The organism is Mangrovimonas futianensis (assembly GCF_021245805.1).
Taxonomy (GTDB): Bacteria; Bacteroidota; Bacteroidia; order Flavobacteriales; family Flavobacteriaceae; genus Mangrovimonas; species Mangrovimonas futianensis.
In genome coordinates, this window is record NZ_JAJJNF010000004.1 from 115,344 (window position 1) to 230,686 (window position 115,343).

The 115,343-nt window shown below is 36.9% G+C and carries 94 protein-coding genes and 1 tRNA gene (2 of these 95 cut by a window edge); 34 read left to right on the forward strand and 61 right to left on the reverse strand.

Annotation, left to right across the window (positions count from 1 at the left end; genetic code table 11):
- On the forward strand, positions 1-417 hold the 3' portion of the coding sequence (locus tag LOK78_RS07810; protein WP_232634519.1) for a hypothetical protein. The gene continues 243 nt to the left of window position 1, outside the view; only the last 417 of its 660 coding nucleotides appear in the window; the start codon falls outside the window, past its left edge; it ends in the stop codon at positions 415-417.
- Between the two features lie 20 nt (positions 418-437).
- On the opposite strand, the gene LOK78_RS07815 is transcribed toward LOK78_RS07810, so the two are convergent.
- Entirely contained in the window at positions 438-926 is a 489-nt protein-coding gene (locus LOK78_RS07815) for a GyrI-like domain-containing protein (RefSeq protein WP_232634520.1), read from the reverse strand.
- Entirely contained in the window at positions 916-2,049 is a 1,134-nt protein-coding gene (gene folK, locus LOK78_RS07820; protein ID WP_232634521.1) for a 2-amino-4-hydroxy-6-hydroxymethyldihydropteridine diphosphokinase, read from the reverse strand. Before folK ends, LOK78_RS07815 begins: the two co-directional genes overlap by 11 nt.
- 69 nt (positions 2,050-2,118) lie before the next feature.
- Here folK and LOK78_RS07825 point away from each other — a divergent pair, with 69 nt between their 5' ends.
- The 9 genes from LOK78_RS07825 (at position 2,119) to LOK78_RS07865 (ending at position 12,004) form a co-directional block, all read left to right on the forward strand.
- Positions 2,119-2,823, forward strand: a complete 705-nt coding sequence (locus LOK78_RS07825; protein WP_053969838.1) for a queuosine precursor transporter — start codon at positions 2,119-2,121, stop codon at positions 2,821-2,823.
- Between the two features lie 87 nt (positions 2,824-2,910).
- Positions 2,911-5,547 (forward strand): AsmA-like C-terminal region-containing protein, encoded by a 2,637-nt coding sequence (locus LOK78_RS07830; RefSeq protein ID WP_232634522.1) that lies wholly within the window; start codon positions 2,911-2,913, stop codon positions 5,545-5,547.
- A 148-nt stretch (positions 5,548-5,695) separates the two neighbouring features.
- A complete protein-coding gene (locus tag LOK78_RS07835) occupies positions 5,696-6,559 on the forward strand; it encodes a sigma-70 family RNA polymerase sigma factor (RefSeq protein ID WP_053969840.1) in 864 nt (287 codons plus the stop codon).
- Positions 6,560-6,591: 32 nt separating this feature from the next.
- On the forward strand, positions 6,592-6,786 hold the full coding sequence (gene rpsU, locus LOK78_RS07840; protein ID WP_053969841.1) for a 30S ribosomal protein S21: 195 nt from the start codon (positions 6,592-6,594) through the stop codon (positions 6,784-6,786).
- 2 nt (positions 6,787-6,788) lie between these two features.
- Positions 6,789-7,232, forward strand: coding sequence for a GNAT family N-acetyltransferase (locus LOK78_RS07845; protein WP_166962115.1), 444 nt, complete (start codon positions 6,789-6,791; stop codon positions 7,230-7,232).
- 6 nt (positions 7,233-7,238) lie between these two features.
- Positions 7,239-8,642, forward strand: a complete 1,404-nt coding sequence (locus LOK78_RS07850; protein ID WP_232395712.1) for a sodium:solute symporter family protein — start codon at positions 7,239-7,241, stop codon at positions 8,640-8,642.
- 4 nt (positions 8,643-8,646) lie between these two features.
- Positions 8,647-9,789 carry an amidohydrolase gene (locus LOK78_RS07855; protein ID WP_232634523.1) on the forward strand — a complete coding sequence of 381 codons (1,143 nt, stop codon included), beginning with the start codon at positions 8,647-8,649 and terminating at the stop codon, positions 9,787-9,789.
- On the forward strand, positions 9,782-10,927 hold the full coding sequence (gene alr, locus LOK78_RS07860; protein ID WP_232634524.1) for an alanine racemase: 1,146 nt from the start codon (positions 9,782-9,784) through the stop codon (positions 10,925-10,927). The genes LOK78_RS07855 and alr overlap by 8 nt, the downstream gene beginning before the upstream one ends.
- 3 nt (positions 10,928-10,930) lie before the next feature.
- Positions 10,931-12,004, forward strand: a complete 1,074-nt coding sequence (locus LOK78_RS07865; protein ID WP_166962103.1) for an alanine racemase — start codon at positions 10,931-10,933, stop codon at positions 12,002-12,004.
- Here the strand turns inward: LOK78_RS07865 and LOK78_RS07870 are convergent.
- Both LOK78_RS07870 and LOK78_RS07875 read right to left on the reverse strand, forming a co-directional pair.
- The gene (locus tag LOK78_RS07870) at positions 12,001-12,222 is read right to left on the reverse strand and encodes a hypothetical protein (protein ID WP_053969846.1); all 222 of its coding nucleotides are present in this window, start codon (positions 12,220-12,222) and stop codon (positions 12,001-12,003) included. The two genes, LOK78_RS07865 and LOK78_RS07870, sit on opposite strands and share 4 nt — an antisense overlap.
- A gap of 51 nt (positions 12,223-12,273) precedes the next feature.
- On the reverse strand, positions 12,274-13,071 hold the full coding sequence (locus LOK78_RS07875) for a DUF2797 domain-containing protein (RefSeq protein WP_232634525.1): 798 nt from the start codon (positions 13,069-13,071) through the stop codon (positions 12,274-12,276).
- A 42-nt stretch (positions 13,072-13,113) separates the two neighbouring features.
- Between LOK78_RS07875 and LOK78_RS07880 the strand changes: the two genes are divergently transcribed.
- The gene (locus LOK78_RS07880) at positions 13,114-14,628 is read left to right on the forward strand and encodes a GH3 auxin-responsive promoter family protein (protein WP_232634526.1); all 1,515 of its coding nucleotides are present in this window, start codon (positions 13,114-13,116) and stop codon (positions 14,626-14,628) included.
- Positions 14,629-14,850: 222 nt separating this feature from the next.
- On the opposite strand, the gene clpX is transcribed toward LOK78_RS07880, so the two are convergent.
- From clpX to LOK78_RS07910, 6 genes are all read right to left on the reverse strand, one after another.
- Positions 14,851-16,083 carry an ATP-dependent Clp protease ATP-binding subunit ClpX gene (clpX, locus tag LOK78_RS07885; protein WP_053969849.1) on the reverse strand — a complete coding sequence of 411 codons (1,233 nt, stop codon included), beginning with the start codon at positions 16,081-16,083 and terminating at the stop codon, positions 14,851-14,853.
- 25 nt (positions 16,084-16,108) lie between these two features.
- On the reverse strand, positions 16,109-16,783 hold the full coding sequence (gene clpP, locus LOK78_RS07890) for an ATP-dependent Clp endopeptidase proteolytic subunit ClpP (protein WP_053969850.1): 675 nt from the start codon (positions 16,781-16,783) through the stop codon (positions 16,109-16,111).
- 96 nt (positions 16,784-16,879) lie between these two features.
- Positions 16,880-18,208: a trigger factor gene (gene tig, locus LOK78_RS07895; protein WP_232634527.1), complete on the reverse strand. Its 1,329-nt coding sequence runs from the start codon at positions 18,206-18,208 to the stop codon at positions 16,880-16,882.
- A 109-nt stretch (positions 18,209-18,317) separates the two neighbouring features.
- On the reverse strand, positions 18,318-18,665 hold the full coding sequence (locus LOK78_RS07900) for a phage holin family protein (RefSeq protein WP_053969852.1): 348 nt from the start codon (positions 18,663-18,665) through the stop codon (positions 18,318-18,320).
- A gap of 32 nt (positions 18,666-18,697) precedes the next feature.
- Positions 18,698-19,462: an alpha/beta fold hydrolase gene (locus LOK78_RS07905; protein ID WP_232634528.1), complete on the reverse strand. Its 765-nt coding sequence runs from the start codon at positions 19,460-19,462 to the stop codon at positions 18,698-18,700.
- Positions 19,463-20,176 carry a pyridoxine 5'-phosphate synthase gene (locus LOK78_RS07910; protein ID WP_053969854.1) on the reverse strand — a complete coding sequence of 238 codons (714 nt, stop codon included), beginning with the start codon at positions 20,174-20,176 and terminating at the stop codon, positions 19,463-19,465.
- An 86-nt stretch (positions 20,177-20,262) separates the two neighbouring features.
- On the opposite strand from LOK78_RS07910, the gene LOK78_RS07915 reads away from it, so the two are divergent.
- The 8 genes from LOK78_RS07915 (at position 20,263) to murI (ending at position 28,507) form a co-directional block, all read left to right on the forward strand.
- On the forward strand, positions 20,263-20,922 hold the full coding sequence (locus LOK78_RS07915; RefSeq protein ID WP_053969855.1) for a CBS domain-containing protein: 660 nt from the start codon (positions 20,263-20,265) through the stop codon (positions 20,920-20,922).
- Positions 20,923-21,807 (forward strand): NAD kinase, encoded by an 885-nt coding sequence (locus LOK78_RS07920; protein WP_232395705.1) that lies wholly within the window; start codon positions 20,923-20,925, stop codon positions 21,805-21,807.
- Between the two features lie 100 nt (positions 21,808-21,907).
- Positions 21,908-22,597, forward strand: a complete 690-nt coding sequence (gene porG / locus LOK78_RS07925; protein WP_053969857.1) for a type IX secretion system protein PorG — start codon at positions 21,908-21,910, stop codon at positions 22,595-22,597.
- 4 nt (positions 22,598-22,601) lie between these two features.
- Positions 22,602-23,342, forward strand: a complete 741-nt coding sequence (uppS, locus tag LOK78_RS07930; protein WP_232395704.1) for an undecaprenyl pyrophosphate synthase — start codon at positions 22,602-22,604, stop codon at positions 23,340-23,342.
- On the forward strand, positions 23,314-25,953 hold the full coding sequence (locus LOK78_RS07935) for a BamA/OMP85 family outer membrane protein (RefSeq protein ID WP_232634652.1): 2,640 nt from the start codon (positions 23,314-23,316) through the stop codon (positions 25,951-25,953). The genes uppS and LOK78_RS07935 overlap by 29 nt, the downstream gene beginning before the upstream one ends.
- Positions 25,954-26,111: 158 nt before the next feature.
- Complete coding sequence (locus LOK78_RS07940; protein ID WP_237692837.1) at positions 26,112-27,113, forward strand: OmpH family outer membrane protein; 1,002 nt, start codon at positions 26,112-26,114, stop codon at positions 27,111-27,113.
- Positions 27,114-27,150: 37 nt separating this feature from the next.
- The gene (locus LOK78_RS07945; protein ID WP_053969858.1) at positions 27,151-27,660 is read left to right on the forward strand and encodes an OmpH/Skp family outer membrane protein; all 510 of its coding nucleotides are present in this window, start codon (positions 27,151-27,153) and stop codon (positions 27,658-27,660) included.
- Between the two features lie 67 nt (positions 27,661-27,727).
- Positions 27,728-28,507: a glutamate racemase gene (gene murI / locus LOK78_RS07950; RefSeq protein WP_232634529.1), complete on the forward strand. Its 780-nt coding sequence runs from the start codon at positions 27,728-27,730 to the stop codon at positions 28,505-28,507.
- On the opposite strand, the gene LOK78_RS07955 is transcribed toward murI, so the two are convergent.
- From LOK78_RS07955 to LOK78_RS07965, 3 genes are read right to left on the reverse strand one after another with little or no spacing between them, the layout of a single operon-like run.
- A complete protein-coding gene (locus tag LOK78_RS07955; protein ID WP_232634530.1) occupies positions 28,504-29,022 on the reverse strand; it encodes a gamma carbonic anhydrase family protein in 519 nt (172 codons plus the stop codon). The genes murI and LOK78_RS07955 overlap by 4 nt on opposite strands.
- 4 nt (positions 29,023-29,026) lie before the next feature.
- The gene (locus LOK78_RS07960; RefSeq protein WP_232634531.1) at positions 29,027-29,761 is read right to left on the reverse strand and encodes a LytR/AlgR family response regulator transcription factor; all 735 of its coding nucleotides are present in this window, start codon (positions 29,759-29,761) and stop codon (positions 29,027-29,029) included.
- Positions 29,762-31,918 (reverse strand): tetratricopeptide repeat-containing sensor histidine kinase, encoded by a 2,157-nt coding sequence (locus LOK78_RS07965; RefSeq protein WP_232634532.1) that lies wholly within the window; start codon positions 31,916-31,918, stop codon positions 29,762-29,764. It abuts the gene before it with no gap.
- A gap of 205 nt (positions 31,919-32,123) precedes the next feature.
- Here LOK78_RS07965 and LOK78_RS07970 point away from each other — a divergent pair, with 205 nt between their 5' ends.
- Positions 32,124-33,278, forward strand: coding sequence for a vWA domain-containing protein (locus tag LOK78_RS07970; RefSeq protein WP_232634533.1), 1,155 nt, complete (start codon positions 32,124-32,126; stop codon positions 33,276-33,278).
- A gap of 37 nt (positions 33,279-33,315) precedes the next feature.
- On the opposite strand, the gene LOK78_RS07975 is transcribed toward LOK78_RS07970, so the two are convergent.
- Both LOK78_RS07975 and LOK78_RS07980 read right to left on the reverse strand, forming a co-directional pair.
- Positions 33,316-34,338 (reverse strand): PorP/SprF family type IX secretion system membrane protein, encoded by a 1,023-nt coding sequence (locus tag LOK78_RS07975; protein WP_232634534.1) that lies wholly within the window; start codon positions 34,336-34,338, stop codon positions 33,316-33,318.
- Positions 34,339-34,342: 4 nt separating this feature from the next.
- Entirely contained in the window at positions 34,343-40,465 is a 6,123-nt protein-coding gene (locus LOK78_RS07980; protein WP_232634535.1) for an FIDD domain-containing protein, read from the reverse strand.
- Positions 40,466-40,711: 246 nt separating this feature from the next.
- Here LOK78_RS07980 and LOK78_RS07985 point away from each other — a divergent pair, with 246 nt between their 5' ends.
- The 4 genes from LOK78_RS07985 to LOK78_RS08000 all read left to right on the forward strand — a co-directional run bounded on the left by LOK78_RS07985 (position 40,712) and on the right by LOK78_RS08000 (position 43,217).
- On the forward strand, positions 40,712-41,614 hold the full coding sequence (locus LOK78_RS07985) for a NifU family protein (RefSeq protein WP_166956004.1): 903 nt from the start codon (positions 40,712-40,714) through the stop codon (positions 41,612-41,614).
- 64 nt (positions 41,615-41,678) lie between these two features.
- Positions 41,679-41,879: a dodecin family protein gene (locus LOK78_RS07990; RefSeq protein WP_053970448.1), complete on the forward strand. Its 201-nt coding sequence runs from the start codon at positions 41,679-41,681 to the stop codon at positions 41,877-41,879.
- Positions 41,880-41,936: 57 nt separating this feature from the next.
- Positions 41,937-42,293, forward strand: a complete 357-nt coding sequence (locus LOK78_RS07995; protein ID WP_232634536.1) for a DUF1304 domain-containing protein — start codon at positions 41,937-41,939, stop codon at positions 42,291-42,293.
- A gap of 105 nt (positions 42,294-42,398) precedes the next feature.
- The gene (locus tag LOK78_RS08000; RefSeq protein WP_232393377.1) at positions 42,399-43,217 is read left to right on the forward strand and encodes a mechanosensitive ion channel family protein; all 819 of its coding nucleotides are present in this window, start codon (positions 42,399-42,401) and stop codon (positions 43,215-43,217) included.
- Here LOK78_RS08000 and tsaB read toward each other — a convergent pair.
- The 37 genes from tsaB to LOK78_RS08185 all read right to left on the reverse strand — a co-directional run bounded on the left by tsaB (position 43,214) and on the right by LOK78_RS08185 (position 89,914).
- Entirely contained in the window at positions 43,214-43,885 is a 672-nt protein-coding gene (gene tsaB, locus LOK78_RS08005; RefSeq protein WP_232634537.1) for a tRNA (adenosine(37)-N6)-threonylcarbamoyltransferase complex dimerization subunit type 1 TsaB, read from the reverse strand. The two genes, LOK78_RS08000 and tsaB, sit on opposite strands and share 4 nt — an antisense overlap.
- A gap of 2 nt (positions 43,886-43,887) precedes the next feature.
- Positions 43,888-45,210 (reverse strand): TolC family protein, encoded by a 1,323-nt coding sequence (locus LOK78_RS08010; protein WP_232634538.1) that lies wholly within the window; start codon positions 45,208-45,210, stop codon positions 43,888-43,890.
- 7 nt (positions 45,211-45,217) lie between these two features.
- Positions 45,218-46,339 carry an efflux RND transporter periplasmic adaptor subunit gene (locus LOK78_RS08015; RefSeq protein WP_232393380.1) on the reverse strand — a complete coding sequence of 374 codons (1,122 nt, stop codon included), beginning with the start codon at positions 46,337-46,339 and terminating at the stop codon, positions 45,218-45,220.
- Between the two features lie 15 nt (positions 46,340-46,354).
- Complete coding sequence (locus tag LOK78_RS08020) at positions 46,355-47,596, reverse strand: ABC transporter permease (protein WP_166957207.1); 1,242 nt, start codon at positions 47,594-47,596, stop codon at positions 46,355-46,357.
- A 4-nt stretch (positions 47,597-47,600) separates the two neighbouring features.
- A complete protein-coding gene (locus tag LOK78_RS08025; RefSeq protein WP_232634539.1) occupies positions 47,601-48,830 on the reverse strand; it encodes an ABC transporter permease in 1,230 nt (409 codons plus the stop codon).
- Positions 48,823-49,524: an ABC transporter ATP-binding protein gene (locus LOK78_RS08030; protein ID WP_053970454.1), complete on the reverse strand. Its 702-nt coding sequence runs from the start codon at positions 49,522-49,524 to the stop codon at positions 48,823-48,825. The genes LOK78_RS08025 and LOK78_RS08030 overlap by 8 nt, the downstream gene beginning before the upstream one ends.
- An 82-nt stretch (positions 49,525-49,606) precedes the next feature.
- Complete coding sequence (locus LOK78_RS08035) at positions 49,607-49,834, reverse strand: hypothetical protein (protein WP_166956024.1); 228 nt, start codon at positions 49,832-49,834, stop codon at positions 49,607-49,609.
- Between the two features lie 2 nt (positions 49,835-49,836).
- Complete coding sequence (locus LOK78_RS08040) at positions 49,837-50,367, reverse strand: DUF420 domain-containing protein (protein ID WP_232634540.1); 531 nt, start codon at positions 50,365-50,367, stop codon at positions 49,837-49,839.
- Positions 50,360-51,091 (reverse strand): SCO family protein, encoded by a 732-nt coding sequence (locus LOK78_RS08045; protein WP_232393382.1) that lies wholly within the window; start codon positions 51,089-51,091, stop codon positions 50,360-50,362. Before LOK78_RS08045 ends, LOK78_RS08040 begins: the two co-directional genes overlap by 8 nt.
- Positions 51,081-51,800 carry a hypothetical protein gene (locus tag LOK78_RS08050; RefSeq protein WP_232634541.1) on the reverse strand — a complete coding sequence of 240 codons (720 nt, stop codon included), beginning with the start codon at positions 51,798-51,800 and terminating at the stop codon, positions 51,081-51,083. The genes LOK78_RS08045 and LOK78_RS08050 overlap by 11 nt, the downstream gene beginning before the upstream one ends.
- A gap of 66 nt (positions 51,801-51,866) precedes the next feature.
- Entirely contained in the window at positions 51,867-52,250 is a 384-nt protein-coding gene (locus LOK78_RS08055; RefSeq protein ID WP_053970459.1) for a cytochrome C oxidase subunit IV family protein, read from the reverse strand.
- A gap of 19 nt (positions 52,251-52,269) precedes the next feature.
- Positions 52,270-53,250 (reverse strand): cytochrome c oxidase subunit 3, encoded by a 981-nt coding sequence (locus LOK78_RS08060; protein WP_166956036.1) that lies wholly within the window; start codon positions 53,248-53,250, stop codon positions 52,270-52,272.
- 128 nt (positions 53,251-53,378) lie between these two features.
- Entirely contained in the window at positions 53,379-53,960 is a 582-nt protein-coding gene (locus LOK78_RS08065) for a cytochrome c oxidase subunit 3 (protein ID WP_232634542.1), read from the reverse strand.
- 2 nt (positions 53,961-53,962) lie between these two features.
- On the reverse strand, positions 53,963-54,856 hold the full coding sequence (gene cyoE, locus LOK78_RS08070; RefSeq protein WP_232634543.1) for a heme o synthase: 894 nt from the start codon (positions 54,854-54,856) through the stop codon (positions 53,963-53,965).
- 60 nt (positions 54,857-54,916) lie between these two features.
- Positions 54,917-57,037: a gliding motility outer membrane protein RemB gene (remB, locus tag LOK78_RS08075; protein ID WP_232634544.1), complete on the reverse strand. Its 2,121-nt coding sequence runs from the start codon at positions 57,035-57,037 to the stop codon at positions 54,917-54,919.
- 98 nt (positions 57,038-57,135) lie between these two features.
- Positions 57,136-57,933, reverse strand: a complete 798-nt coding sequence (locus tag LOK78_RS08080; RefSeq protein ID WP_232634545.1) for an energy transducer TonB — start codon at positions 57,931-57,933, stop codon at positions 57,136-57,138.
- Positions 57,934-58,048: 115 nt separating this feature from the next.
- Positions 58,049-58,768 carry an energy transducer TonB gene (locus LOK78_RS08085; RefSeq protein ID WP_053970465.1) on the reverse strand — a complete coding sequence of 240 codons (720 nt, stop codon included), beginning with the start codon at positions 58,766-58,768 and terminating at the stop codon, positions 58,049-58,051.
- 58 nt (positions 58,769-58,826) lie between these two features.
- Positions 58,827-59,141 carry a VanZ family protein gene (locus LOK78_RS08090; RefSeq protein WP_166956064.1) on the reverse strand — a complete coding sequence of 105 codons (315 nt, stop codon included), beginning with the start codon at positions 59,139-59,141 and terminating at the stop codon, positions 58,827-58,829.
- A gap of 58 nt (positions 59,142-59,199) precedes the next feature.
- A complete protein-coding gene (gene gcvH / locus LOK78_RS08095; RefSeq protein ID WP_166956067.1) occupies positions 59,200-59,580 on the reverse strand; it encodes a glycine cleavage system protein GcvH in 381 nt (126 codons plus the stop codon).
- A gap of 61 nt (positions 59,581-59,641) precedes the next feature.
- Positions 59,642-66,868 carry a T9SS outer membrane translocon Sov/SprA gene (gene sov, locus LOK78_RS08100; RefSeq protein ID WP_502243833.1) on the reverse strand — a complete coding sequence of 2,409 codons (7,227 nt, stop codon included), beginning with the start codon at positions 66,866-66,868 and terminating at the stop codon, positions 59,642-59,644.
- A 7-nt stretch (positions 66,869-66,875) separates the two neighbouring features.
- Entirely contained in the window at positions 66,876-67,457 is a 582-nt protein-coding gene (ruvA, locus tag LOK78_RS08105; protein WP_053970469.1) for a Holliday junction branch migration protein RuvA, read from the reverse strand.
- A gap of 42 nt (positions 67,458-67,499) precedes the next feature.
- A complete protein-coding gene (locus tag LOK78_RS08110) occupies positions 67,500-69,806 on the reverse strand; it encodes an NADP-dependent malic enzyme (RefSeq protein ID WP_232393388.1) in 2,307 nt (768 codons plus the stop codon).
- A 48-nt stretch (positions 69,807-69,854) separates the two neighbouring features.
- Positions 69,855-70,778, reverse strand: coding sequence for a tRNA epoxyqueuosine(34) reductase QueG (gene queG, locus LOK78_RS08115; protein ID WP_232393389.1), 924 nt, complete (start codon positions 70,776-70,778; stop codon positions 69,855-69,857).
- A 161-nt stretch (positions 70,779-70,939) separates the two neighbouring features.
- Complete coding sequence (locus tag LOK78_RS08120; protein ID WP_166956076.1) at positions 70,940-71,470, reverse strand: hypothetical protein; 531 nt, start codon at positions 71,468-71,470, stop codon at positions 70,940-70,942.
- A 663-nt stretch (positions 71,471-72,133) separates the two neighbouring features.
- Positions 72,134-73,159, reverse strand: a complete 1,026-nt coding sequence (locus tag LOK78_RS08125) for a ScyD/ScyE family protein (RefSeq protein WP_232405817.1) — start codon at positions 73,157-73,159, stop codon at positions 72,134-72,136.
- Between the two features lie 171 nt (positions 73,160-73,330).
- Positions 73,331-74,194 (reverse strand): helix-turn-helix domain-containing protein, encoded by an 864-nt coding sequence (locus LOK78_RS08130; protein WP_232634547.1) that lies wholly within the window; start codon positions 74,192-74,194, stop codon positions 73,331-73,333.
- A gap of 140 nt (positions 74,195-74,334) precedes the next feature.
- Positions 74,335-75,705: an FAD-binding oxidoreductase gene (locus LOK78_RS08135; protein WP_232634548.1), complete on the reverse strand. Its 1,371-nt coding sequence runs from the start codon at positions 75,703-75,705 to the stop codon at positions 74,335-74,337.
- 108 nt (positions 75,706-75,813) lie between these two features.
- Positions 75,814-76,902, reverse strand: a complete 1,089-nt coding sequence (locus tag LOK78_RS08140) for a nickel-binding protein (protein ID WP_232634549.1) — start codon at positions 76,900-76,902, stop codon at positions 75,814-75,816.
- Positions 76,903-77,050: 148 nt separating this feature from the next.
- The gene (ruvB, locus tag LOK78_RS08145; protein ID WP_166956090.1) at positions 77,051-78,073 is read right to left on the reverse strand and encodes a Holliday junction branch migration DNA helicase RuvB; all 1,023 of its coding nucleotides are present in this window, start codon (positions 78,071-78,073) and stop codon (positions 77,051-77,053) included.
- 68 nt (positions 78,074-78,141) lie between these two features.
- Positions 78,142-79,932 (reverse strand): cytochrome c oxidase subunit I, encoded by a 1,791-nt coding sequence (locus tag LOK78_RS08150; protein WP_232634550.1) that lies wholly within the window; start codon positions 79,930-79,932, stop codon positions 78,142-78,144.
- 32 nt (positions 79,933-79,964) lie between these two features.
- Entirely contained in the window at positions 79,965-81,032 is a 1,068-nt protein-coding gene (locus LOK78_RS08155; protein ID WP_232393394.1) for a cytochrome c oxidase subunit II, read from the reverse strand.
- Between the two features lie 25 nt (positions 81,033-81,057).
- The gene (locus LOK78_RS08160; protein WP_232634551.1) at positions 81,058-82,434 is read right to left on the reverse strand and encodes a quinol:cytochrome C oxidoreductase; all 1,377 of its coding nucleotides are present in this window, start codon (positions 82,432-82,434) and stop codon (positions 81,058-81,060) included.
- A 25-nt stretch (positions 82,435-82,459) separates the two neighbouring features.
- Positions 82,460-83,017 carry a c-type cytochrome gene (locus tag LOK78_RS08165; protein WP_166956100.1) on the reverse strand — a complete coding sequence of 186 codons (558 nt, stop codon included), beginning with the start codon at positions 83,015-83,017 and terminating at the stop codon, positions 82,460-82,462.
- A 6-nt stretch (positions 83,018-83,023) separates the two neighbouring features.
- Positions 83,024-83,557 (reverse strand): DUF3341 domain-containing protein, encoded by a 534-nt coding sequence (locus LOK78_RS08170; protein WP_053970482.1) that lies wholly within the window; start codon positions 83,555-83,557, stop codon positions 83,024-83,026.
- Positions 83,558-83,566: 9 nt separating this feature from the next.
- Positions 83,567-85,297 (reverse strand): helix-hairpin-helix domain-containing protein, encoded by a 1,731-nt coding sequence (locus LOK78_RS08175; protein WP_082316509.1) that lies wholly within the window; start codon positions 85,295-85,297, stop codon positions 83,567-83,569.
- Between the two features lie 29 nt (positions 85,298-85,326).
- Positions 85,327-88,590 (reverse strand): TAT-variant-translocated molybdopterin oxidoreductase, encoded by a 3,264-nt coding sequence (locus tag LOK78_RS08180; protein WP_232634552.1) that lies wholly within the window; start codon positions 88,588-88,590, stop codon positions 85,327-85,329.
- A gap of 31 nt (positions 88,591-88,621) precedes the next feature.
- Positions 88,622-89,914, reverse strand: coding sequence for a c-type cytochrome (locus LOK78_RS08185; RefSeq protein WP_232634654.1), 1,293 nt, complete (start codon positions 89,912-89,914; stop codon positions 88,622-88,624).
- A 214-nt stretch (positions 89,915-90,128) separates the two neighbouring features.
- On the opposite strand from LOK78_RS08185, the gene LOK78_RS08190 reads away from it, so the two are divergent.
- Entirely contained in the window at positions 90,129-90,524 is a 396-nt protein-coding gene (locus LOK78_RS08190; protein WP_166956118.1) for an SPOR domain-containing protein, read from the forward strand.
- Between the two features lie 54 nt (positions 90,525-90,578).
- On the opposite strand, the gene infB is transcribed toward LOK78_RS08190, so the two are convergent.
- From infB to rimP, 3 genes are read right to left on the reverse strand one after another with little or no spacing between them, the layout of a single operon-like run.
- A complete protein-coding gene (gene infB / locus LOK78_RS08195; protein WP_232634553.1) occupies positions 90,579-93,383 on the reverse strand; it encodes a translation initiation factor IF-2 in 2,805 nt (934 codons plus the stop codon).
- Between the two features lie 29 nt (positions 93,384-93,412).
- Complete coding sequence (gene nusA / locus LOK78_RS08200; protein ID WP_053970485.1) at positions 93,413-94,645, reverse strand: transcription termination factor NusA; 1,233 nt, start codon at positions 94,643-94,645, stop codon at positions 93,413-93,415.
- Between the two features lie 12 nt (positions 94,646-94,657).
- A complete protein-coding gene (gene rimP / locus LOK78_RS08205; RefSeq protein ID WP_053970486.1) occupies positions 94,658-95,122 on the reverse strand; it encodes a ribosome assembly cofactor RimP in 465 nt (154 codons plus the stop codon).
- Positions 95,123-95,285: 163 nt separating this feature from the next.
- Between rimP and LOK78_RS08210 the strand changes: the two genes are divergently transcribed.
- Entirely contained in the window at positions 95,286-96,113 is an 828-nt protein-coding gene (locus LOK78_RS08210; protein ID WP_232634554.1) for a universal stress protein, read from the forward strand.
- Between the two features lie 46 nt (positions 96,114-96,159).
- Here the strand turns inward: LOK78_RS08210 and LOK78_RS08215 are convergent.
- Positions 96,160-96,232, reverse strand: a tRNA-Gln gene (locus tag LOK78_RS08215).
- Positions 96,233-96,437: 205 nt separating this feature from the next.
- Between LOK78_RS08215 and LOK78_RS08220 the strand changes: the two genes are divergently transcribed.
- Together LOK78_RS08220 and LOK78_RS08225 are read left to right on the forward strand one after the other, a co-directional pair.
- On the forward strand, positions 96,438-99,752 hold the full coding sequence (locus LOK78_RS08220; protein WP_232634555.1) for a glycosyltransferase family 117 protein: 3,315 nt from the start codon (positions 96,438-96,440) through the stop codon (positions 99,750-99,752).
- A 2-nt stretch (positions 99,753-99,754) separates the two neighbouring features.
- Complete coding sequence (locus LOK78_RS08225; protein WP_232393401.1) at positions 99,755-100,396, forward strand: polysaccharide deacetylase family protein; 642 nt, start codon at positions 99,755-99,757, stop codon at positions 100,394-100,396.
- On the opposite strand, the gene LOK78_RS08230 is transcribed toward LOK78_RS08225, so the two are convergent.
- The 4 genes from LOK78_RS08230 to LOK78_RS08245 form a co-directional block, all read right to left on the reverse strand.
- Entirely contained in the window at positions 100,393-100,689 is a 297-nt protein-coding gene (locus LOK78_RS08230; protein ID WP_053972038.1) for a thioredoxin family protein, read from the reverse strand. The genes LOK78_RS08225 and LOK78_RS08230 overlap by 4 nt on opposite strands.
- Before the next feature lie 110 nt (positions 100,690-100,799).
- A complete protein-coding gene (locus LOK78_RS08235) occupies positions 100,800-102,029 on the reverse strand; it encodes a metallophosphoesterase (RefSeq protein ID WP_232393402.1) in 1,230 nt (409 codons plus the stop codon).
- A 63-nt stretch (positions 102,030-102,092) separates the two neighbouring features.
- Positions 102,093-102,806, reverse strand: a complete 714-nt coding sequence (locus tag LOK78_RS08240) for a copper homeostasis protein CutC (RefSeq protein WP_232393403.1) — start codon at positions 102,804-102,806, stop codon at positions 102,093-102,095.
- Position 102,807: 1 nt separating this feature from the next.
- Positions 102,808-105,078, reverse strand: a complete 2,271-nt coding sequence (locus tag LOK78_RS08245) for a beta-N-acetylhexosaminidase (protein ID WP_232634556.1) — start codon at positions 105,076-105,078, stop codon at positions 102,808-102,810.
- Between the two features lie 43 nt (positions 105,079-105,121).
- Between LOK78_RS08245 and LOK78_RS08250 the strand changes: the two genes are divergently transcribed.
- The 4 genes from LOK78_RS08250 (at position 105,122) to LOK78_RS08265 (ending at position 110,775) form a co-directional block, all read left to right on the forward strand.
- A complete protein-coding gene (locus LOK78_RS08250) occupies positions 105,122-108,046 on the forward strand; it encodes a GH92 family glycosyl hydrolase (protein WP_232634557.1) in 2,925 nt (974 codons plus the stop codon).
- Between the two features lie 17 nt (positions 108,047-108,063).
- A complete protein-coding gene (locus tag LOK78_RS08255) occupies positions 108,064-109,374 on the forward strand; it encodes a sugar MFS transporter (protein WP_232634558.1) in 1,311 nt (436 codons plus the stop codon).
- The gene (locus LOK78_RS08260) at positions 109,371-110,375 is read left to right on the forward strand and encodes an isoaspartyl peptidase/L-asparaginase family protein (RefSeq protein ID WP_232634559.1); all 1,005 of its coding nucleotides are present in this window, start codon (positions 109,371-109,373) and stop codon (positions 110,373-110,375) included. The genes LOK78_RS08255 and LOK78_RS08260 overlap by 4 nt, the downstream gene beginning before the upstream one ends.
- A 157-nt stretch (positions 110,376-110,532) precedes the next feature.
- Positions 110,533-110,775 carry a hypothetical protein gene (locus tag LOK78_RS08265; RefSeq protein ID WP_232634560.1) on the forward strand — a complete coding sequence of 81 codons (243 nt, stop codon included), beginning with the start codon at positions 110,533-110,535 and terminating at the stop codon, positions 110,773-110,775.
- Between the two features lie 4 nt (positions 110,776-110,779).
- On the opposite strand, the gene LOK78_RS08270 is transcribed toward LOK78_RS08265, so the two are convergent.
- Complete coding sequence (locus tag LOK78_RS08270; RefSeq protein WP_232634561.1) at positions 110,780-112,180, reverse strand: aldehyde dehydrogenase family protein; 1,401 nt, start codon at positions 112,178-112,180, stop codon at positions 110,780-110,782.
- Between the two features lie 100 nt (positions 112,181-112,280).
- Between LOK78_RS08270 and polA the strand changes: the two genes are divergently transcribed.
- A complete protein-coding gene (polA, locus tag LOK78_RS08275) occupies positions 112,281-115,121 on the forward strand; it encodes a DNA polymerase I (RefSeq protein ID WP_232634562.1) in 2,841 nt (946 codons plus the stop codon).
- 11 nt (positions 115,122-115,132) lie between these two features.
- Positions 115,133-115,343 carry the 5' portion of an MliC family protein gene (locus tag LOK78_RS08280; protein WP_232634563.1) on the forward strand. Its footprint extends 995 nt past the window's final position, so the window shows 211 of its 1,206 coding nt (coding positions 1-211); it begins with the start codon at positions 115,133-115,135; the stop codon falls past the right edge of the window.

The window sequence follows — 115,343 nt, forward strand, 5'->3', positions numbered from 1 at the left end:
TTAATTGATAAGAAGGAATTTACAGATACACTTGATATTTCAGACAATTTTTTCATTTACAAACATACATCTAAAATCATCCAAACGTCAGAATCTAAATTTGAAGCTATTCTTCATGATTTTGACGAAGAAAAATCAATATTTGCTAATGACTTTTTTGTGAGGGTAATGACTTTTTATAATGGACAAAGCCTTCCGCTAGAAACCGAAAACTCAAAAACCGATATCCACATACTTATTCAACCTACTGAATTAGGTTATGAAAATAAATCCTTTATCATTTCTGATTTTTACCACGTTGAACTCAAAGCTCTTGAAGAAGAAAACAATAGAGTTAAGCTTCTATTTGAACACGGACAATTCCCAAGAAAAAATGAGACGATAATAATTCAACCTGAATTAGTGAAATTTGAATAAAAAATAAAAACTCAACCTATTCACCCCAATTCCAAAGGCACCCATACCTCCTCTTTATTAATGGGATTTAGCGGATTGTAAGTTTTCGGGAGTTTTTCAAAATGGGGTCTTTTATCCAGCTTATAGTTGGAGGATGGCAACCATTCTTGCAAAATAAATTGCCAAAGTTTAGGAAAATCAGACAGAGAGCCTTCAAAATCTATAACCAAATAGGCCCCTCCTGGCAAAACCAAAGAATTCATCCCCTCGGGTACATTTTCAAAATCTGAAACTTCCACACCTACCCATTTTTCAAATGATGTTTGAGGTGTGACATTCTGAAAAACAGCATCGTAGTCCTGAATAGAAAAGGAATGTGTCCCTATGCGGTTCTCAATCTCTTTACGCCTCGGCATAAATGCTCTTCCCAAACTCCCTGTTACATGAGCTATGGTTTGAAAGGTCGCTGGAGCATGAACACCTACAACTTTGATATCCTCCACTTGAACAACTTGATGTTTATACGACATGACAAATCTCCTTTAACAGCCACAAATAGTCTTCCCTATTGTGAACAAAATCTCTTTCAGAAATATCTATGATTTTTACCTTTAGCTCGTTTTGATTTTTCAAAAACTCCAAATAACCCGCATTGATTTTTTCTAAATACTCATCTTGAATGTTTTGCTCATAATCACGTCCGCGATGTTTGATGTTTTGCTGTAAACGCTGGGTGTTTTGATACAAATACACATAAAGATCTGGTTTAGCAATGTCTTTATACATCAGATAAAACAGCTTTCTGTATAGATTAAATTCATCTTCAGGAAGTGTAATCTTGGAAAAAATCAACGATTTGAAAATATCATAATCACTAACGATAAAATCTTTAAACAAATCAAACTGAGAAAGATCATCAGATATTTGCTGATAGCGATCTGCCAAGAATGACATTTCTAAAGTAAAAGCATACCGTTTGGCATCCTCATAAAATTTGGGCAAAAAGGGATTATCAGCAAAACGCTCTAAAACCAATTTGGCATTAAAATCTTTTGAAATCTGGGTCGCCAAACTGGTTTTTCCTGCTCCAATATTGCCCTCTATAGCAATGTAATTGTATTGGTTGAAATAAAACCTGCTTTTAGGATTCTTAAGCCAAATATTGACAGGTTCCAAAGGAGACTGATCCACACTTTCCTGCTGCAATTCCTTGACTGTTTTTTTAAGTTTAGGATGCACCATTTCTGCAGATAAATCCATAAGTGGCTTTAAAACAAATTGGCGGTTTTGAATCTCGGGATGCGGAACTATCAAGTTATTGTCATTAATTTCCGTCTCGCCATAAAACAACAAATCCAAGTCAATGGTCCGAGATTCATAGCCCGCTCCTTCAGATCGCTCTCGACCCAACCGATTCTCGATGGCCATCAATTCGGTTAAAACCTTTTGTGCTGATAAATTAGTCTCTACCTTCACGCATGCATTATAAAAATCATCACCATCAAAACCAACCGCTTCGGTTTGATAAACTTTGGAAATAGCTTTTACAGCCCCTACCTTCTCAAAGATCAAATCTATGGCTTGCTGTAAATTTTCAAACTTATGGCCTTTGTTACTTCCTAATGCTATGTAGACGTTTATTGCATGGATCATAGTCAGGCAAAATAACTAAAAGAAATTTTAATACTTTATATTTACAAAACCTATTTATCCACAAATTATATGACGTCAAAAGACAAGCTAGCAGCCCAAAACACCTATTTATTTTTAGCAGCTTTATTTATCACTTCACTAGTGGTTTCCAACCTCATATTTCAAAAGTTTTTCTATTGGTACCCATTGGAAGTTGAAATTTTTGGCACCAAATTATTTGAAATTTCGGTTGGTATTTTGCCCTATCCCGTCACCTTCCTTATCACCGATTTAATCAGTGAGATCTACGGAAAGAAAAGAGCAAACCATGTGGTTATTGCTGGAATATTTGCTTCTTTCTTTTCCTTATTGATTGTATATGTTTCAAACGCTGTACCTGCAACCGATTGGTCACCCGTTCAAAACGACTTATTTTCAAAGGTCTTCGGAAGTACTGCCATTGCTGTCTTTGCAAGTATGTTAGCCTATTTATTCGCCCAATTTATTGACATCCAAATTTATCACTTCTGGAAACGTCTGACCAAAGGAAAACACCTGTGGTTGCGCAATAACTTCTCAACCTTCACCTCTCAATTTGTAGACACCAGCACAGTACTCATTTTATTGTGTTCGTTTGGCAAAATTTCATGGGATTTATTCTTCGGCCTTTTAGTAAGCGGTTTTATTTTCAAAATAATTATTGCAGTCCTCGACACCCCGTTTCTATATTTAGGCGTCTATCTTTTTAAAAGGAAATTTAAACTCAAAGAAAACGAAGAAATCAGTCTGTTATAGAATATTAAAGTTTTATTAAACTTTTGCAAACCGCCAACTAGCCCGTTATTTTAATACGTACATACCTACACAACCAAAAACCATTTCATGAAAAAAGCACTAAAAATACTAGGTGGAATAATCATTACCCTTTTTCTTATTTTACTCATTGCCCCATTTGCATTTCAATCGCAAATCAAAGATTTAGTAAAAAACTATATCAATGATAATCTGAATGCCAAGGTAGAATTTACAGATGTTGATTTAAGTCTCATACAAAACTTTCCTAAAGCTCATGTGAGTGTAGACAATTTAGTCATCACTAATAATGCGCCTTTTAAAGATGAAACCTTTGCCACAGTTAAGTCTATTTCCTTTTCTATGCCGCTCCCTGAACTTTTTAAAAACACTAGTGAAGGACCTATGGTTATCAACAGCATTCATGTGAATGAAGCGATGGTCACTTTAAAAACAGATAAGTTAGGGAACAACAATTATGACATTACCAAAGAAAGTCCAGAAACTCCAACTACAGAGGATTCTACTGAAAATGGTTTTGCGTTTGAAATTGAAGATTACAGCATCAGCAACAGTGCTATTACCTATTTGGATGAGACCTCAAAAATGGAGGTTTATATAACGGAATTGAACCATTCGGGTAAAGGTGTTTTCTCTGCAGAAACGTCAGAACTGGATACTGAAACTGAGACCAATGTAAGTTTTAGCATGGATAGCACCAACCATTTAACCAATAACCATTTCAAATTGGATGCTCTCTTGGCGTTGGATTTGGAAAACAGCAAATACACCTTTAAAGAAAATAAAGCTCTTATTAATCAATTGCCACTGGAGTTTGATGGTTACGTGCAATTAATGGATGAAGGACAGGACATTGATTTAACGTTCCAAAATCCTGGATCTTCGTTCAAAGACTTTTTAGCACTCATCCCAGAGACCTATTCCAAAGATCTTGATAAGGTAGAAACTAATGGTGATTTTAAAATCTCGGGTGCCGTCAAAGGTTTGCTTTCAGAAGAAACCATCCCAACCTTTGATATAGCTATCACCTCAAATAATGCGGCATTTAAATATCCAGACCTTCCCAAAGGCATCAATGACATTACTATTAATACAATCATCAAAAATGAAACCGGGGAAAAAGATGACACCTATGTTGATATTAAAACTTTAAATTTTGCAATTGATCAAGATAAATTTAAGTCATCAGCCACTATCAGAAATCTCACTTCAAATATGCAGGTGCAAGCGTTTGTGGATGGTGTTTTAAACCTAAGTAATTTAACAAAGGCCTACCCAATATCTTTAGAAAATGAATTGAGCGGTATACTAAAAGGAAATATCAATACTTCTTTTGATATGGATGCCGTTGAAAACAACCGATATGAAAGAATTAAAACTAGTGGTAATTTAACTTTGACTGACCTTATTTATTCTTCTGAAGGATTTCAAAATCCAATTCAAATAGAAACAGCAAGCCTCGACTTCAATCCAAGTATTGTCAACGTTACCAACTTTAAAGCAAGAACAGGACAATCTGATCTACAAATGAACGGATCATTGAAAAACTTCATGGGCTTTATTTTCGGTAAAAATAAACTTCAAGGAAACTTCAACTTAAATTCAAACAATTTGGTAGTTAATGATTTTATGACTTCGGAAGTTGAAAATAGTGAAGACACCTCAGCAAACAATGCAGAAAGCTCCCCGACCAAAATTCCTGATTTTCTGGATTGTACTATTCAAGCCAAGGCCAATACCGTGGTTTACGACAATCTTGAATTAAAAAATCTGAACGGGACGCTAAGCATTAAAGATCAAGAAGCCAATCTACAAAATATGACAGCTAATATCTTTGATGGCACTCTGGCTTTAATGGGAACGGTTTCCACCAAAAATGACACCCCTACTTTTAATATGAACTTAGGTGCTGAAGATTTTGATATCTCTAAATCATTTAAGGATTTAGAATTACTGCAAGCTCTTGCTCCTATTGCCAAATTTCTAGAAGGGCAATTGAACACAACGATTAGCTTAAACGGGAATCTAGACGAACAAATGACACCGAGTTTAAATTCAATCTCTGGATCTGCCTTTGCCGAATTATTGACAAGGGAAATCAATACCAGTAATAGTCCTTTATTAAATCAATTGGACAACACCTTCAACTTTATAGATTTTGATGCACTATCAGACAAAGACTTAAAGACTGATTTGGTATTTGACAACGGACAGGTAAATGTGAAACCATTTAAACTAGCTTATAAGGATATTGATATTGAAATTTCAGGTTCCCATGGTTTTGATCAAAACATGAATTATAAGGCAGTATTGGATGTTCCTGCTAAATATTTAGGAAGTGAAGTCAACAGACTTATTGGTAAAATCAATGATAATGAGGTAAACAACATTAGTATCCCAGTTACTGCTAACATAACAGGAGCCATTTCCAATCCAGCTATTTCTACAGATCTCAATGCTTCAGTTTCTAAATTGACACAACAGCTTATTGAGATTCAAAAAGAAAAACTATTGAATGAAGGTGCGGGTGCCATTAAAGATTTATTATCAGGAATTGGTCAGGCACAAGAATCAGCACATCAAGAAAGTGCTACCGACAGTACGGAGACAACAACCAATAATTCGAACACCGTTCAACAAGGAATCAAAAATGTCTTAGGTGGTCTCTTAAACAAACAGAAAAAAGAATCTGACTCTATAAAATAGGATAAAATTCATGAAAATGACCAAAACTCACTTAATTTAGCATGAATTTTGGTCATTTTTATTAAAGAATTGCCTTTTTCTTTGGATATTTCAATAAAAAGGTTATCATGTAAAGCTAGAGAAACATTTAAATATCTAAATCTTTTACATGAGGCAATTAAAAATTACCAAGCAAGTTACAAACAGGGAATCAAAATCATTGGATAAATATCTTCAGGATATTAGCAAAATCCCAATGATTACCGCCGAAGAAGAAGTAGAACTGGCCCAAAGAATAAAAGAAGGAGACCAGATTGCTTTGGAAAAATTAACCACAGCCAACTTGCGATTTGTAGTTTCAGTAGCCAAACAGTATCAAAACCAAGGCCTTAAACTCCCCGATTTAATTAATGAAGGAAACGCAGGACTTGTAAAAGCAGCGAAGCGTTTTGATGAAACTCGCGGATTTAAATTCATTTCTTATGCTGTGTGGTGGATTAGGCAATCGATTCTTCAAGCTCTTGCCGAACAAGCGAGAATCGTTAGATTGCCATTAAATAAAATCGGCTCCATCAACAAAATCAACAAAGCCTTCTCTACCTTAGAGCAAGTGCATGAAAGACCTCCAAGCGCTGAGGAGATTGCAAAGGAGCTGGATATGACTGTTACAGACGTTAAGCAATCCATCAAAAACTCGGGACGCCATTTATCTATGGACGCGCCGCTTAAAGAAGGTGAAGATTCCAGCTTATATGATGTTGTAAAATCTGGAGAATCGCCCAACCCAGATAAAGATTTAATGAGAGATTCCTTAAATGTGGAAATCAACCGAGCACTAGACACTTTATCTCAAAGAGAAGCAGACGTCATTAGACTTTATTATGGCATCAGCAATGAACAACCTATGAGTTTGGAAGAAATTGGAGAAACCTTTGGGCTTACAAGGGAACGAGTTAGACAGATCAAAGAAAAAGGTATCAGAAGATTAAGACATACCTCAAAAAACAAAATATTAAAAACTTACTTGGGATAGACCTAAGATTCATAAACAATTAAAATCTATACATGATTAAAATCGAAGTAAAAGAAGGAGAAAAAATTGAAAGAGCATTAAAACGTTACAAGAGGAAACACCGTAACGTAAAAATTATGCAAAACTTAAGAGAAAATCAATACTACACCAAAAAATCGGTAAGACGACGCAGAGAAATCCAAAAGGCTGCTTACATTCAGCAGATTAGGGATGAGGAAGCGGTATAATTATGAATGTATTCAAATTATATAACCCCAATACCAAACCAACAGACGAAGAAAAAGAAACCATCATTGGCTTTTTACATACCCATCTTGAACAATATGGGGATAAAAAGGAAGATATTGCCAAATGTCTAGATTATGCCGTAAAAGACAATATCTCGGCACAGGGTGGTTTTGTTTTGGTAATCAAAGATAAAGAAGGTATCAAGGGCATCACCATCATCAATGAAACTGGGATGCAAGGTTATATTCCTGAGAACATTTTGGTATATATTGCTGTTCATCATGATGCCAGAGGCCAAGGAATTGGCAAACAACTCATGGAAAAAGCCATAGAATTGGCACAAGGCAGTATAGCGTTGCATGTCGAACCAGACAATCCTGCCAAACTTCTTTACGAAAAATTGGGTTTCGAGAACAAATATCTTGAAATGCGACTTCAAAAGTAGCAATCCATGAACGTTATAGACATTCTTGTTTTTGCCGTCTACATGATTATTGTTTTGGGCATTGGTTTCTATTATTACAGAAAAAATAACAGTGCCAAGGATTATTATGTAGGTGGCAACAGCATGAATAGCTGGCACGTAGGGCTTTCAGTTGTAGCCACAGATGTAGGAGGCGGATTCTCCATCGGACTTGGAGGTCTTGGATTTGTGATGGGACTTTCCGGCTCATGGATGTTATTCACTGGATTAGTAGGAGCTTGGTTGAGTGCTGTTCTTTTGATTCCAAAAGTGATTAAAGATGGACACCAATTTCATCTTCTTACCTTCCCTGAACTTCTTAAAAGACATTATGGAAAACAGGTAGCCCTAGTAGCTGGAATTATTTCCTTTATTGGCTACTTAGGTTTTACCTCCTCACAGCTTCTAGCAGGAGCTAAACTAGCAGTAGGAACATTCCCTGAATTAGGCTTAACCAAAGCATTGATTATTATGGGAAGTATCGCTATGATTTATACCGTTTTTGGAGGAATAAAGGCTGTTATATATACAGACACCTTTCAATGGATTATACTAATGGTCGGTCTTATATTCATTGGCATACCCATTTCTTACGTTACCTTAGGAGGTTATGAAACCATCAGTAAAACGTTACCAGCTGAATTTTTTAGTTTATCAAATCTCTCTTGGGTAGAACTAGCTAACTGGGCCATCACAATCATTCCTATTTGGTTTGTAGGCATGACCCTATACCAGAGAATTTACGCATGTAAGAATGAAAAAACCGCCAAAAAGGCTTGGTATATTGCTGGTCTCTTTGAATACCCCATCATGGCGTTTATGGGAGTTGCATTAGGCTTGATGGCACGAGTAGCTGCTGCTCAAGGTTTATTTTCTGCCGATGGTTTTACATCTGAGGTTGGATTGGATCCAGAAATAGGCCTTCCCATGTTGTTAAAAAATATCCTACCAGTTGGACTCATGGGGTTGATGTTATCTGCATATTTTTCAGCCATTATGTCCACAGCAGATAGTTGTCTACTAGCTGCTTCGGGTAACTTTACTACAGACATTCTAGGTCTCAATGATAAAAATCCTAGAACTATCCGTATCTCACAAATCATTACCTTTATAATAGGATTTGTAGCCATTTTAATAGCAACGGCCATGACAAGTGTCTTAGATTTGATGTTAAGCTCTTATGCATTTATGGTTTCTGGGCTTTTAATTCCTGTCCTAGGAATGCTCTATTCTAAAAAGCAAAAACCTTTGGCTGCACTTCTTTCAATGTTATTTGGAGGTTTTTCTACCCTCATTCTTATGTTCTTGGAGGTGCAAATTCCTTATGGTTTTGATCCTATTTTGATAGGAATCACCTTATCATTAACTATTTATATATTAGTGAAAAACTAACCTTATGAGAATACATGGATTGAAAGATTTGATTGCGTTTCGAAAAGAACTACACAAACATCCAGAACTTTCAGGCTATGAAGTAAAAACAGCCAAAAAAATTTCTGAAACCCTAAAATATTTCAATCCGTCACAAATCATAACCCAACTAGGCAGATTTGGCGTAGCTGCTATTTTTGAAGCCGACAAAGAAGGTCCAACTAGCTTATATCGAGCTGAACTTGACGCTCTTCCAATTAGAGAAACAAATACATTTGATCATGCCTCTGAATATGACAACATTTCCCATAAATGCGGACATGATGGACATAGCACTATTTTAATAGGACTAGCAAGAGAAATATACAACCATCCCTTTTCATCTGGAAAAGTGATTCTACTCTTCCAACCGGCTGAAGAAATTGGTACCGGAGCTAAAGCCATACTGAAAGAACCGCTCCTTTTAGAAAAGAAGCCTGATTTTGCATTCGCTCTTCACAATGTTCCTGGGTTTGATATAGGACAGATTATATGTAGAGAAAATACCTTTACTCCTTCGGTCATTAGTCTTGCGATTACTTTGACTGGTAAAACTTCGCATGCCGCTGAACCAGACAAGGGTATCAACCCTGACTTAGCAATTTCAGAATTAATCCAGCGAATCAAAGGGCTATCAAATCCTGAAGAAACGAATCCCAATTTTTCAACGATTGCAACAGTTTACAGTAGAATAGGATCAAAAGACTACGGTATTTCTGCGGGAGATGGAGAAGTTCATTTTACTTTGAGATGTTGGACCGTCACTCAATTGGAATACTTGAAAAATGATGTCATAACGATAGTCAAGAAGACCTGTCATATTTACAAACTCAACTATACGGTTCAATGGTTTGATGAATTCCTTTCAAACAACAACCATCCTGAAGCAGTTTCTCATATTAAAGAAGCTGCTAATACTCTTGGATTTTCATACCTCAACAAACAGTTCCCTTTTAAATGGGGAGAGGATTTTGGTCTATTTACCCAAAAATTCAAAGGCGCCATGTTTGGGCTTGGTGCAGGACAAAATGCTCCAGCTTTACATAACCCCGATTATGATTTCCCAGATGAAATCATAACTAACGGAATAAACATGTTCCATCAAATAATAAAACAAATACATGCCTAATTCGATTCTTGAAATAAATAAAAAAGCATTAGCTAAAAACATCACATACATAAAAACCTTATTGGATGAAGGAACCATTATTTCTTCGGTTTTAAAAGGGAATGCTTATGGACATGGAATCTGCATTATGGTTCCCTTACTACAAGAATTGGGTATCAATCATTTTGCAGTGTTTAGCTCCCTAGAAGCCAAACAAGTTTTTGAAAAAGCAAAAGGCGATTTTTCCATAATGATTATGGGAGATATCAGCGAGGAGCATGCTTCATGGGTATTGGAGAATAACATTGAGTTTTATGTGTTTAATATCCAACGATTGGATTACATGGTTCAATTAGCAAAAACCATGAACCGAAAAGCTCGTGTTCATTTAGAAATTGAAACCGGTATGAATCGAACGGGGTTTAATCAGAATGAATGGAAAAACTTAGCGGATACCCTCCTACTGAATAACGAACATTTAGGCATACAGGGAATTTGCACCCATTACGCGGGGGCAGAGAGCATCAGCAACTATCTAAGAGTAAAAAATCAGAGACAAATCTTTAAAAAAGCCATCAAGTTTTTTAAGAAAAAGGGTATTAAACCTGAAAGAATACATGCCTCTTGTAGCGCTGCAGTTCTATCATTTCCTAAGGATAATTATGACATGGTACGTGTCGGAATTCTTCAATACGGCCTTTGGCCAAGTAGAGAAAATTTCATCTCACATATTACCCAGAAACATGTACATAAAGATCCTCTAAAACCTATTTTAAGTTGGAAATCCTATGTCATGGACATCAAAGAGGTTCCTAAAGGTCAATATATTGGTTACGGAAATTCGTACCTTGCAGAACAGGATATGACTATAGCATCTGTTCCTATAGGATACGGTTATGGCTATAGCAGGAGTCTAAGCAACCAAGGCCGTGTTATCATTAACAATCAAAGATATGGTGTCACTGGTATTGTAAACATGAACATGCTTCTAATCGATATTACAAGTGACCCAACCATTAAAATAAATGATGAGGTCATTTTGATAGGCAAACAAGGAGATCTGGAAATTACGGTATCTTCCTTCGGAAATATGACCGATCAACTCAATTATGAAGTCCTTTCAAGAATCGATAAAGACATACCAAGAATTATAAACTAAACCATGGCCTATTTTACTTTAAACAAAGCTTCGCTTGTTCATAATTACCAATTTTTAAAGAATCTGTTTGATAGCCACCAAGTAGAATGGGCTCCAGTTCTAAAAATGCTTTGCGGCAATGAACTTTTTCTGGAATTTGTTTTGAGTTTAGGTGATGAACAAGTTTGCGATGCGCGGTTGACAAACCTCAAAACCATCAGGAAAATTAAACCTGAAGTAGGCACTATTTATATCAAGCCACCTTCCAAGCATATCATTAAGGACATTGTCACCTTTGCTGATGTAAGTTTTAATACCGAATTCACCACGATTAAATGGCTATCTGAGGAAGCCAAAAGACAAAATAAAGTACACCGCGTTGTCATCATGATTGAATTAGGTGACTTAAGGGAAGGGATCATGGGAGATCATTTGATGGATTTCTATAAGGCTATTTTTGAGCTTCCAAACATACAAGTTGCTGGTATAGGCACCAACTTGAATTGCCTAAGTGGTGTCATGCCTAGTAAGGACAAACTCATTCAGCTTTGTCTTTACGAACAACTTATTGAAGCCAAATTTGATCAAAAAATAGATGGTGTTTCTGGTGGATCATCTGTAATGGTCCCCTTACTATTAAAAGGCATTGTTCCGAAAGGGATCAATCATTTTAGAGTGGGTGAAACCCTATTCTTCGGGAGCGATCTTTTTGAAAACACCACCATAGAGGGCATGAAAGATGATGTTTTCACCCTGCATTGTGAAATCATAGAAATTACAGAAAAACCAAGCGTTCCATATGGCGAATTGGAAAAAAACCCTTCGGGCGACATGTTTGAAGTAGATGAGTCAAAATGGACAGAAATACAGAAACGAGCCATTCTAGACGTCGGTTTACTGGATGTTTCTAAAATTGATTTTTTAAGATGTTTGGATGAGTCCGTCAATTTTGTAGGCGCGAGCTCAGACATGTTGGTCCTTGATATTTCACAAACTGAAATTGATTACAAGATAGGTGACATCATTAGCTTTAGAACAGATTATATGGGAGCTTTGAGAATTATGAATTCAGAATATATTGAAAAAAGACTGATTTAATCATTTGTGATAGGATGGTCTTCATAAAAGTCTTTAAAGGTTTTATTGGTCCTGTAGTTATCCCTTAAAACTTTATACACCATAATCAACATCATTAGCTGCCCAAAAATCATCACATAATAAACCCAATGGAATGGCAACCCCATACCTACCATAACAGTTAAAGCTACTAGACATAAGGTGGTAAACACCACATAGAACATTACTGGGATTTTCATGTTTTCTACTTAAAATACTCAAAAAGAAAACGTATCTCTATTAAAGAGCTGTTAAACTTTAATTTCGATGGCTACAACAAGCCCTTCGTTGGACCGGACATTAAAGACGGTATCATCTTCAAAAATCAGGTATTGTCCCTTTACCCCAACTAATTTACCCTCAAAACTTTTTTGCTTTTCAATATTCAAACTACTGGGTTTTGAAGGATATTTTGAAACAGGAAAATCAAGCTCGGTTTCAGTGTTGTTTTCGATATAATATTCCTTTGCTTCCTCAGGAATAAACTCTTTTAATCGTTCACGCCACTCGACCAGATTTTCATCAACCACATCATTCTTGAGCATGGTTCTCCAATTGGTCTTATCACTCACATGCTCCTTTAGAGCTACTTCGGTAATCCCTGCCAAATATCTATTGGGAACCTCAACAATTTCAATAGCTTCATGTGCGCCTTGATCAATCCACCTAGTTGGCACTTGAGTTTTTCTAGTGACTCCAACTTTCACGCTACTGGAATTCGCCAAATAAACGATATGTGGCTGTAATTGTACTTTCTTTTCATATGCTAAATCACGTTCTTCCTGATCCAAATGTGCCTTACTCAATTCAGGCTTCATCACCCAATCTGCTGCTTGTGGAACTTCAAAAAAGCAACTTTTACAAAATCCCTGGCGGTAGATGGGCTTATCTAAACCACAGTTTAAACACTGGTATTTAACAAATTGCATGGTGATTGTTTTACCCAACAATTGATTCATATTGATAAAGTCATTTTCAAACACCAAAAAGTATTGAATCGGGTTTAAAAACTCAGTCTCCATTTTTGTCAAGACACCTTGGTAGGTCATAAAAAAAAGTATTATTTTTAGTTTTTTAAAGATAATGCAAATATGCCATTTCCAATAGTAAATTCTATTGCTTCTTGGTTTTTAAAGAAACGATTTCACCAGATAGAACTTTTCTTAAAGTACCCCAATGAAGTGCAGATGGAACTGCTTTCCCATTTATTGGAGAAAGCCAAAGACACAGAAATTGGTAGACGCTATGATTTCCAATCCATTGGGGATTATGAAACTTTTGCACAACGCATTCCTATTTCCCACTACGAAGATTTAAGCCCAGACATTGAACGTTCCCGTCAAGGGGAAACCAATATATTCTGGCCAGAACCTATTAAATGGTTTGCTAAATCAAGTGGCACGACAAACAGTAAAAGTAAATTCATTCCTGTAAGTGGAGATTCCTTGGAAGATTGCCATTATGCGGCAAGCAAGGATCTACTGTGTATGTACTTAAACAATAATGAAGATTCCCAACTTTTTACTGGAAAGAGTTTAAGACTGGGAGGAAGCAAAGAACTGTATAGAGAAAATGGAACCATTTTTGGCGATTTATCAGCCATCCTAATTGATAATATGCCCTTTTGGGCAGAGTTCAGCAGCACGCCGAGTAACCGTGTTTCATTGATGAGCAATTGGGAAGAAAAAATGCAGGCCATTGTAGAAGAGACCGTTGAAGAGAATGTGACAAGTTTAGCTGGCGTTCCTTCATGGATGTTGGTGTTATTGAACAATGTTTTAGACTATACTAATAAGGATAGTTTATTGGATATTTGGCCCAACTTGGAAGTTTACTTCCATGGTGGCGTTAGTTTCACTCCATATAAAAACCAATACAAATCAATCCTTCCCAAAAAAGATTTCAGGTATTATGAAATCTATAATGCTTCGGAAGGTTTTTTTGCTATTCAAGACAGGAACAAATCCAGTGAATTATTGCTCATGTTGGACTATGGGATTTTCTACGAATTCATTCCAATGGATAGCTACGGAACAGAATCTGAACATGTGATTCCTCTCAACCAAGTAGAGCTTGATAAAAACTATGCTATTGTCATCACAACAAATGCAGGTCTGTGGCGTTATAAAATTGGTGATACGGTAAAATTCACCTCCGTAAAACCCTACCGGATCAAAGTTTCTGGTAGAACCAAGCATCATATTAATGTGTTTGGTGAAGAATTGATCATTGAAAATGCTGAAGACGCCCTAAGAAAGGTCTGCCAAAAAACTGGAGCACAAATTGTAGATTATACAGCAGCTCCCATTTTTATGGAAGGCAAGGAAAAAGGTGCCCACGAGTGGCTTATTGAATTTAAAATACCACCTCAAGACATTGATTATTTTAACGAATTGTTTGACAATGCCCTGAAGGCCTTAAATTCAGACTATGAAGCCAAAAGGTACAACAATATGACTCTGAATAAGCCCAAGATTCACATGGCCAGACCCAAACTGTTTTATGATTGGTTAAAACAACATGGTAAATTGGGAGGTCAACACAAGGTCCCTAGGCTCTCAAATACAAGAATGTACCTTGACGATTTGTTAGGCATGAACCAATAGGTACTTAATCGGAGAAATTGACTGTAAGAAAATTTTTATCGAGTATTTTTTAAGGTTGGTCTAAAAGGCATTTTATCTCCTTTTTTAAAAAGGATAATTCTATTAGATTTACCTCAATATTAGAAGAAAACGAATTATAATATTGCATTATTAATTACTTCAATCCATAGAAATAAAAAAGCCTCCTAGATTTAGGAGGCTTTTTTTATGTAGTAAAGCTACTTACGAAACCGCTTTCAGTTTCTTTAATGTAGTTTTTGTCAATTTATCTTCAGCATAGGCCTTAGTGACCTTAAGCTCTTTGTCATTTGTACCTGGCATTTCAAACATAGCATCCGTTAAAATTTCCTCGCATAAAGAACGTAGTCCACGTGCTCCAAGTTTGTATTCTACGGCTTTTTCAACAATAAAGTCTAAAGCGCCATCGGTGATACTAAAATCGATATCATCCATTTCAAACAACTTTTTATATTGCTTGATAATAGCATTCTTAGGCTCTGTCAAAATAGCTCTCAACGTTTTATCATCCAACGGATTCATATACGTAAGAACCGGTAAACGCCCAATTATTTCAGGAATCAATCCAAAGTCCTTTAAATCTTTCGGAATGATATATTGCAATAAATTGTCATTGTCAATTTGGTCATCAGACATGGAAGCACTATACCCAACCGCTTTCATATTTAAACGCTTGGAGATGATTTTTTCGATACCATCAAAAGCTCCTCCTGCAATGAACAAAATGTTTTCGGTATTAACTTCTATGAATTTTTGATCGGGGTGCTTTCTACCTCCTTTGGGCGGCACATTAACTACTGTACCTTCCAATAATTTCAACAAGGCCTGTTGTACTCCCTCTCCAGATACGTCTCTTGTAATGGATGGATTATCACTTTTACGCGCAATCTTATCTATCTCATCGATAAAAACGATGCCTTTTTCTGCCTTTTCCAAATTGTAATCAGCCGCTTGCAGCAATCGGGTCAAAATACTTTCCACATCTTCACCCACATAGCCTGCCTCTGTTAAAACAGTGGCGTCAACAATAGCTAACGGCACATTAAGCATACGGGCAATGGTTTTCGCCATTAAGGTTTTACCAGTACCAGTCTGTCCCACCATAACGATATTACTTTTTTGAATTTCAATATCATCATCTGTAGGTGATTGCAATAACCTTTTGTAGTGGTTATATACAGCCACAGACATCACTTTTTTAGTAGCTTCTTGACCAATAATATATTCATCAAGAAATTGTTTGATTTTTTGAGGCTTACGCAACATCAATTCGGCCGACAACTCGGTGTTATGGCTTTGCTTGGATTCTTCCAAAACAATACCATGGGCCTGTTCGATACAACGGTCACAAATGTGAGCATCTAAACCTGCAATCAATAAATTAGTTTCTGGCTTTTTTCTACCACAAAACGAGCATTCTAATTCTTCTTTTGCCATACTTTACTTTTACTTACTTCTATGATTAACTGCGCATCAATACTTCGTCAATCATTCCATATTCTTTAGCTTGTTCAGCTTTCATCCAGTAATCACGATCACTGTCATCATATACCTTGTCGTAAGGTTGACCCGAGTGCTTACTGATAATTTGATATAATTCTTCTTTTAATTTTAAAATCTCCCTAGCCGTAATTTCAATATCACTAGCCTGACCTTGAGCACCACCTAAAGGCTGATGAATCATCACCCTTGAGTGTGGCAATCCGCTACGTTTACCTTCTTTACCAGCACATAGCAATACTGCTCCCATTGATGCTGCCATACCAGTACAAATAGTAGCCACATCTGGCTTAATAAACTGCATGGTGTCATAAATACCCAAGCCAGCATATACACCCCCACCTGGAGAGTTTATATAAATCTGAATGTCTTTAGAAGAGTCTGTACTTTCCAAAAACAACAATTGGGCCTGAATGATATTGGCAACTTGATCATTAATTGCCGTTCCCAAGAAGATAATTCGGTCCATCATTAAACGTGAAAACACATCAAAAATCGCAATGTTCATTTGACGTTCTTCAATAATATTGGGAGTTAAACCAACAGGATACATACTACTCATTATCTTGTTGTAGTAAGTACTGCTAATCCCTTGATCTTTTATAGCGAATTTTTCAAATTCTTTAGCGTAATCCATAAATATATTCTAATAAAAATTAACCAATTAAAAAGGCGTTGAAAGCTTAATTTCCAACGCCTAAATATAAGCATTTATTCTTTAAAAGAATCTTAATTACTTGTCTCCGTAAACTTCTTTCACAAAGTTCTCGTAAGTCACTTCCTTCTCTTTAAGCTTTACATTTTCCTTATAAAAGGATAGTAATTTTTGACTAATGATTTGCTCAGAAATTCTACGAACTTCTTCTTGGTTAGTCAAAACTCTTGAAGCGATTCCATCCAATTCCTCTTCAGAAGGATTCATTTGACCAAATTGAGCCATTTGTGCTTTGATCATTTCTTTAGTATGACCAGTCACATCCTCCATAGTCACTTGGATGTTATTATCACCCACCAACTTTCCTTCAATCAATTGATAACGCAATCCTTTTTCAGACTTTTCATACTCTTCTTTAGCTTGTACTTCATCCAAAGGTTGCTCTCCAGATGTTTGAATCCATTTTTGAAGGAATTCTGCTGGTAATTCAAATTTGGTACTGTCAACTAAATATTCAGTTACGTCATTCAACAATTTTTGATCAGCTTGTTGCTTAAATTGTTTCTCAGCATCTTCTTTGATTTTTTCTTTCAATTCAGTTACTGACTTCACTACGTCTTTACCAAATAATTTATCAAATAAGTCTTGATCTAAATCCGCTAATTCACGGTTGTTAATTTCAGAAATTGTAAAGTTCACTTCAATATCCAAATCATGAACTTCATCATGACTAACCTTCAATGCATGCATTAATTCGTGGTCATCGCTATACAAACCTTTAGTTTTTAAAGTAATGACATCACCCACTTTAGCACCAATAAATTTCTTTTCAGTCGCTTTTCCTTTGAATTTATCTAGGGTTAAAGTAACTCTATTTTCGATACCTTTCTCCTCGTTGCTGTAAACACCAGTAACCTCGCTGTCTTTAGAAACTTCTTCTTGAGAAACTAATTTACCATATTGCTTTTGGATGCTTTCAACTTGTTCGTCGATCATTTTGTCATCAGCTACAATAGTATAATGGGTAATTGCTTTTTTAGGACTTAAATCAACTGAAAATTCAGGAGCTAATCCTAATTCAAATTCAAAAGACAATTGCTCTGCATCCCAATCAAGGTTATCTTGTGGCTTTGGAAGTGGATGACCTAAAACATCCAATTTTTCCTCAGTCAAATATTTGTTAAGTGCATCCTGTAAAAGCTTGTTCACTTCATCAACCAAAACTGCTTTACCATACTGCTTTTTAACCATCCCCATAGGTACGTGACCTTTTCTAAATCCAGGTACAGAAGCAGTTTTACGGTAATCCGATAAGATCTTTTCAACTTTGTCGCTGTAATCCGATTTCTCGATATCTACCTTTACTACAGCATTTAACTCATCAATGTTTTCTCTTGTAATATTCATATGGAATGTAATAAACCCTAAGGGTAATAAAACTTATTGTAATTAAAAAGGGTTGCAAAAGTATAACTTTTTCGCAACCCCACAAAGTTTTTAACGGTCTGAAATTCACTTACTTTTTATCCTTATCCAAAAGCGAATGTAGAATAGATTCTAGAATGGATAAAAGAATGCTAAAAAGTATGGCTGTCCAAATGCTACTAACATCAAAACCGCCAATCATTTCCCTGGCAATCAAAATAATAATGGCATTAACCACCAATAAAAATAACCCTAGGGTTAAAATGGTAATGGGCAATGTCAAGATAACCAACAAAGGCTTGACCAAAAGGTTTAAAATTCCAAGAACCAAAGCCACCAAAATGGCTGTTCCGAAGCCGCTTACGGATACTCCTGGAAGGATGTAAGCCAAAATAATGACGGCCACGGCATTTAATAAAATTTTGAGGATAAGATTCATATCGTAATCGTTTTTCTTAAAAGTACAAAAAACTACTTGATAAAATCTATGACGTAATTATAAAATTCCTCCGGATTCTCGGCATGCAACCAATGTCCCGCATTACTTACTGTTTCAATTTTAGCTTTTGGGAAGTGTCTTTGGATGATTGACTCATCCTCAAGGGAAATATACTCACTTTTATCACCTCTTAAAAACAAGGTGTCACCATCAAATTTGGCATGCATCGGTAAAGCCTCACCTACTTCTTCAACCTGCGCTTTTAAGACCGGTAAGTTCATTCTCAAACCTAGCCGCCCTTTTTCTACCCAATAAAGATTCTTCAATAAAAACTGTCTTGTACCAAAATCGGAAACATATTTGGCCAATTGATCATCTGCCTCTCCTCTTGACCCTAATTCTGAAAAATCCAAACTACTTAGGCCTTCTAGTATTCGATCATGATGTACTGGATAAAACCTAGGAGAGATGTCTGCCACCATCAATTTAGAAACCAATTCTGGATACTCTGTGGCAAACAACATGGCTGTTTTACCACCCATGGAGTGCCCTAAAAGGATAATATCTCGCAAATTATTGATTTCACAATAATGTTTGAGGTCTGCTACCAACACTTCATAATTAAAGGCCTCATCATGAAAACTTCGTCCATGGTTTCTTTGGTCTAAAAGATGTACTTCAAATCCTTGCTCGCCAAAAGCCTTTCCAAGGGTTTTCCAGTTATCACTCATGCCCAAAAACCCATGTAGAATGATAAACGGGCGACCTTCACCAATAACATTTGAATATAATTCCATTTACTTCAACTTGTTTAAATACATTTGAACCACATTCTCAATACCCAAATAAAGACTTTCAGAAATTAAAGCATGCCCTATTGAGACTTCCAATAACCCAGGAATGTGTTCTTTAAAAAATTGGATGTTATCCAAGGATAAATCGTGTCCAGCATTGATTCCCAACCCTAATTGATTGGCCAGTTCTGCACATGCCGAATAAGGTTTAATTCCATTCTTATTACCCAAACCAAATTGATGCGCAAAGGCTTCGGTATATAATTCAATTCTATCTGTACCAGTCTCTTTAGCTCCTTCAATTTGAGCCTCAACTGGATCAACAAAAATGGAAGTCCTAATCCCACTTTCTTTAAATTGGGCGATGACATCCTGAAGAAAGCTCTTATGCTTAATGGTATCCCAACCTGCGTTACTTGTAATAGCGTCCTCTGCATCGGGAACTAAGGTTACTTGAGTGGGCTTTACTTCAAGCACCATTTTATTGAACTTATCTATAGGATTCCCTTCAATATTAAACTCGGTATAGACTTCTGATTTTAAATCATAAACATCTTGATAGGTAATGTGGCGTTCATCTGGCCTTGGGTGAACAGTGACACCCTCAGCACCAAATCTTTGAACATCTCTTGCGAATTGAACCACATTTGGAACATCCCCTCCTCTTGAATTTCTTAGAGTGGCGATCTTATTTATATTAACACTTAGCTTGGTCATTTTTAACGTTTCTTTCAACAAAAATACAAACTGAATCAGGCTTATTGTAGCATTTTTTTGATTAATTTGCAGATAAAAGAAAGTGTATGAACCTTGCTGAATTTATCATAAACGACATCAAACCCTTGAACATCAAGGACCACATTGGTGATGTTCAGGTTATGTTCAATCAGCTGACTTACTCTCACATTCCTATTGTAAATGACTTGAACCAGTATCTAGGCTGTATTTCTGAAAATGACGCTCATTGCCTTGATGGTAAAAAACTTATTTCTGATTACGGACATACTATTGAAGGTTTTTTCGTTAGAGATACAACTGTATGGCTTGATGTTTTGGAATCTTTTGCTCAAAACTCGACCAATATCATGCCCGTCCTTGATGTCAAAAACACCTATTTAGGTTATTATGAGCTCAATGATATAATCACCTTATTTAACGAAACACCATTTTTTGCTGAAGCTGGTGGTATTTTAATCATAGAAAAGGGTATTAATGACTATTCCTTTAGTGAGTTGAGTCAAATTGTAGAATCAAACAATGGGAAACTTTTAGGAGCTTTTATTTCAAAAATTGAAAATGACCTAGTTCAAATCACCCTGAAAGTGGGCAATACAGGACTTAACGATATTATGCAAACCTTTAGAAGATATAGCTACAATATAATTTCTGGACACGAGGAGGACAGTTATATGGAAAGCCTCAAAGAGCGTTCTGATTACCTCAATAAATACCTGAATATATAGATGAAGGTAGCAATTTTTGGGCAATTTTACCACCAAAATGCCGAGGAGGCTATAAAGATTCTTTTTGATTATCTCGAAAAGAAAAATGGGGATTTCTTCATTGAAGAAACTTTCTTGCAAATCATCAACAGTCAAATCAATCCCGACGAAAATGCTTATCATTTTAATACCTTCAAAACATTAGATGACAGTTTTGATTTATTAATAAGTATCGGTGGAGACGGCACCATTTTAAGAGCAATCACCTTTGTAAAAGATAAATCCATTCCCATTGTCGGAATTAATACCGGGCGATTAGGTTTTTTAGCAACCATTCAAAACAATCGCATTGAAACTGCGATGGACCACATTTTTGAAGGGAGATACAAGATTTCAGAACGTAGTCTATTGGAAGTCAAAACAACACCTTCCAATGAAAATATGGAAAACCTAAATTTCGCATTAAACGAAATTACGGTAAGTCGAAAAAACACCACTTCCATGATTACGGTAGATACTCATTTAAATGGAGAATACCTTACATCATACTGGAGTGATGGCTTGATAGTTTCTACCCCCACAGGCTCTACAGGATATTCTCTAAGTTGCGGTGGCCCAGTAATTGACCCCCATGCTGAAAGTTTTGTGCTCACCCCTATTGCGCCACACAATTTAAACGCAAGACCTCTTGTTATTAAAGACACTACAGAAATTCAATTGAAAGTATCTGGAAGAGAACACCAACATTTAATCTCCCTAGACTCTAGAATAGCCACTTTAGATAATGAAACACTCATAACCATCTCCAAAGCACCTTTCAAAATAAAAATGATTGAACTCTTAGATGAAAGTTTTCTAGACACCCTTAGAAAAAAACTTCTTTGGGGAGAAGATAAGCGTAATTAAACAATAAAAGTGAATAAATCTTGTTTTAAACCTAACACAAACCCCTACAATTTGTTATTGGGAATTTAGATTTATTATATTTGCAAACTTTTAAGTGTTTATGAGGTATTTAACCACTTTAATCATATTATTTTTTACCGTCCAAATTTGCCATTCGCAAACCCATGAGTTGGGTGTCTTTTTGGGGGGTAGCAACTTTATAGGAGATATTGGCTCGACCAAATACATCGCCCCTAACAAACCGGCTATTGGAGCCGTTTGGAAATGGAATCGTAGCAATAGACACTCCTTCAGGTTTTCTGCAATTTTTTCTGAATTAGAAGGAAGAGACAGTGAGTCTGATGATCCCAGACGACAAGAAAGAAATTATAGTTTTAAAAATGGCGTTGTGGAATTGGCCGCTGGTTTGGAATTTACCTTTTTCGATTACAGTTTACACGATGGCCGACGTAATTTCACCCCATATCTTTTTTCAGGTATTGCAGTTGCCTACCACGATAACTTCTACTATAGAAACGACAGAATTATTGATGAAGACACTGAAAGCTTAGCCTTCGGGATTCCTATGGCTCTAGGAGTAAAAGGAAGACTAACCGAGCATATTATTTTATCTTTTGAAATTGGAGCACGATATACTTTTTCAGATGAAATAGATGGAAGTGAACCAGATTCCCATCAAATTAAAGACACTATGAGCATTGGAAATGTTAATAACAATGACTGGTATGTGTTTTCTGGTTTAACCATTACCTATACCTTTGGCCGAAAACCATGTTACTGCAATTTTTAGGCAAGTGGACTTAAAAGATCAAATACATACCGAAAAGTTACCAAATCATATTGCCATTATCATGGATGGTAACGGCAGATGGGCCAAACAGAAAGGTTTGATAAGAGCCATAGGCCATGAAAATGGCACCAAATCGGTAAGACAAGTGGTAGAAGCCTCGGCTGAATTAGGCATTAAAAATCTAACCTTGTATGCATTTTCTACAGAAAACTGGAACAGACCAAAACCAGAGGTTCAGGCCCTTATGAGGTTATTAGTATCTTCCTTGAAGAACGAATTGGAGACACTCCAGAAGAATGACATCCAATTAAATGCCATAGGCAACTTAGATGCGCTTCCAAAAAAAATAAATAAAGAGCTTTTGGAGGTCATGGAAAAAACCAAAAACAATAACCGAATGATACTAACCCTTGCCTTAAGTTATGGCTCTAGGGATGAAATCACTCAGGTTATCAAGGATTTATGCCATAAAGTTAAAAATAACATAATTTCTCCCGAAAATATTGACGAATCGGTTATTAATAAGCATCTTTACACGCAAAATTTACACGATGTGGATTTGCTTATTAGAACGAGCGGAGAACGCAGGATAAGCAATTTCCTTTTGTGGCAAATTGCTTATGCTGAATTATATTTTACGGAAGTTCTTTGGCCAGATTTCACCAAGGAGGATTTATTTAAGGCCATCATTGATTATCAAAATAGAGAGAGAAGATTTGGGAAAACAAGTGAACAAATTAATTGATAGCAAGCTATTGAAAACACAATTACTTTTTACATTATTACTTACCTTAATTTTAAGTATTCCATCGGCTGTCGCCCAAGAATTAACGGTTCAAGACAGTAAAACATATACAATTGCTGAGATTACTGTAAATGGTGAAACCTCCTTTAGTGAACAAACCATTATTGCCTATTCGGGATTAAGAAAAGGAGAAGAAATTGCTATTCCTGGAGAAAAAATAAGCAAAGCCATTACCAAGCTTTGGAATTCCAACCTTTTCAACAACATAGAAATTTACCTTAAGGATGTTAAAAATGGCAATCAGGCTTATTTGGAAATTAGGTTAACTGATTTACCAGAACTGAATGAGGTTAAAATTACAGGTGTTAAAAAATCAAAGAGGGAAAAAATCATCAAGGAAAACAAACTTGATAAAGGTGTCAAGGTAACCGAAAACCTTATTACTACCACAAAAAACTACCTTATTAATACGTATAAAAAAGATGGTTACTACAATTCTAAAGTAGCCATAAATACAATTGAAGTTCAAGATTCAATTCAAAAGGCAAGAGTCAATATGGTTGTCAGGATTGATAAAGGCAGTAAGGTAAAAGTCAAAGACATCGATTTTACTGGTAATGAAGTTTTCACCGACAATAAATTGAAAGCTGCGATGAAAAAGACGAAACAAAAGAATTTCATTCGCGTGTACAAGCGGTCTAAATATATAGAAGCCGATTATAAGGAAGACTTAAAAGCTGTCATCGATAAGTATAAAGAAAATGGTTATCGAGATGCGCGAATAGTTGCAGATTCCATTACGGTTGTTGATGATAAAAATGTAGCCATTGGTATTCATATTGAAGAAGGAGAATTATACACTTTTGGAGATATTTCTTTCATTGGTAATACCGTTTATTCAGATGAACAACTTAAACGTGTTTTAAGGATTGAAAAAGGGGATGAATACAATGGTGTTATGCTAGAAAAACGTATTGCAGATAATACATCTCCTGATGCATTGGATATCACAAACATGTATCAAAACAACGGATATCTTTTTTCTACCATTAATCCAGTTGAAGTTAGTGCTGAAGGCAACGTCATTGATTTAGAGATTAGAATTTCAGAAGGTAAACCTGTTCATTTTAATGATATCACCATTGTTGGAAATGAAGTTACCAATGATAAGGTAATTTACAGAGAGCTTTATACAAGACCAGGTCAACTTTACAAAAAGTCTAATGTAATAAGAACCATCAGGGAATTAAGTCAATTAGGATTCTTTGATGCCGAACAAATTGGAACTAATTTTAAAAACCCAAAACCTAATGAAGGAACCATCGATTTGGAATACTCTGTGGTTGAAACAGGTTCAAGCCAAGTAGAATTACAAGGTGGTTACGGTGGTGGCGGTTTCATTGGAACACTGGGCCTTTCCTTTAACAACTTTTCACTAAAGAATATCCTTAATAAGGATGCATATACACCTGTTCCAAGAGGTGACGGACAGAAACTAGCTTTAAGATTGCAAGCCAGTCAATTCTTCCAGACCTATAGTTTTTCATTTACAGAACCTTGGATGGGAGGAAAAAAACCGGTTCAATTTTCAACGTCATTCTCTCATTCCAAGCAATTTTCATATGATTACAGAACTGGAAGACCTGACAGAAGTAGAAGTTTCAATGTCACTGGTGTAACCCTAGGACTGGCAAAAAGATTAACCATCCCAGATGATTATTTTTCAATTTCACATGCCTTGACTTTTCAACATTATAACTTAAACAATTATAATACGAGCTTATTTACTTTTGGAGATGGGTATTCAAATAACTTGGCATATACCATAGGTTTAAGTAGAAACAATACTTATAACGATCCTATTTACCCTACAGGAGGATCTAACTTTACAGTAAGTGCTAAAGTTACCTTCCCTTACTCTTTGGTCAATGGTGTTGATTATAGAGCTTTGAGAGATGAAAGAAACGAATTAGATGAGTTTGTTTCAGACACCAACAATCCTGAAGCAGATCGTGTGGAAGCTGTAGACAGAATTGCTGAGATAGATCAAGAACGTTTTAAATGGTTAGAATTCTACAAAATTAAATTTAGAGTAGACTGGTATTCAGAACTAGCAAAAAAGCTAGTTTTAAAACCTAGTTTAGAATTTGGTTTCTTAGGGGCATATAATCCAAATAGAGGTGTGATACCATTTGAAAGATTTTTCCTTGGAGGTGATGGTTTAGCCAATTACACCTTGGATGGAAGGGAAACCATTGCCCTAAGAGGTTATCCTAACCAATCCATTCAACCTTTAGATGAAAATGGAAACCCAACAAATGATGGAGGAACGATTTATAATAAATTCTCTTTAGAATTACGATACCCTATTACTTTAAGTCAAACAGCTAAAATTTACGGATTAACCTTCTTAGAAGGAGGTGTCACCTACAATGATTTTCATGACTACAATCCTTTTGATCTTAAAAGATCTGCAGGTGTAGGTGTAAGAATCTTTATGCCCGCCTTTGGTCTGTTAGGTATTGATTTCGGGTATGGATTTGATCCGGTACCTGGTGAGTTTAATCCTAGTAGATGGCAAACACATTTCATTATTGGACAACAATTTTAGTTTGGCACGATATTTTCTAATACCAAATAGATTATTTACATTGGGAATTAAAATTTTTAAAGTTAAATTTCGTTAATTTTGAAAACGTTAATTCTAAAGAAAGCAGGAGTTTCTGCATCTGTTGTTTTTAGAATTTATGAAACCATAAATCATTAAACATGAAGCAGATCAAATTAAAAGTTCTTTTTTTACTGATAGTGATTTCCACCATTGGTGTATCCTCTTACGCTCAACGAGGTGTAAGAATTGGTTACATTGATACCGAATATATTCTTCAAAACGTCCCAGAATATCAACAAGCTACCTCACAATTAGACAAGAAAGTATTGCAATGGAAGCAAGAAATTGAAACCAAACTAAGTGAGATTGAACAAAAAAGAAAAGATCTGAGCAACGAGAAAGTGCTTTTAACTAAAGAATTGATTGAGGAACGAGAAGAAGACATAGCCTTTGAAGAGAAAGAGATCCTTGATTACCAACAAAAGCGTTTTGGTCCTAATGGTGATTTAATGATTCAAAAGAAGCAATTAATCCAACCCATACAAGATCAAATTTTTGCCGCTGTTCAAGATATGGCTGAAAAAAGAAAGTATGACTTTGTTTTTGACAAAGCCGCTGATGTAGTCATGCTCTATTCCGCAGATAGATTTGATTTTAGTGATGAAGTTATAAGAAGTATCACAAGAAGTAACAAGCGTCAACAAGCTACTTCAAGAGCTGAAAGAAAAGCCGCCGATGAAGAAGAGCTTTTACCTGAAATCAACGAAGAATTAGAAGCAAGAGAAAATGCTCAGGATCAAAGGAGAGATAGCATTATGAATGCTCGGGAACAAAGAAAACTAGAAATTCAACAGAGAAGAGATAGTATCATTGCGGCACGTGAAAAAGCGAGACAAGATAAAATTGATGCTCGTGAAGCTGAAAATACAGATGAATCTGACAACATTACGGAGGATACAGAAAGTAAAACACAAGCCAATGGAGAAGCTACAGAAACAAAAACAAGAGAGGAAATTCTAGAAGAAAGACGTCAAAAGAAACTAGAAGATAGAGAAAGAAGGAAGCAAGAACTTGAGGCTAGAAAACAAAGAATATTAGAAGAACGCCAAAAGGCGCAAGAACAAGAAGAGAGTCCGAAAGAGGACAATGAAGATAAATAACAATTTTAATTTATAACACACATTAATACTAGTAAAAATGAAACAATTGAAAACCATTTTATTTGCAACCGCACTATTTTTTGGAGCTATCAATTTCTCTCAGGCTCAAAGCAAAGTTGCTCATATCAACACTCAAAGTTTGATAGAAGCTATGCCTGATATGAAAAATGCCCAAAGTGAGTTGGATAAATTAGCAAAAACTTACGAAGCAGACATCCAAGCCTCTATTACTGAATACCAAAATAAGGCTAAGCAATATGAGGCAGAAGCTCAAACCAAGACTGATGAAGAGAACCAAAAGCGTTCTAATGAGCTTATGACTATGCAACAAAACATTCAGCAATATAGAGCAACTGCACAACAAGAAATGCAGAAAAAAGAAATTGACCTATTAAAGCCAATTACTGAAAAAGCCAAAGCTGCTATCTTGAAAGTTGCCAGAGCACAAGGTTTTGATTACGTTTTAGATTCAACTCAAGGTGGAGGTGTTATCATGGCCGACGGTAAAAACCTGTTAGATGACGTGAAAAAAGAATTGGGAATTTAATTATTTCCTTTCATAAAATAATTACAAAAGCTGCCTTCAACAAGGCAGCTTTTTTATTTTTGTAACAATGAGCACACAACCTATAGGTATTTTTGATTCTGGCGTGGGAGGCACTTCTATTTGGAAAGAAATACATGCCATGTTGCCCAACGAGAGCACTATTTACCTTGCTGACAGTAGATATGCTCCATATGGGAATAAAACCAAACAAGAGATTATTGACCTGAGTATTAAGAATACCAAGTTATTGCTTAATAAAGGAGCCAAACTCATTGTTGTGGCGTGTAATACAGCAACTACCAATGCGATAAAAGTACTGAGAAGTACATTTGATGTCCCCTTTATTGGAATCGAACCCGCCATTAAACCTGCCGCCTTAAATACTAAAACCAAAACAGTGGGCATCTTAGCCACTAAAGGCACTTTGGCAAGTGAACTTTTCAATCAAACTACTGATTTGTTTGCGCGAGGGATTAAAGTTTTGGAGCAGGATGGTGATGGTATTGTACCACTGATAGAACATGGGAAATTGGATTCCAAAGAAATGCATCAATTATTAAACACCTATTTAAAACCTATGATTGAGGCCGATATTGACTATTTAGTACTAGGATGCACCCACTACCCTTATCTCATTCCTCAGCTTTTGAAAATACTTCCAAAACACGTAAAAATCATTGATTCAGGAGAGGCTGTAGCCAAACAGACCAAGGCTATTCTTGAAAAAAATAACCTTCTCAACTCACTACCTACAAACCCAAAATTAGAATTTTATAGTAATTCTAACCCCGAGGTCATGAACCAGTTAATAGGGGACAAATTCAATGCCACATATCTGGACTTTTAGTCCTCTTTAAACCAACCAGAATATTTCACATAGTTGTTGGCTATCCTATCTATTTCACCTGATATTAATTCCTGACTGATATCCTTTACTTTTTTGGCTGGCACACCTGCATAAATACTGCCGGCTTCTACCCGTGTATTTTGAGTGACTACTGCTCCAGCGGCAACAATACTATTGCTCTCTACGACACAATTGTCCATGACAATGCTTCCCATACCTATTAAAACATTATCATGAATGGTACATCCATGAACAAGTGCATTGTGACCGATGGATACATTATTCCCAATTGTCGTAGGATGCTTTTGGTACGTACAATGAATGACGGCGCCATCCTGAACATTTACTTTGTCCCCCATTTTTATATAATGCACATCTCCACGTATCACCGCATTAAACCAAACACTACATTGTTTTCCCATACTCACCTCTCCAACAATGGTTGCATTCTCCGCCACATAACAATCGGCTCCTATTTCAGGAGATTTTCCATTCACTTCTTTTATTAAAGCCATAATTCTATTGAAAATAAGATAATAATCCAGATTTTTTTGAGGCAGAAACCATAATCTCTTGCCCATTACTCAGTACAACACTCCCCCCTTTCCCTTTCAGGTATTTGACAATTTCGTTAACATTGACAAGGTAGGATTTATGCACCCTTACAAAATTAGAAGCTTCCAAGGTTTCATCAAAGTACTTTAGGGTTTTACTAACCACTTTTTTCTTATGGTTTTTTAAATGGATTTCTGTGTAATTATCATCAGCTTTGCAAAAAAGAATGTCTGAAGTTTCAAGAACCTCAAAACCATCTTGTTGAGAAATGGTAATTTTTCCTATAACCCCTGGCTGCTTGGGAACCAATACCTGATCTTGAAGTGCATTTTCCTTTTCCTTTATATCGACAACATAATCGACTGCCTTAATCAACTCATCTATAGAAACCGGTTTCATTAAATAATAAGAAGCATGCGCATTTAGAGCTTCCATAGCATAATGATTATAGGCGGTCACAAATATGGTTTCAAAAGTTCTGTCTCCTACTTTTTCCAAAAGATCAAAAGCATTACCATAAGGCATCTCAACATCCAAAAACACTAAATCCAACTCATGGTTTCTAATTAATTCAAGACCTTCATTTATATTTGATGCTTCGCCCATTACCGAAACCTGCGGACAATACTTATCCAAATACTTTTTTAAAATATCTCTACTTGCTTGTTCGTCTTCAACGATAATTGCTCTTAAATTCATTTAATCTTTTTTTATGGTTACAACAACCTTAGTTCCCGTTTCTTCGCCCTTATTAATATCTTCTATTTGAACATCTACTTTGTCCTTGTACATATCATTCAAAATGACCACCCGCTTTTGTATATTACTCAGTCCTTTTGAATTATGTTTTTTTTGATTTTGAGTTTTTAAGGCCTTTGATCGTTCCCTCCCTATTCCATTATCTGAAATTGTGATGGCTATTTCATTCCTGTTGATATAAGAAATGTCTATTTGAAGCCATCCCTTTTCTTCTTTATACCTAAGCCCATGCCACACCGCATTTTCAATATAGGGCTGCAATAGCATGGGAGGGATTTGAAACTCATCTATCTTAATTTTCGGATCTACTTCAATGCTGTAATCAAACTTATCATGAAATCTGAAATGCTCTAATTTGGTATATAACTCTAACAATTCTATTTCCTTCTCTAATGGAATAAAGTCTTCTTCACTGTTTTCTAAAACGGCTCGCATAAGCGTAGAGAAATCAGACAAATACTTATTGGCAGTTCGCTCATCATTAGTGGCAATAAAACTATTGACTGAATTCAAGGCGTTAAAAATAAAATGCGGGTTCATCTGACTTCTAAGCGATTTTAAAGCCAATAAATTATTGGCTAATCTTTGTTGTTTTATATACTTATACATCAAATACGCCACAACAATTAATAAAGTCATCCCAAACACCAAGGAATAAATAACAATCTGTTGATTTCTGTTTCTTTCGGTAGTCAATTGATATTTACTTTCAGAAAGTTCCCTTTCACTCTCCAAACTCTTAATACGATTCTGCTGGTTGGCTATATCCCTGCTAAATTTAGCAGCCCTAACAATTTCCTGTTCTTTTTTCACATACAATTGTTCAACCAATTCAGTATAATCTTGATACGTCTTTAAGGCCTTTTCTGAATCTCCCGAACTATTATATACTTCTGAAAGCTTCCTAGTTGCATCCTTTTTCACAACCAAATCAGATTTAGTATCAGCTTGCTTAATACTTTTCTCTAGGTAGTTTATAGCACTGTCATAATCCTTCTGAAGGTAAAAAGCATTCCCTATCTTATAATTTTGTTTTTGTGGTGTATACGGACTGTCATTGTCGATTATAGAATCCCTTTCAACTTCCTTGATATCTTCCAACACTTCTTTGCGAAGCTCAATTTCCTCATCATAAGCTCGGTTACTCCCTTGAAAATCGGCGACTGTAACCTTTTCCTTTAAAGCCCTTTCTTTATTCTCCTTTGAAGCCAAATTTAAAGAGTTGTCATAATAATCTTCTGCAATCGTTATTTCGCCACTTTCATTATAACTATTGGCTATTTTGGAATTTAAATCAATTATTTTCGGCGTTATTAAATGTGCTTTTGCAACCTGAAGCCCCTTTTTATATACTGCAATTGCCTTTGAATAGTTTCTTGAATCCATATAAGCATCACCCAAACCTTCAAACAATAGGGTTTGTTGGTAACTAGACAATTGAGATTCATTTATAGACAAGAAAGTATTGATACTATTACCCAAATCCCTATTCAATTGATAAGCTCTCCCTAATTTAACCTTCACTTCTAAGGAAGACATATTTTGCAAACTAATGCGGTAATTAGACACTGCGAGATCATACTGCTTCCAATGCATATAAATATCGGCTATAAGCTCATATGCCCTAGCATTTTGTTCTTTTGAATTGCTTTCTGCTAAAGCATCTGTAGCAAATTGAAGCCCTTTTTCAACATCCAGCTTCAAATATTTTTTGGATGAATCCAAAAATCTTGAATATTGCTCGAATGATTTTCTTTGATTAGGTTTCCTGTTTAATTCAGGCTGTACTTCTACAATAATATCATCATCATTTAAAATAACGTAATAAACCGTTTGGAAATCGTCATGACTAATGACTAATTGATCGCCTTCCTTAGCTTTTATTTTGAATCTACCAGATTGGTTTGTAGTGGTTCGAGCGCCAGCTAAAATTTCGACCGTAACATCTTTGATGGCTTTTTTACTATCACTTTCCCTTACCTGCCCTTTAATTTCATACTGTTTGACCTCGTTCAAATCAGTTCTATTCTGAGCGAACCCATAGAAATTCATGAATGTAAAGAAGATGATAATATAATATGTTGCTTCACGCTTCATAAAAAAATAATATTATAGTAAACATACATACTTTTCATCTTATTCTAAAACCATTTATACTAAGTCTAAAGGACTTACAGGGTATTTTATAGGGTTTTACTCAAGCAGTATGCACATTAACTAATTGTAATGCCCCTCTGGCTCATTCTCCCTTTTTTATAAATTACTTTCAATTTACATTTCTGAAATCTTTTTTATTTATATCATGAAACAAATTCTGTTTATTCTAGTCACTTTGGCCCTCATGGGATGCAAAAGAAACAATCAAACAAAACAATTAGCTCAATCCGAGATTAGCCAAATGAAACCTTTGGTCGAGAAACCAACAATTCACGTCGCTCTTCTTTTGGATACCAGCAATAGTATGGATGGTTTAATAGATCAAGCAAAAGCTCAACTTTGGTCTATGGTAAATGAATTATCTCAGGCAAAATTCAAGGATTTAAAACCCAGCCTAAAAATCGCTATTTATGAGTATGGCAATGACCAATTAGATGTAAAAAATGGTTACATAAGACAAGTGATGCCTTTTAATTCCGATCTGGATGATATTTCAAATAACCTATTTTCCCTCACCACTAATGGAGGTAATGAATTTTGTGGTCAAGTCATCTCAACATCAACTAGGGAACTTGGTTGGGGTAAAGAATATAATGATCTTAATTTAATATTTATTGCAGGAAATGAACCTTTTACACAGGGACCAATTCCATTTCAACAGGCAAGTTTAAATGCTAAAGAGAAAGAAATAACCATCAATACCATTTATTGTGGAGACTATCAGGAGGGTATTAATAGTTATTGGGAAGAAGGGGCAAATTTAACTCATGGCACCTATATGGCCATAAATCAAAATAATGAAACTCATTATGCATCAACCCCATTTGATGATGACATTTTAAAATTAAATGAAAAACTTAATGAGACCTATATCACCTATGGACAAAAAGGACAAGAAAAAAAACTAATGCAACATGAACAAGATGACAAAGCTGCTTCAATGGGTAAAACTAATGCAGTCACAAGAAGTATTAGTAAAAGCTCTTATTTATATGACAATTCAACATGGGACTTAGTTGATGCCATTAAGAATCAAACTATCGATCTCCAAAATTTAAACAAGGAGCACTTACCAAAAGAATTAAAAACAAAGTCAAAAACTGAAATTGAAACATACTTGAATGAAAAAGCTGAAGAGAGAGCACAGATAAACAAGGAAATTCAGTCAATCAATCAAAAAAGAATGGAATACCTTAAATCACATCAAAAAGAAAACACAACCGAATTACAATCTGCGATGATTAATAGTATAAAAAAGCAGGCTGCACTTAAGAATTACGAGTGGGAGAATAATCAATAAAAAAAGAGCCTTGAAATTTTCAAGGCTCTTTTTTTATTTAGTTAATCGCTGGACAGTTACAATGGTAACGCTCTCTACGACAATTGAAATTAAATCCTAATGTGATTTGGTGAAAACCACCATTGTTGAACACTACAGAATTTGCTTGATACGAATAATTGTAAGCAAACATAAACTGATTGAAGTTGATACCTAAAATCGGAGTAATGTATTGAAGCTTTTGACTACTTACACCTGTTCCATCTTGAAATTCAGCACCGTCCAAACTTCTTCTATATGATAAACCTCCCCAAACTTTACCAAATTCCATTTCTTTGTAAGCCTTCATATTAATATCTATAGAAGATTCTTTGGTTCCGTCTTTATACATAAACATAAGTGATGGCTCAAAACTCCACTCACTACCATATTTAGCTAAAATAGTACCAGCACTTACCAAGAATTGTCTTGGATTATCATAAGCAAAAATTCCATTTTCATTAGAATTGATACCATCATTTCTCAAGATATTTCTAGCAGTAGCATGAATGTAATGTTCATCAAAGTGGTAAGAAAACCCAAAATCAATATTGAAATTGGTTGCACTTTGATCCACACCAGAAATAATTCTATCAGGATGGCTAATCAAATCATTTTGAAAAGCAGATTCATTCAAACGGTATTGTATAAATCCTGCACTTAAACCGAACGATAACATACTTAAATCCAATTCACTTCTAGAGAATTGAATATGGTAAGCATACGTTAAATATCCTCCTGTTTGAGAGTGGTACCCGTTTTCATCTGTATAAAATATAGCCCCTAGTGCAGAAGGTGACTCCCCTAATCTACTATTGGCACTTACCGTCAAAAGTTTAGGCGCATCTTCATGACCAAACCATTGCTGTCTCCCGGTAACCCTAACTTTTGCACAGTTAGCAACCCCCGCCATAGAAGGATGTATTAAATAATAATTATCAGTTAAATAATCAGAGTAAATAGGTAGACCTTCTTGGGCATTGGTACTATAATATGTAATAAAAGTCGTTACTGCTACTAATAAAAGTTTCTTAATATTCATAGGTTTATCGTTTCAAGGTAAAATGCTCTTTCAAGATCTTTGTTTCCCCGTTGCTTTCTCCCGGTTCGGTATACTCGACCGTGAACCAGTAGTCGCTCGATGGCATCAGCTCCCCGTTGTAGGTACCGTCCCATCCCTCGCCAGTGGGGCTCAATTGCTTGAGCAGCTTTCCATAGCGGTCAAATATATAAATTTTAGCGTTAACTTGGGTGTTAATATTGTAAATCTGCCAAGTGTCGTTGTCCCCGTCCCCATTGGGGGTAAAGAACAATGGGTAGTCCATTACCGTCACCGTATCACTGCCGATACCGCAACCGTTGATATCCCTTACCTGTACCAGGTGTTCCCCGAAGGACAGGTTCTCAAACACATAACTGCCGTCATTGGGCTCGTTGCTTACCCATGGACCATTGTCTATGCTGAACTCAAACACCGCATCGGTTGCTCCCGTGGCCGTTACCGTTACCACGTGGTTGTCTGCAAAGGCCTGGGTAGTTACCGTGGCCTGTACCATCGGTGGAGAGCTCAGGATCACCTCGGCACTCATGGCGCTGCTGCAGCCGTTGTCCACATCGGTCACCACCACCGTATAGGTGCCGGCTACCGTTGGCATGTAGCTGGAATCCGTGCCAAGTACCACCGCAGGGTCCGTGGCCTCGCTCCATTCAAAGCTGTAGGCCGAAGCATCAAGTCCCGTGTCCATCAGTGGAGAGCCCACGACCTCCGTCCCGTTGGTGTCCGTACACAGTACGTACACATCCTCCAGAACAAAGGAAGGAATAGGCGCCACCTGAAGTTCCAGGGTGGTGATGTCGTAGCAGATGCTATCCGGTGTTGTATCGTTGTCAACGCGCACCCAGACGGTCTGCGGGTTGCTCAGGTTCATATAGGAGGTCGGGTTGGCGATGGCGTTGTCCATGGCCAGGGCGTCTGCCTCGGTCTCATAGTAACTTACCGTGAAGTTCGCCGGGTCCTGACCGTCAAGTACCGTGGCGTTCTGCGTGCTCAGGTCAAAGGCCACCGAGTCGTCCGTTGGGTCACCGTCAAACTCCATGTTGTCATCGCACAGTACAAAAGGCTCCGGCGTGTTGGCCTCGGCAGCTTCCTGTACCTCCACAAAGAAACTGATCGTGGCGATGTCACAGCGGGTCTCCAGGTCCATGATGTTCACGAAGATCTCCTGTGGGTTCACCGTGTTGGTGAAGGCCCAGGGACTGGCAATGCCGCCCGTGGCGTTCTGTGCCCCGGACAAGCTTGTGTAATAGGTCACTCCATAGGATGACGGATCCTGTCCGTTCAGTATGGTGGCATCCTGTTGTGTCAGGTCAAAGGTATAGACACCGTCGGTGTTCAGTTCACAGGCGATCAGGTCTTCAAGCTCCGCCGATGCATCGGGAAGCGGGTTGACCACTACCTGGAAGCTGGTCACGTTGTAACAGCCCGTTTGGTCGTTGGTGACCCTTACCCATACGGTCTGTGGGGTCTGGGTGTTCACAAAGGCCGTGGCATCTGCTATGGATGTGTCCCCTTCCTCTGCACCTTCTTCCGTGGTATGGTAGGTAGCCGTTAGGCCAGTCTCTCCCGGAAGGATGATACTGTCCTCCATGACCGTTAGGTCAAAGCTCTCGGACAGGTCTCCCGTATCGGTATCGTCACAGGCCACAAGATCCTGAAGGTTCTCTGCAGGGGTCGGTGTCGGCAATGGCGATACCTCAAGGGTCAATGTCGAATAGGCATAGCAACCGGTATCCTGGTCGGTCACCTTCACATAGATGGTCTGCGGGTTGTGCGGCTGTCCACCTATCGATGTGTTGGTATAGGATGTATAGTCTGCTATCGGGTTGTCATTGTCACGGTCTATGGCCGTCTCGTAGTAGTCCACGCTCCAGGAGGGTGTCCCACTGGTAATGATCCCGTCCTGATCGGTCAGGTCAAAGGCTGCATAGCCGTCGTTGTCGTCGTTGTCGTCACAGATGCTCAGCTGCAGTGCCTCTTGGGTCTGTGCCGGGGTAGGAAGCGGATTCACGATCAGCTCCAGGGTCGTGGTACGGAAACACAAAGTGGCATTGTCCTCCACACGAACCCCTAGGGTCTGTGGTGTAAACTGGTTGGTATAGGCGGTAGGGACCGCTATGTAACTGGGGGCAGATGGCCCTATCTCGGCATCGGCCACTTCGGTGTAATAGGTCACCGTGTACAGTGTCGGGTCCAGCCCGTTCAATATCTCTGTGTTGGCCTGGGTCAGGTCAAACTGTGTCATCCCATCGGCAACGGCATCGTCGCACAGTTCCAATGGTGATGGATCGGCAATCTCTGGTGTTGGCTGCACGATCAGTTGCAGCTCCACAATGGTAGGACAATCGGTATCCACACCGGCATAGTCCACTCTTACGTAGATCACCTGCCCAAGGACGTTGGACAACGGACTGCTCTGTGGCAGCACATCGTCCACTGCGTTCTGGTAGGTCAGGTGGAAGGTAACATCTAAACTGGTATCGCCTCCTGTAATTTCTTCTATGGTGCTGTCCAGGTCAAACTCGCCCAGGTCATCGTTGTCAGGGTCACAGTAAGTAAGCGCCTGTGGGATGTTGGCCGCTGGTGCACCCACTACCTGAAGGGTCAGGGTCGTGGTGGTATGGCAGCCGGTGTTCACGCTCTCTACCCTTACGTAAACGACTTCACCGTCTGTACCCACATAGGCATCTGCGGATGGGGCCACCTCTGGTGTACCGGCATCGGCATCGGCCTGGCTGGCATGGTAACTCACCACATAGTTCGGGTTGTTGCCCGTGATGGGACCGTCCATTTGGGTCAGGTCCATCTCCACAACACCGTCGGGGGTGTTGTCGTCACAAACGATCAGTTCTGCCGGGTCCTGTGCCAGGGTCGGAAGCGGGTGTACGGTTACTGTATTGGTCGTCGTGTCCGGACAGGTACCGTTGGTGGTATACACCACCTCATAGGTCGCTCCAGGGGCTCCACCGGTGATGGTTCCCGTAGCTGCATCAATCACGGCATCTGTTGGTTGTGGGTCTGTAAAGGCATAGGTCCCTCCCGGGGTTACGGCTTCAGTTGTAGCGCCGTCACAGGTTGGGGTAAGCGTAAAGCTTGGGTCGTCGGTCACTATCACTGTGACATCCAAGGTCGTTGGCTCACTGCATACGTTCTCAAAGGCATAGGTGACCGTATAGGTCGCGCCTGAAAGCCCGCCAATGATCTCTCCCGTGGCAGGGTCGATGCTGGCACCGTCTCCTAGGTCTACCATGCTAAAGGTCCCGTCCACATCGCCCAATATGGTAGCGGTCGCTCCGCTACAGTTGGGGGTCATCTCAAAGGTGGTGTCCTCGGAGAAAGGTACGGTTACCGTCAGGGTCAAAAAGTCCGGGCAGGTACCGCTGGTGGTATAGGTCACGTCATAGACTGCCTCGGATGGACCGCCGGTGATCTCACCGGTATCCGGGTTGATCGTACCGCCAACGCCGTTGACGTCCACCATGGTAAAGGTTCCGCCAGGGGTACCTGTTACCTCGGCTGTGGCACCGTCACAGGTTGGGGTCAGGGTGAAGCTCGGGTCGTCTATGTCGATCACGTTGAAGGTCACTTCAGAGGAAGCGCTACATTCGTTGTCAAGGGCGTATATGATGGTGATCTCCTCGGATGGGGAGGCTCCGGTCACTTCTCCGGTAGTTGGGTCAATCACCGCAACCGGTGGCTGGGGATCAGCAAAACTGAAGGTCCCGCCAGGTTCGCCGGTAAGGGTCACCACCGCTCCGTCACAGGTAGGGTCTACCGTAAAGCTCGTGTCGGCAAATGGCTCGATGATCAAAAAGAATACTGGGTCGGGGCTCACCGTAACACATGTGGTATTAGGATTGTCAAGTTCTACCCTTACCCAGATAGGCTGCGGGGATGAAGTCACCGTGTAAGGGCTATCCAAAGAACCTGTTCCTGAATCGGCAGCAGCAAAACTGTCATAATAGGTCACTATAAAATCACCTTCAGGCTGTGTACCCAAGATACCCAAGGTCTGCGTCTCAAGATCGAAATCCGCAATGCCGTCATTTGAAGGATCATCACATTGGATCATATCTTCAACTGGGTTGATGATTGGTTCTTGAATCACGTTTAATGTGAAACTTGCTATTTCATAACAATCTGCAAGAGGATAATCTACTCTCACCCATATTACTTCGCCATCTGTTCCGGAATAGGCATCGGCAGGATCAATAATTCCAGCGTCTGCATTGGCATCTGCTTCAGAATTATGGTAAGAAACTTCTAATTCATCTGCGTCTTCCATACCCAATAAAACCACCTCATTATTTTGAGTCAAATCAAAAATATATGGCGGGTTAGGTTGTCCACATATGAACAAATTATCAGCTTGATCTATTGGTGTTGGAGTTGGATAAAACTCAATAAAAATCTCATCAGAAGTTTGACAGTTTTCAGTTAAGTATAAGTCATAAGAATATGTCCCTTCTTGATTAATAGTAATAACTGAATTGGATTCACCCTCAATAACTTCACCATCAAAATACCAAACATGGCTACCATCTCCCGCAGGGATTCCTGTATCTAAAGTTACATCAACACCCTCACAAACAGTATTATCGGTCACGATCAATAGATCCTCTCCAAGATCTCCTCCTAAGTCAAAACTTCCACCTTCTAAAAATACTGCTGAATTTAAAATACTGTCATTCCTATCTGCAACAACTAATTTTATTTTGTATACATTATAAGGTTCTACCTCAGAAAAGGCCACCATTGGAACCGTTTGCCCCCTATAATTAATGGCCGCAGTTGTAGGGTCTAAACCATTTGGTGTACCATAAAATTTATCGAAATATTCTGGATTAACAGAAGCACAACCTCCATTATAGGTATCATCTCTTACTGTAATAACAGAAACAGGATCTGTAGTACCAGGCACGATAGCTAAATTAGTTGTAACGCCTGTTGACATATCTGTCAAGAAAAAAGCAAACGCATCAGAGAAACTACACTGATAGGTTCCATACTCTTCCGAAGCAAATAAAAAGTTAAAACTAATTTGATTTGCTACTGGAATAAAATCAAATTCTAGATACGTGGCATCATTGTAGCTATTCAATCCCGGGTCAATCCCTAAATCCTGCATATAATCAAACAATTGGGCATCACCTGGCCATCCTCCAGTACTATTGTTTCCTTGCGAAGGTCCTTCAGCATCTTGAGCATTTCCTGACGACAAAAGAACTCCGTCTTGAAATGGAAAACCAGAGGCACTTTTATTGAAATATGCTATTCCGTTTGGTCCTTGAAATGTTAAGTTTTCAATCGAGGCACAACCTCCACTAATCAATACATCCTGAACCAATTCTTCCTCTGTATAGCTGGTGGTGTCCACTACCAAGTAAGGAGCTAAAGCATGCACCTCTATAGATGTTGTATTTGAACATCCTGTTGGGTTTGTATCCTCTACTGTAAGTGTAACGGTATAAACTCCTGCGTTATTAAACACTTGGGACACATTAGTACCAGAGCCACTTGCAAAGTTTCCAAAATTCCAGAAATAAGTTGCCCCAGTGCCATCTTCCGAAAAATTGGCTGTTCCAACAAAATCAACAGTACCTCCTGCAGGGATTTCAACGATACCATCCGCATTAACAGCTGGATTTGTGCTTTCTATAATAGCCTCGATATCTTGACATGCTGTACCACATATAATATCTGCTGCCCATCCAGGACCGTTTGAAGTGTCTGTTCCACTACTTACAAATTCAAAAGTTAAACACCCAGAAGTATTACTATCTGAAGCTGTTACGGTACCCGGACTGTTGAATCCTCCACCAGCATACTGCCCGATTAAAGGTGCGGTAGTATCATCACCATCATATATATATAGGTAATCTGTATTTAATTGTGTAGAAAAAGAGGTGAAATCTGCTTGGATAAAATCGCCTCCATCCGGACAAATAGTTAAGACATAATTTTCATTATTTGTATAGGTTCCATCAGGTCCTCCAGAATCATAGAAGGTACCTGAACATTGGTTCACAGTTCCATTCTGCATCAAAATGTCTTGAGAATATCCTGAAAACGAAAGCAATACAGTTGTGAATAACAATATAATTTTTCTCATACCAATTTTTTAGTAGAGGCCATAACTATCCTGTTGGGAAAAAACAATCAAAAGAACCTCAGAAATTAAAGCGCGAAATTTAATGAAATTTATGTGAAACGTTAATATTTTTTAACAAAAACCTTAATTAATCGTTAAAATGTAAGGACACTACTTCATCTAACACATAACACTATCAATTCCTTAACAAAAAAGCATTCTCAACTTTTAACTTTTAGTAAATTTGCACCACCTAAACAAAAACAAATGACAGCTTTTAAAATTGATATAAAACCCACCAATAACGAAAAAATCATCAAATTTGAATTAAATCAATTCATAACCAACCATGAAAGTTTTGAATTCAACAATATAGATGAAGCAAAACCATCTCCATTAGCTCAACAACTTTTTTACCTACCATTTGTCAAGAAGGTTTATATAGGCAGTAATTTTGTAGCTATAGAACGTTTTGATATTGTTTCTTGGGATGATGTTCAGGGTGAAGTCGCTGAACAAATTGAATCGTATTTTAATCAAGGCGGGGTTGCTGTAACTGAAGACCAAACAAGAAAAAAAGTTTCAGTAACAGTTTATGCAGAAAGTACTCCAAATCCGTCCGTCATGAAATTTGTTGCTAATAAAAAGTTAGTGACTTCTTCATATGAATTTACTTCTATAGATGAAGCCAAATTATCACCTCTAGCTTTAGAGCTTTTTCATTTCCCTTTTGTTAAAAATGTATTTTTAGACGAGAATTATGTATCCATTACCAAATACGATATGGCTGAATGGAATGACATCACCCTTGAATTGAGAGAATTTATTAAAGACTATATTGAAAAAGGGAAAGAAATTCTGTCTCCTCAAGCCGCTGAAGCTCTAAATAAAACAACCGAAAAACTAGATCAAACTTTTGAGGCCTTAGATGACACTTCTAAGGAGATTGTCAATATATTAGAAGAATATGTCAAGCCAGCCGTAGCGAGCGATGGCGGGAACATTGTTTTTCAATCCTATGATGCCTCCAAAAAGAGTGTTCAAGTTATTTTACAAGGAGCCTGCAGTGGATGTCCAAGCTCCACTTTCACTTTGAAAAATGGCATCGAAAACATGTTAAGGGAAATGCTACAAGGGAAAGTTGAAACAGTTGAAGCCATAAATGGCTAATATTCAGCTATTTTTAATTATCTTTAGGTACACACATTTAATTTATTAATTTAAACACAGTATTATGGGCGTACTTAAAGTCATTGAAATATTAGCTAGTTCTGAACAAAGCTGGGAAGATGCCACTAGAACAGCAGTAAAAGAGGCATCAAAATCAATTAAAAACATCAAATCAGCATATGTAAAAGAGCATTCCACGGTCATTAAAAATGGGGATATTGCTCAATTTAGAGTAAATGTGAAAATTACCTTTGCTGTTGATTAATTGTTGAACCATCTAAACATATAAGTGCTTTTATGATTAAAAGCACTTTTTTATTTCATGACACTTCTTTTCACTTCACTTTGTATTCTTGTTGCCTTGGAGCACTTTTATTTTTTGTTTTTAGAAATGTTTCTTTGGACCTCTAAAAAAGGGATAAAAACTTTCGGGCTAAAATCTAAAGCATTTGCTGAAGACACCAAAGTCTTGGCCGCTAACCAAGGCCTGTACAATGGGTTCTTGGCTGCAGGTTTATTGTATGCTCTCTATTTGAATGCCACTCCCTTTTTAATGTTTTTCCTATGTTGCATTATAGTTGCAGGCATTTATGGAGCATTCTCTACAAAAAAAAGCATTTTATTTTGGTTTCAATCAGTACCTGCCATCTTAGCCTGTATCGCCTTTCTGCTTATTTAATGGTCTAACCTTTGGCTTATCACTATATTTAACCTTATCTTAAAGCATTAAATAATCTTTAAGCTATAACTTTACTTTTTAATCAATTTAATACGAAAAATACTTATGGAAAAAGATCTAGAAAAATGGACGGAAAAAGGAATTGAATTTGCCACCGATTATGGGCTCAGAATTCTTGGAGCCATTGCCATTTGGATTATAGGTGCCTGGATTATCAAAAAATTAACAAGCACCACAAAAAAAATTATGGATAAAAGGGATTACGATGAAAGTCTCAAAAAATTCCTTTTGAATTTAATAGGTTGGACCCTTAAAATTTTATTGATCCTTGCCATTTTATCAAAACTTGGTGTTGAAACCACTTCATTTGCAGCCGTTATTGCAGCCGCAGGTCTTGCCGTGGGTATGGCACTACAAGGCTCTTTAGGAAATTTTGCAGGTGGTGTTCTTATCATGATTTTTAAACCCTTCAAAATTGGCGATTTGATAGAAGCACAAGGTGAGATGGGGGTTGTCAAGGAGATTGAAATTTTCACGACCAAAATTACTGGATTATCCAACAAAGAAATTATTATCCCCAATGGTGCTTTATCAAATGGGAATATTACAAATTATTCAGTTTTAGGAACCAGACGTGTGGATTTGGTTTTTGGAGTAAGCTATGATGCGGACATTAAACAAACCAAAGAAGTTTTAATGAATGTACTTACATCACATCCCATGGTATTACAAGAACCAGCTCCGACAGTCAATGTTTTGGAACTTGCTGATAGTTCGGTCAACTTTGCTACCAGACCATGGTGTAATACGGCCGATTACTGGACCGTTTACTTTGATGTTATGGAACAAGCGAAAATAGCACTTGACCAAGCAGGTATCGAAATACCTTACCCACATCAAGTAGAAATTCATAAAGAAAGTTAGGGTTTTGGCTTTAGGGCAATAAAATCCTTGAGATAATATGGTTCAAAATAGGCAACATCTTCGGTGTTGCCTATTTTATATTCTTTAAATGACAGGGCGGCCATTTCTCTGGCGGAAGGCATTTTACCCTCAATAAAATGGGCATTAGAATGTTTGATGACTGTTTTCGTTTTTTGAACGCCATTTCCAATAAAATAAACAGGACCTTGAGTCAAATAATCAGAGAAACTGTTTTCGTCTAAAACTTCGGCTTGAATCTCTCTTACTTCATTTAAATCTGAGTCCAAAACGGTAGAATACACCTCCATTCGTCTAGCATCCAACATAGGAATAATCAATCCCTCTGAATTTTCAACCTGAACAGCCAAGACTTTTAAAGTAGAAACGGCTATCAAAGGGATATTCAATGCATAGCAAATTCCTTTGGCAGTTGAGACTCCTATTCTCAATCCTGTATAAGAACCTGGCCCCTTGCTAACAGCCACTGCAGCTAATTCTGATTTAGACACCCCTGTTTTTTCAAATAATTCCTGAATAAACACATGTAACCTTTCAGCATGGGAATAATTCTCGCTATTATCCTCTAATATTAAAACGTTTTTGCCGTCTTTAGCCAAGGAAACCGAGCAATTGGTTGTTGATGTCTCTATGTTTAAAATATATGCCACAATTAATCTACTACAATTGGTTTACCCAAATAAAAATCCAGAACTTTTGTTTTAAAAATAAAATCATACTTCGCATTAATCAAACGTGATTGTGCATTGATAAGCTGAATTCTTGATTGCTCCAAGTCAAATGAATTCATAGAGCCTAAATTATAACGCTCTTGCGAATTTTGAAATGCCAATTTTTGTGCTTCAACTGACTTTTTTGCTGCTTCATAAGCCTTTAATGCAGCCTGCGCATCGGTGAAAGCTCTTTGGATATTACTTTCAAGATCAAGTTTGGCTTGCTCTAAATTTAATTTAGCATTCTCTTCTTGAACAAGGGACTTAGCAACAGCCGTTTTGTTCTGAAATTGAGAAAAAATAGGCACTCTCAAATTAAGAGAAAAATTCTGGGACTTATTATCATTAAGTTGATTAAAAAAAGACTCTTCTCCCTGAATTACATTCGAGTAGAAAACATTAGACCCAAAGCCGTATGAAAATCCCAGACTGGGCATAAATCCACTTTTAGAAATCTCGGTACTTAATTCTGCTCCCTCAATATTTTTTTCCGCTACTTTAATCTCATATCTATTTCCATAAGCATATTCCAATATAGGTTTGATATCTTTATACATTAAAGCTGCTGAAGGGCTATCTACCTCTATAATTTCAACTTCAAATCCCTCATAAGGCAATTGTAATAATTGGGATAACGACAGGATGGCCAAATTATAATTATTCTCTGCTACGGTTAAATTTTGTTCATCACTACTCAAAGTCGCTTCAGCATCATAAACATTGGCTTGAGGTTGAGACCCGGCATCCACTAATTCTTGAACTTGTTGCAATTGTTTTTGAGAAAACTCATATTGAGCTTGGGCCGTTTCTAAATTCTCCTTATTGAACAACACATTTAAATAAGCATTTACCACATTCAAAGAAATGTCGTCCTTAATTCTATTTAACTCCAATTCATTTCTTTCAAGAGTTAACTGGGATTGCTTGTACAAATTTGTCAATCGGAATCCATTAAAAATGGTTTGGTTTAAATTCAATCCCAAACTTGTACTATGAGCTGTTCTATCAACGAACTGTCCCGGGAATAATTCTTGATTTCCCAAAGTCAAGCCTTGTCTACCACTAAAATCCAAGGAAGGAAGCATTGCTCCTTTGTTAGCAATGATATCCTGTTCATTTGTAAGTAAGTTGTTTTGCCCTTGTAAAACAGAAATATTGTTTTCCAAAGCATAATCAACACACTCTTGTAAAGTCCATACCTTTTCCTGGGCATAAATAAAACCACACCCAAAAAGTAAGAGGCCCATTGCTATAGCTTTCATTCTCATATTAACGGTTTCTTCCATTTTCATTATTCTCGTCAGAAGCTTTATTCCAAACTTTAATTTCGTCTTCTTCTTTAACACCTTCTAAAATTTCGATATTAATTCCATCAGAAATCCCCAATTCTACATATTTTTCCTCAAAGGTATTATCTGCCTTTTTGATTTCAACAAAAGGCTTTTCTGTAATTCTATTGAACTGCAACAATGATTCCTTGATAACTAAAACACTATCCTTGCTTTCCATTTCAATTTCGGCATTGGCACTGTATCCAGCTCGAATCTTGGTGCTTCGCTCTACTTCAACATCTGCTTTGATAGTGAATTGAACCGCTCCATTTTCTTCCACGCCTTTTGGAGCAACAAAAGTAAGTTTTGCAGGAAACTCCTTTTCATTCAAAGCCCCTAAAACAACTTTGATACCTTTACCTTCTTCTAGTTTACCAACTTCTGCCTCATCCACTTTTCCTTCAAAGATCATTTTATTCATATCGGCTACAGTAGCGATCGTAGTTCCATCATTGAAATTATTACTTTCTATCACCTGATCACCTTCTCTCACAGGTATTTCTAGAATCGTTCCAGCAATTTGAGCGATGATATTGGTATTTGCTGAACTACCTCCAGACAACGATCCCTTTTTAATAATCTGATAATCATTTCTGGCTTGATTCAGACTTTCTAAAGCTTGATTTAAGGATAACTCACTGTTTTCAAAATCTTGTTTTGAAATCACACCCTTTTCGAATAAGGACTTGTTTCTATCAAACAAGGTTTTAGCATTATTATATGATAACTGTGCCGTATTAATTCTACTACTTGCAGACACCAAACTTTGCTCATTAGGAACGACTCTAATTTTTGCGATAAGATCTCCTTTTTCAACTATATCGCCTTCCTCTACCATAATTTCGTCAACAATCCCAGAGATTTGTGGCTTTAACTCGATTTCCTCTTCAGGATTCAGTTTCCCAGTAGCCACCACTTTGGTATTTATTGATGAATAAAATGGCTTTTCTGTTTTGAACTCTTCGACTGAAGCTGAATTTGAATCTTTAAAATACTTTATTACCCAAATCAATAAGATGAGTAGTACGATTCCAACAATAATTTTAACTGTTTTATTCATTATTTTGATTGTTATTTATTCTTCTCTTAATGCATCAATTGGTTTAATACTTGTCGCTTTAAAGGCTGGTATAAGACCTATTAAAGATCCTAAGCCAACTAACAGTACTAATGAAAAAAAGACTACTACGAGGGGAACCGATGGATTGACCAATACAGCATCCTCTCCTTGTCCAAAGCTTTTATTAAGTAGCATCAATATTAATCCTCCTGATATAATTCCCAAAAGACCAGAAACCAAGGTGATAAACACGGCTTCTACGATAACTTGTCTTTTTATTTCAAATGGTGTGGCTCCCAAGGCACGTCTTACTCCGATTTCTTTGGTTCGTTCCTTAACCGTAATTAGTAGAATATTACCTATCGCAAAAACGCCGGCAATCAAAGTTGCCAATCCTACAAACCATGTTAAAAATTGCATTCCAACCAGAAACCCAGTCACCTTTTTAAACTCATTCCCTAAATTGAAGCTTCCGAAAGCCCTATTATCCTCCGGATGGATTTGATTCAGGTTCTTTAACATAAGTTTCGCGTCTGCTTCTATTTGAGTGATGTTGTAATCGGGTTTTCCAGTAATCATCATCCAACCAATATTATCTCCTTGGTTAAATATCTGCTGAAACGTAGTAAATGGAATGTGGATATCACTTCTTGGGCCCATCTGGACATTACCTGTCTCAAACACACCAATGATTTTAAAGTTGATACCCTTAATTTGTATGAGCTCCCCTATCATTTCTTCATCCTTATCAAACAATTGTTTGTAAATCTCATCAGAAATGACCACTACCTTTTTGTTTTCTTTTATGTCATTCTCATTGATAAACCTACCTCGAATCATTTTCTTTTTTTGAACCCGATCCAAAAGTGGATAATCACCATTAATACCAAAGGTCCCAGACAACTGATTTCTTACTACTAATCCCTGGCTTTGATTTCTAGGAACTACAAATTCGATGCCCTCTACATTTTCTTCAACATTTTTAGCATCTGTAAGCGTTAATCTCACAAATCGGCCCTCCTGGAATCCCTTAAAGGGTTTGCTTGTACTTTGGCCCCAAATAAAAACACTGTTTGTAGCAAAATCCCCAAACAACCTATTAAAGGCATTCTCCAAACCTCTAGCAGAACCCAACAAACTAATCAACAACAAAATACCCCACCAAACACCTATCATGGTCAATACAGTCCTTAGCTTGTTTTTGCCCAAGCTTTCAAAAATTTCTTGCCACGTATCTCTATCAAATAAAAATCCCATCATATCAATTATCTCTTAAGGCCACAATGGGTTTAATTTTAGAGGCCTTTTTTGCTGGAAAATAACCAGCAATTGAGCCTGCAACTATTAAAGTAATGGTAGCGCCAATAACTAAACTAGTACTCACTTTAGGGTCTGTAATAAAATAAGTTTCTAAACTGGGGCCTATCCAATCTAAAATTCCCATCCCGAGTACCAATCCAAAATAACCTGCAATGGTCGTAATCAAAATGGACTCCAATAAAATAATAGAAATTATAGCCTTTGGTGGCGCCCCAAGAGCTTTCCTTATCCCAATTTCCTTGGTTCGCTCTTTAACCACAAAAATCATGATATTACTGATACCGACTATACCCGCAATCAAGGTTCCAAATCCAATAATTATAATAATGACACTCAATGCAAATGTAATTTGATTGGTTCCCTTATTAGCCTGAGCCATATTCATAATTCTAATGGCTCTCTGATCGGTTGGGTCAACAGAAAAACGTTCTTTTAAATCTTTAGTGATTTGATTCCCAAAATCAATGGCTTCATCATAGCTCATCTTAGGATTGTAAGTCACGTTAATTTGATCGAGATAGTCGTTATTACCATAAAGTCTTTGAGTTGTGCTTATAGGCGTATAAATCATGCGCTCCTCATTATCTCCTCCATCATCTTTAAAAATTCCAACTACTTTATACTGTATACCATCCAAATTGAGATATTTACCCATGGCCGTTGTCTTTGCAAAGAGATCTTCTTCCACTAATCGACCTATAACGATTACCTTAGTCTTGTTTTCAATATCTATTTTATTGATATACCTTCCTTCCGTGATTTTTGTATTCTCCAGGTATTGATGATCTGGATGGACAGCCCGCATACCATAGGAATTCTTTTCATTTTCAAAAGACGCATTGACATTTCTTGTTACGCGTCCTGTAAAATATTGAATTTTATCACCATAAGTTTCCTTTACATAATCCAAATCCTCATTTTTCAATCGGATTTGTCTTCCCGCCTGGTAGCCTTTATAAGCTTTTGAGGTTGTGCCGGTATAAATAAAAATGGCATTATTGGCATCATCAACAAAGGCATTTGAAAATGTATTGCTCAAACCATTGGCCATACCAAATAGAATCGCAAAAAGCAGAATTGCAAATGCCACCGTAAACCCAGAAAGCACGGTGCGTGTTCTGTTTTTATTAATACTTTGAAATATTTCCCTCCAAAGGTCTAAATCAAACATTCTGGAATGCTCTTACTTGTTCCACATTGATATCTTCCATAATCACTCCATCTTTCAAACGCACAATACGCTTACACATATTTGCAATATCCTCTTCATGGGTAACTATTAATATGGTTTTTCCTTCATCATTTAAATGCTGAATAAAATCCATAATCTCATAAGAAGTTTTGGTATCCAGGGCACCCGTTGGCTCATCTGCCAGAAGTAGTTTTGGATTTGCAGCCAGCGCTCTTGCAATGGCCACCCTTTGTTTTTGTCCCCCTGAAAGTTCGTTGGGCAAGTGGTGTGCCCATGGTTTTAATCCCACTTTTTCTAAATGAAAAAGTGCCTTTTCCAATCGCTCTTTCCTTTTTAGTCCCTGATAATATAACGGTAACGCCACATTTTCAAGAGCATTTTTGTAGTTGATAAGATTGAAGGATTGAAAAATAAAACCTAAGAATTTATTGCGGTAAATGGCTGCTTTTTTTTCAGTAAGGTTCTTGATAAGAACACCATCTAAAATATATTCACCCGAATCTGCCTCATCCAACATTCCAATAATATTTAGCAACGTAGATTTACCAGACCCCGAGGACCCCATAATAGCCACCATTTCTCCTTCTTCAACAGAAAGATCAATTCCTTTTAAAACATGTAGGCTTGAATCACCAATCGGATAAGATTTGTGAAGTTTTCGAATGTTAAGCATACCTAAAATTCTTGGTTGTATAATTCATATATCCATTAGACTAATAACTAGGGTATATGTTACAACAAAAGTAAATTTTTATTTAGGTAGCTACTTTTTTAGTCTTGTTAAACTTTTTATAAATAAAGACCCCTAAACCAGCTATTAAGAGGTAAGGAATGATCATTAAATATACAATACCGTCATTGATACCCTCAGCTGCATTTTGTCCTTCCTCATTTTCCAAGACAGCCCTACACATGGCACATTGGGCCTCTGTAGAGAGACTGAAAAAAATGACTAATATTAAAAACAACCAGTACCGTTTCATTCTTAATAAAATGGTGAAATTAACACATAAACCATCACACCAGAAACGGCCACATACAACCATAAAGGAAAAGTGATTTTAGCTATTTTTTTATGTCTTTCTATATCATTAGTTATAGCCCTAACGTAGGTAATCAAAACAAAAGGAATAACCACTACAGAAAGTAAGATGTGAGTTATTAGAATGACATAATAGAAATATTTTAAAACACCATCTTCTCCATATGGCGTAGGATCACTAGTCATGTGATATGCCACATACATTACCAAAAAAGCAATTGAAAACCCCATGGCTATCTTTATCAAGGTTTCATGTAACTTGATTTTATTCTGAATGATAGCCCAATAAGCAAATATTAAAAGTATAGCTGTAATGGCATTTGTACTTGCATATATGGGTGGCAAAAACATCCAAGGTCCCATATTGGGAATTCTAACTCGAAACAAAACCGCTACTACCACGGGTATAGCAATAGATAGAAGCACAATCCATTTATTGTATTTCTTTTGCTCTTCTAATGGCTGATTACTCATTTAATAATTTTTTTATGTCTTCTTTCAACATACTAATCTCCTCTTTTTCACCCTCATCATTCACCTGCTCCTTTTCTGAAACTGTACCTCTGTAATAAATAATTGGGTTACCATAAGCATCGGTTCTAGATCGAATGTATCCATTTTTATCGATTAAGGCAAAATTACCTGAATGCTCAAAATTTTCTACATCTACAAACAAGTTGAAGCCTAAATTGGCCAAATTGTATATATCCTCTTTGTTTCCGGTCATTAAATTCCAATTTGGATTTGTCACACCGTATTCTTCTGCATAAGACTTTAATACTTCTGGAGTATCATGATCTGGATTGATGGTAAACGAAGCCACACCAAATTCCTCAAATGATTTAAAAGCATTTTGCACTTGCACCAAATTATATGTCATCTTTGGACAAATGGTTGGGCAGGTCGTAAAAAAGAATTCGATGACATAAACCTTGCCTAAATAATCTTTTTCTGTAATCATCTCTCCATTTTGGTTTTCAAAGCTAAATGAAGGCACTTTTTTAGGCTCGCCATTAACTTCTATAAAAGCCAATTTGGATTGATCTGAAAAATTATTGTCCTGTTCGGTTGACATCCTTTCGCTTCTCGAGATATCATCATGTTTAATTCGATCTACAATCTTTGGGATAAAAATTATCCCGAAAACCAAGATAATAAAGGCAATGCCTATATAGGAATATTTAGATTTATTGTTCATGTTCAATATTTAAATCATTTGCTCTTCTAGTGGTTGAATCAAAATCACCCTTTCTCTTTTGTCTATATTCTGTAAATAGAATACGCATATCCTCACTCATCTTATTTTTCATTTCAGCTACTTCAAGCGTATTGTAAGAGTATAAAGGATAAATTTCAGACGCCTTTTCAATTTCTTGATCCGTTCTATCGTCCAAACGTCCTCTTTGGTTCAATTCCTTATCAACAATAAAAACCTGTGGCGTGAAATAGTTGGTATCAAGAGCGACTTGATGGTTAAGGCTATTGAAAACCGTTTGGATCTCAGAAGGGTCCCCAAATGCAAATTCAAAGAATCGTAAATCTTCATAGGTGGAAATTTCTTCATACAATTGTTTTGCTTGCTCCTTTTGATTTTCTGGAAACAACACAACAATTTGAAATTTTTTGAATCCTTTGAATTTATCATAAACTAACTCCTTCAAATTGGAGGCTTCTGTAAGATGTTTCATTGGATTATTACCTAAAAACCCGATAACAGTTAAATGATTATTCAAGGTCACTTGCTGCCCTTCAAAATTTTTAAAGGTGTCTATATCATAGATATGACTTTTTATGATGTCTAAGGGCTGGTAATTATGCTTAGCTGGGTAAAGAAATATCAAAAACATAACAGGAAGAAAAAACAATACTCCCAACACTAAATTTCTTGTAACTTTTTTTCGTTCCATAATGGGCACAAAAATAAAAAAGACGGTTTAAAAAACCGCCTTTTGATATCTATTTAACGTTACGAATTAGAATCCGTGTTGTTTGATAAATCCATTTGAATAAACTCCTTCAACATATCCTCCTTCTTGTAAAAGGATGAAGATTAAGTAGCAAATTAGGAAAATTGCTGTCCAAACTACCGCTCTTCTTAAACCTTTGGTTTCGTCACGCATGTGCATGAAGTCCCAAGTAATGTAATAGGCTTTAACAAGCGTTAGGATAATAAAAATCCAGTTAAGGATTTTCATTCCTATTATCTTACCCATTAAAACTTCTGGTTTGTAAATACCTAGAACAACCTCAACAGCAGTTACTATTGAAAGAAGAATCAAAACACCCCAAATCTTTTGGGTATTAGACTTAAATTTAACAGTACCTCTTAATATTTCTAATTTATGATCGTGTGCCATTAGTTAATGAATTTCAGGATTAAACAAGGTAAAAGAAGGTAAATACAAATACCCAAACTAAATCTACAAAGTGCCAGTAAAGTCCAACTTTCTCTACCATTTCATAACTTCTCCTTCTTTCGTAGGTTCCGATAATCACATTAAAGAAAATGATAATGTTGATAACAACTCCAGAAAATACGTGGAATCCGTGGAAACCAGTTATGAAGAAAAAGAAATCAGCAAATAAAGGCGAACCGTATTCATTAACATGAAGGTTAGCTCCGTGAACCACTAAATTCCCGTGATCCTTTAACATGCTTAAAGATTCCTCTCTTGAAAGCACTGTTTTATGACCGTGCTCATCCAACATTTGAGTTCTGATAAGAATATCATCGTTTGCTTCCATGCCTTTTACAACTTCTGCAACCGTAAAATCAGGTAATGCCCCTTCGCTCACAAACCAAAGACCACTTTTACGTTCGTGTTGTGCTCTTTCAGAATGCTGTGACGTTGTAAAATCTCTGATGGCAAGTCTTTCACCATCTGTATTAACAAACTGAAGAATATTTCCTCCTTTTGTTTGTACGGCTCCAAAGTCTCCCTTGATAAAGGTTGCCCATTCCCAAGCCTGAGAACCAACGAATATTAAACCTCCAATAATGGTAAGAAACATATACCAAGTTACTTTGGTCTTTTGCATTTTATGACCAGCATCTACAGCCAATACCATGGTTACAGATGACATGATTAATACAAAGGTCATAAATGCCACATAGATCATTGGCAATTCTTGACCATGCAAAAATGGAACGTGAGTAAACACCTCATCGGCAATTGGCCAATAATCAATAAATTTAAATCTTGAAAAGCCGTAGGCCGCTAAGAACCCAGAGAAGGTCAAGGCATCAGAAAGGATGAAGAACCACATCATCATCTTACCATAACTTGCTTTTAGTGGCTCATTACCACCTCCCCAAGTTTTTCCTTCTGTTCCTGTATTAACAACAGTAGTGTCCATATTTTATTGGTATAGTTTTAAAAGTTGCACAAAAATAATTATTTTATCTTTTTGACGAAATTTCAAAAAACATTTTGAAAGTCATTATTTTCTGTTCTTACAGCCTTTACATCAATTTGATAGGCCTTCTAGTTCATAAAGGTAAAAAATAAAAACAGGTAAACCCATAGCAAATCAACAAAGTGCCAAAAGGTTGAGGCCAAATCCAATCCCAAAGTATGCCCATCAGAATACTTTTGTTTAGAATTATTATAAATTACTACCAGCAGACAAAATAATCCTATAAGCACGTGAGCAATGTGTACAATTGCAATCAAATAGATATAAGACATGGTCACATTTGAGGTAGGCCCCGTAAAATTATAGCCTTGATTTAATATTTCCCTAAATCCGGCAAACTGATTAATAACAAAAAGGATTCCCAAGGCAAAAGTGATACTTAACAATATAGTAGTTAATTTATTCTTACCCTTCAGCAACATTTTTTTTGCAAAGAATAAGGTAACGCTACTTGCAATAATCAAGGCAACACTCATTTGAAAAGCTTGTGGCATTTCAAAATCAGTCAACCAATCTGGTCTTTTACTACTTACAATAAAGGCGCTAGTCCACCCAGCAAAAGACATAAATAAAGAAATCAATCCGAACCAAAGCATCATTTTTTTTGCTCGGTTATTTTTTTCTTCAAAAGTTCCTTGAGTTAAATCCATAACTATCTCAAAAATTTATCTACTACATATACAATTTGCAGTAAGGTTATATAGGAAACACTTGCTAACATCAATTTTTTGGCTGCCACCGAAGACATTTGCTTATACAACCGGATGGCGAAGTATAACATTCCTAATCCAAGTATTAAAACGATACTTGCGACAATAGGGGTCAAAAATAATCTACCTGTAAAACCAAAAGCAGGAATGATGGAAACCAAAATAGTCCAAACGGTGTACATGATAATTTGAACAGCAGTTCCTTTATCCTTTTTTCCCGTTGGCAACATAAAAAAGCCTCCCTTTTTATAATCGTCAAACAAAAACCAACCTATAGACCAAAAATGAGGGAATTGCCAAAAAAACTGAATAGCAAATAAGGTTCCTGGCTCCATTCCAAAATCATTCGTTGCTGCCACCCAACCCAACATAAAAGGAATGGCTCCTGGAATGGCACCAACAAAAACAGACAATGGTGTTTTTGTTTTTAAAGGCGTATAAACACTGGTATATAAAAATATGGAAACCGCCCCAAACATAGCCGTTTTAGGGTTAATGATGTATAAAATTACAATTCCCAAAATGGTAAAAACCGTAGCAATGGTGAAAGCCGTGTTAACGGTCATCCTTTTAGCGGGTACCGGTCGGTCTTTCGTTCTATCCATTAAAGCGTCCAAATCACGCTCAATGATTTGATTATAGGCATTGGATGCACCCACCATAAAGTAACCTCCCAATCCCAAAAGGATTAATGTTTTAATTTCAACGACGTCAACTCCTAAAAGGTAACCTGCGATAGATGAAAAAACCACGCTTATTGCCAAACGGATTTTGGTGATTTCCTTAAAATCTGAAATTAAGGTGTGCTGAACGGGTGAAGTTTTGGATCTACTCAAGGTAAAATGTCATTTTTCGCTTAAAAAATGCGTGCGCAAAGATACTTTGAAAAACTTATTCTACAAATCAAAATACCAATTAAATAGGTCTGTCCTTAACCCAATATTAAACCATACCGTATTATTTTTAAAGGTATTTACAGTTTGGGCTTGTGGATTAAAATCTCGGAAAGTTACATCCACAAAGAGTTTAAGGTTAGTAGACGGGTTTAATAAATAACCTACTTGAACATTAGCAAAAACAGTTTTGGTTTTATTTCCTTGTCCTACGGTGACACCTGTATCATAAGGTCTTTCATTATAATCCCTAAAAATATCACCTCCATAGCTGAATTCATCTCCATCTTGATTCAAATCATAACCCCTAGTTCCAAAGATAACTTTAGCATTTCCAAACCATCGTTTGTAATGGTATCTTCCTATCACAATAAACTCACTAAAATTTGCCCCCCATAGATGAGCCATCGATTGATTGGTATGACCATAGTTCAATACCACATTATTATGGGAATAGGTATAGGGTCTCACTCGGTTGTATTCTGCCTGAAGCATCAAGTTTTTCACTTTGAAAGCATGGTAATACTTTAACCCTAGTTGATATCCAAATTTATTTTTCCAACTTTTGTTTCCTCCGGTCACGTCACTTAAAGAAAATTCATCTAATATAAACTGGCTATAGGCATTAATATTGTCATTTACCTTATACTTTGCAGATGCTCCTAATAAAGCATTCCCAGCATCCTGGCCAGACTCAAACTCTATAGCTCTATAAAAAATGATTGGATTCAAATAGTTGATATCAAACGAACGATTCTCGGTTTTTGCCCAAATAACAGATTCAAATAACCCAATATTCAATCTCTTACCTACATTATAACTTAAATAATGTGTTGCCATATATTTAGTCTTATAGGCACCGGCATCATCAATAGTCTCTGGCCTCACATCTCTTAACCACATCCAAGTGTTGGTATATTTAATTTTCCAAAAGGACGTATTGAATTTTAAATAAGTAACGGGGCTAGCAACATCACTGATAAACAAAGAGCGATAACCATCTCCGATAAAGTTTTTACCATGACCAAATTGCGCATTAAAAAACTCAAACGGACTGTATGACAAGTAGGCTTCAGCCACAGGATAATCAAATGCATCCTCTTTAAACCTTTTAGCTATCCCACGACCTGGAACAACTCCCACCCCATCATTTGCGGCAATTGAGGTCGTGTATTCATTAATATATTGAGCGAAGCGTCCTTGGCTTTCATAAACCGCAGTGAAAAAATTCAATTTCTTCCCTAACCCTCCTTGAAAATAAATACCCCTCGTATTATTAAAAGTGGAATTAAAGCTGGCATCTGTGTCCTTACCTACCTCAAAATCAAAGATGGGGTCTAGCGTAAACCAATAATTTTTTGATTGTATTCTAACAAAATGTTCATTAAACAGCTTTCTTCCAAACCAACTATCAGTTTCTTTAAGTAACGCTTCTTTCTCAGCCTTAAAATCATAGTATTGAGATACATCTTGATACATTAACGGTTTAGAAGCCGTATGACTATTGGTACCTACCAAATTGATACTTCTATCAAATTGTGAATAAAAGCTATGGGTAAATGGGATGTTTAACTGACTAGAGTATTCCTTTTGACTGTAAGGCACTAATTTTAAACCCACACTATCATACTGTGTTTTTGCAGCTTTCTCAAGTTCGGTAAGTTCATCGGGATTGGCTTTACCGTCTTGCGTTCTAACCACCTCTTCTTTTAAAATCGTTTGGTTGATTAAAGGTATTTTAATAGCCACCGAGTATTGCTTGAAAGTAGGTTTCCCATTATAGGTTGCAGGTTGAATTTTTGGTAATTCCTGAAACACCCTTCGGGCTTCATCTTTTAACTCATTATAGATAGCATCGACATAAACTACTTGAAACACTCCTTCTTTACTCACTTCAAAAAGAACCATGACCTCTCCTTTATAGTTCTCTTCACTTACCTTTTCTGGTACCTTGAAATTTTCAAAAACAAAAGTGAATATTTGATTGTCAAAGCAGGTTTTCAAATCATCAATTTGAACAGATTCACAATTGGGAAAAACAGGCGGTTTTTCGTTTAATAATTCTGATTGTGAAAAGAAATAACTCGGAATAAATAAAAGTACCAAGAAGATAGCATGCCTCATACAGGGGGTCTCTTAATTTGACCGAAAGATACTATTTTTTTAATAACGAGTAGATTAAAAAAACCGTTACCCTAGGGTAACGGTCTTCAATTTTTGAATTAATCATGAACCTGAAAAATAATTGGAAAGGTATAGGATACTTTTACGGGTTTTTGATTTTGTCTCCCTGGTTGCATTTTGGGTAATTTCCCCATCACCTCTACCGCTTCTTCATCCAATTCCTTATGCTTTGATAAAGCCTTTATCCCGACCACGTTTCCATTGGTATCAATAGTAAACATCACATTGATTCTTTGAATTCCATCCAAACCAAGCTTTGATCCCAAATTGGCATCGAACTTTTTACGAATATGTTGGTTGATTTTATCAGACAAACATTTAATTCTCTCGTCCCGACCATTTACCTTTTCACACCCTGGAAACACAGGCGCTTCTGCTACAGCATTTACAGGCATCGGAGGCACATCAACCGGAATTTCTATAACCTTGATGCTTCCAGGATCCAAAGGTGTATCTGTAGGCTCTGGTTCTGTAATTAAATTATCTGTTTCTGGTAATAATGCATTGTTATCAACAATTTTTGGTTCAAGCAATAACTTGGGTTTTGATGTTGCTTTCTTTTCCACAGGTTTTGCTTCGGGTTCTTTATAAATCTTAAAAGCCAAATCCATCGCATAGGGATCCTCTGTGATAGTCTCCCCTCTATCAGAAACAAGAGCCTCTGTATATTTAAAGTTCAATTGTAATAACCCATAAGCACCCAAGAGTGCAACAATAAGACCTACTTGAAAAAAGAGGGTGGAGTTTTTTTGTAAATTTGCATCGTGCTTTTGTGGTTTTGACACATCATTTTCGTTTTGCCGAACGAAAGACCGATTGTTGTTGAATAATTTCATGATAATACTTTTTATATGTTAATATTATCACAAAAACACAATAAGCATACCAAAAAAGAAATCCCGCTACATTTGTAACGGGATTTCTTAATTATAAGATATATAAGTTTTAAACTTAGTCTTGAACTTGGAATTTGATAGGTAAGTAATAAGGTACTCTTACTGCTTTACCTCTTTGCATTCCTGGCTTCATTTTAGGTAATTTACCAACAACTCTTTTTGCTTCTTGCTCTAATCTTGGATGCGGAGCTCTAGCCTTTACATCAACAATTTCACCATTTTTATCAATCTTAAAGAACACACTGATTTTTTGGATACCGCTCAAACCAAGCTCTCCTGCTAAATCAGTATCAAAATTCTTAGCGACAAATTTGGTGATTTTTTCATTCATACAAGCTTTCTTAGCATTGTTGTCACCTTTTTCACATCCAGGAAATACAGGAACATTTTCAATTACCGCAAACGGAACCTCAACATCTTCTTCTACTTCCTCAACAACTACCTCCTCTACTTCAACGATTTCCTCTTCTTGACTCGTTTCAGTTGATTCAATAACGGTCTCTTCAACCTCTTCCTCATCTTCAACTACCTCAATAACTTCTGGTGCAGCTGGCGGTGGCGGTGGCGGTGGTGGTGTTTGGATTTGCTCAGTAATTGGCACTTCTTCTTCCAACTCTTGATCCAAACTCAATGTTCCGATATCAATAATTTCTTTGTCATACGATTTGTAGTTGATAGCTGTATACGTGAAAAACAGCATCAAGGCTAAACCGACGGCAAAAAACAGTGAACTATTTCTACCTACATTGGCTTTAGGACTTTTCTTTTGTTCCATGAGTTTTAAATTTTCCTGTCCGCTAAAATAACCATTTATTTGGCAAAAAAGCAAACCATTATTGTTTTTTAACTAGTTTAAAATACCCCGTAATCAACAAAGATGAAACTAATACTCCAGCTATATTAAAAAGGATATCTATTAAATCAAATGATCTAGATGTGGTGATCAGCCATTGAAGACATTCAATAATTATACCAAAAATCACTGAAAAGATAATTGCATAAAAAAATGCTGTTCTTTTTCGTTTTCCAAACCTAATCACAAAGGTTGCAAACCAAAATCCGTTGAAAAGGAGATAGGCACAGAAATGGAAAATTTTATCAATGTATGAAGGAGCATATTCCTCCACTTTGTCCATATCTATCGTCATTAAACAAACAATAGTAAGACAAAGGGTATATAGTATTGTGATTAAAAATGTCCGTTTCCTAAGCACCTATTAGCTCTTTGTAATCTTCTGCAGATAACAAATTGTCTAATTGAGAAAGATCAGAGCACTTTACCTTAATCATCCATCCGTCTCCATAAGGATCGTTGTTTACTTTTTCTGGCTCATCTTCAAGAGACTCATTGAATTCAATGATTTCTCCAGCCATTGGTAAAAATAAATCAGATACTGTTTTTACTGCTTCAACCGTTCCGAAGATTTCTTCTGCATCCAAGGTTTCATCTACTGTTTCTACCTCTACATAAACGATGTCTCCCAATTCTCCTTGGGCAAAATCGGTAATTCCAATAGTGGCCACATCACCATCTATCATGACCCATTCATGGTCTTTGGTATACTTTAATTCTGATGGAATATTCATAGTACTTAAGTTTGTTTCCGCAAATGTATCTATTCAACCTTATAAAATCAAACAGATTTTACTAATTACCAAAATTATATCTAATTGTAAACCCAGCTCGGATGGTAGTTTGTGGGAAAGCCGTTGAAATTGCGTACTCTGAAAAGGCATAATCAAAATAGAAAATTCCGGAAAGATATTTACTGAATGCGTAATCAGCCGTGAATTTACCAGACCAAATTGTCTGACCAGCGGTTACTTGATTGTTCTCCAAATCCAGATACCTTATAATCGTTTTGTTATCCCTTAATGACACATCTGCCTTTAAATTCAAATCGCTAACAATTGTTTTAGATGGACCAGCCAATTTAGATTTGATTCTCACATCTTTTACCCTGTAACCCAAACCTAAAATATACTCGTTTCCTTGAATTTCAGTCAAAAGGTTGTTATCGAAACTTAATGAAAGTAATCTATCCTTTTTCAACTCAGCCAAAATTTTGACCGAATTTTTCATTTCCATATCCACCCTTATCAATGGAGTGAACATTTCTGTCAAGTTGATATTTCCGTATAAAATTTTATTCTTGAAATTTCCACCTTGATCCAATTCTTCTGGGTTGGAAGGATTATAATCCAAATTGGTTTGGAATTGGTTAATGGTATAATTGGAGCGATACCCATGAATCAATGAAAAACGCTTAAATCGATCTTTAAACCATTTAAAATTCATTAATCCAGTATATTTCAAATCCCAGTTTGGAATCGGAACATCCTTTATAGCTGAAGTACTTACGCCTCCAGCATCCTTTCCTGTATAAGCCGCTACAAACGCTGGCAACAAAACAGCTTGATTGTTTTTCCCAAATCCAATAGGGTAACCCTCATCGTCTCTAGGAATCGTACCACCTCCATAATAATCAGAAGCCAATCTATCAGCAATCAACAATCGGTTGGATCTAAACTCATTGAATGCTTCAGACACATTCTCGTCACTTTTGCTGAAAGCACTAGCAATCATCATGGTGGAAATATTGAAATTTCCATAGGTGTTTGGAGTCAAGGATTCGTATTCCAACTCCCCATTGCTATCATTAACCCTATAATTTTCAGTGTAGTTTTCAGCGAGTGTTCTATTGGCTACTAAATCAATTTTAAGGTCATTAAAAGGCTCTATATTTGCCGTAAAATCTAGTTGCTTTAATTTGTTGGAAGTATACTGCTCATTAAAATCTTGATACATGGTCAACCATCCCTTCCTTGCGGCCATTTCTCTTACATCCCTTTGACTACCAAATGTAAATCCTACTGTTGGTTTCATGGTTCCAATAAAACCAGGTGTGTTTAAATACCCTGGCAAATAGGTACCATTTGTTTCGGCATAGTTGATTTGGAATCTTTTTAGACTTGTCAAAATTCCTATTCCGGCATTAAGTAACCCATATTTTTTATTTGATGACTGGGCCTCATCCTTATCCGCCCCCCTATCTACTGTAGGCTGACCATTTCTTCTTGCGGGCCCACTTGTTCTAGCTGCGGCTGTTCGCCTTGATGATTTCTTTTTCAGACCAATGTAATTATAAAACTTGGTCATGTTAAAAGTTGAATTCAAATTATGCTGGTTGGCATTTGAAATCGTATTACCTAAATTATAAATCTCCCCATCAATTTCTAAATTCCCAAACAAGTCAGACCCCTTTTGCCATTGAAATTCTCCATTGTAGGAATAGGTAGCGTCCAAAAATGAAAAGGTTGGTATCTTATTAATCGGTAATTGGTAATTTACCCCCAATTGTTGGAATTGCCTGTTTGGATCTCCAAAATCAAAAAACCCATCCCAAACATCTAGAGCAGGATCTTGTTCCCCGTTAAAAATATTTCCGTCAATAAAATAGTTTCTAACAATATTATTGTTTGAAGCCGTAAAATTGACCTGAAGTGATTTGGTAAGATTGTAATTAATGGTATACTGATAATCAAATGTATAATTTCTTTGATAAAATTCTTCAAGTCCAATGTTTTCTCCCGTCAAATCAACCTCCCTGAACTTTTGCCTGTTATACCTTCTATTAATATCCGTATTAATGGCAAAACTTGTCGGCAGCGGATTAAAATTAAAGTCTTTCAAAATTTTCCAATATTCTCCGGTAAACAAAGAATCGTTCTTTTTGAAAGGTTCTATATTAATCGGCTCAAAATTGTAAGCATAATTAACTCCAGCTCTTACATTTTGTTGAATGGAATTTTCTATTTCAAAATCCCTATGCTTTACCTTATTATAAGAATAATTAACCGTTAAATTCTCTACATCGTAGAAGTGCTTCTTGGCGTCTGCCGCTTTCGTCTTTCTTACCCCTATAAAATTGATACTTCTTCTTTTGGTGTAATTTTCAGATTGCTCTCTTATCACCTCTCTTTCATCATCAGAATTGGCAGCATCTAAACGAGATTCTAATGTTAAATCTTTGTAATACTCATCAAACTTAGGTGTAATCTTCTCCTCTCCTTGCCCATAATTAAACGGCACCTGAATACCCCATTTTTTTGGTAGTAATTGTCCTAAATTAACATTAGTTACAACATCATATTGAACAACATCTTCTCGACTTCTTTCATTAGGCCCTTGTTCTATAGAACCAAATCCAGAAGTACTCTTTCTACCTGTAGCACTAACATTTGCAAAATCTGCTAGGTTGGAATCCATACTTAAAATAGCGGCCCAACCTCCTTCATTATCCATGTCGGAAATTCGAAGCTCATTGAACCATAGGGTAGCACATTCATCAGTAGACGACACATTCTTAACCCCCACCATTAAAGTCCTTATATCACCAAAATTTGGATTTCCTTTAATAGCAACACGTTGTTGGCCCAAGGTATACGGGTCAAACTCATTAACTGGAATCTCGCTTAATGCATCCCCAATTACATCATAAAAAGTGACCTCTCCAGATGTTATACCTCCATCACTAATAGCTTGGGATTTCATATCCTGTAAAACGCTCAATGATAAGTTGATTTCATTTTCTTCTGGCCAAAGTTCTTCTCTAGAACTACCTGTACTCACTTTTAAAGGCACTTCAATTTGATAGTAATTATCTACCAAGTCATTACCCATCCTAATAAAACCTACCAATTCACCATCACCTAGACCAGGGGTCGCACCTTCCTCGGCGTGCATAAACATTCTCAGTTTTTTATATTGACGCATGTCAACATTAATGTTTTTATAGACCGCCCGTGCATCATGAGGCTCGAGTTCGCAGACATTAACCACCAATGATTGCTCATTTTGTCGAATAACCGTATTGTTATTGTACAACTGTTCTGGATCTACTCCTGGAGGAGACAAATAACTTCCGTTATTTTCAATAGTACTTACAACACCAATACTAAACTCGGTGTTATCCAAATCTGGATCTCCCTCATCTTCATCCAAAGTTTGAGTATATCTTCTCCATTCACTTCGCACCAAATCTAGAGTACCGAACCTTAAAACTGTAGTTTCACTAAACTCTTTCACATACATTCTGGCAAACCGAACAGATCTTAAATCGGAAATACCTCCTATTTGATCAGTAAATTCAGATACTGGAATTCTAAACTGGTACCACCTTGGGATTACTGTTTGCCCGTTTGGCAAGCTTCTTACCTGATCATCTTTTATATCAACAATGTAAGGGTGGTTCAAGTTCATCGAGTTGGGAGCTAGGTCCACTTCATACTCATAGTAACTATCAATGGTATTCATGGTGTTGTCACGATTCACATCCTCAACATCTGGTTGGGTTGTATTACCCCTATTCGTGTCTGAAAATGTATCAGGAGAGTTTCCTTCTACACCATTGTACCTTTTATATCGTTCAAAGATATTCCCTGAAGCATTTAAGAAATATAAATAATTATCATTAGAAGGATCAGCCAATCCCGAATATGCGGCAGAAATCACGGTTTCCTCCGCATCATTATATCCGTCATACCCCACATCTTGATTGGTTCGCTCTTGTCCCGAAGTATCAAAAGCATAAATAAGAGATTGGTTCTGTGGATATACTGTTTGCCATTCTGAAACTGGTAACATGGATATATTTCCATCTTGAGGCAAACCGTTTTCATACATTTTTCGACCATCTTTAAGAACATCCTCAGAAATATTCCCTAGGTTGAAAACCAATTTACCACCAGGATTATTTTCGTTCTGTTGAAAAGGATCTTGAAGCCAAAACTCAATATACTCCACATTAGCTTGTTCAAAATCTGTAGACGTAATGGCTCGGGTAATTCCTGCCCATGAATCTGTAGGATTGGTTAAGGTATTTGTAGAAATTTCAACTTCACTCGTCTGAAAATTATAAGGTCCTCTTTCAGCTGGATAATAAACCAAATCCAATGTATTGACTACAGTGGTTTGTCCTTGAGCAATGTCCTGATTGGGAAATAATTCTTGAATAAAAACTCTACTAGTATATAAATCTGAAATATCATCGTCTGATATTTCCCCCGGTCTTTGATTACTAAAGAATATAGGATCAATAGTATACCAGTTTAAAAATGCTCTATCAAAACCATTTTGAAATCCATTTTCATCTTCATCACCTTCTCCATAAACACGTCCCAGATTTCTTGGTCTACTAGAAAGAAACCAAGTTTGGGGAGATTTTAAGTCAATGTTGTTTTGAGTACCTTCAAAATCATCAATATAAGAGGTGGCTTCTCCCTGAAAATCTGTCCCTTTTGGAGCATCAGGCTTTAAATATGCAAATTCACCACGCACCGACAAATTTGAAGGAGCATCTGTATCTACATTTGGAAGCTTATTAACCAATCTGGTTAAAAATGGCACTTCAGTTGAATAATTACCATTGATTCCAAAAATATTGTTGTTTATAGATTCTTGTCCATAATTGGCCTTTTGGGTAATTGGCCTTTCATTTAAGTGCAACCAAGTGGCTCCCAAGACAAAATTCTCATTGAACTTATGCTCAACATTGACACCCGTAAATCTCTTGGTTTGTTGCCCAAATACAGCATTATTTTCTGTGGATACTTGAATAGGTGTATTAGATGCCAATAAAGCGGGATCCAAAATTTGTACGGTTCCAGCCTGATAATTCACGGTGTAATCAATACCCTCGACTAAAACCCTTCCTCCAGCTGTCACCTTTACTGAACCTCTAGGAACATTAAACGCACCGATTGGAATTCCGTTGGCTCCATTCGATTTATAGCGCCCCTTAATCTTAAATTTGTTCTTACTTGCCTCCTCTAAGGCTGCCGTTTTTGTTTCTTTATAAAGAACATCAAACACATATTTATCTTGATTTTCATTATAAGAACTCGTGTTATTGTAATCTTCATTACCTACAGCCAAACGGTCGAATAAATACTCCCCAAATGGTTCTACCGTAGTGAAAATAATCTTCCCGTTTTGGGGAACAACTGTTATTCCTGGATAAAAATCAAAAAATCCATCCCCCCTATTTTGAGGATCATTATTAAAGTTCAGTCTATCTAAATTGAATAACCTTAGAAGCGTTGTGTTTTCTATCAAATCATCAGGAGGCGTTGAAGATGTAATAGGGTTACCATTTATATCAACACCAAAATCGCCACCTACAGGACTAATATAATTGAGTAAAGAGGCTTCATTGTAAAATATATTCAATCTAAAATCATCCTGAGACAATTGATATGCCCCGGTATCATAGATGTTTTTCATCATTAAATCCCAAATTGGCTGATTGACATTAGTCACTGGGCTTTTCAACATCTTTAAGATCAAACTATTATTGGTAATGGTCGTTATCCCAGTACCTTGATCGGTGTCTACTCCCGTAGCATCTACCCCATCATTGGCAAATTCACCAACCTGATAAACTTGGCCGCCACTTGTAAATTGAAACGCTACAGCCAGAACCTCATCATTGTTTAATCTTTGATTTAAGGAGATGTATCCTAATTGCGAATTTAAAGTATACTCTTGGCCTTGATTTAATTTTCTTGCATTTTCTAGTTTTGCATAATCCGTTCCCTCATTGACTTGCCCATTTAGAGTTCCAAAACCCTGTTGTACCGTTGCAATATCTCTTATCGCTTCCGTTAAAATAGACCCCGAACCAATTGAGGTTGGATCAAAATCATTATTACCATTATCTGGAAAAGCATTTGGACCTACATTTATAAAACCTGGCGGAATTGGGTTTAATACAATGTTATTTGCCTCTAGATCAGGGTTTGATTCACCCAAATCTTGCAACGCCACAATATTCCTAACATTGTTAGTTGTATTATTTCTATTGGTGATCCACACTTCAATTCTTGTAATTTGGACATTCGAATTGATGAATGGATAACTCGCTAAAGCCTTGTTATAGTTGTCACGGAAGTAATGAGATAAAAAGAAGTGCCTATTCTCATCATAATCCCGAGCAAAAAACTCAAATTCTTCCAAAGTTCCACCACCTTGAGCCACTACGGTTCGAGTATCAGACCTTTGTTCTGAGAAGACACCTGTTACTGTTGTCTTTCCAAATTGCAATTGTGTTTTTACACCAAATAAACTTTGGGCTCCAGTAATCAAAGAGCTATTTAAAGGCATGTTTACGTTACCAACCTCAATTTTTTGAATAATATCATCTTCTGTTGGGGTATACTCCAATTTGATAATATTCTGAAAATCAAAAGTTGATTCGGTATCATAATTGGCCGTAACTTGCAGTCTTGTACCTACTTTACCCAATAAGCTAAGGCTAATCCGTTGATCAAAGTCAAACGTAAAATTACTTCTATTTCTAGGCGAAAATGTAGGGTTATCTTGCCGCGTATAAAGAACTCCTAGGTCAATCTCGACTGTACCTTGAGGAACCACATTTATGGTATTACCACCAAAAAGAGTTTCAAATAAACCAGACTTCACATACAATTCTGGTATTAAATTTCGCTGCTCTTCTTCTGAACCCTCCTTTTTTCCATCATAAGCATCGATCTTTTGCTTATAATAAGTCATCATTTCCTCCTTAAGAATCAATTCTTGATACTCTTCAGGGGTTAAAATTAAAGGGTAGTTGATATTAAAATTACCTACTGTTTCCGTATAAATATATCTATCAGTCATTGGGTCATAGGTATATTTTGATACAATGCTATTTGGATTAGGCATTGTCATATTACCCATGGAATACCCAGTTTTAGTAGTGTCTTGAGTCGTCTCGTTGGACGGTTCTTGTGAGAAGGCAAGCGAACTCACAAATAGAAAGACAAAAAACAGTAATTTATGGTATGGTTTATTAGTATAGTTGGTTGTCCTCAAAATTGGATTATAAATTTTTTAAAGCCTCTTTAATAATCGCTTCAACACTGGCATCAGGTTGATTTGATGTGATTTTATCCACTACTTTCTCAGATTGTTTTTTATTGAATCCAAGAACCTCTAAAGCAGATAACGCTTCATCCTTATTTGTATTGCTTTTAGCCACCGAAAGTTCATCTATATCATATACTTTCAAAATTTTATCTTTTAAGTCCAAAATAACTCGTTGAGCTGTTTTGGCTCCAATTCCTTTAATGGATTGAATTAAACCTACATCCTCAGTGGCTATACCTTCTCGTACTTGCTTGGGTGTTAATGAAGACAGCATGGTTCTGGCTGTACTTGCTCCAATACCACTAACTGAAATAAGCAATCTAAAAATTTCCCTTTCTGCTAACGATGAAAACCCAAACAATGTATGGGAATCTTCCCTCACTTGAAGATGTGTATACAGCTTTAAATTCTCTTGGTCTGGAATTTGTGAATATGTGTGCAAGGATATATTTAACAAATATCCTACCCCGTGACAATCAATAACCACATCGGTAGGATTTTTTTCGACAAGTTTGCCTTGTATATGTGTAATCATTAAAACTTAATTAACCTCTCAAATGTAATAAAATTATTTGCATTACAAGGATGTACAAGGATTGACTTTAACCTCCTGTTTTTCCTTTTGTTGGGCATCAATTACAGCAATAGCTGTCATGTTTACAATCTCATCTACACTAGCCTCCATTTGAAGAATGTGAGCTGGTTTTCTCAATCCCATCATAATGGGGCCGATGGAATCGGCTTGATTAAGTTCTTTTAATAATTTATAAGTGATATTCGCGGATTCCAAACTGGGGAAAATAAGGGTGTTTACCTTTTTTCCTGCCAATTTTGAGAATGGAAAAATGTCTTGAAGCATTTCATGATTTAACGCAAAATCCGTTTGAAGTTCACCATCAACAATCATGTCTGGACAAAACCTATGCAAATAAGATACAGCTTCCTGAACCTTGGTAGCCCTTGGATGGTTTGATGAGCCAAAATTAGAATAAGACGTCATGGCTATAACCGGCTCAATCCCAAACATTTTAACCACATGTGATGTCATATGGGCTATTTTGGCCAAGTCTTTGGCTGTTGGATCAATATTAATAGACGTATCACTTAAAAACATGGGGCCTCTTCTTTGGGTAATCATCAAATTGGTGGTAGCAATTCGAGAAACCCCATCAGCCAAACCTATTAGTTCTAACATAGGCTTCACCACACTTGGATAGCTACTAGTATATCCAGATATCAAAGCATCAGCATCCCCAGTATTCACCATCATAGCGGCAAAGTAATTCCTTTCCCGCATTTTCTTTTCCGCGGAATAAAGGGTTACTCCTCGTCGCTTTCGGTTTTTCCAATAAGCCTCAGCATATTTATTCTTTCTTTCAAACTCTTCATCAGATTTAGGATCTACAATATCTATGTCAGCCACAAAATCTATTTCTTCCATTAATTTTTTAATGGTTTCCTTTCTACCCAATAAAATCGGAATAGCAATTCCTTCATCATGAACAATTTGAGCTGCCTTTAAAACATCCATTTGATCACCTTCAGCAAAGACTACTCGTTTCGGATTTAATTTGGCTCTATTTACTAATAACCTTACAAGTTTGTTATCATTCCCAAAACGTTCCAATAAGGAATCTGTGTACTTCTCCCAATCTAAAATTGGCTCTGTAGCAACACCACTATCCATTGCTGCCTTTGCAACCGCTGGAGGTACCGTGGCAATTAACCTTGGATCAAAAGGTTTTGGTATGATATAATCTTTTCCGAAGGTTAAGTAAGTTTCCCCGTAAGCTATATTCACCTGCTCAGGAACTGGTTCTTTTGTCAATTTGGCCAAAGCTTTTACTGCGGCCATCTTCATGTCTTCATTGATCTTAGTGGCCCTAACATCTAAAGCGCCTCTAAAGATAAATGGAAAACCTAAAACGTTATTAACTTGGTTTGGATGGTCACTTCTTCCTGTGGCCATAATAATATCCTTTCTGGTCTTGACAGCCAAATCATAGTCAATCTCTGGATTTGGATTGGCCATGGCAAACACAATAGGGTTATTTGCCATCGTTAGCAGCATTTCTGGGGAGACTATATCTGCTGTAGAAAGTCCGATAAAAACATCGGCGTCTTCCATAGCATCTTCAAGGGTGTTCAAATCTTTAGCTGTGGCGAATTCTTCTTTCTCTGGAGTTAAGTTGTCTCTATCCTTTCTAATAACCCCTTTACTGTCCAACATCACCATGTTCTCTGTTCTAGCACCACAGGCTTGATAAAGTCTCGAGCAAGAAATCGCCGCAGCTCCTGCACCACTAATAACTATTTGAACATCTTCAATTTTTTTATTGGCAAGTTCCAAGGCATTGATTAATGCCGCCGCCGAAATGATGGCCGTACCATGCTGATCATCATGCATCACTGGAATGTCCAGTTCTTCCTTTAATCGACGTTCTATCTCAAAAGCTTCTGGAGCTTTGATGTCTTCCAAATTTATCCCTCCAAAGGTGGGTGCTATTTGCTTTACGGTTTGAATAAATTCATCCACATTTTCAGTATCCACTTCTATATCAAACACATCAATATCAGCAAAGATTTTGAAAAGCAGTCCTTTACCCTCCATAACAGGTTTAGATGCTTCCGGCCCAATATTTCCTAGACCTAAGACTGCCGTCCCATTTGAAATCACCGCAACCAAATTCCCTTTGGCCGTATATTTATAAACGTTCTTTTTGTCTTTTTCGATTTCCAAACATGGTTCTGCAACACCTGGGGAATAAGCAAGAGATAAATCTCTTTGACTTGAATATTTTTTGGTAGGAACCACTTTTATTTTTCCTGGAGTAGGTTTGGCGTGATATACTAGTGCCTCTCTACGTCTTCTTTCCTTGCTCATAAAAACTGGATTAATAAGATACAAATGTATGAATAGTATCAGTTAAATCTATTCTTTTAGAAACCTAATATTTCTAGTAAGACCAGAATATTTGGTGCGCTTTACAGCCGATTTTTGAAACACCTTTCTAAACGTTTCCTCTGTGAGCTCTTCCCAATCGTTTTTATCCATGTTAAGAAGCTCTTTGTTGGGATTAAATAGAGGTTCAGAATGCGGTTTTGAAAATCGATTCCAAGGACAAACGTCCTGACACACATCACAACCAAACATCCATTCATCCATTTTTCCTTTAAACTCTAAAGGCAGATTGTCTTTCAACTCAATGGTTAAATAGGAAATACATTTACTACCATCTACAACATAAGGTTGAATTATAGCTTCTGTAGGACAAGCATCAATACACGCTGTACATGTTCCGCAATGGTCCGTAGTGGGTGAGTCATACTCTAATTCCAAATCAACAATCAATTCGGCTACAAAATAAAAAGAGCCCGCTTTTTGGGTAAGTAGATTACTATGTTTTCCTATCCATCCCAGACCACTTTTTGCAGCCCAAGCCTTGTCTAGCACGGGAGCTGAATCTACAAAAGCTCTCCCTTCAATCTCTCCTATCTCGGTCTGCATAAAACCCAATAACTCCTTAAGCTTCTCTTTAATCACAAAATGATAATCGGTACCATAAGCATATTTAGACAACTTATAGGACCCATCTATTTGCTTTTCTTTAGGATAATAATTCAACAATAGGGAAATAACACTTTTAGAGCCTTCAACTAATTTTGTAGGATCCAACCTTTTATCAAAATAGTTTGTCATGTAATGCATTTCTCCATGCATTTGTTGGTTGAGCCAATTTTCCAACCTTGGAGCTTCATCTTCTAAGAAGCCCGCTTTGGAAATGCCACAGGCCAAAAATCCAAGGCGTTTGGCTTCAGCTTTAATTTGAGCAGTATATTTCGATTTTAAATTCAAGGGAAATCTCTACAGGTTAGATTATACAACATTATAAAAGTCAACCGCAACTGGCAAATTTTCTTTGCAAACAACTAGAATTTTATCATGATTGTGGCTTATAACATAAAAAAACCGACAGTTTCCTATCGGTTTTATAAGTTACATGTGATGAACTTAAACTATAATAGTCTTCCAGATGAGTCCACTTTAAGGTTTTTTCTTTTTCCGTCTTTCTCAATTCTTACAAAGTAGGCTTTATCTACATTTTTATCATTAAAGTAATTCACTTTGTAAGTTGTTTGTGCTAAGGTCCATCCTTGGTATTCTTTTACAATGGCATTACGAACCTCTCTAGGCAGAAAAACATTGTTATGCTTTTCATAAGACTTAATAATGTTACCTTCATTGTCAAAGGTTGCTAAAACCCGACTGTGATCTCCTCCTTTTTCTTTAAAAAGAACATCCATACTGTCCATCTTTGAATCAAATTCCTCTGATTCTTTAATGTCGTATAAAGCCACCTCCCGCTGCAATTGTTTGACATCATAAGAGGTATTCTGATCAAATACCTGTTCAAAATAATTGGTGTTGACAGGTTTAAAATTGGCTTCCGTCAAATGCACCGCGTAAAAACCTTCTACTTGTGCAATTCCCTGGCTGGTAAAGCTTAAAAACAATAAACTAATACCAATAATTGATAGTTTTTTCATAACTGATCGATTTTAAGATTAATGAATAAATCATAACCTAAATTGGTAAGTTCACTTTAGTGAAGGGCTTTAAAGAATTTTCTTTACTCGAAATTAATTAGTATTTACTGAGTCTGCTTTTTAGATGGATCAAAGCATTAACTTTTCTCGGCAAATAATTTATTATTGATGGAAAGTGTTTCTAAAATTACTTATTAAATCTTTTAAACAGTGTTAATTTTAAATGAATTAAAGTTAATGTTTTGTCAAATTTTTACTTGCTCCAACTCCTTCCTTAGCTTCATAAAAAAAAGTTTAAATTAAAAAGGTTAGAGTTTTCTTTAGGCAAATTTTAAATAAACCAATGCAACCAAAATTTTCTGATTATGCCATTCATATCTAACAAATTCCTTCAATAATTTGAATTGTATTAATTAGTATGACTTTTAGAGAAGAAAATCAAAAACCTAAACTACATATTAGGTTTTTAATTGGTCCCTAAGTTAATATTTATCTTCAAAACAGAGTGTTCCTAAAAGACATAATTGTTTTTCTAGAAGACACCATTAGTTTTTATTTTGGGTGTACCTAATTTTCTTTTATAAGTTGTATCAACAAAAAAAGTCGGAGATTTATCCGACTTTACAAATTCATTCAAACAATTTGTTTAATAGATATTTACGACTATATCCCAAAAGGTGGGCTAGCAACATTATCTACTGTCCATACCTCCCCTGTAAGTGTAACTATAAAAGCCGTGTTCTGTATAAACTCAAGTGATGTAGGACGATCCAACTCATCGGCGATAGTGGTTAACGTTCCATCTTCATTAATTCTGACAAGGGCACCTGTCCCTGGTTCGGCAGCATCACCATCAGTCACTCCTATCCATGAACCTTGTGATAAACCAAATAAATTTTGACCTCGGCCATATTCAACATCAACAAGCATTGGCGCACCAGAAGCGACATCAATAACTTCTGAAGTATCTGAGATAAATGATACAATTTTACCATCTTCTGGAAAATGAGGAACGGGTCCAGTCTGACTCATATACACCGTATTTCCTTTCACTTCTAAACCTGTTGGCACAATATTGTCAAATACCTTAAATATGGTAATGTCGCCTTCTAGAGTAACCCTATAAACTCTGTTATGATGCCCATCTGTAACTAAAAAACTTCCTTGATAAGTTTCTATAGCAAATTGCAAACCTTCTGGTAAAAAGAAATCTGTTGTTGGAGGGTAGTTATTAGCAAAAAGACCAATATCTGCAACGACTTCATAACTATTTGGCCCTGTTATTTTGTAAATACCATTGACACTGTCAGACCCAAAAAAACTACCTACAAGAGTGACTAAAGCATAAGCCGTATCGTCTATAAAAACCACATCGGTCACACCTCCTATAGGTGCTGGCGACACTGGCAATCCACTTGCAAAGGTTGAAACCTCTCCTGTATTTTTATCAATACGTAAAATACTGCCAGCTGCACCACTTTGAGTCACAAACAAATCACCTCCAGGACCAATTGTACTTCCCATGGCACCACTTGGGAGTGTTGCAAAAAGCATTGGAGCTCCCGGTTCACTATTTTGTTTAAGTGCGGTTTCAGTAGTTAAAGTGTCTTCTATTTTTTCATCAGAAGTACAAGATATCAGTATCATTGACACAACTGATATTAACATTAAAAAGTTTGTTTTTTTCATGATTAATAGTTTTAAAAATTAGTATTCAATTCAAACACTATCAATTACTCTAAAATCTTTAGGAGACAGGATAAAACTCAATTAATTGGATTTATACCCAAGCATAAAATTAATTGAGTTTTTAAGGACTTGATATTCTATGAAGACATTAAATTATTCCTAAAAGTCTCTTTAGTCCTTTTTGCGAAGTTGTGAAGGCGAAATAGCAAATGCCTTCTTGAATGACTTACTAAAATGGGATACATTTTGAAAACCAGAATCAAAAGCTATCTCTGTTACATTCTTATCCGATGTTTCCAAAAGATGCTTTGCATAGGTTAACCTCTTTTCCATTAACCATTTCCCTGGAGTTGTTTTATAGTATTTTTTAAAATCGTTTTTAAAAGCCGTTATACTTCTTTGTGCCAACTTGGCAAATTCAGGAAGACTTAGATGATACATAAAATTGCGTTCCATAATGTGCCTTATGGGTCTTTTATGTTGGCCATCTACAAAATTGAAATATGCTCTGATCGCTTTATTTTGGGGATCCGCCAATATGTTAATGAGCAGCTCCGTAATTTTAAGTTCCAATAAATATTCTGAAGGAGCCTCGTTACCTTGAAAATAAGATAGTAAAGAATAAAAACTACTTTTAATAATGGGATTGATTTGAATGGTCAAAATCTGATCATCAGGTAAGGTCAAGTCAGACTCGACCTTAAAATTTAGAAGATATTCCCTATAGATTTTTTTTAAAAAATCATCATTGAAATGAAATGCCAATACTTCCCAGTCCATATTTTCAAATAATTCCTGGGTATACGCTCCTCTAGTAACCAACAAAGCCTCATCATCAGTTAAATGCCATGATTTGGCACGGTAATTCAAGCTTTTTTTACCTGATAATGTAAAATAAATGGCATTAAAATGGTTGTATAACTCGACTAGTTTCTCTGCTTGTGGGCACTTATAATGTACAATCAAATTTTCACCTACAGAGAATTGCTTGAACACATCTGGATGAGACAATTTAAGATCATATACATTAAGCATTTGATGAGTTTTGTTGGTTATACTCTTTAAGGTACTAAAAATCAACCTTTATCCTAAGAAATTTAGTAAACTAATAACAGTTTTGTACGATTTTAATGATGCGTAAAACCGTAGAAGTAAGTTATTACTTAAACAATCACTTATTTTGGTTGAATATTCTGATTGATATGAAAAAAGTTGTTTGGATCATATTTGGTTTTAACCTTAACTAATCTATCATAGTTATTTTTATAGGAAGCTTTAATCCTATCTTGACCCTCATTCATCATAAAATTAACATAAGCCCCTCCCATAGCGTAAGGTTTCAAGGCATCAAAGTAACTTTTACACCAATGAGTTACTTCATCTGCCTTATTAGGGTCAGGGTCAACACCTACAATCACCTGGGCCCATCTGGCTTCACGGTTAGCCCATGCAGTTTCATCATTTCCAACCTCATGACAGGCACCATCAATAGGATAAAGATGGGTAGTGGAATGCATAGTAGGAATATTTGATCCATATTCGATATTAACCTTAATAGCTTCAGGAGTGAGTTCCTTGATGTAATGAGCTCTCCAATACCACTGCAAGCCCGGAGGATATAAACCATCAAACATGGTATTTAAAGCGGTCATTGGAATTTCACCAACAAAATCCAAAATAGGAGGCCCAAATGCTCTAATTGGTTTAAAAACTTCTTCCCTATTTTCTTCAGGACCGGTATAATTCCAAACAACACCGCATACATTTTGATTCCAAAGATGTTCTGGAAATGGCGGTGCAGGTGGTACTGTCAAGAAGGCAAAAAAGCCATATAAATCATTGGAAGCGTTTTTTGTATGAGCGTCATAGAATTTAATAGCTTCCTCGGCCATTTCTATAGGCCAAAACATAGGACCTGCATACACATTCTTTATTTCGATCAAATTGAATTTAAAACTAACAACCACTCCAAAATTGCCACCGCCACCTCTTAATGCCCAAAATAAATCTGGGTGGGAATCCTTATTGGCGATTACTAACTCTCCATTAGCCAAAACCACTTGACATTCCAATAAGTTATCAATGGTAAGACCTCCCTTTCTACTCAAATAGCCCAAACCGCCTCCAAGAGTAATACCTCCTATTCCGGTGGTTCCAATTATACCACTTGGCAAAGCCAATCCATGAATATGGGTAGCGGCATCTATATCGGCAAGGGTATTACCCGGTTCTACCAATGCTGTTTTGGTGTTAGGATCAACTTGTAATTGTTTCATTTTAGATAGATCAATAACCAATCCATTCTCGACCAAAGCTAGTCCAGCACCATTGTGTCCTCCACTTCTAATGGACACTTCTAAATTATTCTTTCTAGCAAAATTGACAGAATCCACCACATCATCTATGCTTTCACATTGCACTATAAACTCTGGATGCTTATCTATCATTGCATTATAGATCTTACATGCTTCAGGGTATTCTTTACTTGATTTTGTAATTACAGAACCTTGAATTTTTTCTTCTAATTGATTAATAGCTTGTCCCATTTTAAAGTTGATTTTAAGTTAAAAACGATACCAATAAAATTAGTTACAACCTTAGAAAAAGTCCACCTCTAATAATTCAAATAGTAACACAAATGATTCAAAATCAAGCTAAATCACTTTGGAAGGGGAGATACCATATTTCTCTTGGAAGCACTTTGTAAAATAAGATGGATTGCTGTAGCCCACTTCCAATGCTACTTGAGAAACATTTAAATCATTGTTTCTTAAAAGCCCCATGGCTTTCTTCATTTTGATATCTCTAATAAAAGTATTGGGAGATCTACCTGTTAAACCTGTAATTTTTCTATAGAGTTGGGGTTTAGACACCCCTATGGTTTGACTTATATTTTGAATGTTTAGGTCTTGTTTGGCGATATTCTCTTCAGCATATTTTAAAAACTGTTGCACAAAAAGTTCCTGCCGTTGATTGATCACCTTTACATTAGAATTTTCTTTAAATTCTGAATTACCATTTATTAATTTCTGAAAAGATTTGGAAAGAACTATTCCATTAGGGCCTGCCAATAAACTTAAATGTTTCGCATAATCTATGGCTTCTTCAAAGAAACCTTCCTTATGCGTTACTGGTTGACCTTCATTTATCCCAATTCGAACCTCAAAATCAGAATAGTCTTGCTCTTGATTACAAATTGTATTTTGGATATTGATGGCGCAATGCAACGCCATTAAATCATCAGAAAAAACAAAAATTAAAACATCATCAAAATCATTTTTGATTTCACGTCCTCCAAAATTTTCAACAATACTTAAAGCCTTACGCTTCGGGAAATTTGTGAATTCAAATAAAGAAATATCTTGAATATGCTTTTGATTGGTTTTAACAACGGCATCCACAATCATAATATATCTAAACCCTGTATCTACTTCCCCAGAATTCTGATACACTAAACCATGGTTAATGTTATTAGAATTACCTAAGATTAAATCCAATATTCCTGGTTCTACTTCAATGATGTTGCAAGCTACGTCTCCATGTGCCTCTCTATGAACTTGAACACAAGCTTCGGGATTTGGTCCTTCAATCAAACAAAAAATGGTTCCTTCCTTTTCATTGACCCAAAACTGGTGGTAAACCACGCCATATTTATCCTGTGTTTTCTTATCGGCCATATGAGCCTGTTTAACCTCTTCAATGGTTATACTTGGAAACTTGTGATAATCCATGTATAATGGCATAGTACAAATTGTTTGGAGGTTCAAAGGGATGGTAAATCAAGGAATAGATTTAAAGATACGAATTTAAATCCAATAGAAGCGATTTCCAATACGAAGATATTCCTTGGAGGACTTTGTAAACAGAATAAAGAAACTAGCTCTTGAGTACTTAAAAAAGGCCTCCTTGAAAGCCTCCTTTGGTTCTTCCTAAATGATGGTAGGCCTTTTCTGTGACTTCACGACCTCTTGGAGTTCTAATAATAAAACCTTGTTGAATAAGAAACGGTTCGTAGACTTCCTCTATCGTTTCGCCACTTTCAGATACCGCGGTTGCCAAGGTGGTGATACCTACTGGCCCACCTTTGAACTTGTCAATAATGGTGGTCAAAATTTTATTGTCCATCTCATCCAGACCATGAGCATCTACATTAAGTGCTTCCAAAGAAAACTTGGCAATTTTTATGTCTATAGAACCATTACCTTTTATCTGGGCAAAATCTCTAACCCTACGTAAAAGTGCATTGGCAATCCTAGGTGTCCCCCTACTTCTTCCAGCAATTTCAATAGCCGCTTCCATGGAAATAGGCACCTTTAAAATGGCGGCACTTCTTTGAATAATATCTGTAAGTAATTCCGTTTTATAATACTCCAATCTACTACTAATCCCAAATCTAGCTCGCATGGGTGAGGTAAGTAATCCAGACCTTGTAGTAGCACCAACTAAGGTAAAAGGATTTAAATTGATTTGAACCGTCCTGGCATTGGGCCCTGATTCAATCATAATGTCTATCTTATAATCCTCCATGGCGGAATAAAGATATTCCTCAACAATGGGGCTTAACCGATGTATTTCATCAATGAACAATACATCTCTTTCATCCAAATTGGTTAATAGACCAGCAAGGTCACCTGGCTTGTCTAAAACAGGACCTGACGTCACTTTGATACCCACATTTAGTTCGTTGGCTAATATATGAGCTAAAGTTGTTTTTCCGAGGCCTGGAGGGCCATGAAAAAGCGTATGGTCTAAGGCTTCATTTCTAAGGTTGGCTGCCTTGACAAACACATGAAGATTCTCCAGAACTTGATCCTGCCCAGTAAAATCATCAAAAGACAAGGGTCTTAACTTCTTTTCAACATCCAGTTCCTCTGGAGAAAAGTGATCATTTGATGGGTTTAGATTTTCGTTCATACATCACAAAGATAACAAAAAGCCTTTCAGAGTCTGAAAGGCTTTTTGTGTTTATATTATAAAGAATATTAGTGTTGTAATTCTTCTTCCCCCTCCATAAGAGGAATGTTTTGTGGCACAAAGTCTGCCTCGTGTCCAGGCTTGCTATAGTCATAAGCCCAACGGTGAACATGAGGAATGGCCCCTGGCCAGTTTCCGTGGATATGTTCTACTGGAGTAGTCCATTCCAAAGTATTCGATTTCCATGGGTTTTGTTCTGCTTTCTTTCCAAAGAAAATACTTGAAAAGAAGTTGTAAAGGAAAACCAATTGGAATGCTGCTCCAACTAAAGCAAACACAGTAATAACTACATTCACATTTGCTAAATCATCAAACAATGGGAAGTTGGAATTTGTATAATAACGTCTTGGTAAACCAGCCATTCCAATAAAGTGCATCGGGAAGAATACCCCATAAGCACAGATAGCCGTCACCCAGAAGTGAATATAACCTAAGTTTTTATTAAGCATTCTACCAAACATTTTAGGATACCAGTGGTAAATACCAGCAAACATTCCATAAAGTGCAGAAATACCCATTACTAAGTGGAAGTGAGCAACAACAAAATACGTATCGTGTACATTGATATCTAAGGCACTATCTCCTAAAATGATACCTGTTAAACCACCAGTGATAAAGGTTGAAACCAAACCAATCGAAAATAACATAGCTGGATTCAACTGAAGATTACCTTTCCACAAGGTCGTTATATAGTTAAATGCTTTTACTGCAGATGGAATAGCAATCAATAAAGTCGTAAAGGTAAATACAGATCCTAAGAATGGATTCATACCCGAAACGAACATATGGTGCCCCCATACAATAGTTGATAAAAATGCAATAGCTAAAATAGACGCTACCATCGCTCTATAACCAAAGATTGGTTTTCTAGAGTTTGTAGCAATAATTTCAGATGTAATACCCAAAGCTGGAAGTAATACAATATATACCTCAGGGTGCCCTAAGAACCAGAATAAATGTTCAAATAAAACTGGAGAACCACCTTGATAATGTAAAACCTCTCCTTGAATAAAAATATCTGATAAAAAGAATGAAGTACCAAAACTTCTATCCATGATTAACAATAACGCAGCTGACAATAATACTGGGAATGAAACTACCCCAATGATAGCCGTTACAAAGAATGCCCAGATTGTCAATGGTAATCTAGTCATTGACATCCCTTTAGTTCTTAAGTTAATCACCGTTACGATATAGTTCAATGATCCTAACAAAGAAGATGCAATAAAGATGGCCATAGATACCAACCACAATGTCATACCGGCACCAGAACCTGGTTGCGCTAAAGGTAATGCACTTAATGGAGGATAAATGGTCCAACCAGCAGCAGCAGGTCCTGTTTGAACAAACAGAGAAATAACCATGATCACACTTGATAAGAAAAACAACCAGTATGAAACCATGTTTAAGAAACCTGATGCCATATCACGAGCACCAATTTGCAATGGAATTAAAAGGTTACTAAACGTACCACTCAAACCAGCTGTTAGAACGAAGAATACCATGATCGTACCGTGAATGGTAACCAATGCCAAATAGATATCAGCATCCATAACTCCTTCTGGAGCCCATTTGCCCAAAAGAGCCTCAAAAATCACATTTGGTTCTTCTGGCCAGGCAATTTGCATACGAAATAACAAGGACATAATAATCCCGACAACTCCCATGATAGTACCTGTAATAAGATACTGCTTAGCAATCATCTTGTGGTCTTGACTAAAGATGTATTTGGTTACAAATGTCTCTTTATGATGATGTCCATGATCGTCGTGAGCGTGAGTATCTGCGTGTGTTGACATAATCTACTTTCTATATACTTTTTAAAACCTTATTACTTATTTAAAGAATCTTTAAACTCTTTTTGTTCTTTTAACCAAGCTTGGAATTCCTCCTCAGTTTCAACTACAATTTTCATTTGCATGTTGTAATGAGACTTCCCGCAAATTTTGTTACATAATAAAAGATAATCAAATTCATATCTTTCTAAAGCTTCTTCGCCATTAGCAACCAATTCTTTGCTGTTCTCAACTCTAATTTCATTGATATGCTCTACTTTTTCAATGATATCTTGATTTTGTCTCATTTCTGCAGTAGTCACAGTAGGTGTAAAAGCAAACTGAGTAATCATACCAGGTACACAGTTCATTTGAGCTCTAAAGTGAGGCATATAAGCTGAGTGTAAAACATCCTGTGATCTCATTTTGAATAAAACTTTACGCCCTTTTGGTAAATGCAATTCTTTGACAATAATATCATCTTGTGCATTCGGGTCAGCTTCGTCCACACCAAGTACGTTGGCCTTATCGATATCAATTAATCTTACGTTAGCTTTACCTAAGGTATTGTCTGCACCACCATATCTAGCAGTCCAGTTAAATTGTTGAGCATATAACTCAATAACCAATGGATCTTCATCTTCACTTACATTCATGATACTATTCCAAGTAAACAAACCGTAAATGATTAGACCAGCCAATGTGATTACAGGAATAATGGTCCAAATAGCTTCCAATGTATTGTTATCAGCATAGAACAAAGCTTTTCTTCCCTTTTCACCCTTGTATTTGAATGCAAACCAGTGAAGTAAAAATTGGGTTAAAATTTGAACTGCAAAAATGATGACCAATGATATAACCATCAAGTTATCAATTTGAGGTCCGTGTTCTGAAGCAGAATTTGATAGCAAAGGCAAATCACCCCACTTCACCACACTTACAATAGTGATTAAGTAGATGAAGGCCAAAAAGGCTAGCATCAAATATCCATTCAATTTATTATCCTTATCTGTTGCTACTTGGCTATTGGAAGCTCCTACTTGAGCTAAATCAAAGATTTTTACCATTTGCCAAATCGCAACTCCTATAAAAACCAGAATTATGATCGTAAAAAAAGCTGTCATTGTCTTTTCTCTTCTTTAATTAATTTTAATAATGGAAATGTTCACTTTCCTTAATGAATGGATTTCTTTTAACTACTAGTGGCGCCTTGGTAAGTGCGGTAAACACAATAAACAAGAATAAACCACCAAATAACATAACTGCTCCAATTTCTGGGATACCGATAAACCATCTATCACCAACAGTTGCAGGCATAATCATGTTAAATACATCAATATAGTGACCCGCTAGGATAATAAGACCAGCCATAACTACAAACCAAGGAATACGTTTGTAATCGCTGTTCATTAATACCAATAATGGGAATATAAAGTTCATAACCAACATTCCAAAGAATGGTAATTTATAATCTTCAATTCTAGTTACAAAATAGGTAACCTCTTCTGGTATGTTTGAATACCAAATCAACATAAATTGTGAGAACCATAGGTAGGTCCAAAAAATGGAGATACCAAACATAAATTTAGCCAAGTCATGTAAATGGCTGTCATTTACTTGCTCTAAGTATCCTCTTGATTTCAAATACATCGTAATTAAAGCAATTACAGTAATTCCGCTTACAAACATACTAGCGAAAACGTACCATCCAAACAATGTACTAAACCAGTGCGGATCAACACTCATAATCCAATCCCAAGACATCATAGATTCTGTGTAAATAAAGAACACTAAAAATCCAGCTGAGATTCTAAAAGTCTTTTTGAAATAACTATCATCCGTTGCGTTGTCTTGTGCAATGGTAAATTTTCTTGCAAAATGACGGTAAAGTGACCAACCAGCCAAGAAAATAAATCCTCTTACAGCAAACATAGGAAGGTTTAACCAACCTGATTTCCCTTGGATTAATTTATCATGTGCCACTACATCTGGATCCATCCAAACAAATATGTTATAATGCCCTATAGTTCCCGATGCAATTGCAATCAATAATACAATGATCCCTCCAGGAAGTACATATGAAGTAATTCCTTCCATCACTCTAAACAATACGGGAGACCAACCTGCTTGTGCCGCAAACTGAATCGCGTAAAAAGCTAAAACCCCTAAACCTATCATAAAGAAAAAGAAGGCTCCTACATACAGTGCAGACCAAGGTCTGTTTGATATTTGATGTTGCACGTGTTCAACATGTGCTTTATGTTCGTCTACTTGGTGTTCACCTGCTGTTTCCCCATGTGCTGCTGTTTCAGCATGAGCATCAACTTCATGGGTATCATGAGAAGCAACTTCATGAGTAGCTTCTTCACTATGACCACCTCCATGATGTGCTGCTTCTTCTGCAAGCATGGTTTCTACTTCTTCAAAAGATTTGTGGGAAGTCATAAAACCAATTCCTACACCTATTAGGCCTAAAATAATTAAGGCTATAGAAAATATCTTTATTTTACTTGAGATTGTGTACATATCTATAAAATAATCTTATTCTTTCTTATTTTTCTAAGTTAGCTTTTAGGTCTAATACATAAGCTACTACTTGCCAACGTTCTTCTTCGTTCAACTGATTAGCATAAGAACCCATGGCATTTTTACCGTAATAAATGGTGTGATAAACACTACCCTCATTGATAGCTCTACCCGCGTCATCATAACTTGGTATCCCAAGTATTTTTTCACGCTTTACCAAATTACCTTGTCCGTCACCTTTTGTTCCATGACAAATACCACAGTAAACATTATAAAGCTCCTTACCTCTATTAAGATCAACCATGGTAGAATCCAATGGGCTTTTCAAAGTAGCTTTCGCTAAGTCATACCCTTCAGTAGAACCTTCTATATCAAAAGGTATATGTCCTCTAGCCACACTACCTTCTGCGGGTAATTGCGCTTCTACACCATTAGAAAAAGCCTCAGATTCCATATAAGGCTCATAACCTACCGGCTCATACATATTAGGCATAAACTGGAAATTAGGTCTAGAATCTTTCTTACATGCTACAACCGTTAATAAAACTGTTGCTATAACCGTTATTTTAAATAAGCTCTTCATAATATATTAGTGCGCTTCTTTTTCAATTACTTTGATTTCAACTGCTCCAGTTTCACTCAAAAGATCTGTTAATGATTTCTCGTTTCCAGATAAAGCCACTTCCATTAGGAAATGATCATCTGTAGTTCTAGGATCTGGATTCTCAGCGTTTTTAAATGGCCACATTTTACTTCTTAAATAGAAAGTGATTACCATTAAGTGAGCTGCAAAAAATACAGTAAGCTCAAACATAATAGGTACAAATGCAGGCATGTTTTCAATAAAACTAAAACTTGGTTTACCACCAATATTTTGAGGCCAATCTTGAATCATAATAAAATTCATCATGGTAATGGCCACTGTTAAACCAACACATCCGTATAAGAATGATGCAATTGCAATTCTTGTAGGTGCTAATCCCATGGCTTTATCTAACCCGTGTACTGGGAATGGCGTATAAATCTCTTCGATGTGATACTTCTCTGCCTTAACTTTTTTAACAGCAGACATCAAGATATCGTCGTCGTTATATATAGCGTGTATAACTTTTGATGCTTCCATTGCCTAAGATTAGTTTATTAGTTGTTTTGCTTGACCAGACCAATCATCTCTTTCTGCTCTTCCAGGGAATAAGCCAGTGATCTCATCAATTAAATCATATTCTCTTTTTGTCATTCTACTCACTTGTAAAAAAGTGTAGATTCCAATACTATTTAGAGCTTCTTCCATTTTTGGACCAACTCCATTAATTCTCTTCAAATCATCTGCAGCTTCCGTAGTTGGGTCAAATTTACCAACACTTGCCAATAGACTATCTACCTTTTCAGCATGTGCCACTGTAAGATGAGATTCTGCAGTCTCTTGTGGTAACTTATAAACAGATGTTCTTTCATCCGCACCAGTTCCAACTAAACTTTCACCAGCTTCTCTAATTCTCTTATATCGTTGTCCTGAAGATTTCAAAATCGTTTTTACTTCTGCCTGAGCGATAACAGGGAAGGTTCTTGAATACAATAGGAACAATACGAAGAAGAAACCAATTGTACCAATGAAAATTCCAATATCAACAAAGGTTGGAGAGAACATCGTCCAAGAAGATGGTAAGTAATCTCTGTGCAATGAAGTCACAATAATTACAAAACGCTCAAACCACATCCCGATGTTTACAACAATAGAGATAAAGAAAGAGAACATAATACTTGTTCTTAATTTCTTGAACCACATAAACTGAGGTGAGAACACGTTACAAGTCATCATAGACCAGTAAGCCCACCAGTAAGGTCCTGTTGCTCTATTCAAGAAAGCATATTGTTCATACTCTACTCCAGAATACCAAGCAATGAATAACTCAGTAATATATGCCACACCTACGATAGATCCCGTAATCATGATTACGATATTCATCAATTCGATGTGTTGCACAGTAATATAGTCTTCTAGGTTGCAAACCTTTCTCATAATAATAAGAAGGGTGTTTACCATCGCGAATCCTGAGAAAATCGCTCCCGCTACGAAATATGGTGGGAAGATAGTTGTATGCCATCCCGGAATTACCGAAGTAGCAAAGTCAAAGGATACAATGGTGTGTACAGAAAGTACAAGTGGTGTTGCCAAACCGGCTAATACCAAAGATACTTCTTCAAAACGTTGCCAATCTTTTGCTCTACCAGACCAACCGAAACTTACTAAAGAGTAAATTTTCTTTTGGAACGGTCTAACAGCTCTATCACGAATCATCGCGAAATCAGGAAGCAAACCAGTCCACCAGAATACCAATGATACCGATAAGTATGTAGAAATCGCAAATACGTCCCAAAGTAATGGGGAGTTAAAGTTCACCCATAAAGAACCAAACTGATTCGGAATTGGTAATACCCAATATCCTAACCAAGGACGACCCATGTGTATTACAGGGAACAAACCTGCTTGTACTACAGAGAAGATGGTCATTGCTTCTGCAGAACGGTTAATTGCCATTCTCCACTTTTGGCGGAATAATAAAAGTACTGCAGAAATCAAGGTACCTGCGTGACCAATACCTACCCACCAAACGAAGTTGGTGATATCCCAGGCCCAACCAACGGTTTTATTTAAACCCCAAGTTCCAATACCGGTAGATATGGTGTAAATGATACATCCTAATCCCCAAAGAAAAGCTACTAGTGAAATACTAAATACAATCCACCACTGCTTGTTTGCTTTACCTTCAATAGGTCTTGCCACATCCACAGTAACATCGTGGTATGATTTTTCGCCCGTAACTAAAGGTCTTCTAATAGGTGCTTCGTAATGAGACGCCATAATTAATTTATAATTGTTTCTTCGTTAATTTATGCTTCAGTTGTATTTCTCACTTTCACTTGATAAATCACATTTGGTTTAGTACCAACATGCTCAAGTAAATGATACATACGATTATCTTCTTTCAGGTGTGCCACCTTACTTTCCTTATCGTTGATATCTCCAAATACCATTGCTCCACTACTACAAGCAGCAGAACAAGCTGTTTGGAATTCACCGTCTTTTACCGGACGTCCATCACGTTTTGCATCCAAAATTGTCTTTTGAGTCATTTGGATACACATAGAACATTTTTCCATCACACCACGAGAACGTACAACCACATCTGGGTTAAGAACCATACGACCTAAATCATCATTCATGTGGTAATCAAACTCGTCATTATTGCTATATAAGAACCAGTTGAAACGACGCACTTTATAAGGACAGTTGTTAGCACAATATCTTGTACCTACACAACGGTTATAAGCCATGTGGTTTTGACCTTGACGTCCGTGAGAAGTTGCCGCTACTGGACAAACAGTTTCACATGGTGCGTGATTACAGTGCTGACACATTACTGGTTGGAAAGCTACTTGTGGATTGTCAGATGCATGTTCCATCTCCCCAAACTCACTTAATGAACTTCCTAATCCTGAAATGTTATCTTTCTTGTCATTATCTCCAGCAAATGATTCTTCTGAAGAGTAATATCTATCTACACGTAACCAATGCATATCACGGCTACGACGTACTTCTGATTTACCTACTACTGGCACGTTGTTTTCTGCATGACATGCAATCACACAAGCTCCACAACCTGTACAGGCATTCAAGTCAATTGATAAGTTGAAATGGTGACCGATTGAGCGATCAAACTCATCCCATAAATCAACTTTGGGATCGGTTACAGGGGTTTCAACGTGGTTTAAAGATACTTGAGGCACTTCATTCCAATGATGTTTATCCTTGGTATTGAAGATTTCTAAAGTTGTTTCTTTCACGATGTCACCACGACCCATTAAGGTGTTGTGCAACTGAACACAAGCAAATTCATGCTCACCTGCCGCAGCAGAAACAGTTACAGATTGAACTGAGTCAAAGTTTTGGTATAATGGGTAAGCATTAACTCCTGTCTTCATTTCATCCTTTAATCCGGCAGTTCTACCGTAACCAAAAGACAATCCAACAGAACCATTTGCTTGACCTGGTTGAATTAAAACAGGTACATTTTTAACAGTCACACCGTTTACAGTAACATCGGCATAACTTCCGTTAAGCGCACCGTTTGAAACGTGTTTATTCATCAAACCTAACTTCTCAGCATCAGTTCTAGAAACTGTCAAATAGTTATCCCAAGACACACGTGAAATTGGATCAGGGAATTCTTGTAACCAAGGGTTATTAGCTTGTTGCCCATCACCCATACCTGTTTTGGTATATAAGGTTAATTCAAGTCCTTGACTTGAAGCATTTGCCAGTGCCTTAGCTGCAGCTCCTGCAGAAATTGCAGTAGTAGTCGAAGCACTACCTTCACCATCACTAACAGTTTTAGTTGATGTAGAAGTAACGTATTCGTCTTGATTTTCCTTAGCTAAACCAACCCCTACAGCCGCATCATGGATAATTTCTCCTACTTTAGTTCTTTCCTTCTTATCCTTAAGTGAGGTAGTTGTAGTTTCTTCAGTATGGTATGAACCTGTTCCAGCAGGACCAGATACCAATCCACCAGCAACAAAAACACCATCATGAAGCGCTTGGTTAAATGAAGCACCACCTAATAGTCCGCCTCCCCAAGTCTCCTTAATATAGGTATGTAATTTTGTTGCATTTCCATTCCACTTTAATAAAGCTTCCTGAAACTGTCTAGTGTCAAACAACGGACGAATGGTTGGTTGTGTTAAGGCAAAATGTCCTTTTTTAAACTCCACATCACCCCATGCTTCCAAATAATGAGGTGCCGCTGCGATATATTGTACTTTTGAAGAAGTTTCATCTTCTTTCATTGAGAAGGCAACCGATAATTCAACATTACCTAAACCTTCAGCAAATTCTGAAGCATTTGGTAAGGTATACATTGGGTTAACACCACTCATGATGATAGCTCCCACTCTCCCAGATTTCATATCTGAGATCAATTGAGCTACTTCTTCAGTTTTTCCTTGTTTTGTTTTTATTGGAGTAGCTGGGTCAAATGCCTTACTTCCTAAAGATTCATTGATGGCAAAAACAACTGTTTGTGCATTTTTATCTTGAATCCCAGTAACCACGACTCCTTTGCTACCAGCTTTTTTAAGTGCTGCTGCCGCTTTAGATACAGCTTCGTCTGCTCCTTTAGGCAATTCACCAGAAACAGAACCTCCAACAACTTGTGAATATAATTTAGCCAAAGCGACCTTTTGCTGAGAAGGCGTCAAAGGCACACGCTTATCAGCGTTAGCACCAGTCAAAGACATGTTTGCTTCAAATTGGAAATGCTGAGACATTTTTCCATGTTCTGGAACACGTCCTTTAGCATAACCTGAATCAAAACCACCACCTTGCCAGTCTCCTAAGAAATCTGCTCCAAAGGATACAATGGTACTAGCTTTAGAAAAATCATAATCTGCCAAACCTCTTTCACCATATTGAGCTTCAAAGGCATCCAGTGCCGCTGATTCATTAACAGAATCATAAGACACATGCTTGACATTATTATATTTTGATTTGAATTCAGCAATCAATTTTTCAGTAGACGGACTAGCGAATGTTTGCGTGAACAATGCTATTTGCTTTCCTGAATTGCTGATTTCAGTTAATTTTTGGTTTACTTCACTATCAAATGCATCCCAAGTGATGGCTTTCCCTTCTTTCATAGGGCCCTTCACACGTAGACTATCATACAATCCTAATACAGATGCATTCACTCTTGCATTGGCACCACCATTAGTAGTTGCTAAGCTATTATTAAGGATTTTTATTGGACGTCCTTCACGGGTTTTCACTAAAACGCTAGCAAAATCAAATCCATCTGCAATAGTGGTTGCATAGTAATTCGCTTTTCCAGGAATAATCTCCTCTGGTTGAACTACGTAAGGAATTGATTTAATTACTGGCCCTTCACAGGCAGCCAAAGAAGCTGCAGCCGTACTAAAACCAACGTATTTTAAGAAATCACGACGTGTTGTTTTAGAGCTTTCCAAGGATTCTTTATTTCCTAAAAACTCATCCGTAGGAATCTCCTGAACAAATTCGTTCTGTTTTAGCGTCTCAACAATAGAGCTATTATCATTTAGCTCCTCAACACTTTTCCAGTATTTCTTGTTTGATGACATATGATAAAATTGAATTACTTCTTAGTTAAAATTAATAGTGACACTTACCGCATTCTAATCCACCCATTTGGGCAGCTGTAAGCTCCTCTACTCCATATTTCTTAGATAACTGCTCATGGATTTTTTCATAATATCCATTGTCTTTAACTTTCACATTAGTTTCTCTGTGACAGTTAATACACCACCCCATAGTTAAAGGCGAGTATTGATACATGATTTCCATGGTTTCAACTGGGCCGTGACAAGTTTGACACTCCAATCCAGCAACGGTAACGTGTTGTGAGTGGTTGAAGTAAGCAAAATCTGGAAGATTGTGAATTCTTACCCACTTGACCGGCTGAGTTTCCCCAGTATACTTTTGATCGGCATCATTCCAACCAACAGCAGCATATAATTTTTTGATTTCTCCATCATAGAAATCTTTAGAGTACTCTGGAGAAGTTTCCCCATTGTATTCATAAATAGACTTGTGACAGTTCATACAAACGTTCAATGATGGAATACCTGAAGTCTTACTAACACGCGCAGATGAGTGACAATATTTACAATCTACACCATTGTCACCAGCGTGGATTTTATGTGAGAAATGAATAGGTTGCACCGGTTGATAACCTTGATCAACACCAACCTGCATTAAATAACCGTAAACAAAATAGGCTCCAGCTAATAAAAAGAAAATAGCCGTTACCAAAACCAAAAATTGGTTTTGAGCAAATGCCTTCCAAAGCGGAAGTCCTTTTTGATGCTCTGGCAAAGCCACTCCTTTTTCAATAGCAAACCTGTTGAGGGTTTTTCTAACAAGGATTAAAGCAAAAGCCAATAAAGCAAATAAGATAGCTAAAGCACCAAGTATTAATTGGTTTGAAGTTCCAGAATCACCAGAACCTTGAGCAACTCCTACTTGTGCTGTTTGATCATTGGCAGGAGCAGCTGGCTCTTCAGCCGTATAAGCCAAAATATCATCAATATCTTTTTCTGATAATTGCGGGAATGGCGTCATAGCCGCTCCAGCATACTCATCATAAATTTTCTTTCCATAAGCATCTCCAGAACTAATTACTCCTGGACTATTATGAATCCAATCGTAAAGCCAGGTTCTGTCCAAACCTTGCTCATCAGCCAAACGCTGTTCCACCTTACGTAAGGCAGGACCAGTCATTTTCTTGTCAAGCTTATGACAAGCGGCACAATTGGCATTAAATAGTTGCTTCCCTTTTGCTGGATCGCCTTCTTGCGCCAAAAGGGATGTTGAAATCGTCAATAAAAATATCAAGCTGGCATGAAGAAACCTCCTGCTTAATCTACGGTGAGTCACCTGTTTCATATTATTGGTTGAATTAACTTCTAAACTCTGGTACGATTTTTTCATTAATGGTAATAAAAAAATACAGTTATAAAATCTCGGACAAAAGTAACATTTAAAGTCCATTCTAAAAATGTTACAGAAGTGTTAAACACTAATTTAGAGAAATTCTAAATAATAAAATTTATTCAATATTGTTTATTAAGACATACATTTGTATTAAATAAATTCGCTTATGTTGAAACCAAATCAAATCAAATTGAATCTAAGTATCTTGATTACTGTTATTTGTATGGGCACTGGATTTTCGCAATCGGGACAGGTCGAAATCAATCAGGATAAAAAAATAGATCAGCTATTAGCCATAAAAAAAGAGGTAAATGCCTCTAATGAGTATTCAGATCGATATAAAATTCAAATTTTTTCTGGAAATTTAAGTGGTGCTGAAAAATCAGTTACGGAATTCAAGAAAAAATACGAAAGTTGGTCGTGTAAAATGGATTTTGAGACACCTAATTATAAGGTGCGTGTTGGAAACTTTAGAAGCCGCTTGGAAGCAGATAAAGCTCTTGCTACAATAAAAAAAGAATTTCCTGCGGCATTTATATTCAAACCCAAAAGGAGATCCTAATAAGGCATAAAAAAAGGGCGGTTTTTCAACCGCCCTTTTTAATTTTATGGAACTTTATTTAAGTTTCTTTTTTACTTCCACTTCTTGGAAAGCTTCGATAATATCACCTTCCTGAATGTCGTTATAATTTTTCACCTGCATACCACAATCGTATCCTTTAGAAACTTCCTTAACGTCATCCTTAAATCGTTTCAATGAAGTCAATTCTCCAGTGTAGATTACCACACCATCTCTAATAAGTCTAACTCCTGAATTTCTATATATTTTACCGCTAGTAACCATACATCCTGCAATGGTTCCAACCTTAGAAATCTTAAACGTTTCTCTTATTTCAGCTGTACCCGTAACCTCTTCTTTCAGCTCTGGAGATAACATACCTTCCATCGCATCCTTCAAATCGTTAATGGCGTCATAGATGATAGAATATGTTCTGATGTCGATTTCTTCCTTATCGGCTATCTGTCTAGCGTTACCCATAGGTCTTACATTGAACCCGATGATAATCGCATCAGAAGCAGAAGCTAATAGCACATCACTTTCGGTAATGGCACCAACACCTTTATGGATAATATTTACTTGAATTTCTTCAGTTGAAAGTTTTTGGAATGAATCTGTTAAGGCTTCTACGGAACCATCCACATCCCCTTTAAGGATAATATTAAGTTCTTTAAAGTCACCTAAAGCAATACGTCTTCCAATTTCGTCAAGAGTGATATGACGTTGTGTTCTTACAGATTGCTCACGTTGTAATTGGGTACGTTTTGCAGCAATAGACTTGGCTTCTCTTTCATCATCAAAGACATTGAATTTATCTCCTGCCTGAGGAGCACCATCCAACCCAAGAATAGATACTGGAGTCGCAGGTCCTGCTTCAAACACATCATTACCTCTTTCATCATGCATTGCTTTTACCTTACCACTGTGTTTACCAGCTAGAACATAATCGCCTATTCTCAAAGTTCCTGAAAGCACTAGAATAGTAGCTACATAACCCCTTCCTTTGTCCAGGAATGCTTCTACAATAGTTCCAGTAGCATTTTTATCAGGATTTGCTTGAAGTTCCAATAGTTCGGCTTCTAACAATACTTTTTCTAATAGTTCAGCAACACCTTCCCCTGTTTTAGCAGAAATATCTTGGGATTGAATTTTTCCACCCCAATCTTCAACCAATAGGTTCATATTAGCCAACCCTTCTTTAATCTTGTCCGGATTTGCTGTTGGTTTATCAATTTTGTTGATTGCAAAAATAATAGGCACTCCCGCTGCCTGAGCATGGGCAATGGCCTCTTTAGTTTGCGGCATGATGTCATCATCAGCTGCAACCACAATAATAGCAATATCGGTAACTTGAGCACCACGAGCACGCATCGCTGTAAAGGCCTCGTGACCTGGTGTATCTAAGAAAGTGATTTTTTGACCATCTTCTAAGCTCACCCCATAAGCACCAATGTGCTGCGTAATTCCTCCAGATTCACCAGCAATCACATTTTCTTCACGAACATAATCCAATAATGATGTTTTACCGTGATCTACGTGTCCCATCACCGTAACAATAGGAGCTCTGTGTTTTAAATCTTCTGGTTTGTCTTGTACCTCTTCAAAAGATTCCTCAATATCGGCAGTTACAAATTCTACTTCATAACCGAATTCTTCGGCAACAATTGAAAGAGTTTCTGCATCCAGTCTTTGGTTCATGGTAACCATCATACCTAAAGACATACATGCTGAAATAATTTTAGTTACAGGAACATCCATCATAGTTGCTACTTCACTTGCTGTAACAAACTCTGTTACTTTAAGCTTTTTGCTTTCTGCTGCTTCTGCACGTAATTCTTTTTCAGTCTGCTCTCTATGTTGCTCTCTTTTCTCTCTACGATACTTGGCTCCTTTACCTTTAGAGGATTTACCTTGAAGTTTCTCTAAAGTCTCTCTAATTTGCTTTGATACTTCTTCTTCACTAGGCTCTTCTTTCAAGATTGGGCGTTTTCCTTTACCTCCTGGTTTAGGTTTCCCTTTGAATCTGTCGTTATTTCTATCTCCGCCTTGTCTATTGTCTACACCAACACCACCTTTACTGATTCTCCTTCTTTTCTTTCTAGCTGAATTATCACCAGCCTTTTTATCATCATCCTTTTTGACCTCTTTCTTTTTCTTTGGCTTGTTGAATTGAGACAAGTCAATTTTCTCACCAGTGATATTAGGTCCAGAAAGTTTTTTGTATTGGGTCTTCAATTTTTCAGGTTTCGGATCGCCATTTTCATCTAGCTCGACTTCCACCTTTTTAACGGGAGCCTCCTCTGGTTTTTTAACCTCTTGTTTAGGAGCGGCTTCTTTTACAGGCTCCTCCTTTTTAACTGGGGCAGGCTCTGGCTTAATTTCTTCCTTAGCAACCGGAGTTTCTTGAGGTTTTTCTTCCTCTTTTACTGGTTCAACAACCGGAGTTTCTTCTTCCTTGACCTCTTCTTTCTCAGGAGCCTTTTCTTCCTTTTTCTTAGGTTCTAGATCAATTTTACCAACCGTTTTCGGACCAGTAAGGGTAGATTTCGCCTTCACGATTTTCTCTTGCTCTTCCGCCTCTCTTTTAGCTCTTTCTTCCTCTTGCTTCTGAAGTTCACGCTCTCGCTGCAGCCTAAGCTCTTCCTTTTCCTTTTGTTTTGCCTCACTTACTTCTTGGGACGCAACTTTTTTGTCTGCATCCGTTTGAAACTCGTCTGACAAAACTTCGTAAATGTCTTCAGTGATTTTAGTATTAGGACTTTTATCAATATTGATGCCTTTGGAATCCAAGTATTCCACAGCTCTGTCAATAGAGATATTCAACTCCCTTAATACTTTGTTTAATCTGATCGTTCCAGCCATAAATTGCCTTTAAACCTATTGTTTGTTTTTTAGTCCTCGAATTCTTCTCTTAAGATTGCGATGACCTCTTTAATTGTTTCTTCTTCTAAATCTGTTCTCTTAACTAAATCTGAGATATCCAGTTCTAAAATACTTTTGGCGGTATCTAAACCAACCTTGCTAAATTCTTCTATAATCCAGCTATCTATTTCATCAGAGAATTCAGCTAATTCAACATCTTCCTCAGCTCCTTCTCTAAACACATCAATTTCATAACCTGTCAATTGACCGGCCAATCTAATGTTATGTCCTCCTCTACCAATCGCCTTACTTACCTCTTCAGGTTTCAGTACTGCTTCAGCACGTTTATTTTCCTCATCAACTTTTATAGAAGTAACTCTAGCAGGACTTAATGCTCGTGTAATATACAATTGAACATTATTTGTGTAGTTGATAACATCAATATTCTCATTTCCTAATTCACGTACAATACCGTGAATTCTTGAACCTTTCATTCCCACACATGCTCCAACAGGGTCGATTCTATCATCATAAGAATCTACTGCCACTTTTGCTTTTTCTCCTGGGATACGAACCACGTTCTTGATGGTAATCAAACCATCAAACACCTCTGGAATTTCTTGTTCAAACAATTTTTCTAAGAACAAAGGTGATGTTCTCGACATGATGATTGAAGGTTTGCTTCCTTTCAATTCTACATTTTCAATAACACCTCTTACATTGTCTCCTTTTCTAAAAAAGTCAGAAGGAATCTGCTTTTCCTTTGGCAATATAATCTCATTTCCTTCATCATCCAACAAAATTACGGCTCTATGACGAATATGGTGCACTTCTGCCGTATAAATTTCACCAATTAAATCTTTAAATTGTTTATAGATATTGGTGTTATCATGCTCGTGAATCTTGGAAATCAAATTCTGTCTTAACGCCAAAATTGCTCTTCTTCCAAGATCTATTAGTTTCACCTCTTCTGACACATCTTCGCCAACTTCAAAATCGGGCTCAATTTTTCTTGCCTCAGACAATGAAATTTCTTGATTTGGATCTTCAACATCTCCATCAGCAACTACAATTCGGTTTCTCCAAATTTCCAAATCTCCCTTATCTGGATTAATAATGATATCAAAATTATCATCATCTCCAAATTTCTTTTTCAAAGCATTTCTAAAAACATCCTCTAAAATAGCCATCAAGGTCACACGATCTATTAGCTTATCGTCCTTAAACTCTGAAAAAGATTCTATTAATGCAAGATTTTCCATTCTCCTTTTGAATTAAAATTTTATCATAACTTTTGCTTCCTTTATATCTTGTAATCCTATTACAGCTTCCTTTTTAACAGTTACCTTTCCCTTTCCTACCGGTTTAGGCTCCCTAACCTTCCACTGAATAGTTATGTTCTCATCATTAGCCTCAGCTAATTTACCCTCAAATTGCCCTCCTTCATTCGTCTTAATCGCTAACTCCCTGCCAATGTTTTTTGCATATTGTCTAGGGTTAACCAATGGAGCAGTAGCTCCAGCCGAAGACACCTCTAATGAAAAGTCCTCTTCCTCACGGTCCAAATTATGTTCAACTGCCCTACTGGCATTAACACAATCTTCCACAGTAACACCCTGGTCACCATCAATCACCACCATTATTTTGTTATCTTCTGAGATAGACATGTCAATCAAAAATAATTGAGGGTTTTGATCGAAGAAATTTTCTAATAATTTTTCTACTGTCGGCTTAAGCATTTTTAAGTATAAAAAGAGGGGACTTCCCGTCCCCTCATTGATTTCTTTTTCTTACAACGGTGCAAATATACAACATTTAAATTGAATTACATAATCCGTAAAATATCATTTTAATTTTTTACCTTTATAGTACACTTTCTACTAACACACTCACGAACTAATTATGAAAAAAATCTTAGTACCAACCGACTTCTCCAATGAAGCGGAACATGCCTTAAAAGTAGCCGCTCAATTAGCAAAAAGATATGATTCTGAAATCTATTTACTTCACTTATTGGAGATCCCTGTGCAACAGGTAGATACCCTAAATGTTCAAAGCGATTTCCCTGAAGCCATGTTTTTCATGAAGCTGGCTCATCAAAAATTTGAAGACATAATGTCAAGCCCATACTTAGATGGTATTACAGTGCATGAAACTGTAGATTTTAATCAAAATTTTGCAGAAGTATCTAATGTGGCCAAAGAAAAAGGAGCCGACCTGATTGTCATGGGCTCTCATGGTTCTAGTGGATTCAAGGAAATGTTTATTGGATCAAATGCCGAAAAAGTAGTAAGAACTTCGGAAATACCCGTTTTGGTTATTAAAAACCAACATGACTCTTTTGAGGTGAATGATTTTGTTTTTGCATCAGATTTCAAAAATGATAACAAAGAAACTTACAAACAAGCCACCAAGTTAGCAAGAATGTTTGATGCAAAAATTCACTTGTTACTGGTCAATACAGCCAGCAATTTCCAAACAACCATAAAGGCTCATGATAGAATACATGATTTTATCAGTGAAGACACGTTTGAAAACTACACTATCAACATTTACAATGACGAAACCATTGAAAAAGGAATTTTAAATTTTTCAAGAGAAATCAAAGCAGACCTCATTGGCATCAGCACTCATGGCCGACAAGGAATTGCCCATTTCTTTAATAGCAGCATCAGTGAAGATTTGGTCAATCATGCTAAAAGACCAGTCATGACATTCAAAATAAAATAAGGACTTAAATCAAAAAAAGCCTTCGGAAAATCCGAAGGCTTTTTTGTTGGCCTACTAGGGCTCGAACCTAGACTCTTCTGAACCAAAATCAGACGTGTTGCCAGTTACACCATAGGCCATAATCTCAAAAGAGGTTGCAAATTTAAAACAAAGTTTCTTTTGAGCAAAAAAAAATTAAAAAATAATATTAGACACCTTCACGTTACCTTTATGGGAAATACTGGCACTAGGCATCAATACTAACTTTTGTTAATAGGAATATAATACTTTCAGCTTATATATATTTATTGTTAAATTCGCCACATCTTTACAAACCAAGAATCTATGACACACTTCAACTTCAAAAAATGGAATACCATTTTAAGTTGGGTTTCTTTTGCAATCGCCCTTATCACTTATAGTTCAACTGTAGAGCCTACCGTAAGCTTTTGGGATGCAGGAGAATATATTTTAACCTCCTCTAAATTACAAGTAGGTCACCCCCCTGGGGCCCCTCTTTTTCAAATGCTTGGAGCTTTTTTCTCCTTATTTGCCTTTGGAGATCCCACTAAAATAGGTTTGGTTATGAATTTGATGAGCGCCTTTGCCAGCGCCTTCACTATTTTCTTTATGTTCAAATCCATTTCTTTATTACTACAGAAAATAGTCAAGAGTCATGGAAAATTCACAGAAAGCAAACAATACACAGTTTTGGGAAGTGCCTTAGTTGGAAGTTTAGCCTTCGCCTTTACAGATTCGTTTTGGTTTAATGCTGTGGAAACAGAAGTATATGCCATGGCCATTCTTATCATGTCTGTCCTATTCTATCTTGGTTTACGCTGGGATAAAGACATGAATAAACCCAGAGGAAACAAATGGCTTATTTTAATTGCTTTCATAATAGGATTATCATTTGGGGTGCATTTTATGGGACTTTTAACGATTCCCGCAATAGGTCTTATCTATTATTTCAAAAATTACAAGACCATCACTATCAAAAACTTCATCATTGCAAATGCAGTCTCTATAGCCATCCTTCTATTTGTTTTTAAATTGTTAGCGCCAAATATTCTAAGGTTTTTTAGTGCCCTAGAAATATTCTCGGTAAACACTTTAGGTATGCCATTTAATTCGGGTACTATCATTGCTGGACTATTGATAATCGCAGCCGTTTATTTGGGCCTAAAATATACAAGACAAAAAAATTATGTTCATTTAAACACGGCTATTTTAGGACTTACCTTTGTGATTATAGGATTCTCATCATGGATGATGCTCCCCATTAGAGCTAATGCTAATGTGGTTATTAATGAAAATGACCCCTCTGATGCCAGAGAGTTATTAGCCTACTACAACTTAGAGCAATATCCTGAAACCCATTTGTTTTACGGCCCCCTTTTTACAGATCAATATTCAGGATTAGATGAAAACCAACCTTATGTTGATGATAAACCCAACTACGAAAAAGATGAAGAAGCTGGTAAATATGTCATCATTAATGATTGGAAGAATGCCAAACAAAATTTCAATCACAAACATGCTGCCATACTTCCTAGAATGTGGAGTCAAGAAAATGCCACCAATTACATGATTTATTCTGGGTATCTGGATTTTAAATTAAAGCCAGAATACCAAATGGAAAACAGGCTTCGTTCTGCCCTTACCAACTTCAAAAATGACGTAGCTCAAGGCATGGTCAACTATGAAGATTACCATAGCTTCCTTAAGCAATTTGGGCAATATATTGATGTTGAAAAACCCGATTTAGCATCCAATATCATCTATATGTTGGAATACCAATTGGGTTATATGTACTGGCGTTATTTTATGTGGAATTTCACAGGACGTCAAGATGATATACAAGGAAAATTAGATAACCATGGAAACTGGTTAAGCGGTATTACATTTATAGATGAATGGCATCTAGGTTATTCTCAAGACAACCTACCCAGTGATGTAGAAAACAATAAAGCCAGAAACACCTATTATTTCTTACCCTTGATATTGGGGTTAATAGGCTTTTTCTTTTTGTTCAACAAAGACAAAAAGTTATTTTGGGTCATGTTGGTGTTCTTCTTATTCACCGGTTTGGCTATTCAATTTTACACCAACGTTAGACCTTTTGAACCAAGAGAAAGAGATTACTCAGTTGTAGGGTCTTTTTATGTATTTGCCATTTGGATTGGATTTGGTGTTTATGCCATATTTGACGCTTTAAGAACCAAATTCAAACAAAACTGGTTAGGTCCTGTTATTGCCGTGGCATGCTTAGTGCTTGTTCCCGGAATTTTAGCTGCAAACAATTGGGATGATCATGACAGATCACATAAAGAAACAGCTAGGGCCATGGCAAAAATGTATTTGGATTCTTGCGAGGAAAATGGCATCCTATTCTCTATTGGTGACAATGACACTTTCGCACTATGGTATGCTCAGGAAATAGAAGGCTATAGAACTGATGTTCGCGTTGTAAACACTAGCTTATTCCAAACTGACTGGTACATTGACCAAATGAAACGAAAAGCTTACGAAAGTGATCCTATCCCAGGCACTCTTCAGCATCATCAATACCAATATGGAACTCGGGATTATATTATGAAACGTTTGGTTTCTCAAGACACCATGGATATTAAAGATTTCTTGAACTTCATAACCAGTGATAACCCAAGAACTAAATTTAAATATATCTTACAGCAGCAAGGAGATGACCCAAGTTATTATCCTTCCCAATTAACAAATTCCAACTATTTCCCAGTTGAAAATGTTAGTGTTCCAGTAAACAAGGAAAATGCTCTAAAATATGGAATTGTAAAGGAAAAGGATGCCGACAAGATAGAAGACACCTTGTACATTACAATTGACGATAATGCCATGTACAAAAACCGTCTGCTTATGCTTGACATTGTGGCTCACAACGATTGGAAACGTCCCATCTATTTCACTGGAGGAGCCTTTAGTAATCAAGACTATATTTGGATGAAGGATTATTTACAATTAGATGGTTTATGCTATAAATTGGTTCCTATTAAAACACCTGTTTCACAAGCAAATCCTTTTGATATGGGACGAATAGATTCCGATTTGATGTATGACAAAGTAGTTAAATGGGATTGGGGAAATAGTGGCGACCCAGATCTATACCATGACACTGAAACTAGAAAGAATTCCATAACCTACAGAGGGAATTTGGCTAGATTAATGGAAGAGCTACTAATAGAAGGCAAAAACAAAAAGGCTGAGCAAATTGCCGATATCGCCATGGAAAATATGCCTGTAGATTATTTTGGTTATTATACGTTGCTTGAACCTTACATAGGAGCATATTATGAAGTTGGATCAAATGAAAAAGCGAGAGACCTATTTAAACAAGTAGCAACTAAATACCAAGAAAAATTAAACTATTTCAGTCAATTGGATATCGATCAACAATATGACCTGATAGAAGACATTGTGACCGATATTGAAAGATACAAAGGGATTATTGATTTGCTTCGCGACTATGACAAGGAATTCTATGAAAAGGAGAGCAAGGTATTCTCCAATTATCTCAACTTATTCAGTCATTTTTACGACAGCGAACCATTGCCTGAAAGCAGTTTGGACAAGGACATTGTTCCTGAACAAACCCTAGACACAACAGCTATTGATTTAGGTAATTAGCAATGAATTTACTAAGTGCAAAACTTCCTCCTTTGGTCAAATCCATTTTTCCCAAGTATGTTTGGGAAATGGAAACCACGGAGAAAGTTTTGTATCTTACTTTTGACGACGGTCCTACTCCAGATGTTACGCCATGGGTTTTGGAGACTTTAAAGCAATATGATGCCAAAGCGACTTTCTTTTGCATAGGCCATAATATTGAAAAACACCCCGATATTTTTAACCAAATTGTAAATGAGGGCCACCAAATTGGGAATCACACCTTCAATCATTTAAAGGGTTGGAAAACGGATTTGGACACCTACATTTCCAACGCAGTTAAAACAGAAAGAGAGATTGAAAAACATACAAACCTTTCTTCAAACCTTTTTAGACCCCCCTACGGAAGAATCAAAAAAAAGCAAGGAATGCAATTGATAGATATGGGCTATCATATCATTATGTGGTCTGTTATTTCCATTGATTGGGACAAAACGGTAAGTGGTGAAACGTGTCTAAAGAATGTAACGAACAATGCGAAAGAAGGCAGTATTGTAGTATTTCATGACAGCATTAAGGCTTCTGAAAACATGAAATATGCGCTTCCAAGAACATTAGAATACTTTAGAGATTTAGGTTTTAGCTTTAAAGCTATTAGCTTTTAAAGGTATTCCTGAATAATACCTATTAAAGTATTTGCGTCTTGTTCACCACTATAACGCCACTTCATTTCACCATTTTTATAGATGATTAAGGTAGGAAGACCTTTAACCCTTAAAGCTTCTGCAAGTTCTTGATTTTTCTCGACATCAATTTTTATCACTTTGGCTTTATCACCAAGTGCAGCGGCCACATCCCTAAGTACAGGATGCATAGCAGTAGATTGATCGTTCCATTCTGTAAAAAAGTCCAATAGGACTGGAACGTCAACATCTATTAATTCACCAAATTTTGACATACTTTGTACCATTTTAAGTCAATGCCTTGATGTAAATCTACACATTTTTTTTATATTTTGAATAACAGGCACTTATAATGGCCTGTTTTCAGCAGTCATTTAAAAATCCCTTAGCTATTTTGCTCTTTCCGCTTAAGTTCAATGACCGTTATTTCGGGCCAAATTCCAGCTCTACCAGGATATCCTAAATACCCCAACCCTCTGTTGACATTAATGTATTGACCTAATTCATTATAAACACCTGCCCAATATTTATAACGCCACTTAATGGGACTCCATTTCACCCAGCCCGGTATTTCCACTCCAAATTGCATCCCATGTGTGTGACCACTTAAGGTTAAATGGTAATGGTAAGGATCATGCAAGACCACATCTTCCCAGTGTGAAGGGTCATGACTCATTAAAATTTTAAAATCATCAGGTTTAACCCCTTCAGACGCCTTTGTAAGATCTCCTTTCTTAGTGAATCCTCCTCGTCCCCAATTCTCAACTCCTACCAAGGCAATTTTATCTCCATTTCGCTCTAAATACCTACTTTCATTAAGTAATAAGTCATACCCCATATCCTTATGTACCTTCTTTAAATCTTCTAGATTTTGATGTTTTGCCTCATTGCTTTTCCACTCTACATAATCCCCATAATCATGATTCCCCAAAACGGAAAAAACCCCATCCTTGGCCTTTAGAGACCCAAACAATGGTTTCCATCGATCCATTTCTGTAGCCGTATTATTTACCAAATCACCTGTAAACATAATCGCGTCCGATTCTTGCTCATTAATCATGTGTACAGCCTGCTGAATCTCCTCGTAATCTGTAAAACTACCAGAATGGATATCGCTAATTTGAGTAATTTTATATCCCTCAAAGCCCTGAGGTAAATCTTCAAAAAACAAAGTGTGCTTGATAACCCTAAAATTATACTTTCCCTTATACATCCCATAAAGCAAAGATGCTACGGGTATTGCAGCTAATCCCATGGCTACTTGACTGATAAACTTTCTACGTTCTGGAAAATAGAAATCCTCCTTAGTTGTAAAAAACCGATCGTATAAACTGGATACCCCTCTAAAAATATCTTCCCCAATTAATATTGGAATCATCACAAGCAAAAAACTCATGTAGGTTAAAAGAAACCCAAAGGCATAACTTTTTCCGGGAGTTAAAACTCGACCTTGGGAAGGAAGGGTAAATTGATAAATAAAATTACCAAAAACTAAAACCGCCAAAATAAAAAACAGGACATGTATCCAAGTGGCTTTGGTAATGGTTCTAATGGCTTGAAATCCATAAATGGTAAGTAGAAGGTAAACAACTATAAAAATTACCCAGCGAATCATAAGTACAATTTGAGCAAAGATAAAGGATATTGCATGCGAAGTATTTTAACAGGATGTTAAAAATCAACTATTTGGTTTCGATATCAAATTAACCATGGCTTTAACCTTTTCTGTAGAGGTCACCGTTAATGTATCTTTACTAAAAAGACCTTCGCCTTGACCTTCACCTGTAATCATGGATGCCGAGGAATGAACCTCCTCAAACTCCATTTCTTTGAATTTTAAAATATTATCTTCATTAACTCCCGCTCCGGGCATAACCTTAATTTGGTTCAGACCCAGATCCCTTAATTGAGATAACAAGGTTATTCCCTCGAGGGCTGTGCTTTTTTGCCCAGAACTTAACACTCTGGTTACTCCCAAATCTATTAACTGCAATAAACTTTCCTTTGGATTTATAACCTCATCAAATGCTCTATGAAACGTAAAAGGTAAATCGCCAGATGCATCTATCAACTCCCTAGTTTGACTGACATTAATAGTACCATCCAAATGTAAAGCTCCAGAAACAATTCCAGAGCAACCCAGTTCTTTAAACAACTGGATATCATTCAGCATCACATCTATTTCCTCTGGGGAGTACACAAAATGACCGCTTCTAGGCCTTACTAAGACAAAAACTGGGATAGACAATTTATCGACTACCTGTTTCACAAGACCATAACTAGGTGTAATCCCGCCTATTGAAAGCTCTTGACAAAGCTCAATTCGTTTAGCGCCTCCCAATTGGGCATTCTTAGCAGATTCAAAGGAATTTGCACAAACTTCTAAAACCATACTATTTCACTACAATTTCATCTATAAAAGTCCAAGCTTTGTTTCCCGCTCCTTGTTTCCCTTCTGGAATAGTACCATAATTTGGGACTATCAACTTAAAGCTTGTTGTTCTGATTTTTGGCTCTATTTTAAAATTTATTAGGACTCCTTCACTACCATTTACAGGATATGTAATTTGCTTTCCATTAGCTTCAAAAATAACTTCTGTTGGTGCATAAATCCATTGTCCTTGGCCATCATAAAATCTAGTTGATACAGAATCGATATCAGTCTCCTCTTCAAAATTTATCATAATTTCTAAATCATCCCCCCAAAATCCTAACCATTCCTTATCACCATAACGTGTGCTGCTACCCCATATACCATTAACCAAACCATTTGCACCACTTCCCTGATAAGCTTTATGTGGTGACACATTCAATTCTATATGTTTTCCTACTGCTTTATGTGACCATAATTTTTGATGGAAATCGGATCCTACCTTTTCATCACCCCTAAAAACCGCTGCATGGATTTCCATATCTTTTGAGAATGGTATAGGCTGCCCATAAGTTAAGGATTCCTTATTAGGACTGCTGCCATCCAAGGTATATTTAATGATTTTACCATTTGTTAAAGTCTTCATTTCATAAACTGATTTTCCTTCATCCACTATTAAACCACCTTCAATATCATATAAATGATTCGCATAATGAATTCCCAAGGCATCCAATCTTTTATGAAAGTGTTCCACTCTTTGAACAAACTCCTTGTAATTCTTAGATTCAGGTTGCGTCCAAACAACTTCGCTTAACGCCAGTATTCTAGGAAAAACCATATATTCCACCTGTTTGCTATTGGGTATGTATTCCGTCCATAAATTACCCTGGGCTCCCAATATATGCTTACTATCCATTTCATCCAATTCCTCTGGAATCGGCTCTAAACTATAAACTTTCTCCAAAGGCAAAAACCCTCCAATGGCTGTTGGCTCGTTACTTCCCTCGGACTGATAATAATCAAAATAACAATGGGATGAAGGCGTCATCACCACATCATTCCCTTGTTTGGCCGCAGTAATAGCTCCTTCAAATCCGCGCCAAGACATCACCGTAGAATTTGGCGATAAACCTCCTTCTATAATTTCATCCCAACCAATAATTCTTTTCCCTTTAAGACTTAAGTACTTTTCAATTCGTTTAATAAAATAACTCTGAAGTTCAAATTCCTCTTTCAATCCCTCTTCTTGAATTCTTTTTTGGCAATTTTCACAAGCTTTCCATCTCGTTTTAGGTGCTTCATCACCTCCAATATGGATATATTCACTTGGAAATAACTCCACCACCTCATCTAACACGCCTTCTAAGAATTCAAATGTTTCATCCTTTGAACAAAAAATATCCTCAAAAACGCCCCAAGTGGTAGCCGTTTCTATGGAATTTCCGGTACAGCCCAATTCAGGATAAGCCGACAATGCTGCTTGGGCATGACCAGGCATCTCGATTTCTGGGATAACCGTTATATGCCTTTCTTTTGCATAAGCCACCACTTCCCTGATTTCTTCCTGAGAATAAAAGCCTCCATAACGCTCATTTTGATATTGAACCGGTTCATCATTGTAATGCCCTTTTAGGGTTTTATCTCTAAAAGCTGCTTCTCCCTGTAGTTTTGGAAACTTTTTTATTTCAATGCGCCACCCCTGATCATCTGTTAAATGCCAATGAAATTTATTGATTTTAAGAAGAGCCAAAGCATCGATATAAGACTTAATAAAAGATACAGGAAACATATGCCTACTTACATCCAAGTGCATTCCTCTATACTGAAATCGTGGCTCATCTATAATTTCTAAACAAGGAATAACAGCTTTAGAATCACTGAAAGTTCCATTTTCAAAAGAGACAGGAAGCAACTGTCTTAAAGATTGAACCGCATAAAAAGCCCCTTGGTCTGTAGCAGCTTTAATTACTATCCTATTTGGTGTTACATTCAATTGATATCCTTCTGCACTTAGATTTTTATTTTCAACAAACTCAATTTCCCTTTCAGAAGAACTATTCAATTCCCAACTAGCGCCTTTCTCTATAAACGCTTTTAAATAATTTGAAGAACCTAAGAACAAGGTGGGAGACTTAATTCCAATTGTAGGATTCAATTCGAAAGCTCCTTCAGTGATTTCCAATTGGTTTGGTTGTGGGATGATTTGAGGTAAGATGGCAACTTCCTGTTCTTTTTTACAGGAAAGTAAGCCTAACAAAAAAAGACAACTTGCCAAAAGTTTCTTGATATTCATTTTTACTATATTAGAAGCCTTAAATGTAGCAATCTAAATTTTAATGAAATTCAAATTTTCTCCTCTTTTTATTGTCGTTCTTTTAATTAGCAGTTGTCAAAAACCTTCATCATCAACAAATCCTAAAACAGAAGACCAAAACCTTACTTCCTATGTGAATCCGTTTATTGGAACTGGAGGCCACGGCCATACTTTTCCGGGTGCCACTCTTCCATTTGGAATGATGCAATTAAGCCCAGACACAAGACTAGATGGATGGGATGGATGTTCAGGATATCATTACTCAGACTCTTATATTTATGGTTTTTCACATACCCACCTAAGCGGAACAGGAGTTAGCGATTATGGTGATATTTTGTTAATGCCCACTACAAGTGTTCAATTCAACAATGGCTCTGATGGCAAACCAGGTTACAAAGCGCCTTTTACACATAAAAATGAAATTGCAACGCCGGGATATTATGAAGTTAAATTGGATTCTACAGATATTAAAGTGAATTTAACGGTATCACAAAGAAGTGGTATTCACCAATATCAATTTCCGAGTCATGACAATCAATTTGTAGTTTTGGATCTCGAACACCGAGACAAGTTATTATCGCACGAAATCACCCAAATTGACAATAAAACCATTCAAGGACATAGGCATAGTGCCGCTTGGGCTACAGACCAACGTTTGTATTTTTATATCACTTTTTCCGAAGAAATTGCTTCTATACAATACAATCAAGAAAATCAACCTACCAAAGTGGTTTTTGAATTCAAAAATCCAAACAATAATCCTGTTTATGCAAAAGTTGGCATTTCAGCTGTTGATGGGGATGGAGCAAGAAAAAACTTAGAGCAAGAAATAGGTCAAAAATCATTTGACGAAGTTAAATCTGAAGCTCAAAACTTGTGGGAAAGTCAATTACAAAAAATAGTAGTGGAAACACCTCATCAAGATGATAAGGTTAATTTTTATTCGGCGCTATACCACACGATGATTGCCCCTAATTTATATCAAGATGTGGATGGCAGGTATCGAGGTATGGATTTAAAAATCCATCAAAATGAAGATTTTGACTACTATACTGTTTTTTCGCTTTGGGACACTTACAGAGCCACCCATCCGCTTTACACAATTATTGAGCAGGAACGCACCAATGATTTCATCAATACATTTATTGCAAAAAATAATGAGGGAGGTATCATGCCAATCTGGGACTTATCTGGCTGCTACACCGGTTGCATGATTGGTTACCATGCGGTCCCTGTAATTGCAGATGCCTATTTAAAAGGTATTCGAGGTTATGATGCAGATCAGGCTTTTGAGGCCATGGTAAATTCTGCCACTCAAGACCATTTAGGTCTCGACTCGTATAAATCTTTTGCTTTTATTCCCGTGGAAAACGAAAGTGAATCCGTTTCAAAAACATTGGAATATGCTTATGACGATTGGACAATTGCGCAAATGGCCAAAGCCATGGGAAATGAAAAAGCCTATGAAGATTATCTACAGCGGGCCCAATTCTACAAAAACATATTTGACCCAGAAAGCCAATTCATGAGAGGTCGTTTTAGAAATACCTGGTTTGCTCCGTTTGACCCTTATGAAGTAAATTTTAATTATACCGAGGCAAACTCATGGCAATATAGCTTTTATGTCCCTCAGGATATCTCAGGCTTTATGACCTTATTGGGCGGAAAAGAGGCTTTAGAAAAAAGATTGGATGATCTGTTTACAGCAAATGTAGAAACCTCAGGTAGACAACAAGCAGATATTACAGGGCTTATAGGGCAATATGCCCATGGAAACGAGCCTAGCCATCATATGGCTTACCTCTATAATTTTGTAAACAAACCTTATAAAACCCAAGAACGCGTTTCTCAAATTTTAAACGAGTTATACAAAAATGACCCTGATGGTATTTCAGGCAATGAAGACTGCGGCCAAATGAGCGCTTGGTACGTGTTTAGTTCCATGGGATTTTATCCCGTTACACCAGGCTCGAATACTTACATTATAGGAACCCCACTAATGGAAGAATCAACCATTCATTTCGAGAATGGCAACACTTTTACCATCATTGCTGAAAACCTCTCTAAAGAAAATAAATACATTCAATCGGTCCTTCTTAATGATACCTCCTTAGAACAAACATTTATCAATCATGAGGATATTACCAAGGGAGGCACCCTCAAGTTTACAATGGGGAATGCGCCTTCCCAATGGGGAACTCAAGAAGGCAATCAACCGAAAACCTCTATAGACAAACACCTTATTGTTCCGGTTCCATTTATAGCTGAAGGAGATGTTGCCTTTAAAGGCGAAACATTAGTAGCTTTAAAGAGTGTTGATGTAAAGTCTAACATTTTCTATAGTGTTAATGGCATAGACTTTATGGAGTACAAAAAGCCTTTTAAAATCTCAGATAAAACTGAATTAAAAGTTTATGCAGAATCCCAAGGAAAAAGGAGTCCTATTGTTTCGACCCAATTTTACAAGATTGATCCGAATATTTCTATTGAGTTAAAAAAACCTTACGCCAACCAATATAATGGTGGTGGTCAAAACGCTCTCATCGATGGGATTTTTGGAACCCAAGATTTCAGAACAGGCGTTTGGCAAGGTTTCCATGACAATGATTTAATAGCTACCGTCAATCTGGGATCAACAAGAACCGTTGAGGAAATTGGCATAGGCTTCTTAGAAGACCAACGCTCTTGGATATTCCTGCCTTCAGAAGTAGAGTGCTTTGGGTCATTGGACGGCACTACATTTGAAAAAATTGATACCATTATCAACTTTGACTCTTCCATTCCCAAAGAAAATTCAAGCATCCAACGTATTACTTTTAAAACGAAACCAAAATCTTATCAATACATAAAAATCCACGCAAAGACGCTTGGTCAACTTCCAGAATGGCATATAAGCCATGAAGATGGTCGTTCATGGCTTTTTGCAGATGAAATTAGTATCAATTAAATCCACAACCTTATCCCATGGATCAACCAAAATCTTATCGCTCCTCTTTTATCCTATTAACCATATTATTCTTTTTATGGGGGTTTATTACTGTTTTAGTAGACTCACTTATCCCTAGATTAAGAGAGTTATTCACCTTAAGTTATTTTCAAGCAGGCATGGTGCAATTCGCCTTTTTTGGTGCCTACTTTCTATTGTCCATCCCTGCCAGTTATATCCTATCCAAAATTGGATATAAAAAAGGAATTATATTAGGCTTAATTACCATGGCTCTTGGATGCTTTCTATTTTATCCTGCGGCTTCCTACCGTGTTTTCGGTATTTTCATGTTGGCTTACTTTATTCTAGCGGGAGGTATTACCATTCTTCAGGTGGCCGCTAATCCATATGTTGCCGTATTGGGAAGTGAAGAAACTGCTTCCAGTCGATTGAATTTATCCCAAGCTTTTAATTCTCTTGGAACTGCCATTGCCCCAGCCATAGGCGCCTTGTTTATTTTAAGTGATAAAATTAAAACCAAAGAGGAAATCGATGCTTTGGCTGGAGTGGCTAAAGAAAGTTATTTAAGTGCCGAGGCTTCAGCAGTTCAAACACCCTTTGTAGGCTTAGCTATTTTTATCTGTTTGATTGCGGTTTATTTCTTTTTCGCAAAACTGCCCAAGCTTATAAATGAAGAAGAAAAAAGTACCTACGGGGAAGCTTTAAAAGAAAAGAACCTGATGTTGGGCGTTTTAGGTATTTTCTGCTATGTAGGAGCCGAAGTAGCCATAGGAAGTTACTTAGTGAATTACTTTCTAGACATGAATTTGGTTTCTATTATTAATGAAAACGGATTTATGAAAAGTATAGCCGAAACCTTATTGAATTCTGGTTTAGCCGAAACAGACGACAAAGCCGTGGTTGGTGTTTTTGTAACCTTCTACTGGTCTGGTGCTATGATAGGTAGGTTTATCGGTTCTTATCTAACAACCATTTTTAACCCAGGAAAAGTGCTTTCCAGCTTTGCCATTATTACCATTTGCCTCATAGGCGTTTCCATAAGCACCACAGGATTAATTTCCATGTGGAGTATTTTAGCCGTTGGCCTTTTCAATTCCATTATGTTCCCAACTATTTTTACCTTGGCAATTGATGGTATCGGAAAACTCAAGCCGAAAGGCTCAGGGCTGTTATGTACGGCCATTGTTGGTGGCGCCATCATTCCTCCTACATATGGCTTTCTTACGGATAATATTGGTTTCAAATGGGCATTATTATTTGTAATTTGCTGCTATGGGTACATTATGTATTATGGTTATAGAAATTCCAAAAAACAAATTGAAATATGAAACGAAGAGATTTCATTAAAAGCACATCACTAACCGGGATGAGTTTGGCCGTTGGATCAACTTTAATAGGATGTGAATCAAACGCGTCCAAGGAAGCCTCACAAACAAATGAAAGCGTGGGAGCCCTTGAAAATGTATTCCCCGTCGTAGTTGCCACTTGGAACGTTAAGGAAGCTACCGCCAAAGCTTGGGAGGTTCTTCAAGCTGGAGGTAAGGCACTTGATGCTGTTGAACAAGGATGCATGGTTGAAGAAGCTAACGAAAAAGGTCAATCTGTAGGGAAAGGAGGGCTCCCAGATAGAGATGGACATGTCACTTTGGATGCCTGCATTATGAATGAAAATGGGGATTGTGGTTCAGTCGTTTATTTGGAAAACATTACCCATGCGGTTTCTGTGGCAAGAATGGTGATGGAAGAAACACCACATGTGATGTTGGCTGGTAAGGGCGCTGAACGATTTGCTTATGAACAAGGGTTCCAGAAGGAAGATCTCCTAACCGAATCTTCCAAAAAAGCGTGGGAAGATTGGAAAGTAAAAAGCGAATACAAACCTATTATCAATATTGAAAATCATGATACTATAGGCATGTTAGCTATAGATAAAAATGGTGACATTTCGGGTGCATGTACTACGAGTGGATTGGCCTATAAAATGTCGGGACGCGTGGGTGATTCGCCTATTATAGGCTCTGGGCTTTTCGTCGATAATGAAATTGGCGCCTGTGTAGCTACAGGTTTAGGAGAGGAGGTTGTAAAGACCGTAGGAAGCTTTCTGGTAGTTGAACTCATGAGACAGGGAAAAACACCTCAAGAGGCTTGTGAAGAAGCCATTAGGCGCATTGTAAGCAAACCAAATAGCAATTACAAAAACTTTCAAGTAGGTTATATAGCTTTAAATAAAAAGGGCGAAACTGGATTTCATTCCATTCATAAAGGATTCACTATGACCAAATTTCAAAATGGTGAAAATGAGCAAATTGAATCAACTCATTATGTATAAAGATTAGAATTTTTATCGAAAAGTGCATTTCGTCGATGTTTTTTGATTCAAGATGCAGATAATCAAAAAGTTTCCGTGATTCAACTAATTTTTTTCATTTCAACCTATTAGGTAATGTTTCTTTGTTGCAGAAATTAATCAAACAAGCATTACAATCATGAAAAAATTAGTTTTCACTTTCATTCTAACAGTAACCACTACGGCGTTTTACGCTCAAGAAGATGTTAAGAAAGAGTCAAAGGATTTAAGTAATGATACTACAGAAATTGTTGTAACTCCTGTTAAAAATACAGTTGCTCTAAAAAATAGCACTAAAAAGAGATTGTTGATTGAGTCCAACTTTGACAAGTCTTTATTCCTTTTCAGAGGAAGAAAATCTAAAAGAGAAAAACTTTGCTAAGACTCTAAAACCATTTTATTGTCCACTCCATCAATCTTTGTTTAAAATTCGAATAAGGAGGAAATAACAAACTTAAAGCCCCTCCAAGATACTGCTTCATAACCGATCTTTTATTTGAAAAGGCCTCAAAGCCATAATATCCATGGCTTTTCCCAATACCACTATTATTAATTCCTCCAAATGGCAAATGGTGATTTGCATATTGCAAAACACTCGTGTTAATTGCCGTAGAACCAGCACGGGTATTTTTAATGATTTTTTTTGAATTCCTTTTTTTGGACGTATATATATAAAGTGCCAAAGGTTTTTCTCTCGAGTTCACATAATTGATGGCTTCATCCAATTCTTTAAATGTTTTAATTGGGAGAATAGGGCCAAAAATTTCCTCTTTCATGAGACCAGAAGAATCCAATAGATTTGAAATCACTGTTGGTTCAATAAACCTCTCCTCCAATTGATAATCCCCTCCAATATGTAAATTTGACCCGTTTGTTATAGCTTCTTCAATCAAACCGGTTAATCTTAAGAAATGTTTTTCATTTACTGTTCGGCTGTAATCTGGAGAAGATTTAATGTCTTTTGAATACATGTCTGTTATTTGACTTGCTAATGCTTGCAAAAATGCCTCTTTAACTGATTCCTGAATAAGTACATAATCTGGAGAAACACATATCTGTCCATTATTTAAAAATTTAGCCCATGCAATTCGTTTGGCCGCAGTTTTTAGGTTGGCCGTTTCATCGACAATGGTTGGAGACTTCCCTCCCAACTCAAGAGTTACTGAAGTTAAATGTTTTGAAGCTGCTTCCATGACTATTTTTCCAACAAAGGGAGAACCCGTAAAAAAGATATGATTAAAAGGCAACTTTAATAAATCTTTTGAAGCTTGCGCTTCTCCTTCCACTAATGCCACTTCCTTCTCATCAAAAATCTCATTTATAATTTTCGACATTATCCTTGAAGCATGAGGTGTCATTTCAGATGGCTTCAAAATCACAGTATTACCCGCGGCAATGGCACTTACCAAAGGTCCAAAAGTTAAATTAACAGGAAAGTTCCAAGGTGAAATAATTAGGCAAACCCCTTTAGGTTCATGTCTTACCCAAGATGTAGTACCCCAAAGTGATAATGGTGTCTTTACTCTTTCATTTTTCATCCACTTTTTCAGATGCCGCTTAACGTACTTGATCTCCCCAATTACCGGATATATTTCGGTCAAATCAGTCTCTAAATATGGCTTTCTAAAATCTTCATAAAGGGCTTTTTTGATTTCCTCCCTATAGGTAAACTCTAGGGCATGTTTTAAAGCACTGAGCTTTTTGATTCGTTCCCTATAAGAGGTATTCCCTACACTAAATTGATATCCCTTTTGCTTATTGAAAAGTGGTAGATATGGATTTTCCACTGCATTGATGTTTATAATCAGAAAAATACAAATTGTAATTTAATTAATATTAGATACCCATCTAGTTTTTGTAGTTTTATATCCTTACAAATACGCGACTATGTCTGATAAAAAACGATTATTTCTAGTTGATGCCTATGCCCTAATTTTCAGAGGGTATTATGCATTTATAAAAAACCCAAGAATCAACTCCCAAGGCATCGACACCTCAGCCATTATGGGATTTATGAATTCCCTACTAGACGTAATAAAAAGGGAGCGACCAGACCATTTGGCCGTTTGTTTTGACAAAGGAGGAAGTGCTGACAGAGTAGAAATGTTTGAAGCCTATAAAGCCAATAGGGATGAAACTCCAGAAGCTATCAAAATTGCGGTTCCATATATTCATGAAATCCTAAAAGCAATGCACATCCCTATCATGGAAAAGGAGGGTTTTGAGGCAGATGATATTATAGGAACCCTCTCCAAACAAGCCGAGGAGCAAGGATACCAAACTTTTATGGTGACTCCAGATAAGGATTTTGGCCAATTAGTAACTGAAAACACTTTTATGTATCGTCCCAAATCCTTTGGGGGCGGATACGAAATTTGGGGCATTCCAGAAGTGCAAAAGAAATTTGAAGTTGAAAGACCTGAGCAAGTCATTGACTTTTTGGGAATGATGGGTGATGCCTCCGACAATATACCTGGCTTACCAGGTGTGGGCGAAAAAACTGCCAAAAAGTTCATACAACAATACGGGAGTATGGAAGCTCTTTTTGAAAATACCCATGAACTTAAAGGGAAGATGAAGGAAAAGGTGGAAGCCAATAAAGAATTGGGGTTACTCTCCAAGAAATTGGCAACCATCATGCTTGATGTGCCAGTAACTTTTGATTACAAAGATTTTGAAATGTCAGAGCCCGATATTGAGGCTGTAAAAAACATTTTTCAAACGCTTGAATTTAGAAGATTAACAGAGAATTTCATCAAAACATTTGCTTCAGAAAAAGAGGAGGCTCTTTTGGACAAACCGAAGCAAGAAGACGTTACCAAAGTTAAAAAGCCGGCTTCAGCGGGATCTGGACAATTTTCATTATTTGGTGGCGATGAGGAAGATGTTGCAAATTCTACCAACACGTTTACCCGAAGTACTTCAGAATCTATATCCCATTTTTATCAAAGTATAGCAACACCCTTAGCTTTTCAGTTGTTCTTTGAAAAATTAATGAAACAATCATCTGTCTGTTTTGATACTGAAACCACAGGATTGGATCCCTTAACAGCAGAATTGGTTGGGATTGCCTTTTCTTGGGAAGCAGGAAAAGGATTTTACATTCCCTTTTCAGAAAAAAGGGAAGAAGCGCAAGAATTAATTGAAAAATTACGTCCCTTTTTTGAAAATGACCAAATTGAAAAAATTGGTCAGAATCTAAAATATGACATTAAGGTTTTAGCCAAATATCAAGTAGAAGTCAAAGGAAAACTGTTTGATACCATGTTGGCCCATTACCTTATTAATCCAGATATGAGGCATAACATGGATGTGTTAAGCGAGACCTATCTTAACTACACACCTATTTCCATTGAAAGTCTAATTGGAAAAAAAGGAAAAAACCAACTTTCCATGAGGGAAGTCCCTCTAAATAAACAAACCGAATATGCCGTTGAAGATGCTGATATTACACTGCAATTAAAGCAACATTTTCAGAATGAATTAGGAGAAGCAAACACCCAAACTCTTTTTGATAGTATTGAAATACCACTGTTACGAGTTCTTGCAACTATGGAATTAGAGGGGATCAATTTAGATTGTGACTATTTGAAAACCCTTTCTGAAGCATTAGAAAAAGATATTAAGAGTTTAGAGGAACGCATTTATAAAGAAGCAGGAGAAACCTTTAACATTTCTTCTCCAAAGCAGCTAGGGGACATTTTATTTGATAAAATGAAGTTGGTTGATAAACCCAAGAAAACCAAGTCTGGTCAATATAGTACTGCCGAAGATGTATTGAGTTACCTAGCCAAAGATCACGAAATCATTCGGGATGTATTGGAATATAGAGGACTAACCAAATTAAAGAGCACTTATGTAGATGCCCTACCCCTTCAAGTGGAGAAAAGCACTGGAAGAGTACACACAGATTATATGCAAACCGTAGCGGCCACTGGTAGATTGAGCAGCAATAACCCGAACCTTCAAAACATACCTATCAGAACTGAACGCGGGAGACAAGTAAGAAAAGCATTTATTCCCAAAAATGAGGATTTTACACTTATGGCCGCAGATTATTCCCAAATTGAATTGCGTATTATTGCGGCATTGAGTGAGGAAGAAACGATGATTGAGGCCTTTAATCATGGTGAAGACATCCATGCCTCCACCGCCGCCAAGGTATTCAATGTCGATATTAAGGATGTGACTCGAGAACAGAGAAGCAATGCAAAAACTGTTAACTTCGGAATCATTTATGGAGTATCTGCCTTTGGTTTGAGCAATCAAACCGATCTATCCAGAAGCGAAGCTAAGGAACTCATAGACACCTACTATGAAACCTATCCTAAATTAAAAAGTTACATAGGCAAACAAGTTGATTTTGCGAGGGATCACGGTTATGTGCAAACCGTTTTGGGAAGACGTCGTTATTTAAAGGACATTAATTCTAGAAATGCCGTAGTTCGTGGAGCAGCAGAAAGAAATGCCGTTAACGCCCCCATTCAAGGAAGCGCAGCAGACATTATCAAATTAGCAATGATTGCCATCCATAAAAAATTGAAGGAAGGCCAATTTAAAACAAAAATGCTCCTTCAAGTTCATGACGAATTGGTATTTGATGTTTTTAAACCTGAACTGGAAGAAATAAAAGAACTCATCAAGCATGAAATGGAAAATGCATTCAAATTATCCGTACCTTTAGATGTAGAATTAGACACCGGAAACAACTGGTTAGAAGCTCATTAAAATTGGAACCCATGAAATACAATCTTTTAGCATTAATGTGTTTTGCCATCATCTCATGCAAAAACGAATCAAAAACAACTACCCAATTTCCTGTTGTTGCTGCCTTTGACTCCATAACTGAAATCTATAAAGCAGAACACGATGATTTTAGTTTTAAAATCATGAGAAAATCTGACGATTCTTTGTTCATGCTCGATTTAAACAATGAAAAAGTATATAACT

Bases quoted from the DNA above. Each gene is read 5' to 3' on its own strand.
- LOK78_RS07815 (WP_232634520.1), bottom strand. From the start codon at position 926: ATGTCGTATAAACATCAAGTTGTTCAAGTGGAGGATATCAAAGTTGTA.
- folK (WP_232634521.1), bottom strand. From the start codon at position 2,049: ATGATCCATGCAATAAACGTCTACATAGCATTAGGAAGTAACAAAGGC.
- LOK78_RS07825 (WP_053969838.1), top strand. From the start codon at position 2,119: ATGACGTCAAAAGACAAGCTAGCAGCCCAAAACACCTATTTATTTTTA.
- LOK78_RS07830 (WP_232634522.1), top strand. From the start codon at position 2,911: ATGAAAAAAGCACTAAAAATACTAGGTGGAATAATCATTACCCTTTTT.
- LOK78_RS07835 (WP_053969840.1), top strand. From the start codon at position 5,696: ATGAGGCAATTAAAAATTACCAAGCAAGTTACAAACAGGGAATCAAAA.
- rpsU (WP_053969841.1), top strand. From the start codon at position 6,592: ATGATTAAAATCGAAGTAAAAGAAGGAGAAAAAATTGAAAGAGCATTA.
- LOK78_RS07845 (WP_166962115.1), top strand. From the start codon at position 6,789: ATGAATGTATTCAAATTATATAACCCCAATACCAAACCAACAGACGAA.
- LOK78_RS07850 (WP_232395712.1), top strand. From the start codon at position 7,239: ATGAACGTTATAGACATTCTTGTTTTTGCCGTCTACATGATTATTGTT.
- LOK78_RS07855 (WP_232634523.1), top strand. From the start codon at position 8,647: ATGAGAATACATGGATTGAAAGATTTGATTGCGTTTCGAAAAGAACTA.
- alr (WP_232634524.1), top strand. From the start codon at position 9,782: ATGCCTAATTCGATTCTTGAAATAAATAAAAAAGCATTAGCTAAAAAC.
- LOK78_RS07865 (WP_166962103.1), top strand. From the start codon at position 10,931: ATGGCCTATTTTACTTTAAACAAAGCTTCGCTTGTTCATAATTACCAA.
- LOK78_RS07870 (WP_053969846.1), bottom strand. From the start codon at position 12,222: ATGAAAATCCCAGTAATGTTCTATGTGGTGTTTACCACCTTATGTCTA.
- LOK78_RS07875 (WP_232634525.1), bottom strand. From the start codon at position 13,071: ATGACCTACCAAGGTGTCTTGACAAAAATGGAGACTGAGTTTTTAAAC.
- LOK78_RS07880 (WP_232634526.1), top strand. From the start codon at position 13,114: ATGCCATTTCCAATAGTAAATTCTATTGCTTCTTGGTTTTTAAAGAAA.
- clpX (WP_053969849.1), bottom strand. From the start codon at position 16,083: ATGGCAAAAGAAGAATTAGAATGCTCGTTTTGTGGTAGAAAAAAGCCA.
- clpP (WP_053969850.1), bottom strand. From the start codon at position 16,783: ATGGATTACGCTAAAGAATTTGAAAAATTCGCTATAAAAGATCAAGGG.
- tig (WP_232634527.1), bottom strand. From the start codon at position 18,208: ATGAATATTACAAGAGAAAACATTGATGAGTTAAATGCTGTAGTAAAG.
- LOK78_RS07900 (WP_053969852.1), bottom strand. From the start codon at position 18,665: ATGAATCTTATCCTCAAAATTTTATTAAATGCCGTGGCCGTCATTATT.
- LOK78_RS07905 (WP_232634528.1), bottom strand. From the start codon at position 19,462: ATGGAATTATATTCAAATGTTATTGGTGAAGGTCGCCCGTTTATCATT.
- LOK78_RS07910 (WP_053969854.1), bottom strand. From the start codon at position 20,176: ATGACCAAGCTAAGTGTTAATATAAATAAGATCGCCACTCTAAGAAAT.
- LOK78_RS07915 (WP_053969855.1), top strand. From the start codon at position 20,263: ATGAACCTTGCTGAATTTATCATAAACGACATCAAACCCTTGAACATC.
- LOK78_RS07920 (WP_232395705.1), top strand. From the start codon at position 20,923: ATGAAGGTAGCAATTTTTGGGCAATTTTACCACCAAAATGCCGAGGAG.
- porG (WP_053969857.1), top strand. From the start codon at position 21,908: ATGAGGTATTTAACCACTTTAATCATATTATTTTTTACCGTCCAAATT.
- LOK78_RS07940 (WP_237692837.1), top strand. From the start codon at position 26,112: ATGAAGCAGATCAAATTAAAAGTTCTTTTTTTACTGATAGTGATTTCC.
- LOK78_RS07945 (WP_053969858.1), top strand. From the start codon at position 27,151: ATGAAACAATTGAAAACCATTTTATTTGCAACCGCACTATTTTTTGGA.
- murI (WP_232634529.1), top strand. From the start codon at position 27,728: ATGAGCACACAACCTATAGGTATTTTTGATTCTGGCGTGGGAGGCACT.
- LOK78_RS07955 (WP_232634530.1), bottom strand. From the start codon at position 29,022: ATGGCTTTAATAAAAGAAGTGAATGGAAAATCTCCTGAAATAGGAGCC.
- LOK78_RS07960 (WP_232634531.1), bottom strand. From the start codon at position 29,761: ATGAATTTAAGAGCAATTATCGTTGAAGACGAACAAGCAAGTAGAGAT.
- LOK78_RS07965 (WP_232634532.1), bottom strand. From the start codon at position 31,918: ATGAAGCGTGAAGCAACATATTATATTATCATCTTCTTTACATTCATG.
- LOK78_RS07970 (WP_232634533.1), top strand. From the start codon at position 32,124: ATGAAACAAATTCTGTTTATTCTAGTCACTTTGGCCCTCATGGGATGC.
- LOK78_RS07975 (WP_232634534.1), bottom strand. From the start codon at position 34,338: ATGAATATTAAGAAACTTTTATTAGTAGCAGTAACGACTTTTATTACA.
- LOK78_RS07980 (WP_232634535.1), bottom strand. From the start codon at position 40,465: ATGAGAAAAATTATATTGTTATTCACAACTGTATTGCTTTCGTTTTCA.
- LOK78_RS07985 (WP_166956004.1), top strand. From the start codon at position 40,712: ATGACAGCTTTTAAAATTGATATAAAACCCACCAATAACGAAAAAATC.
- LOK78_RS07990 (WP_053970448.1), top strand. From the start codon at position 41,679: ATGGGCGTACTTAAAGTCATTGAAATATTAGCTAGTTCTGAACAAAGC.
- LOK78_RS07995 (WP_232634536.1), top strand. From the start codon at position 41,937: ATGACACTTCTTTTCACTTCACTTTGTATTCTTGTTGCCTTGGAGCAC.
- LOK78_RS08000 (WP_232393377.1), top strand. From the start codon at position 42,399: ATGGAAAAAGATCTAGAAAAATGGACGGAAAAAGGAATTGAATTTGCC.
- LOK78_RS08010 (WP_232634538.1), bottom strand. From the start codon at position 45,210: ATGAAAGCTATAGCAATGGGCCTCTTACTTTTTGGGTGTGGTTTTATT.
- LOK78_RS08015 (WP_232393380.1), bottom strand. From the start codon at position 46,339: ATGAATAAAACAGTTAAAATTATTGTTGGAATCGTACTACTCATCTTA.
- LOK78_RS08020 (WP_166957207.1), bottom strand. From the start codon at position 47,596: ATGGGATTTTTATTTGATAGAGATACGTGGCAAGAAATTTTTGAAAGC.
- LOK78_RS08025 (WP_232634539.1), bottom strand. From the start codon at position 48,830: ATGTTTGATTTAGACCTTTGGAGGGAAATATTTCAAAGTATTAATAAA.
- LOK78_RS08030 (WP_053970454.1), bottom strand. From the start codon at position 49,524: ATGCTTAACATTCGAAAACTTCACAAATCTTATCCGATTGGTGATTCA.
- LOK78_RS08035 (WP_166956024.1), bottom strand. From the start codon at position 49,834: ATGAAACGGTACTGGTTGTTTTTAATATTAGTCATTTTTTTCAGTCTC.
- LOK78_RS08040 (WP_232634540.1), bottom strand. From the start codon at position 50,367: ATGAGTAATCAGCCATTAGAAGAGCAAAAGAAATACAATAAATGGATT.
- LOK78_RS08045 (WP_232393382.1), bottom strand. From the start codon at position 51,091: ATGAACAATAAATCTAAATATTCCTATATAGGCATTGCCTTTATTATC.
- LOK78_RS08050 (WP_232634541.1), bottom strand. From the start codon at position 51,800: ATGGAACGAAAAAAAGTTACAAGAAATTTAGTGTTGGGAGTATTGTTT.
- LOK78_RS08055 (WP_053970459.1), bottom strand. From the start codon at position 52,250: ATGGCACACGATCATAAATTAGAAATATTAAGAGGTACTGTTAAATTT.
- LOK78_RS08060 (WP_166956036.1), bottom strand. From the start codon at position 53,250: ATGGACACTACTGTTGTTAATACAGGAACAGAAGGAAAAACTTGGGGA.
- LOK78_RS08065 (WP_232634542.1), bottom strand. From the start codon at position 53,960: ATGGATTTAACTCAAGGAACTTTTGAAGAAAAAAATAACCGAGCAAAA.
- remB (WP_232634544.1), bottom strand. From the start codon at position 57,037: ATGAGGCATGCTATCTTCTTGGTACTTTTATTTATTCCGAGTTATTTC.
- LOK78_RS08080 (WP_232634545.1), bottom strand. From the start codon at position 57,933: ATGAAATTATTCAACAACAATCGGTCTTTCGTTCGGCAAAACGAAAAT.
- LOK78_RS08085 (WP_053970465.1), bottom strand. From the start codon at position 58,768: ATGGAACAAAAGAAAAGTCCTAAAGCCAATGTAGGTAGAAATAGTTCA.
- LOK78_RS08090 (WP_166956064.1), bottom strand. From the start codon at position 59,141: ATGACGATAGATATGGACAAAGTGGAGGAATATGCTCCTTCATACATT.
- gcvH (WP_166956067.1), bottom strand. From the start codon at position 59,580: ATGAATATTCCATCAGAATTAAAGTATACCAAAGACCATGAATGGGTC.
- ruvA (WP_053970469.1), bottom strand. From the start codon at position 67,457: ATGATTACACATATACAAGGCAAACTTGTCGAAAAAAATCCTACCGAT.
- LOK78_RS08110 (WP_232393388.1), bottom strand. From the start codon at position 69,806: ATGAGCAAGGAAAGAAGACGTAGAGAGGCACTAGTATATCACGCCAAA.
- LOK78_RS08120 (WP_166956076.1), bottom strand. From the start codon at position 71,470: ATGAAAAAACTATCAATTATTGGTATTAGTTTATTGTTTTTAAGCTTT.
- LOK78_RS08125 (WP_232405817.1), bottom strand. From the start codon at position 73,159: ATGAAAAAAACAAACTTTTTAATGTTAATATCAGTTGTGTCAATGATA.
- LOK78_RS08130 (WP_232634547.1), bottom strand. From the start codon at position 74,194: ATGCTTAATGTATATGATCTTAAATTGTCTCATCCAGATGTGTTCAAG.
- LOK78_RS08135 (WP_232634548.1), bottom strand. From the start codon at position 75,705: ATGGGACAAGCTATTAATCAATTAGAAGAAAAAATTCAAGGTTCTGTA.
- LOK78_RS08140 (WP_232634549.1), bottom strand. From the start codon at position 76,902: ATGCCATTATACATGGATTATCACAAGTTTCCAAGTATAACCATTGAA.
- ruvB (WP_166956090.1), bottom strand. From the start codon at position 78,073: ATGAACGAAAATCTAAACCCATCAAATGATCACTTTTCTCCAGAGGAA.
- LOK78_RS08150 (WP_232634550.1), bottom strand. From the start codon at position 79,932: ATGTCAACACACGCAGATACTCACGCTCACGACGATCATGGACATCAT.
- LOK78_RS08155 (WP_232393394.1), bottom strand. From the start codon at position 81,032: ATGACAGCTTTTTTTACGATCATAATTCTGGTTTTTATAGGAGTTGCG.
- LOK78_RS08160 (WP_232634551.1), bottom strand. From the start codon at position 82,434: ATGTACACAATCTCAAGTAAAATAAAGATATTTTCTATAGCCTTAATT.
- LOK78_RS08165 (WP_166956100.1), bottom strand. From the start codon at position 83,017: ATGAAGAGCTTATTTAAAATAACGGTTATAGCAACAGTTTTATTAACG.
- LOK78_RS08170 (WP_053970482.1), bottom strand. From the start codon at position 83,557: ATGGAAGCATCAAAAGTTATACACGCTATATATAACGACGACGATATC.
- LOK78_RS08175 (WP_082316509.1), bottom strand. From the start codon at position 85,297: ATGGCGTCTCATTACGAAGCACCTATTAGAAGACCTTTAGTTACGGGC.
- LOK78_RS08180 (WP_232634552.1), bottom strand. From the start codon at position 88,590: ATGTCATCAAACAAGAAATACTGGAAAAGTGTTGAGGAGCTAAATGAT.
- LOK78_RS08185 (WP_232634654.1), bottom strand. From the start codon at position 89,914: ATGAAACAGGTGACTCACCGTAGATTAAGCAGGAGGTTTCTTCATGCC.
- LOK78_RS08190 (WP_166956118.1), top strand. From the start codon at position 90,129: ATGTTGAAACCAAATCAAATCAAATTGAATCTAAGTATCTTGATTACT.
- infB (WP_232634553.1), bottom strand. From the start codon at position 93,383: ATGGCTGGAACGATCAGATTAAACAAAGTATTAAGGGAGTTGAATATC.
- nusA (WP_053970485.1), bottom strand. From the start codon at position 94,645: ATGGAAAATCTTGCATTAATAGAATCTTTTTCAGAGTTTAAGGACGAT.
- rimP (WP_053970486.1), bottom strand. From the start codon at position 95,122: ATGCTTAAGCCGACAGTAGAAAAATTATTAGAAAATTTCTTCGATCAA.
- LOK78_RS08210 (WP_232634554.1), top strand. From the start codon at position 95,286: ATGAAAAAAATCTTAGTACCAACCGACTTCTCCAATGAAGCGGAACAT.
- LOK78_RS08220 (WP_232634555.1), top strand. From the start codon at position 96,438: ATGACACACTTCAACTTCAAAAAATGGAATACCATTTTAAGTTGGGTT.
- LOK78_RS08225 (WP_232393401.1), top strand. From the start codon at position 99,755: ATGAATTTACTAAGTGCAAAACTTCCTCCTTTGGTCAAATCCATTTTT.
- LOK78_RS08230 (WP_053972038.1), bottom strand. From the start codon at position 100,689: ATGTCAAAATTTGGTGAATTAATAGATGTTGACGTTCCAGTCCTATTG.
- LOK78_RS08235 (WP_232393402.1), bottom strand. From the start codon at position 102,029: ATGATTCGCTGGGTAATTTTTATAGTTGTTTACCTTCTACTTACCATT.
- LOK78_RS08240 (WP_232393403.1), bottom strand. From the start codon at position 102,806: ATGGTTTTAGAAGTTTGTGCAAATTCCTTTGAATCTGCTAAGAATGCC.
- LOK78_RS08245 (WP_232634556.1), bottom strand. From the start codon at position 105,078: ATGAATATCAAGAAACTTTTGGCAAGTTGTCTTTTTTTGTTAGGCTTA.
- LOK78_RS08250 (WP_232634557.1), top strand. From the start codon at position 105,122: ATGAAATTCAAATTTTCTCCTCTTTTTATTGTCGTTCTTTTAATTAGC.
- LOK78_RS08255 (WP_232634558.1), top strand. From the start codon at position 108,064: ATGGATCAACCAAAATCTTATCGCTCCTCTTTTATCCTATTAACCATA.
- LOK78_RS08260 (WP_232634559.1), top strand. From the start codon at position 109,371: ATGAAACGAAGAGATTTCATTAAAAGCACATCACTAACCGGGATGAGT.
- LOK78_RS08265 (WP_232634560.1), top strand. From the start codon at position 110,533: ATGAAAAAATTAGTTTTCACTTTCATTCTAACAGTAACCACTACGGCG.
- polA (WP_232634562.1), top strand. From the start codon at position 112,281: ATGTCTGATAAAAAACGATTATTTCTAGTTGATGCCTATGCCCTAATT.